This window comes from Agromyces sp. CCNWLW203, from assembly GCF_036576125.1.
In the GTDB taxonomy this organism is placed as follows: domain Bacteria; phylum Actinomycetota; class Actinomycetes; order Actinomycetales; family Microbacteriaceae; genus Agromyces.
In genome coordinates this window covers 276,282-389,260 of the sequence record NZ_JAZHYX010000002.1, presented here as the reverse complement: position 1 = coordinate 389,260, position 112,979 = coordinate 276,282, and the positions used below count along the sequence as shown (strand labels likewise).

Sequence of the window (112,979 nt, the reverse complement as noted above, 5' to 3'; positions counted from 1 at the left end):
AGGTAGACGATCGCGCACGCGAGCAGGGTCGGCGCGAGGCCGAACCGCTCGACCGAGAGGCCGCCGAGGAAGGCGCCGAGCGGCATCGAGGCGGCGACGCCCGCCGTCATCGCGCCGAACACGCGGGCTCGAACGCCGTCGGGCACGAGCCCGTACATCGCGGTCGCCATCATGGGGTTGAGCGCCCCGGCGGCGAGGCCGGAGAACACGAGGATGGGCAGCAGCACGGGCACCGGAGCGCCGAGCGCCATCGCGAGGTACGGCGGGGTGCCGGCGAGTACGAAGCAGAGGGCGAAGGCCACGCGACCCGAGTATCGATGGCCGACGGCGGCGAAGAGCGCCGAGCCGGTGAGGGCGCCGGCCGCGAAGCATCCGACCATGAATCCCAGCACCGCGGGGTCGCCGAGCACCTGCGTGGCGTAGACCGGCTTCAGCACGGTCATGCCCGCCGCATCGATCGCGTTCGTGAGCGTCACGAGCAGCACGATCGAGCGCAGGAGCGGCGAGGCGGCGATGAAGCGGATGCCGGCCACGAAGCCGCCCTGCACGGGTGCTTCGCCATCGGCGACGGCGCCGTCCTGAGCCTGTCGAAGGGATGCCGCGGCTCGCCGAGGCACGAAGCACACGACGAGCAGGGCCGACACTGCAAAGCCGGCGGCGTCGACGACGAGCGCGGGCATCGGGCCGGCGAGCGCGACGAGCGCACCGGCGACGCCCGCGCCGATCATCGTCGCGGTGCGCTGCACGGTCGACTGCGCGCCGGCCGCACGGGCGAGCGGCACCCGGGCGAGTTCGGCGAGGTCGGGCATGAGCACCGTCTTCGCGGTGTCGCCGGGGGCGTCGAGCAGCCCGCCGAGGAAGACGAGGGCGAGCAGCACGCCGAAGTGCAGCCCCACGGTCGCCGCGAGCACCGGGATCGCGAGCACCGTGACGCCGCTCGCGAGGTCGGCGACGATCGAGGAGGTGCGGTAGCCGAACCGGTCGACGAGCACTCCCCCGAGGGCGCCGCCGATGACGAGCGGCACGGTCGCGAAGACCCCGGCGACACCGGCCGCGAGCGGCGAACCCGTCTCGGTGAGGGCGATGATCGGGATCGCGATGAGCGCGATCGCGTTGCCCGAGAGCGAGAAGAGCTGCGCGGCGAAGAGGGCGACGAGCGGGATGCGGCGGCGCGCAGCATCCGTCGTCGCCGTGTCGTTCGTGGCGGTTGCCGAGTCGGTGGTGTCGTTCGTCATGACTCGGGCCTCGGGAAGGTGTGGGTCATCCAGCGCACGGCCCTCGTGCCGGGGCGCGGCTCGCGGCCGACGGCCCACCACTTCTCGCGCACCGCGTCGAGCTCGGCGTTCAGCTCGCGGAACTCATCGAGGGTGAGCCGGGCTGCGCCGTCGCTCGAGTCGGAGGCGGCGACCCACTCGGGCTCGAGATCGGCCTCGGCGTCGATCGCCTCGAGCAGTTCGCGATGGTACGAGTCGAGCACCACACGCCGCATGGCATCGGATGCCGCGTGGGCCTCTGGATCCCCCAGGAACTCCTCGGTGCGCCAGCTCGTGATGAGGTGCGCGGCTCGCCACCACCGCTCGCGCTTGTCGCGGGCGAGCTCGGGCGCCTCGACCACGAAGCCGTGCTTGGCGAGCGTGGCGACGTGGTAGCTCGCCGAGCCCGGCGCTTCGCCTGTGCGCTCCGCGAGGGAGCCGACGGTGCGCGGTCCTTCGACCCGGAGCAGTCCGAGGATGCGCAGGCGCATCGGGTGCGCGAGCGCCCGCATGGCGCCAGCATCGTGCAGGTCGATGGTCTCGCGAGGGTCGTTCATGCTGCCGAGCATAGTCACACAAGAACTCTTGTGCAATAGTTCTTGTGCATATCCTCGTAGACTCGCGGGATGAGTCGGGTCATCTTCATGTGCGGCCCCGCCGGATCGGGCAAGTCGACTGTGGCGCGCCGGCTCGAAGCCGACGGCATGACACGTCTCTCCTTCGACGAGGAGGCCTGGCGGCGCGGCATCCGCGAACAGCCGCTCGCCGAGGGCGTTCGCCAAGAGATCGAGTCCGCGCTGCGCCGTCGCCTCGTCGAACTGGTATCGACCGGCATCGATGTCGTGCTCGACTACTCGTTCTGGTCGCGGCACATGCGCGACGACCACCGGGCGCTGCTGCGCCCGCTCGGCGTCGAGCCCGAGACGATCTACCTCGCGACGGCACGTGACGTGGTACTGGCTCGCGTCGAGGCGCGCCGCGGCACCGCCGCGAACGAGGTGCGACTCAGTCAGGCCGTGGCTGCGCAGTACTTCGACGCGTTCGAAGCCCCGACCGCGGCAGAAGGTCCCCTCATCGTCCTCGGTGCCGGCCCGACGACGCCGGCGCCGCCGGCGGACTCGGGCCCCGGCGGCACCGCGCCAGATCAGGCTTCGACGAGCTCCAGCGTCTGACGGGCGATCTCGAGCTCTTCATTCGTCGGCACGACGAGCACGGCGGTCTTCGAGGCATCCGTCGAGATACGACGCGCAACGGAACCGCGCTCTTGGTTGCGCTCGGCGTCGAGCTCGACGCCGAAGCCCTCGAGCCCATCGAGCGCGAGCGCCCGCACCTCGGGCGAGTTCTCGCCGACGCCCGCCGTGAAGACGATCGCATCCACTCGGCCGAGCTGGGCGGCGTACGCCCCGACGTAGGAGCGCACGCGGTGGGCGTAGACGTCGAGCGCGAGCGTCGACGCCTCGTCACCCGCCGCATGCGCGGCCACGAGGTCGCGCATGTCGGCGTGGCCGCTGAGCCCCAGGATGCCGCTCTGCGAGTTCAGCAGTCGATCGAGGCCGTCGGCGTCGAGGCCGGCCCGTCGCTCGAGGTGCAGCAGCACCGCGGGGTCGATGTCGCCCGATCGGGTGCCCATGACGAGGCCTTCGAGCGGCGTCATGCCCATGCTCGTCTCGATCGATTCCCCTTCGGCGACCGCGCAGGCCGATGCCCCGTTGCCGAGGTGCAGCACGATCATGCGGAGCTCCTCGACCGGGCGTTCGAGGAACGCCGCCGCCGCACGCGAGACGAAGCGGTGCGAGGTGCCGTGGAACCCGTAGCGGCGGATGCGGTGCTTCGCCGCGAGCTCGCGGTCGATCGCGTACGTGTAGGCGGCCGGCGGCATCGTCTGGTGGAACGCCGTGTCGAACACGGCGATGTGCGGTACGTCGGGGAAGGCGCGCTGCGCCGCCTCGATGCCCTCGAGGTTCGCGGGATTGTGCAGCGGCGCGAGCGCCGAGAGCTCGTCGATGTTGATCTTCACGAGCGGAGTGATCACGGTCGGCTCGAAGAACCTCGCCCCGCCCTGCACGACCCGGTGGCCCACGGCGATCGGCGGGTGCGCCTCGAGCGAGGGGCCGTGCGCGGCGAACGCCTCGAGCATCACCGCGAAGGCGGCCTCGTGGTCGGGCACCTCGACGGCCGCGTCCCACGTCGAGCCGAGGCTGTCGTTCTCGGGCCCCTCATGACGATGCCGGGCGTGCCCGACCCCCCGGCCGATGCGCTCGACGAGTCCGCTCGCGAGCGTCTCGGATCGCTCGACCTCGATGAGCTGGTACTTCAGCGATGAAGACCCCGAGTTCACGACGAGCACGACGCTCATGCGGGGTCAGCCGCCTGGATCGCCGTGATGGCGACGGTGTTCACGATGTCCTGCACGAGCGCGCCGCGCGAGAGGTCGTTGATGGGCTTGCGCAGGCCCTGCAGCACGGGCCCGATCGCGACGGCGCCCGAGGAGCGCTGCACCGCCTTGTACGTGTTGTTGCCGGTGTTGAGGTCGGGGAAGATGAAGACCGTCGCCCGCCCCGCGACATCCGACTCGGGCAGTTTCGTGCGTGCGACCGCGGCATCGGCGGCCGCGTCGTACTGGATCGGCCCTTCGACCGCGAGCTGCGGAGCACGCTCGCGTACGAGTTCGGTCGCGCGGCGCACCTTGTCGACGTCGGCGCCCGAGCCGGACTCCCCCGTCGAGTACGAGAGCATCGCGATGCGCGGCTCGATGCCGAACTGCGCCGCGGTCGCGGCCGACGAGATCGCGATGTCGGCGAGCTGCTCGGCGGTCGGGTCGGGCACGATCGCGCAGTCGCCGTAGACGAGCACCCGGTCGGCGAGGGCCATGAGGAACACGCTCGAGACCACGTCGACGCCGGGCTTCGTCTTGATGACCTCGAACGAGGGCCGGATCGTGTGCGCCGTCGTGTGCGCCGCACCCGACACCATGCCGTCGGCGAGGCCGAGCTCGACCATCATCGTGCCGAAGTACGACACGTCTTGCACGGTCTCGCGTGCCTGCTCGAGCGTGACGCCCTTGTGCGCGCGCCGCCGCTGGTACTCCTCGGCGAAGCGGGCGACGTGCACGAAGTCGTGGTTCGAGAGCACCTCGGCCTTCGAGAGGTCGAGGCCGAGCCCGATCGCCCTGGACCGCACCTCGATCTCTTCACCGAGGATCGTGAGGTCGGCGACGTCACGTGCCAGGAGCGTCGCCGCGGCGCGCAGCACGCGGTCGTCGTAGCCCTCGGGCAGCACGATGCGCCGGCGCGACTGCCTCGCCCGTTCGAGCAGGTCGTACTCGAACATGAGCGGCGTCACGACCTCGGGGCGCGCGACCTCGAGCAGGTCGAGCAGCGCCTGGCCGTCGATGTGCTTCTCGAAGAGGGCGAGCGCCGTGTCGCGCTTGCGCTGCGACTCCGCGGCGAGACGCCCTCGCGTGTGCGTGATGGCAAGCGCCGTGTCGTAGCTCGAGAGCTCGGTGCGGATGATCGGGAGCCCGGCCTTCAGCCCGTCGACCAGCCGGTCGACCTGCTCGGCGATCGGGATGCCGCCGTTCAGCACGATGCCCGAGAGCGATGGGAAGGTCGCGCTCGCATGTGCGGTGAGCACCCCCAGCAGCACCTCGCTGCGGTCGCCGGGCACGACGACCACGGCACCCTCGGTGAGGTGGGTGAGCACGTTCTCCATGGACATCGCCGCGACGATCACGCCGAGCGCCTCGCGGTTCAGCAGTTCGGGGTCACCGGCGTGCAGGGTGCCGTCGACGGCCTCCATGATGGCGCGCATCGAGGGGGCCACGAGGTAGGGGTCTTCGGGTATCGCCCAGGTGGCGACGGATGTCTCGGAGCCGCGCCCTGCGGCGACCGACGAGCTGTTCGGCCGCGCGGCCGACGCCACGGCCGCGACGATGTCGTCGAGCCGATCGGGGTCGGCGCGGTTCGCGACGATGCCGAGCAGCGTCGCGTGCTCGCGCTCGAGCTCCTCGACGGCGAGCTCGGTGAGCTGGGCGAGCTCTTCGGGGCTGCGGGCGTCGGAGTAGCCGAGCCGCTCCGAGCGGCTGCGCCCCTGCCCCTGCCCGACGCGGCCGCCGAGCACGAGCAGCACTGGCGCCCCCAGGTTCGCGGCAATGCGCGCGTTGTAGGCGAGTTCGGTGGGGCTGCCGACATCCGTGAAGTCGGAGCCGATGATGACGACCGCATCGCAGCGGTCCTCGACGGCCTTGAACCGGCTCACGATCGTCGCGAGCGCACCCTCGGGGTCGGCGTGCACGTCGTCGTAGCCGACGCCGACCGCGTCGTCGTAGGGGATCTGCACGACGCCCTCGTGGGCGAGCAGCAGCTCGAGCACGTAGTCGCGTTCGGCGGTCGACCGGGCGATGGGGCGGAAGACGCCGACCCGGGTCGCCCGGTGGGTCAGCGTGTCGAGTGCGCCGAGCGCCACGGTCGACTTGCCCGTGTTGCCCTCAGCCGAGCAGATGTAGATGCGGTGCGCCACTCGTCCAGCCTATTGGGCGCGCGGCGCGCGGGGTCTGGGAATCGGTTCATCTTCGACCGCGACCCCGCGGCTGACACCGAGCTGGTCTATGCCGAGCGCTCGATCGCCGGCAGCACGTAGGTGCCGTCGATCACCGACTGGTCGGGCATGTACATGCGCAGGAGCGGACGGAACGCCCCGCCCGGGGCAGGAAGCCAGTTCGCAGCCGCGGTGGGGTCGGCGGGCCGTTCCGCACTCATCGTGATCGTGACGCCCCCGTCGGCGTCGCGCACGATGCCGGGCGTGCGGTCGCCGATCGAGTACCGGTCGATCTCGTTGGCCACGAGATAGAACTCGGGCACGTCGTACATCGTGACCGACCAGAACGCTCCGACCGGCGGCGGCGGCGAGAGTCGAAGCGTGTAGCTGTTCGCACCATCGAGCGGCGCCCCTGCGGCGTCGACGTAGCTCATGACGTAGGCGGCCTCATAGGCGTGATTGCCCCAGAGCCCGCCGAGCGCGGCGGCGGCGCGCTCGGCGATGCGCAGCTTCGGGTCGGAGATCTTCCAGGCCGGGTCGTCGATCGCGCCGACCTCGAAGAAGTCGAGGTTGTAGTCGAAGGCGTGGAACGTCAGCGTCCACCCGTTGACGACGGGGCTGCTGCCCGAGCGCAGGATCTTCTCGAGCAACGCCGCGCCCTCGGCGAAGCCGGCCTCGAGCACGGCCCTCGTCTCCTCGTCGAGCGAAGCGACGGACTCCGAGCCGGTGAGCCCGAGCGGTGCGAACGAGGCCTGCAGGGCGGCATCCCGCTCGGCCGGCGGAAAGGCCTGCGAGTACGCGCGGTACTTCTCGAAGAAGTCGAGCGCGGCCGACGAGCCGCTCCCGGTCTCGGGCAGCCCGACCGGCGGCGCGAGGGTCTGGTGCAGCGGAGTCAGCGTCGTGGCGTCCTGCAACGCGTGCACCGCGGGCAGGTCGTCAGTGCCATCGCACGCCCAACGTCCGACGATGGAGGCGATGCGCGTGGGGAACCGGATCGCGGTGGCGCCGCCGAAGTCGACTCCATCGCGCTCCCAGTCGGGCGGCAGCAGCACGAAGTCGCGAGCGGCGGTGCCGGTGGCGCGCTTGCCGACGTAGGCGAAGTTGTTCGTCCATGCGTCGACGAACTGCAGCACGAAGTACCGGCCACCGGTGTCGGGCACGCTGAGCCGCACCGGGCCGATGCTCAGGTCTATCTGGGCCATCGAGTAGACCGTGTCGTTGTTGATCGAGACGAAGGTGTCCTCGGCCGTCGTGAGGCTGCGGGCATGGCTGAAGGTGTTGAACGGCGCGGCCGGATTCGCTCCGATGCCGGTCGTCGTGTACCGATGCACCTGCTCGAGGTCGAACACGATCGGGAAGCCGTACACGTACGCCTCCGCCGCCAGCTTCACGAGACTTGCATCCACGAGATCCCCCTCAGTCGTCGACTCGCAGCCTATTGCCTCGGTCAGCCGCCGCTGCGGTCAGAACCCGAGCAGTATTCGCTTATGCTGTTCGGGCACATCGACGTGCCGTGCCGACTCCCCCAGCGGCGCGACCCGAAACAGAGACACCCCCACCCGTGAATCACATCGCCCTCATCGGAGCGGGCCCATCCGGCCTCGCCGGCGCGCGAGCACTCAGCCGCGCCGGCATCCCCTTCGACGGATTCGAGGCCGGCCCCGACGTCGGCGGCCTCTGGAACATCGACAACCCGCGCTCGACCATGTACGAGTCGGCGCACCTCATCTCGAGTCGCACGACGACCGAGTTCGCCGAGTTCCCGATGGCCTCGGCCGCCGACTACCCGAGCCACCGCGAACTCCTCGAGTACTTCCGCTCCTACGCCGACGCATTCCGCCTGCGAGAGCGGTTCCGCTTCGAGACGCGGGTGACGGATGTCTCGCCGATCCCCGTTCCCGACGGCACGCCTATTTCCAGCGCCGGCGCAGAGCCCGGCGCGCCGCGATGGCGGGTCACTGCCGTCACCGCCGACGGCGAGACCATCACGGGCGACTACTCGGGCGTGATCCTCGCCAACGGCACGCTCGCCGAGCCCAACGTGCCGGGCTTCGCCGGCGAGTTCACGGGCGAGATCATGCACACGAGCGCCTACAAGTCGGCGAAGACGTTCGACGGCCGGCGCGTGCTCATCATCGGCGCCGGCAACTCGGGGTGCGACATCGCGGTCGATGCGGTGCACCACGCGGCATCCGTCGACCTGAGCGTGCGGCGCGGGTACTACTTCGTGCCCCGCTACCTGTTCGGTCGACCGTCGGACACTCTCAACCAGGGCCGCCCGCTGCCGGCGCGCATCAAGCAGTTCATCGACACGCGAGTGCTGCGGGCCTTCACGGGCGACCCGGTGAAGTTCGGCTTCCCGAAGCCCGACTACAGAATCTACGAGTCGCACCCGATCGTGAACACGATGGTGCTGAACCACCTCGGCCAGGGCGACCTGCGGGTCGTCCCAGATATCGACCGCTTCGACGGACGCACGGTGCACTTCGCCGACGGCAGCTCCGGCGACTACGACCTGATCATGCTCGCAACGGGCTACCACCTCGACTACCCGTTCGTCGAGCGCGCACACCTGAACTGGCAAGGCGCGTCGCCCTCGCTCTACCTGAACGTCTTCCCGCCCTCGTTCAACGGCCTCTTCGTGCTCGGCATGATCGAGGCGTCGGGCATCGGCTGGCAGGGGCGCTACGAGCAAGCCGAGCTGATCGCCGCCTACCTCGCCGCCGACGCCGACGCACCCGAGGCCGCTGCGCGATTCAGGCAGCGAGCGGATGCCCCGTGGCCCGACCTCACCGGCGGCTACGACTACCTCGGGCTCGACCGCATGTCGTACTACGTCAACAAGGACGCCTACCGGCGCACCGTGAAGCGACTGCTCGGCACGCTGCCCGTGGCATCCGGGGTCTCGACAGGCTCGACCGGCAGAGCGCGCTCGACCCGCGCAGCGGGCTCGACCCGCCGGGTATCGACCGGCTCGACCAACGGAGATCGCGCATGAACATCGACGACGTCGTCCTGAACTTCACCCCAGGCTCGCTCATCGCACTGAACGTGGTGCTCGGCCTCATCATGTTCGGCATCGCGCTCGACACCGCGCCATCCGACTTCAAGGCCGTGGCGAAGGCGCCGAAGGCCATGATCATCGCCCTCGCGGCGCAGATCGTGCTGCTGCCCGCGGTCACCTTCGGCCTGACGCTCGCCCTGAACGTGCAGGCGTCGATCGCACTCGGCATGATCCTCGTGGCGTGCTGCCCGCCGGGCAACATCTCGCAGGTGCTGACCTACCGCTCGGGCGGCAACGTCGCGCTCTCGGTGTCGATGACGGCCGTCGCAAACGTGATCTACATCTTCCTGCTGCCGATCAGCCTCGCGTTCTGGGGCGGACTGCACCCGACCGCGGGCGACCTCGTGCGGGCCGTCAGCCTCGACGGATGGCAGATGCTCGTCGAGATCTTCCTCATCATCGGGGTGCCCTTCTTCGCCGGCCTGCTGATCCGCGCCCGGTGGCCGCGCCTTGCGGCGAAGGTGCAGCCGTACGCCCGCTGGGTGAGCCTCATCGGGCTCGTCGGCTTCATCGCCGCGGCGCTCATCGGCAACTGGGCGATCTTCATGGCGTTCATCGGCGTCGTGCTGCTCGCGGTGTTCCTGCACGACGCGGTCGCGCTCGGCCTCGGCTACGCGAGCGCCCGCATCGGCGGCCTCGGTGTGCGCGACCGCAAGGCGATCACCTTCGAGGTCGGCATCCGCAACGCCGGTCTCGGCCTCGGCCTCGTCTTCGCGTTCTTCGGCGGTCTCGGCGGCATGGCCGTCGTCGCCGGCTGGTGGGGCATCTGGGACATCATCGCAGGCCTCACGGTCGCGACCCTCTGGGCACGGCACTCGAAGCGAGCGGATGGTCGGTCGAGTGGCGAGCGAAGCGAGCGTATCGAGACCACCGACCCCGAGACCACCGGCCGAGGGATCGCCGAATGAGGCGCGTGCTGGTCACGGGCGGAGCCGGGTTCCTCGGATCGAGCGCGGTCGACGCCCTCGCGCAGCATCCCGACGTCGAGCTCGTCGTCGCGGGTGACGTCCGCACGCCGGCGAGCGTTCCCGACGGTGTGGTCGTCGAGCAGTGCGACGTGACGGATGCCGCGAATGTCGCCGCGGTCGTGCGCGAGCACCGCATCGACACGATCGTGCACCTCGCGGCCATCGTGAACCCCGGCGGGCTCAGCGAAGACGTCGAGTACCTCGTCGATGTCGAGGGCACGCGCAACGTGCTCGACGCCGCCGTCGCGTTCGGTGTGCGGCGCATCGTGGTCTCGTCGTCGGGCGCGGCCTACGGCTACCACGCCGACAACCCCGAGTGGCTCGTCGAGACCGACGGCCTCCGTGGCAACGAGGAGTTCAGCTACTCGCGGCACAAGCGCCTCGTCGAGGAGATGCTCGCGGGCTATCGAGTCGCCCATCCGGCGCTCGGGCAGGTCGTGCTCCGCATCGGCACCATCCTGGGCCCGTCGGTGGCCAACCAGATCACCGCCCTGTGGGACGGCCCGCGCATCCTCGCGATCCGCGGCTCCGACAGTCCGTTCGTCTTCGTCTGGGTCGACGACGTCGTCGGTGCGATCGTGCGCGGTGCGACCGGCGAGGTCACTGGCGCGTTCAACGTCGCGGGCGACGGCCGCATGACGGTCTCCGAGATCGCCGCCGCCCTCGGCAAGCGCACGATCACGGTGCCGCCGGCGCTGCTCACCCTCGCGCTGCGCATCGGTCACGCGACCCGGCTCACGGTGCACGGCCCCGAGCGCGTCGGGTTCCTGCGCTACCGCCCGGTGCTCGACAACACACGCCTGAAGGCCGACCTCGGGTACACGCCCGCGAAGACGACCCGTGAGGCGTTCGACGCGTTCCTCGCTGCGCGAGCGGCCCGCGTCGCCGCGGCATCCGCTCGCTGACGCGGCCGCGGGCGCGTCATCCCGACCCACGGCCGAGCTGGCGCGCCGCCGCGATTCTCTGCCTGCTCGTCGGCACGCACAACTTCGGATGCTTCGCCCGACACGCCGCTCCGGCACCCGCTTCACCGGCGCGGCGCACCGAATCTCCGGAGTTGTGCACGGCCCGAGGCTCACGAGCGGCCTCGGGCCGAGGCATCCGCTCGCTGAAGTGGCCGCGGTCAAGACAGCCGCTCGCGCTCGGGTAGACTGTCTCCGGCTCCTCACGTGGCGTCATCCAGGTCAACTCCCCCAGGGCGGAAACGCAGCAAGGGCAGCCGGGCTCTGGCGGGTGCGTGGGGAGTCCCCGGGAGGATTCGCCTAGTGGCCTATGGCGCACGCTTGGAAAGCGTGTTGGGTGCAAGCCCTCGGGGGTTCGAATCCCCCATCCTCCGCGGTAAAACTGACGGTAGATCAGCACGAGAACGGCCCCGATTCGTCGGGGCCGTTCCTCGTTTCCGGACCCGTGTCCTCATTAATGCGGAATGGCGCAATTCCGGCGCGACGCCCATCATGAGAGAGATGTCAGCGGCTGCGATGGAATTGAGGAGTGGGGACGCAGGGGGCTCCTCCAACGCAGCGGCGACAGTAGGGGGCGAGGGCCTCAGGGTATTCACCCTGAGGCCACGCCGCTCCCTTGCACGGAGCATCGGACTGCCGATCGCCGCACTCGCGATCCCGGTCCTGGCCGCCGAGATCTGGCTCATCGACCCGAGCGAAGCGCTGCCCGTCATGGCGGCCACCGCCGCGGTCGTCCTCTCCGTAGTGTTCGTCGCGTGGGTCGGCTACCGCCGCGCCAACGCGTCGATCAGTCGCTACGGCATCGTCGAACGGGGATTCTTCGGCGGCGTCTCGACCGTCGCCGCCCGCGATGTCGCCGGAGTGCTGCGCGTGCAGCTCTACCGCACGAACAGCCTCGACACGACGCAGGAGCTCTTCGTCGTCGAACGCACCGGTCGCGGCGCCTTCCGCATGCGCGGCCGGTTCTGGGACGAGCCGACCATGAACCAGGTCGCCGAGGTGCTCGGCGTCGAGGAGACCGTCGGCTCCGAGCCGATGACGCTCGCAGAACTGCGCGAAGCCAACCCGCGCCTGCTCTACTGGTTCGAGCGACGTTCGCTCACCCGCTGACCTGCGCCGAGGCAGCCGCTCCGAGCACGCGCCCGCCCGGTGCACTCGAGGGAATACGGTGAACGCATGCCGCCTCCTCCGCTCCGTTCCGTCGAGCACCAGCAGCTCGCACTGCTCAGCACGATCCATCCGCTCGCACGGGTGAGCGTGCCGCTGATCGAAGCGCTCGGCCTCACGCTCGCGACCTCGGTCACGGCGGCGCATCCGATCCCGCTCTTCGACAACTCGGGCATGGACGGGTATGCAGTGCATCTCGACGATGTCGCTTCGGCGAGCGCGGAGTCGCCGGTCGTGCTCGAGCTCGTCGCCGACGTGGCGGCGGGCAGCGCGATCGACCCGGCATTGCCGCGGGGCACCGCCGCACGAGTCATGACCGGGGCGCCCGTGCCGAGCGACGCCGACGCCGTCGTGCCGGTCGAGCACACCGCCGAGTTCACGGTGCATGCGGCATCGGGCGGGTGGCATCCGCAGCCGCAACCGCAGCAGCCGGAGGGCACGGCCGAATCGTCGACGGATGCCGCGGCCTCGCCATCGACGGATGCCGCTGCCGCCTCTCGGACGAACCCCACGATCAGCGTCACGACCGCGCCGACGGCGGGCGCACACATCCGACGCACGGGTGAAGATGTGGGTGCCGGCGACACCGTGCTCGAGGCGGGCGTGCTGCTCACGGCACGGCACCTCGCCGCGGCTGCGGCCGCCGGCGCCGCAACGGTCGAGGTGAGACCTGCGCCGCGCGTCGCCGTGATCTCGACGGGCAGCGAACTGCGCCCGCCCGGCACGCCGATCGTGCGCGGCCAGATCCCCGAGTCGAACTCGGTGCTCGTGACCGGACTGGTCCACGAGGCCGGCGGGGTCGTGGTGCACCGCGCCACCGTCGCCGACGACGAGGAGGAGTTGCTGGCGACGCTCGGATCGGTCGAAGCGGCAGGTGCCGACCTCGTCGTGCTCACGGGCGGAGTGAGCGCCGGCCTCTACGACGTCGTCAGGAGCGTGCTCTCGGGCTTCGGAACGGTCGAGTTCGCGAGGGTCGCGATGCAGCCGGGAAAGCCGCAGGCGTTCGGACGGCTTCCGGGCGGCACCGCAGTGATCGGCCTGCCCGGCAATCCCGTGAGCGTCGCGGTCTCGTTCGAGGTGTTCGCGCGCCCGGCGCTGCTCAGCATGCAGGGGCGCACTCCGGTGCACCGGCCGACCGTGCGTGTCGTCGCGGCCACCGGTTGGCCCGCCGCTCCCGGGCGAACGCAGTACATGCCCATCACGATCGGTGCCCCGTCGCACACGGGCGGCGCGCCCACCGTGCGACCCGCGACGAGCGGCGGGTCGGGTTCGCACCTGGTCGGCGGCCTCGCCGCCGCCGACGGCTATGCGGTCGTGCCGGCCGACCAGCACGAGGTACGCCCGGGTGATGAGCTGTCCGCCCTGCTGGTCACGACGTGAGCGCGGAACAGCGGTCACCGGTCGGGCTCGACCTCCGGCACGTCTTCGACGACCGCGCGGCGCTCGACGCGGACACGTGGCAGGATGCTGAAGAAGCCCGACGCATCGCGAAGGAGTTGCCGTGAACGACGCGCAGACCCCCGAGACTCCGAGGCACCTGCCGGCCGAACAGCTCGAACCATGGCTGACCGCACTCGCGCGGGCGCTGCAGCTCGACGAGCGCGACGTGCCGATCCCGACGGTGCTCGACGTCGCCCGCGATGTCGCCCGCGGTGTCGCGAGACCCGCAGCCCCGCTCAGCACCTTCCTCGTCGGCCTCGCCGCCGCGAAGAACGGCGGCGACGCAGACGCCGTCAGGGCGGCGGCCCGCATCGCCACCGAGCTCGCGCACGAGTGGCCCGGCAGAGACGACGGGCGCCGCGACGGGACCGCCTGAGCAGCCCGGCCGAGATCAGCTCGTTGCGATGCCGAGCAGCGGCGAATCCGCACGACTCGACGGCAGTTCGTGGAACCCGAGCCGGTCGTAGAACTCCCGCGCGCCGATGTTGGCGGCATCCATGCCGAGGTGCACCCCCGGCACGCTGCGCTCGGCGAGGGCGGCTCGCAGCGTCTCGATGAGTCGGCGTCCGAACCCCCGACCCTGCAGTTCGGGCAGGAGGTCGATGTGCAGGTGGGCCGGGTAGTCGGCGAGTTCGGCGATGAGCATGCGATCGGGCGAGGTGCCCGCCTCGATGAGCTGCGCCTCGGTGAAGGCCGGCGCATGGCCGGTCGGGGCACCGGGCGACGGATGCCGCGCGGCGAAGCCCGGAGCCCACTCACGCTTCCACCACTCGGCGAAGGCCGCGGTGTCGGCCACGCCGATCACGTAGCCGAGCACCCGGTCGGCGCGCTGTCCTGAGCCTGTCGAAGGGTCGGCGACGACGAAGGCGAGCTCCGGCGCGTACTCGACGTAGGGCAACGCGAACACCTCGGGCATCAGGGTGTCGTCGGAGTAGACCCCGGTGGCGTCGCCTCCGCCGGCCGCCGTGAGCAGGCAGATCCGGGCGACCTGCTCGCGGTCGGCGGGGCGGTACGGGCGGATCTCGGGACCGGCGGGCATGCGACTACTTGCGCCTGGCCATGCCGAAGATGCCCGTGATGACGCTCGTCAGCACGTTCTGCGTGGTCTTCGAGCCGAGCACCTGCTCGAGCGCCGACCGCTCCTTCGACCGCGACGAGCCCGAGCGCGACCGCGAGGTGCCCGAGGTCTGCTTCATGAGCCGGTCGAACTCGGCCTGCGCCTTCTTGTCGGCCTTCGCGGCATCCGCTCGGATCTTCGCCTGCATCTTCTCGAACTCGGCATCGGCCTTCGCCTTCGCAGCGGTCGCCTCTTCGGCGTCGACCCTCGCCGCGGCATCCGCGAGCTTCTTGGTGAGGATCTCGTGCGCCGACTCGCGATCGATGCCCGTGGCGTACTTCGCGGTGAGCGGCGATGCCGCGACGGCCGCATCGATCGCGGCATCGGGCGACGGCGACATCGACGCCTGCGGGGCGCGAAGCCGCGTCCACGCGACGGGGCTCGGGGCCCCCTTCTCGTTCATGACGGTGACGATCGCCTCGCCCGTGCCGAGCATCGTGAGCGTCTCCTCGAGGTCGTAGCCCGAGCGCGGGTAGGTCGAGACCGTCGCGCGCAGGGCTTTCGCGTCGTCGGGCGTGAAGGCGCGCAACTGATGCTGAATGCGCGAGCCCAGCTGCGCGAGCACATCGGCCGGCACGTCCTTCGGCGTCTGGGTCACGAAGAAGACGCCAACGCCCTTCGAACGGATGAGTCGCACCGTCTGCGTGATCTGGGCGAGGAAGTCCTTCGACGCATCGGTGAAGAGCAGGTGCGCCTCGTCGAAGAAGAACACGAGCTTCGGCTGCTCGAGGTCGCCGACCTCGGGCAGGTCGGTGAAGAGGTCGGCGAGCAGCCACATGAGGAACGTCGAGTACAGCGCCGGCTTGTCGGCGACACCCGGCACCTCGAGCAGGCTGATGATGCCGCGGCCGTCGGATGCCACGCGCAGGAACTCGGCCGTGTCGATCTCGGGTTCGCCGAAGAAGACGTCGGCGCCCTGGTCGGCGAAGGTGATGAGTTCGCGCAGGATCACGCCGACCGTCGCCTTCGAGAGGCCGCCGAGGCCCTCGAGCTCGGGCTTGCCCTCGTCGCTCACGAGGTAGGCGAGCACGGCGCGCAGGTCTTCGAGGTCGAGCAGGGCGAGGTTGTTGGCATTCGCGTAGTGGAAGACGAGGCCGAGGCTCGACTCCTGCGTCTCGTTCAGGCCGAGCGCCTTCGAGAGCAGCAGCGGGCCGAAGCCCGAGATCGTGGCCCTGATGGGCACGCCGCGGCCGACGCCGCCGAGCGAGAAGAATTCGGTCGGGAAGCTCGCGGGGCTCCACTCCTGGCCGATGCCCTCGGTGCGGGCGAGCAGCTTCTCGCTGCCCTCCCCCGGCGTCGCGACGCCCGACAGGTCGCCCTTGATGTCGGCTGCGAAGACGGCCACGCCGTGCGCCGAGAGCTGTTCGGCGAGCACCTGCAGGGTGCGGGTCTTGCCCGTGCCCGTTGCGCCGGCGACGAGCCCGTGTCGGTTCGTCATCGCGAGCGGGATGCGCACCGGCACGTCGGGCTGTGCCTCACCGTTGACGAGGGCGCCGATCTCGAGAGTTCGGCCCTCGATGGAGTAGCCCGCGCGGATGGCGTCGACCTGCGATTGGTCGAGGCGGCCGGATGTCGCGGCAACGGGTACCTCGGGCGCGGCGGGTTCTGGCGCGGCGGGTTCGGGCGCGGCGGGCGCCGCGGCATCCGTCACCGTCGCCGCAGTCTCAGCGGCCGCCTTCGCGAGAGCCGCCGCCTCTTCGGCCTTCCTGACGGCTTCAGCGGCCTGCGCCTGCAGTTCCTCCGCCGCGGCGGCGGCCGCCGCGGCGGCCTCGTGCGCTTGCTTCACCGGATCGTCGGCCATGCTCGCGATCCTACCGAGCGCGATCGCCGCTCCCCGTGTTTCCGTTCGCGCCCGGCAGCGCTCACCACTTGATTGTGGGGCGGAACTTCAGCGGCTTCGGTGGCCTCGCGATGCCGAGGCGGGCCATGTGCGCGGCCGAGTTGAAGTAGAAGAACGCGAGCACGCCGTACTGCAGCGTCAGCCCGAGCCAGCCGGTGACCCCGTACGACGCCGTCACCGCTCCCGTGATCTCGCCGACGAGGCAGACCAGGCTCAGCGCCGCGAGCGCCCCGAAGAGGCTGCCGAGGCGGAGGCTGAGCCTCCGCCACCCGGTCATGCGCCACCAGGCCCGCGGCGGGTCGATCGGCTCGCCCCTGCCGCGGAAGACGCGCACCGCGAGCGCAAACGAGGCCAGGGTCACGACGATATCGACCACGCTGATGACGGACGGCGCGACCTCGAGTCGGCGGAGCAGGTCGGCGATCGCGTAGCCGACGATCCATGCGACGACGATGTAGAGCACCTTGAGTTCCCAGCGCACGATCCTGAATGCGGGGAAATCGCCCATGGTGCCTCCTTCGCCGACCGTCGGTGGCATCAACCTACTCCGCTCGGGTTCACGAGGGGAACGGCAACGCCCGCCCGGTCTCGATCCACGACTTGAAGCTCGAGAGCACGAGCGGCCAGGTGTCGGAGGTCTCGGCCTCGGCGGGGTGGCCTTCGCTCCACTCGTCGTTGGTGAAGGTGAGCTTCGTGAGCGACTCGCCCGCCGGCTCGAGGCGCCACGTCATGCGGCTGCGGAGCTCGGCGTGGTTCTCGCGGTACGTGGGTCCGGGGTGCTCGCTCAACTGCAGCATCGCGCCCGGCTCCGCCTGCAGCACCTCGCCGTAGACGTGCACGGTCTCGTCCCCGTCCTGCCCGGGTCCGACGTACTCGTAGCGGGCGCCGGGCACGAGTTCGCCCCGCAGGGCCGAGCCCCACATCACGGCCCGGCTGCCTTCCTCGCCGGTGATCGCGTCCCAGACGCGGGTCGGGTCGGCGGCGACGAAGAGCGTCATCTCGAAGTCGGTCATGGTGTCCTCCTGGGTGGTGTCCGTGGTCGGTTTCGACGCTACGGATGCCGCGTGGCCCGCGTCTTGCACAAACGCGACGCATCGACGGGACTCGACCGGTCGGCGCGGTACGTCGGTGGCGCTCGCCATACTTGCCCCATGCAGACAGGTGAGAACTACTGGCGCTCGCGCGCCGGCGCCGCCACGAAGGGCGTGCTCGCCAGCCGGGCCGGCGAGCCGGGCATCGCCCCGCTCGCGGCCGCGGCCGCGGCGCAGGCGGCCAGTGACGACGCGCCCGTTCGACTCACCCGCCACGCCGTCAGTGCCGATCTCGCGGGTCTCGTGCGCCATGTGTGGATCCCCCGCTGGCGGCTCTCTCCGGGCGTCGTCATCGAGCAGGGCGTTCTCGACTACCCGTCGGCGAACCTCGTGATCGAGCCGCACGCGGCCGCCCTCTACGGGCCCGAGCTCGGTCGCAGCCGCCAGCGGCTCGAGGGTGAGGGCTGGGCGTTCGGCGTACTGCTGCAGCCCGGCGTCGCGCACCGCCTCGCGCCCGGTCCGGTGCGCGAGCTCGTCGGCTCGTCGGTCGGGTTCGACGCGCTGCGGGTGACGGATGCCTCCGGCCTCGCCGAGCACGTGCGCACCGCGATCGAGGCGGGCGACGAGGCAACCGCGATCGCCGGCTTCGAAGCGTGGCTCCGCGCCCAGCGCATCGAACTCGACGACGAGGCCGCACTCCTGCGCCGCATTGTGGAGCTCGTCGAGACCGACCGCTCGATCGTGCGCGCCGACGAGCTCGCAGCCGCGAGCGGGCTCAGCCTTCGCGCCCTCGAGCGGCTCGTTCGCGGCAGGCTCGGCCTCACGCCGAAGTGGCTCATCGGGCGCTACCGCATGCAGGAGGCTTCGCAGGCGCTCGCGAGCGCCGAGCCGCCGTCACTGGCCGAACTCGCCGCCGACCTCGGCTTCTCCGACCAGGCGCATTTCGCGCGCCGGTTCCGGGCCGTGATCGGCGAGACCCCGCGCCGCTACGCCCGCGCGGCCGCCGCGGCGACCGAGGCCTCTGCGGCCGCAACCTCCTCCGCCTGATGCCGTGCCCTCCCGTTCGGCCGCGTCGCGCAATAGTGTGGAGAGCGTGAGCCCCAAGGCGTCGACGGCCGAGGTGCTGCAGATCGACGACCGAGAGGTGCGCATCAGCAGCCCCGACAAGGTCGTGTTCCCCGAGCCCGGCATCACCAAGCTCGAGGTCGTGCGCTACTACCTCGCCGTCGCCGAGGGCGCGCTGCGCGGTGCCGGCGGGCGCCCGATGGTGCTGAAGCGCTTCGTGAAGGGCATCGACCAGGAGGCGTTCTTCCAGAAGCGCGCCCCCGAGAAGCGGCCCGACTGGGTCGAGACCGCCACCCTGCACTACGCCTCGGGCAACTCGGCCGAAGAGGTCGTGATCCGCGATGCGGCAGCACTCGCGTGGGTCGTGAACCTCGGATGCCTCGACCTGAACCCCCACCCGGTCCGCGCCGAAGACCTGGACCACCCCGACGAGCTGCGCGTCGACCTCGACCCCATGCCGGGCGTCGAGTGGGCGCAGATCATCGACGTCGCGATGGTCGCGCGCGAGGTGCTCGCCGATCACGGGCTCGTCGGCTGGCCGAAGACGTCGGGGTCGCGCGGACTGCACATCAACGTGCGCATCGAACCGCGCTGGGACTACCGCGAGGTGCGGCTCGCCGCCGAGACCCTCGCGCGTGAGGTCGAGAATCGGGCACCTGGCATGGCCTCGGCCAGATGGTGGAAGGAGGAGCGCGGCGAGAGCGTCTTCGTCGACTTCAACCAGAACGCCAAGGACCGCACCGTGGCCTCGGCGTACTCGATCCGTCCCCTGCCCGACGCGCGCGTCTCGACGCCGCTCGACTGGAGCGAAGTGCGCGGCAGTCACCCCGAGCGGTTCACCGTGGCGACCGTGCCCCGGCGATTCGCCGAGCGCGGCGACCCGGCGGCCGGCATCGACGACGCCGTCGGCAGCCTCGACGGGCTGCTCGCCCTCGCCGAGCAGCTCGGGCCGGCGGAGAAGCCGCCCAAGTCGTCCGACGGCTCGGGGCGTCGCGCCTCCACGATGCCGCTCATCGAGATCGCCCGCGCCGAGACGAAGCCCGAGGCGCTCGAGGGACTCGAGCGATGGAAGGCGCGGCACTCGGATGTCGCGGCGCTCCTGCACCCCGCCGACGTGCTCGTCGACGGCATGCGCGGCAGCTCGTCGCTCTGGTACCGCGTGCGGGTGAACCTGCAGCACGTGCCGGAGTCGCAACGACCGGAGCAGGAGCCGCTTGAGATCGACTACGACCCGTGGGCCGGCAAGGAGTGGAATCGCCAGTGAGCGACCTCGGCCCGGTGAACCCCGGATTCGCCGGCGATGCCGCATGGCTGCGGCACTGGCGCCTGCGTCCCGACGGCGACCCCATGACGACGGCGTCCAGCCGGCTCTTCCCCGTGCTGACGAGCGACGGGGTTCCGGCGATGCTGAAGCTCGCGCACACCGACGAGGAGCAGCGCGGCGCCGAGCTGCTCGTCGCCCTCGACGGCCACGGCGCGGCGAGCGTGCTCGATCGCAGCGGCGAAGCCCTGCTCCTCGAACGAGCGACCGGCCCCCGCGATCTCGTGCGCATGGTCGCCGACGGTGACGATGACGAGGCCACCCGCACGATCTGCTCGGCGGCCGGGCGCATCCACGCGGCATCCGCTCTCGTGCTCGACCGCGCCGACCCGCCAGAACTCGTCGACCTGCCGACGTGGTTCCGAGAGCTCTTCAGAGCGGCCGACGGCCTCGGTGCGCTGCACCGTCGCGGCGCCGACCTCGCGGCCGCGCTGCTCGACGACCCGCGCGACCCGGTCGTGCTGCACGGCGACCTGCATCACGGCAACGTGCTCGACTTCGGCGAGCGCGGCTGGCTCGCGATCGACCCGAAAGGGCTCGTGGGCGAAGCAGGTTTCGACTACTGCAACCTGCTCTGCAACCCCTCGCCCGAGCGGGCGCTGCGCCCGGGCCGGCTCGAACGCCAGTTCGGCGTCGTCGTCGAGGAGAGCGGCATCGAGCGGTCCCGGCTCGCTCAGTGGCTCGTCGCGTGGTGCGCGCTCTCGTCGACCTGGTTCGCGCTCGACGACGACCCCGGGCGGGCGGAGTCCGCTGCCGCGATCGGCGAGCGTGCGGCGCGGCTCGACTGAAGGCCGGCTCGTCAGCGCCCGAGCACGATCGGCGATGCGCTCGCCCACTCGCGCACGAGGTCGTCGCGCACGGTGACGCCCGTGCCCGGCCCATCCGGCACTCGGAGCTGCCCCCGGTGCTCGCCCTCGCCGAGCACGAAGGGCTCGGTGACGTCGTCGGCGTAGTAGCGCGACGACGCCGACGTATCCCCCGGCAGCACGAAGCCCGGCAGAGCCGCGAGCGCGACATTCGCCGCACGCCCGATGCCGGTCTCGAGCATGCCGCCGCACCACACCGGCACCTCGAGGGCGCGGCACGCATCGTGCACTCGCAGTGCCTCAAGATAGCCACCCATGCGCCCCGGCTTGATGTTCACGACCGAGGTCGCCCCGCGTTCGATCGCGTCGACCGCGGTCGCGGCGTCGAGGATCGACTCGTCGAGGCAGACCGGCGTCTCGCACGCGCTCGCGAGCAGTGCGTGCGTCGCGAGGTCCTCCTCGGCGAACGGCTGCTCGATGAGCAGGAGCCCGAACTGGTCGAGGCTCGCGAGCAACGGAATATCGTCGGAGGTGTACGCCGTGTTCGCGTCGACCTGCAGCAGGCCAGCCGGCCCCATAAGCTCGCGCACTGCGGCGACGGGCACGAGATCCCAGCCCGGCTTGATCTTCAGCTTGATGCGCCGATAGCCCTGCTCGAGGTAGCCGGTCACCTCGTCGAGCAGTTCCTCGAGCGTCGGGGCGATCCCGACTGAGACGCCGCAGTCGACCCAGTCGCGCACCGCGCCGAACGCCGCGCCCATCGAGCGGCCCTGCGCGCGCAGCTCGGCGTCGAGCACGGCCGCCTCGATGGCGCCCTTCGCCATGCGGTGCCCGGCGACGAAGGCGAGCGTCGGCGCCACCGATGCCGCGAGCGGCACGCCCAGCGATCGGTCTCCGTCGGCCGGGGCGGCATGCGAGGTACCGACGGCGGGCGCGGCCAGCAACGCCGGCGCGAGGTAGCGCTCGATGACGGATGCCGCTCCGCCGACGTACTCGGCCGAGTAGAACGGATCACGCCCGGCGACGCACTCGCCCCAGCCGTCGCCCGCGTCGGTGCGCACCCGCACAAGCAGCGCCTCCCGCACGGTCTCCCGGCCGAAGCTCGTCTCGAACGGCCGCACGAGCGGCACCTCGATGCGGTGCAGTTCGATCGCCTCGATGCGCGGAGTCTCCGTCTTCGGCGGGGTCTGGGTCGCGGGTGTCATTCGGCCTCCCGGTCGGGGTCGTCGTTCGTGAAGACGTAGTCGCCCGCGGCGTCGAGCTCGGGCCGGAGCGCGCCGCCGGCGAGCGGGCTCCAATGTAGCGCCGACATCACGAACACCCCGATCATGCCGATCGTACTGCGGCGCGCCTCGACCTCCAGCTGACTAGGGAACGGTCGAAGCGCACACGGACGAGGCGATAGCCCTTCACAATGACCACCGAGACCAGCAGCACATAGGCGGCGTTGACGAGGTAGAGCATGAGGCCGTTCCATTGAGGCGCAAGAGCATCCTGGATGTGAGTGAAGGGGTAGGTGGACGCGACGAGGCCGTGGATGCCGAACACGATCAGGCTGTTGCGGCCGACGAATTGGAGGAACGAGCTGGAGCGGATGTCGATGGAGAACCGGAGGTACAGCACGATGCTCGCGATCGCACCGGGGAAGTACCAGTACGAACCGATCCTCGCGACGTTGCCCGGAAACATGAAGGCAGCCCATAGCGAGAACACGAGGACCGGGATTGCGACGAAATAGGAGATCCTCGCGATCGGGATATATCGCCTGATGAGATAGCCGGTCGCCATGAAGACCAGAGCAACCGGCACTACGTTGATGGCGATAACCGGGCGGCCTGGGAGCAGGTCCTGGATGGGGATTGAGACGGCGGCGAGTGCGATGACGACGACCACGTACGCGAGGACGTTGCGCACTTTCTGCAACAGATCGAAGAGGACCGAAGCGACGAAGAATACGGGCAGGAACCACAACGCGAAGTTGTACGTCGGCACTGTGTTGAGCCATTCGCTCGACGCAAGCAGTGCCTTGAGGCTCTGCACGGGGTCGAACGGAGCGACGGGTTGTCCGAACACGAACCTCATCACGAGGTGGCCGTAGGCCAGCGAGATGATGAAGAACACGATGTACGGCACGTAGATCGTCCGGAACTTCGTGACAACTACGGAGCCGAAGCTCAGACCCGGCTTCGCGCGCCAGGTGTAGCCTGCGGCGACGAAGAAGAGCGCAACGTGGAATGTGTAGAGATAGGCGATGAACGAGCCGCCGATGCCGGATGCGTCGAGGTGGCCGAGGATGATGAGTACGATGCCGATGCCCTTGAGCACGTCGACGCTCGTATCGCGTCGACGTGGTGCAACGGGCGTGGGCACCGGCCGGTCGACGGACTCCGAAGCCGTTTGCTCGTTCTCGTGACGCTCGATCATCGATTCCAGTCCTGTCGGGATTCCGACGCTAACGCGATACCCCGTCGGAGTCGCGGCACGAGCACATGAGGGGCGCCCAATTCGTCTTGGACGATCGTAGCCCCCGTGCAGAGCGCTCGCCTCAGGAGGTATCCCCGTCCGCATCTCCAGCGTTAGATCGCCGCTCGTCGCTGAACGCCTCCCGGTCGGGGTCGTCGTTCGTGAAGACGTAGTCGCCCGCGGCGTCGAGCTCGGGCCGGAGCGCGCCGCCGGCGAGCACGGCGAAGGCCTCGCGCGAACGCTCGCGGAGACGAGCGGCGTCGGCCGGGGCATCGGCTCACAGTCGCTCGAAGTCGGGGTCGAGGGCGAGGCCGCCGCCGACTGCCGTCCACACGGGTTGCGGTCGCAGAGCCAGCGCGCGCGCGGTGCGCGCGGAGTCCAGCCGCCAGCGCACCTCGAAGCGGTCGCTGCGGTCGGCGCCCGTGATGCGGTCGTCGAGACGGCCGTAGAAGTCGGGGTGGTAGGCGACGACCTCGGCGCCGAGCCGTACGAGGTTCATGTGCGCGTTGCGGCGGATGAGCGGGTCGAAGGTCCAGCGGATCTCCTCGATGGCGTGCTCGAGGCAGATCGCACGCTGGCGGAGCTTGAGGGCGAGTCCGATGCCGCGCCCCCGTGCTGCAGGGTCGACGGCGTTCATGTGCGAGTGCAGGTGGATGCCGCCATCCCAACCGACGAAGCCGAGCGCCGCACCGAGAATCCCGGCGCCCTCCGCTGGTCGAGGAGCGAGCGCTCCTTTCGTTCGTTGAGGAGCGAGCGAAGCGAGCGTCTCGAAACCCGGCACCGCAACGAGCATGGTGCCCCCCGCGTGCGCGATCGCCTGGAGCATCGAGCGGTCGGGCCCCCGCCCCTCGCCCCACGTCGCCTCGAAGCGTGCGAGCACGCCGTCGAGCTCTTCGGCGGTCGCCTGGCGGGTCACGACGCCCGCGCGGGCGTCGGCGGCGTCCGCGAGCTCCACCGCACCGCGCCAGCCCGCCGCGGCCTGCGGATGCGCCCCGGTCACGCCCACCGCTTCTCCGTCATGGCTCGACGCTAGCGCCACGCACCGCCGCGCGTCGACAGCGACGGCGAGGGGCGGATGCCGCGGCATCCGCCCCTCGCATCGTGAGCCGGCCCGCCGGCTCAGCAGAACCCGGCGATGCCCTCCCACGCGACGGGCGCGGGTGCGAGCCCGTCGCGCGTGACCGTGGCCTCGATGAGTCCGTACGGCCGGTCGGCGGCGTAGAACACCTCGTTGGGGTTGTCGAGGCCGAACGGGGCGAGGTCGACGACGAAGTGGTGCTTGTTCGGCATCGAGAAGCGGATCTCGCCGATCTCGGGGTGACGTTCGAGCACGCGCCGCCCCATGTCGAAGAGCGTGGTCTGCAATGCGGCCGAGTACTGCTCGGTGAAGGCCTCGAGCAGCAGCGCCCTGACGTTCTCGTAGACGGCGTTGAAGTCGACGTCGTCGCTCGTGTACCGCCAGCGGGCGGCGACATCGGTGGCGAGGATGCGGTCAGCGGTCTCCTGCAGGGTCGTGTAGCGATCCTTCGGGTAGCCGGCGAAGCCCGACTGCGTGGTCTTCAGCACCGTGAGGTCCTTGAGCCCCGCGATGACGTGACGGTCGGCGCCGTCGGCGACGACGACGGCCGTGCGGATCTCCTGGCCGGATCGAACGAACGAGTGATCGTGCCCGGCGCCGTGCGCCTCGATACGCTGCCAGGCGAAGCTCTCGGCCTCCCAGCGGCCGCCGCTCACCCAGTCGAACGAACTCGTGAAGTGCTCGGCCAGCCGCAGCAGGAATGCCTCGGGCGAGCCGACCCCGTCGCGGGCGAAGGCGAAGATCGTGTTCTTCTGCGTGTCGGTCGCGACGACATGGGCGTTGTCACCCGCGAGGTGGGCGCCGGCGAAGTCGCCGCGCAGCTGCGAGGTGACGTTGAGGTCTTCGATCTCGTGTCGGGGCGTGTCGCGCGTGACCTTGACGACGCGGACCTCGGCCTTGCCGTACTGGTTCGCGCCGAGGATGATCCCGGAGTCGTCTGCGCTGTTCACGGTCGTGGTGGTGTCGTTGGCGATGAGTGTATCGGTCATGGTTCAGCTTCCTCGGTACGTCGAATAGGCGAAGGGGCTCAGCAGGAGCGGCACGTGATAGTGCCGTCCCTCCTCGGCGACGAGGAAGGTGAGCAGCACCTCGGGGTAGAAGGTCTCGGTGTCGCGGGCGGCGAACCAGCTGCCGGTGTCGAACCGCAGCCGGTACTCCCCGGTCGGGACGGAGCTCGCGGCGAGTCGCGTCGCACGGCCGTCGGCGTCGGTCGTTCCTGCGCCGATGAGCCGCCACTCGTCGCCCTCGCGGGCCAGGAGTTCGACGGGCACGCCTGCGGCGGGCCGGCCGAGCACCGCGTCGAGCACGTGGGTGGTGATCTGCGAGATGCTCATTCGGCGAGGATTCCCTTCAGTCGGAGGATCGCGATCTCGCGCAGTTGCTCCGCGACGATCTCGTCTTCCTCCTCTGGCGTGTGCCCGAGCCGTTCGTTCAGCGCGGCGAGGATCTCGCCCGCGCTGCGCCCCGCCGCCCGGATGAGGAACACCCGGCCGAATCGGCGTTCGTACTCGAGGTTTCCCGATGCGAGTGCGGCCTGCACCTCGGCGTCGCTCGGATCCACGCCGGACTGCTCGGCGCGGCTGAGCGCCGCTTCGCGATGATCGCCGCGTGCGCGGTCGCCGATGCGGGGGTGATGCGCGAGCGCCGCCTCGATCTCAGCGGCGCTGAACGGTCTCGCCGCGACCTCGGCCGCGACGACGACCTCGTCGACGGAGGCATACGGCCGCCCGTCGGCGAGCGCTTCGCCCCAGCGACCGATGTCGACGCAGGGCCGGAGCGCGGCGATCGCTTCTCGGCGATCGGCTCCATTGAATACTTCAAGCAGCATTGCTTGATCCACTCTCTGATTCTGCTGGCATCCACGGTGTATGGAAATATGAATCGGTTGATTTCATATCGTGGAACTGTTATTTCAGCATGCGACAATTCTAGTGAGACGGCGACGGCGAGGCAAGCACCGGGAGGCCGAGCCGCTCTCGAAGTCTCGCGACGTGCCCGTCGGCCTGCACGTTGTACTCGACCGAGACGACGCGCCCCTCGGCGTCGACCACGACGGTCGAACGGATGAGCCCGTCGAACGTGCGGCCGTCGACCGTTTTCTGGCCCCACGCACCCCAGGCCCTGGCGATCGCGGCATCCTCGTCGGAGAGCAGCGGAAAGCTCAGTGCCTCGGCCGCCGCGAACTCGGCGAGCCGCTCGACGGGGTCGGGCGAGATGCCGACCACGGCGTACCCGGCGGCCTGGAACGAAGCCAGATTGTCGCGGAAATCGCACGCCTCGGTCGTGCAGCCCAGGGTGAACGCCGCCGGGTAGAAGTACACGATCACAGGCCGGCCGCGGTGCTCCGCGAGGGTTCGGGGCGCACCCGTCGCGTCGGTGAGCGTGAAGTCCGGTGCGAGCTGCCCGGGTTCGAGTTCGTCTGAGGAGTTGATCATGTCGTGCTGCATTCCCTTCATGAGTTCTTCCGCAGCATCCGGCCGCGGGGCTGTTTCCGGTCGACGGGTGCGCCGGCGAGGTAGGTACGCCGCACCACTCCCGTCAGTTCGCGCCCGTCGTACGGCGTCACGGGGTGTCGGTGTTCGAGCGCCACGGCGTCGACAGTGAACAGGGCCTCGGGTGCGAAGACCGCGAAGTCGGCAGCGGCGCCGACGGCGATGCGACCCTTCGTGGTCAGGCCGACCCGCTCGGCGGGCCGTGCCGACATCCAGTCCACGACCTGTTCGAGACGGATGCCGCGGCCGCGCGCCTCGGTCCAGATGAGCGGCAGTCCGAGCTGCAGCGAAGCGATGCCGCCCCAGGCGATCTCGAAGTCCCCGTCGCCCGCGTACTTCAGCTCGGGCGTCGACGGCGAGTGGTCGGAGACGATGAAGTCGATCACACCGTCGGCGAGCCCGCTCCAGAGCGCGTCGCGATTCGCCGCCTCGCGAATGGGCGGGCAGCACTTGAAGGCCGTCGCTCCGGCCGCCACGTCTTCGGCGAACAACGTGAGGTAGTGCGGGCACGTCTCGACGCTGAGGTCGACGCCGACGGCTCTCGCCTCGGCGATCTGCCGGAGCGAGTCCGCCGAGCTCAGGTGCAGCACGTGCGCACGGACCCCGGTGCGCGCCGCCCGCTCGATCACCTGGGCGATCGCGGTGTCTTCGGCTTCGTGGGGACGCGACGCGAGGAAGTCGAGGTAACTCGGTCCGCCCTTGTGCGGCGCATCGTCGATGACGTGCTCGTCTTCGGCGTGCACGACGAGCATCGAGCCGGCGGCCGAGATGCGGCGCATCGCGGCCTCCATCTCGTCGGCCGAGATGTGGGGGAACTCGTCGACTCCCGAGGGCAGCAGGAACGACTTGAAACCGAACACGCCTTCGGCGACGAGCGGCTCGATCTCGTCGGCGTTTCCCGGCACGACGCCGCCCCAGAACCCGACGTCGACGAAGAGCTGTCCGGCCGTCGCCGCTCGCTTCTCGTCGAGCGCCGCGACCGAGATCGTCGGCGGAATGCTGTTGAGCGGCATGTCGATGATCGTCGTGACGCCCCCGGCAGCCGCGGCACGGGTCGCCGAGGCGAATCCCTCCCACTCGGTGCGACCGGGCTCGTTGACGTGCACGTGCGTGTCGACGAGTCCGGGGATGAGCACCTCGTCGGAGGCGAGCCGGTCGATCTCGGCGCTCGGGAGGCCGGTACCCAAGGGGGCGATCTCGGCCACAGTGCCGTCGCGGATGCCGATCTCGGCGGCGATGAACGCTCCGTCGACGAGTACCCGTTCTGCGAGCAGCACCCGGTCGTAGGGAGCAGCCGGCCCGGCTCCGACAGCGACGCCGGCAGCGGCAGCGACCTCGGCGACGATCTGCGCGCCGAGCGACGCGGCCACCCGCTCCAGCAGCGGCGCGGCCATGGCGATGCTGCGCGCCGAATCGGGCTCCAGCTCGGCGAGCGAGCGCACCCCGGCGAACCCGGCCGCGGCGAGGTCGCCGGCGGAGAGCGTGGTCCTCCCGCACACGGCATAGACCGGCAGCCCCGCCGTGGCGGCGGCGCGCGCGACACCGATGGGGGTCTTGCCGCCGAGGCTCTGCTCGTCGAGGCTGCCCTCCCCCGTGATCACGGCATCGGCGCCCTGCAGCGCATCGGCGAGGCCGACGAACTCGAGCACCACGTCGATGCCCGGGCGGCGATGGGCGCCGAGCACCGCGATCGCGGCGAAGCCGGCACCTCCGGCGGCGCCCGAGCCGGGGGCGACTGCCGCCTCGTCGACGCGGCCCGGCCGCGCGCCCGCATCGTTCGACGCTCGGGCGAGCTCGCGAGCGAACCGGGCGAGCGCATCGTCGAGGATCCGCACCTGGTCGGCGGTCGCCCCCTTCTGCGGACCGAACACCGCGGCCGCACCGTCGCGCCCGAGCAGCGGGTTGTCGACGTCGCTCGCGAGCACGATCTCGGTCTCGGCGAGCCGCGGGTCGAGCCCCGAGAGGTCGACGGCCGCGAGCCGGGCGAGCGCGCCGCCGCCGAGGGGCAGCTCCGTGCCCGCGGCATCCGCGACTCGAGCCCCGAGCCCCTGCAGGAGCCCTGCTCCCCCATCGGTCGACGCGCTGCCGCCGATGCCGAGCACGATCTCGCGGCAGCCGGCGTCGAGCGCGGCGCGCACGAGCTGGCCGGTGCCGAGGCTCGTGGCGCCGAGCGCGTCGGGAACGCCGTTCGGCAGGAGGTCGAGTCCTGAGGCGCGCGCCATCTCGATGACGGCGTGCCGGCCGCGCACGGCGAAGGCCGCGGCGACCGGTTCCCCCGTCGGGCCCGCGACCTCCGCCGTGCGCAACTCGTAGCCTGCGGCGATCGCCGCGTCGAGCGTTCCCTCGCCGCCGTCGGCGACCGGCACCGACACCACCTCGACGTCGGGGATGGCCGACCGCAGCCCCGCGGCGACGTGGAACGCCACCGCGGGGGCGGTCAGCGACCCCTTGAACTTGTCGGGAGCGACGACGATGCGCATCTCAGACCTTCGCGAGCGACAGGATCGCCGTCGGAGCGTCGTCGGGCGACATTGCGAGCTCTTCGAACTCGTTGACGCCGTCGATCTCGACGCCCATCGAGATGTTCGTGATGCGCTCGAGGATGACCTCGACGACGACCGGCACCTGGTGCTCGGCCATGAGCGCTCCCGCTTCCGCGAAGGCGGCACCGAGGTCGTCGGGCCGCTCGACGCGGATGGCCTTGCAGCCGAGGCCCTCGGCGACCTTCACGTGGTCGACGCCGTAGCCGTTCGCACTGCTGCCCTCGACGTGCGGGGTGTTGATGTTGTCGAACGCGAGCGAGACGTGGGCCTCCATCTCGAAGCCGCGCTGCGACTGGCGGATGAGGCCGAGGTAGCTGTTGTTCACGACGACGTGGATGTACGGCAGCTTGTGCTGCGCACCGACCGCGAGCTCCTCGATCATGAACTGGAAGTCGTAGTCGCCCGAGAGCGCGACGACCGTCTCACCCGGCTTGCCGCGCACGACGCCGAGGGCGGCGGGGCCGGTCCAGCCGAGCGGCCCGGCTTGACCCGCGTTGATCCACTTGCGCGGACCGAACACGTGCAGCATCTGCGCACCCGCGATCTGCGAGAGGCCGATCGTCGTGACGTAGGTGGTGTCGGGGCCGAAGGCCCGGTTCATCTCCTCGTAGACGCGCTGCGGCTTGATCGGCACGTTGTCGAAGTGAGTCTTGCGGTGCAGGGTCGCCTTGCGCGCGCGGCAGTCGCCCGCCCACGCCGAGTAGTCGGGCAGGGCGCCGGCCGTGGCACGCTCACGCGCAACGGCGATCATCGCATCGAGTGCCGCAGCGGCATCCGACACGATGCCGTAGTCGGGTGCGAACACCCGGCCGATCTGGGTGGGCTCGATGTCGATGTGCACGAAGGTACGCCCCTTCGTGTAGGTGTCGATACCCCCGGTGTGGCGGTTCGCCCAGCGGTTGCCGATGCCCATCACGAAGTCGCTCGCGAGCAGGCTCTCGTTGCCGTAGCGATGCGAGGTCTGCAGGCCAACCATGCCCGCCGCGAGCGGGTGGTCGTCGGCGATCGCGCCCCAGCCCATGAGGGTCGGCACGACGGGCACGCCGAGCAGTTCGGCGAGTTCGACGAGGCGATCGGATGCCGCGGCGTTGATGATGCCGCCGCCGGCGACGATGAGCGGGCGCTCGCTCGCCGTCAGGAGGTCGAGCGCCTTCGCCGCCTGTGCGCGGGTCGCGGCCGGCTTGGCGAGGGGCAGCGGTTCGTAAGTGTCGATGTCGAACTCGATCTCGGCCATCTGCACGTCGATCGGCAGGTCGATGAGCACGGGGCCCGGGCGGCCCGAGCGCATGAGCTGGAACGCCTGCTGGAAGGCGCCCGGCACCTGCGCCGGTTCGAGCACCGTCATCGCCATCTTGGTGAGCGGCTTCGCGATGGCGTCGATGCCGACCGCCTGGAAGTCCTCCTTGTGCAGCTTCGCGACGGGCGCCTGGCCGGTGATGCAGAGGATCGGCACCGAGTCGGCCTGGGCCGCGTAGAGCCCGGTGATCATGTCGGTGCCCGCGGGGCCCGAGGTGCCGATGCAGATGCCGATGTTGCCGTCGGCCGCACGGGTGTAGCCGTCGGCCATGTGCGAGGCGCCCTCGACGTGGCGGGCGAGGGTGTGACGGATGCCGCCGTGGGCGCGCATCGCGGAGTAGAACGGGTTGATGGCGGCGCCGGGAAGCCCGAAGGCCTCGGTCGCTCCCTCCTTCTCGAGGATGAGCACGGCCGCGTCAACGGTACGCATGCGAGTCATGATGTTTCCTTGCGTCGTGAGGAGTCGGTCAGTTGCGGCCGGAGGCGGCGGCGGTGAGCTTGAAGAGGCCCGAGTGGTCGAGGCCGCCGTCGCCCTGCTGCACCGTCGAGCCGACGAGCTGGGCGACGTGGGCGCCGAGCGGGATCGTGATGCCGGCCTGCCGGGCCGCGGCGGTGATGATGCCCATGTCCTTGTTGTGCAGCGCGAGGCGGAAGCCGGGGGCGAAGTCGCGGTTCAGCATCTTCTGGCCCTTCTGGTCGAGCACCTTGGAGCCCGCGAGCCCGCCGCCGAGCACCTTCAGTGCCGCGTCGGTGTCGACACCGTAGGCCTCGAGGAACAGGATCGCCTCGGCGAGCGCCTGGATGTTGACAGCGACGATGAGCTGGTTGGCCGCCTTCACCGTCTGGCCGGCACCCGAGGGGCCGACGTGCACGATCGTCCTGCCGACGGCCTCGAGCACGGGCAGGGCGCTCGCGAAGTCGGCCTCGGTGCCGCCGACCATGATCGAGAGCACGGCGTCGATGGCGCCCTGCTCGCCGCCCGAGACGGGGGCGTCGACGACGCGGAGGCCGGCGGCGCGCGCCTCGTCGGCGAGCTCGGCGGCGACGTCGGGGCGGATGCTCGAGGCGTCGATCCAGAGGGCGTCGGCCTTCGCGTTGGCGAAGATGCCGTCTTCGCCGCGGACGGCGGCCGCGACATCCGGCGAGTCGGGCACCATCGTGATGATGACGTCGGCGGCTGCGACGGCTTCGGCGATGCTGCCGGCGCCGTGGCCGCCGGCGGCGACGAGTTCGTCGATGCGGTCCTGGCTGAGGTTGAAGCCGATGACGTCGTGCCCTGCGGCGACGAGGTTCATGGCCATGGGCAGTCCCATGATGCCGAGGCCGATGACGGTGATGTTGCTCATGATGCTTCCTTCGTTGGAGTCGGGCGTGGTTCCGCTGTGGTTCAGCGGGAGGCTTCGGCGGCGGGTGCCGCCGCGAGCCAGTCGAATGCGGTCGCGATCGGAGCCTTGTACTCGAGGCCGATCGCACCGGAGTAGCCGAGCTCGTGGCTGCGGGCGATCCAGTCGTCGAGGGGGAGGTCGCCGGTGCCCGGCGCACCGCGGCCCGGGTCGTCGGCGATCTGGATGTGGCCGAAGTCTGCGGCGTGCGCCTCGATGACGGCGGCGACGTCGTCGCCGTTGACGGCGAGGTGGTAGAAGTCGGCGAGCAGCTTGACGTTGCGAGCGCCGGAGGCCTCGCGCACCGCATCGATGACACCGAGGGCATCGGCGGCGGTGCGCAGCGGATACCGCGGAGCGCCGCTGACGGGCTCGAGCAGCACGGTGCCGCCGATTGAGGCGACGGCTTCAGCGGCCGCGGCCAGGTTCTCGACGGCGACCCCGTCGTGCACCTCGGCGGAGACCCCGTCGATGCGGTTGCCGTAGAGGGCGTTGAACGCGCGGCATCCGAGTGCGTCGCCGATGCCCGCGACGACGGCGAGGTTGTCTCGGAACTCGCGGGAGCGGGCCGGCCACGACACGAGACCGCGGTCGCCGGCGGGCATGTCGCCGGCGCTGAAGTTGAGGCCGGTGAGCTGCACGCCGGCATCGCGGATGGCGGCGACGAAGGCGTCGACGTCACGGTCGCTCGGGACCGACTCCGCGAACGGCCACCAGAACTCGACGGCGTCGAAGCCGGCCGCGCGTGCTGCAGCGGGCCGATCGAGCAGGGGCAGCTCGGTGAGGAGGATCGAGCAGTTCACCGTGTACGTCATCGCGCTTCCTTCGGTGCTTTCGTATCGCGGAAGATTCCTTCTGCTGTGTGAAAGTGTAAGCGAGAGCTGGCGCGCCGTCAACCGTTCGGATCGAGCGGATGCCGCGGCATCCGCTCGACTGTCGAAGCCGCCGCCGACCGGGCTACAGGCAGAGATGCGCGAGAAACGGCGGTCGCGATGCGACTCAGTGAAGGGGCCGGTTTATCTGCATCGAGTCGGTAACGAAGCAGGTACTGCTGTCGAACCAGGGCGGCTTCGAGACACCATCACCATATGAAGGCATCAGGTTGGGGTCGCGGCGAACCTCGACGGCTGGCGCGGGTGACAGCGAGCGCCATGGTGCTCGCGGGGCTGTTGGCGTTGGCGGGCTGCGTCCCTGGCGCGCCAGGCAACGGCCCCATCGGCGACGGGTCGCAGGCCGATCGGGTCGTGAAGGGGATCCCGGATGGTTGGGCTGGCCCCGACCCCGATCTCCTCAATGTTGACCCGGTTGTCGGCTGGGTGAATGACACGGAGTTCGGGGTGATCACGCAAGGGAGCAGCAGTTGCCCAGCCATCGCCAGCGAGCTGCAAGTCCTCGACGCCGATGAGGTGCGGGTCGAGTTCGGCCCGTCACGGCACGACCCGTGCACGGCAGACATGGCGGCAACGACGCACGTGTTCGAACTCCCGTCCTCGGTGAGCGAGCGGCCGGTGACGGTGATCGTGCAGTTCACGGATTACGAGACGGAGTACGTCCTCGAACTCGAATAGGGCACCCGCGCGAACCGCAGAGGCTCGTCTCAATGAAGAGAATCTCTGATTCGCAGGGGTGTCGGCAACCGATTCCTCATGGCGCGGCAGGCGGTTGCAGCCGGTCGTACTTCGACACGTAGTAACCGAGGCTCGTGCCGCCCGCAACGACCTCACGAACGAGACGTGTCTCGATGTGGGTTGCTTCGCTGCGGGATTCGATGACGATTCCCATTTCACTGATGCCGGCTGCCGATGCCGTGCGAATCGCATCGTCGAGTTTCTCAAGATCGCGTATCGCCTCACTCAGGCTGCGCCTGACGGCACTCCATGCGGCGACGAGTTGCAGCCGGTTCGGGTCATCATCTGGGAGTTGACGGTGGGCGGTACTCATCTGGGCTGTGCTTCCTGTTGGGCGGCCGCTGCGGGGAGGGTCTGTTCAGTAGTCGGCGCCGAGTTCGTCGCGTAGTCGGCCGGTGAGACGCTCGAGGTGGTCGACGACGACGCCCTGATCACTGCCCCCGTCATCCGTTGCGTCGACATTCATCCGCCTTCGCAGGGATGTCACCACTTCTGGGTCGAGCCGGCCGGAGAGCGTCATCGCTCTCTCTGACGTCGAGGGCCGACGAATGGGTCACGGGCTCATCTTGCACGAGTCCAGTGACCTCGGACAGACCCGCCACCCGTGCACGAGTGCTCAGGTGGTGAGCTCTGTCGATTCGCGGTTGCAAACGACCGATATTGAAGGCGCTCTCCGACCGTCGCTTGCGCCTTGCAGCATCGTGGGGACGCGAGGCACGCGATCATCGCCGGAGGCGCTTCGCGGTCGCGGGCAGATGAGAATCGAACTTACGATCGCCGTGTGGAAATCGTCGAACTCATGACTGCGCGGTTGTCCCTGCGGTGTCCATCGGAAGTAGATATTCCGCGCATAGCCGAGATCTGCGGTGACGCCGCCATCGCTGAATTCACAACAGTGCCATACCCCTACGAGACCAAGCATGCGCGCGGCTTCGTTGTCGACGTGATTCCTGCTGGCTGGGCGAGCGGATCCAGTCTTACATGGGGAATTTACGAGCTTTCCGGTCTGCGAATCCTGGGCGTCGTGTCTTTGTCGCGGATTGAAGCTGGCATGGCCGAGTTGGGCTACTGGATCGATCCTGAGGCGCGTGGTCGGGGCCTCATGACTGAGGCCGCCGCACGAGTTGTCGAGTACGCCCTCGCCGAAGCGCCTGTCGGCCTGGGACTCGATCGACTCGGATGGGAAGCAATCACGACGAACATTGCGTCAGCGCGAGTCGCGCAAAAGCTTGGGTTCACCTGGGAAGGACAGCGGCGAGGCGCTGGCGTCCGCTTCGGGCAGCGTTACGACCTGACACTTGCAGGTCTAGTCCGAAGCGATGTGCGATCACCGACAGCTTGGCCGAGCACCGCCTAACGCGGCTCCAAGTCGGACGATGCAGTCTCGTCACAAACGACGGTTAGCGAGCACCGTCAAAATTGATGAGTTTTGACAGCCTCGTCGCGTGGGTGGCCACCGGCATGCCTGTGGGGATCGCAGATGCCAGCGACATCACTGTGCCCATGACCGCCTACCGGGCGTCGTCGTTGTCTCGGCCAATAGGCTGAGTCGAGGTCCAACAACGATCGGGGTTCAGGTTCATGGCACAGTTCGATCTCACGAAGGTGGCGGCAGATGCCTACCTGTATGCGTATCCGCTCGTCACGATGGAGCTCACCCGTCGGCAGATGACTAACGTTCCCGATGCGCACTCGGCGCTCCTGCGTGCGCCTCTGAACCAGTTCTCGCACGCCCGCGAGTACCCGGCTGCAGACTCGAAAGAGGTGGTCCGATTCAACTTCGACACCCTCTACTCTTTCGCGTGGCTCGACGTGCACGCCGAGCCGGTCGTGCTCAGCGTCCCGGATGCTGGCGACCGCTACTACCTGACCCCGATGCTGGACATGTGGACGGATATCTTCGCCGTGCCCGGCACCCGCAACACGTTGGGGAAGGCGCGCGATTTCCTGATCGCCCGGCCCGGGTGGCGCGGTGACGTGCCGGAGGGGCTGGACTTGATCGTCGCTCCCACCCCGTTCGTGTGGGTTATGGGTCGCACGCAGGCCAACGGACCTGACGACTTCGCGCGGGTGCACGCCATCCAGGACCAGTACCGAATCGTCCCGCTCAGCGCCTGGGGCACCGACTACGAGCCGCCGACCCGTGTCGAGACCGACGCGTCGATCGACAACGACACCCCGCCGCTGGAGCAAGTCAACGCCCTCTCGAGCGTCGAGTTTTTCACTCTGTTCGCCGAGTTGCTCAAGGTGAACCCGCCGCATGCCAACGACTACCCGATTTTGCACCGCATGCGTGCCATCGGCATCACCCCGGGCGAGAGCTTCGACGCCTCCTCGCTGGACGCCGAGACCGCCGCGGCCGTCGACACTGCGCGCGACCGGGCACTGGCCGACCTCGTGACCGCCATGTCCGAAGCGAGCATCGGCATCAGGCGCAATGGATGGAACTGGGAGCAGTCATTCGGCACCTACGGCACGTCCTACCGGGTGCGTGCTCTCGTAGCGATGGCCGGCCTCGGCGCGAATCTGCCCGAGGACGCGATCTACCCGAACGCCTTCGCGGACGCCGACGGTGAACCCTTCACCGGTGCCAACGACTATGTGCTCCACTTCGACGCCGACAACCAGCCCGACGCCGACGCATTCTGGTCACTCACCATGTACGACGGCGACGGGTTCCAAGTACCCAACCCCATCGACCGATTCGTCATTCGCGATCGCGACCCCCTCGCCCTCAACCCCGACGGCTCGCTGGACATCTACATCCAGCACGAGTCACCCGGTACAGACCGAGAAGCGAATTGGCTCCCGGCGCCCGCAGGCACCTTCTCGCCCATGCTTCGGCTCTATTCTCCGTCATCAGAAAGCCTCAACGGCGCGTTCATCCCACCCGCCATCACTAAGGCGCGGGCGTAGCCGAAGATCGATCCTCCGACGGCCCCGCAGGCAGTTGGCAAGCCTTGTCGAGCCCGTGCTCAGAAACGACGGTTTTTGACCGTCGTTTCGAGGTGGTCAAAACCTCCCGGAGCCGAGGTCGACCATGCCTGCTTCTGCGACCGCGCGCGTCGTGAGGGGTGAGGTCGAAACTCGGGGTTTTGAACGTTTCTGGCGCACCAGTCGATCGGCCCCGGATCACCGGACGCCCGAAGGGCGATCGGTCACCGGTGCTCACATGCGATTTGCTGGCGCGGGAGTCAGACCGTACCGGACTGCCTGACGCCGGCCTGCACTGCGCGCACATCTCGGCTGCGCGGAGGTACGAAGGAAGAGCTCATTGCGGTAACAGAGCTAAAAAGCGGCGCCTGGTGTCCGCGGCCGATTCGCACGTTCGGATAGCGTTGGTCGGGATCACGACCCCATAGGAGCAGCTGATGACGACCGGCCTCAAAGCGATCATCATCGGGGCAGGGGCTCTCGCTGTTCTGGGACTCGTTCTCGTACTGCTCCCGGGACCGACTGCCACGTTCGGATGGTTCGCATACCAACCTCTGGGTGACTTCGGTTTCGTTGGCGGCGCGCCGTTCGTACCGGCCTCTAGGCTCTGGGGCATGGGAATCATCGCCATCGCGGCGGTCATCGCCGCTTTCGTCGTGGGGTGGGTTCTCGGGAAGCGGCGTGGCATCCACGGTTCCGGGCCGGGCTCGGGCGACCGTGCACCCGACAACTTGGCGTGATCAGCGTGGCGGCTACGTCAAGCGGATCTGGCGGTTCACGTCCTTGTAGAGCAGGTACCGGAACGGCCCGGGGCCGCCCGCGTAGCAGGCCTGCGGGCAGAACGCCCTGAGCCACATGAAGTCGCCGGCCTCGACCTCGACCCAGTCGTCGTTCAGCCGGTACACCGCCTTGCCCTCGAGCACGAAGAGTCCGTGCTCCATGACGTGCGTCTCGGCGAACGGGATCGAGCCGCCCGGCTGGAACGTCACGATGTTCACGTGCATGTCGTGCCTGAGGTCGTCGGGATCGACGAAACGCGTGGTCGCCCATGCGCCGTTCGTGCCGGGCATCTCGCGCGGCGCGACCTCCTGGTCGCTCGTGACGAACGACGCCGGCGGCGCGATGCCGTCGACGGCCTCGTACGCCTTGCGGATCCACTGGAAGCTCGTGATGGCCGCCCCCTCGTTCGCGAGCGACCACGACGCGCCGGCCGCGAGATAGGCGTAGCCGCCGGGCTCGAGCACGTGCCGCTCCCCCGCGAGCTCGAGCACGAGCGAGCCCGCCGTGACGAACACGACGCCCTCGACGCCTGCCTCGGGCTCGGGTCGCTCGGCGCCGCCACCCGGTGCGATCTCGACGATGAGCTGCGAGAAGGTCGTCGCGAAGCCCGCGATCGGTCGGGCGATGATCCACGATCGGGTCTTCGTGAAGCCCGGCAGGTTGCTCGTGACGATGTCGCGCAGCACCCCCTTGGGGATGACCGTGTACGCCTCCTTCACGATCGCGCGATCGGTCAGGAGCTCGGTCTGGGCCGGCAGACCGCCCTCGGGAGTGAAGTAGCTCATGCGTGTTCCCTGTCGTTCGAAGTTGATGCAGTGCGTCCGGTCATCGCGTCGCCAGCCGGGGGTGGGCGAGCAGCGTGAGCGCACGCCGGTCGATGCCGATGTCGGCGACGATCTCGTCGACCGAGACGGCGCCGCACTCGACGCCGCGCAGCACGAAATCGGCGAGCGCCCGGGCGGTGGCCGGCTCGTCGAGCACGGCTCCCGGCGTGCGCTCGAGATAGTTGCGAAGCCGCGCGGATGCCTCGGGGTACCCCTCGCGGTAGAACGCGTAGTTCGCGAGGAACCGGGTGGGCAGCTGGTGCGCGTGCAGGTCCCAGCCCTGGTAGTAGCCGCGCTCGAGCGAGCGGCGCACGAGGCGGGCGTGCAGCGCCCACGCCTCTTCGGTGCGGTCGCCGATCGGCAGGATGTTCGTCGACCCGTCGGAGAGGCGGATGCCGGTGCCCGCGACCGCGAGCTGCATGATGCCCTTCGCGAGGTCGGCGACGGGATGCTCCATCGATTGATAGGCGGCGGCGATCTGCAGCGAGGCGCTGTAGTCGTACGTGCCGTAGTGCAGCGAGCTGATGCGGCCTGGGGCGGCGAGCGGCAGTTGGGCGACGGGCGAGCGACCGTCGGCGCCGAGCACGAGCTGCGGCGTCTCGACCTGCACCTCGAATCGAAGACGCCCGTCGGGCAGGCCGTGCGCGCGTTCGAGGGCTGCCGCGACATCCGCCATCGCCTCGACCTGCGCGACGGTCGACACCTTCGGCAGCGTCAGCACGAGGCCGTCGGGCAGCCCGCCGTGCTCGACGAGCGTGGTCACGAACAGGTCGAGCGTGCGGATGCCGCGCGCCCGTGTCGGTGCTTCGAAGCACTTGAAGCGGATGCCGATGAACGGCGGCGCGAAGCCGGCTCCGGCGGAGGCGACGACCCGCTTGGCCGCCCGCACGGCATCGGCGTCTTCGGCCTCGTCGCCGCGGTCGCCGTAGCCGTCTTCGAAGTCGATGCGCAGGTCTTCGATCGGTTCGCGTTCGAGCTTCTCGTGCACGCGCGGCACCACGTCGGCCGCGATGCCGTCGTCGAGGCCCACCGAGGCCGCGATGGCCTCGAGCCCCCCGAACGACTCGACGGCGTCGAGCGCGGCCCGCCCCCAGAGTGCCGGCAACTCGGGGGTGTACCGGTCGGCCGGCACGTACACGGTGTGCACGGGCTGGCGCGAGCCGTCGTCGCCGGGGTAGGCGCTGGCCAGCAGTTCGTCGGTCGCCTGCAGCCGCGCATCGACACGCGCCAGGTCGGCGGCAGAGAGCGAACCCGGTGTTGCGCTCATCGTTCGAGCTCGAGCAGTTCGTAGGCGGGCAGGGTCAGGAAGTCGACGTACTCCTCGGAGAGGCAGATGTCGGCGATGAGGGCGGCCGCCGGTTCGTAGTACCGCGCGAACCGCTCGGGGTCGACCTCGCCCCGCAGTCGTTCGACCTCCTCGGCGAGCACCTCACGCACGAGCTCGGGCGTGATCGCGCGGCCGGTGTCGGCGAAGACGACGTGGTTCCGAAGCTGCTGCCACACCTGCGAGCGGGAGATCTCGGCCGTCGCGGCATCCTCCATGAGGTTGTGGATCGCGACGGCGCCGTTGCCCGACAGCCACACCGCGGTGTAGGCGACGGCGACGTAGAGGTTGCCGTGCAGCCCGGTTTCGGTGACCTCGCCGTGCGCCGAGGCCACGTCGAGCAGCTCGGCCGCGGTGACCTGGACGTCGGGGCGCTGCTTCTCGAGCTGGTTCGGCCGATCGCCGAGCACTGCGTCGAACACCTCTCTGCAGACGGGTACGAGATCGGGATGAGCGACCCACGATCCGTCGAAGCCGTCGTTCGCTTCACGGGTCTTGTCAGCACGCACCTTCTCGAACGCCGCTCGCGTGACCTCGAGGTCGTTGCGGTTCGGCACGACGGCGGCCATGCCGCCCATCGCGAAGGCGCCTCGCCGGTGGCAGGTCTTCACGAGCAGCTCGGTGTAGGCGCGCATGAACGGCGCCGTCATCACGACCGAGGCGCGGTCGGGCAGCACGAATTCGGGGCCCGCGTCGCGAAACACCTTGATGAGACTGAAGAGGTAGTCCCAGCGCCCGGCGTTCAGGCCCGACGCGTGGTCGCGCAGCTCGTAGAGGATCTCGTCCATCTCGAACGCGGCGGGGATCGTCTCGATCAGCACCGTCGCCCGCACGGTGCCGTGCGGAATCCCGAGCTGCTCCTGCGCGAAGACGAAGACGTCGTTCCAGAGGCGCGCCTCGAGGTGGCTCTCGAGCTTCGGCAGGTAGTAATAGGGGCCGTGGCCGTTGTCGATCAGCAACTGCGCCGTGTGGAAGAAGTGCAGACCGAAGTCCACGAGCGCCGCCGAGCCCGGCACGCCGTCGACGAGCACGTTGCGCTCGGGCAGGTGCCAGCCGCGCGGGCGGGTCACGACCGTGGGCCGGCGCACGTCGGTGCGGAGCGCGTAGACCTTGCCGGCCGGGGAGGTGAAGGCGAGCGTGCCGCGGGCGGCATCGCGCAGGTTCATGACCCCGCCGACGACGTTGTGCCAGTGCGGACTCGATGCGTCTTCGAGGTCGGCCAGCCAGACGCGCGCCTCAGAATTCAGGGCGTTGATGGCCATCTTCGCCGGGGCCGCCGGCCCGGTCATCTCGACGCGTCGGTCGAGCAGCGCATCGGGGGCGGATGCCACGCGCCACTCGCCCTCGCGGATCTCCCGGGTCTCGGGGAGGAAGTCGAGCGTGCCGCCCGCGGCGATGCGCTCGCGCCTCACCCGCCGCGCTTCGAGGAGCTCGTGCCGGCGTGCGTCGAACCGGTGGTGCAACGCCTCGACGAAGGCGAGCGCGTCATCCGAGAGGATCTCCTCGGCTCCGTCGATGGTCGAGGCTCGGGTGATCTCGATGGTCATGCTGCCACTCTCTCCTGCGACGAGACGTTCGTCAATCGAATTGTTTTCGCATCGTGGATGCAGATATCTGCATTCCGGAAACTTGATCCGAATGTACCACCACGGAGAACGGCGCGCTCGATTCATCCGTTCTCGCCCCGGATCGGTGCGGTATCTTGACTGCGAACGGCAGATTTTCCGCGATGCGGATTCCGATTGCCGCAACGATGGAACAAGGAGTGCACCGGATGGCGGACAGCCCCACCGAAGGCGTCAAATCCGTGGCCCGGGTCTTCGACCTCCTCGAACTGATCGCCGATGCCGGCGGGGACGTCACGCTCAGCGAGTTGTCGACGATGGCCGGCCTGCCACTCCCGACGATCCACCGGCTCCTCCGCACCCTCGTCTCGCTCGGGTACGCACGCCAGCTCGCGAACCGTCGCTACGCACTCGGGCCGCGCCTCGTGCGCCTCGGCGAGGTCGCCAACCGCCAGTTCGGCCAGCTCGCGAAGCCCCAGCTGAAGGAGCTCGTCGAGCGGCTCGGCGAGACCGCGAACCTCGCCACCCTCGACGGCGACCAGGTCATCTACGTCTCCCAAGCCCCGTCGCCGCACGCGATGCGGATGTTCACCGAGGTGGGCCGCCGCTCCCACCTGCACAACACCGGCGTCGGCAAGGCGATCCTCGCCCAGCTCGACGACGCCGCCGTGCGCGAGATCATCGCCCGCACCGGCATGCCGAAGGCGACCGAGTATTCCATCGACACGGTCGACGCCCTCCTCGCAGACCTGAAGACGACCCGTGAACGCGGCTACGCGATCGACGACGGCGAGCAGGAGGTCGGCGTGCGCTGCTACGCGATGACTGTGCCAGGCACGCCGGTGCCGACCGCCGTCTCGGTCTCGGGCCCGGTTGCCCGGGTCGGCGAGGACTTCGCCGAGCGTGCGATCCCGGTGCTCCGCGAGATCGTCCAGGAGATCGCGGACGTCACCTCGGCGGCCTGAGTTTCTCGCAATATCCACTCTGCGGAATCGTGATTCCGAATTTGTCGCGATTCGCGATCACGTCGGAGTAGTATCGAGGTGTCTGCCACGGGCGGACACGGCGCGAGGTGGGGCCATCGGGGCCCCGGTGCCATGGCGTCCATGCTGACGCCGAACCGAGGAGATCCCATGGACGAGATCACCATGACGGTCAACGGGCGGCAACGCCCGCTGCAGGGCGCGACCGCCCACACGACGGCCCTCGACTGGCTGCGCGACACCGGCCTCTCGGGCAGCAAGGAAGGCTGCGCCGAAGGCGAGTGCGGGGCCTGCGCAATGCTGGTCGCGACCCCCGACGACCACGGCGGCACCTCCTGGACGGCCGTGAACGCATGCCTGGTTCCGGCGGCCGCGCTGAACGGGCAGGAGATCGTCACCGCCGAGGGGCTCGGCTCCCCCGACGAACTGCACCCCGTGCAGGAGAAGCTCGCAGAGGCCGGCGGGTCGCAGTGCGGCTACTGCACCCCCGGTTTCGCGTGCAGCATGGCGGGCGAGTACTACCGCGCCGACCGAGTGCCAGCGGCCGCCGATGAGGAGGTCTGCGAGGAGCACGGCCCGAACGGCTTCGACCTGCACGCCCTCAGCGGCAACCTGTGCCGCTGCACGGGCTACCGCCCGATCCGCGACGCCGCGTACACGCTCGGCTCCCCCGAGGCCGACGACGAACTGGCCGCGCGGCGCGGCCGGCCGGCCCCGGCACCCGTGCCCACCGACTTCGCGAGCGGTGGCGGCAGATTCATCCGCCCCGCCTCGTTGACCGAAGCGCTCGGCCTCCTCCGCGACGAGCCGACGGCCCTGCTCCTCGCGGGGTCGACCGACCTCGGCGTCGAGGTGAACCTGCGCGGCCGCCGCGCGCCGCTCGTCGTCGCGATCGAGCAGTTGCCCGAGCTGCGCGCGCTCGAGATCGGCGAGAAGTTCATCGAAATCGGTGCGGCCCTGCCGTTGTCCGAGGTGGAACGACGGCTCGCCGGCCGGGTGCCGCTGCTCGCCCAGCTCTTCCCGCAGTTCGCCTCACGGCTCATCCGCAACCGCGGCACCTTCGGCGGCAACCTCGGCACCGGATCGCCCATCGGCGACACTCCCCCGGCGCTGCTCGCACTCGGCGCGCGACTCGTGCTGGCCTCGGCCGACGGCGAGCGCGAGGTCGACCTCGCCGACTACTTCACTGGCTATCGGCAGACCGTCCGCGGCGCCGACGAACTCATCCGCGCGATCCGCATCCCGCTGCCGCTGGCACGGGTGACCGCGTTCCACAAGATCGCGAAGCGCCGCTTCGACGACATCTCGAGCGTCGCGCTCGGCTTCGCGCTCGACATCGAGGAGGGCGTCGTGACAACGGCCGGCATCGGACTCGGCGGCGTCGCCGCGACCCCGCTTCGCGCCTACGCCACCGAGGCGGCGCTCGTCGGCAGGCCGTGGAACGTCGCGACCGTGCGTGCGGCGTCGGCCGTGCTGCAGGGCGAGGGCACGCCGATGTCCGACCACCGGGCGTCGAGCGAGTACCGATCGCTCATGCTCGGCAGCGCGCTGTTGAAGCTGTACAGCACCACGGTCATCGAGTCGAAGGAGGTCTCGGCATGAGCGCGCTCGCCGATCGGCCCGCCAACCCCGTCGTCGGCCTGCGTGCCGCGCACGAAAGCGCCGCCCTGCACGTCACGGGTGCCGCGATGTACACCGACGACCTCGCCGCCCAGACCGCCGGCGTGCTCACGGCCTGGCCCGTGCAGTCGGCGAACGCGCATGCGCGCGTCACGATCGACGTGGCACCGGCCTACGACGTGGCCGGCGTCGTGCGCGTGCTGACAGCCGACGACGTGCCCGGCATCAACGACGCCGGCATCAAGCACGACGAGCCGCTCTTCCCGAGTGAGGCGATGTTCTACGGTCACGCACTCGTCTGGGTGCTCGGCGAGACGCAAGAGGCCGCGCGCCTCGGTGCCGAGGCCGTGAAGGTCGCCTACGAGCCGCTGCCGTCGTACATCACCGTGTCGGAGGCGATCGCCGCCGAGTCCTTCCAGGGCATCGCGCGCACCGTCGAACGCGGCGACGCCGAAACTGCGCTCGCGAGCGCACCGCGCGTCTTCGAGGGCGTGACGGAGTTCGGCGGGCAGGAGCACTTCTATCTCGAGACGCACGCCTCGCTCGCCCTCCTCGACTCCGAGGGGCAGTACTTCGTGCAGTGCTCGACGCAGCATCCCTCCGAGACGCAGGAGATCGTCGCGCACGTGCTCGGCATCTCGTCGAACCAGGTCACCGTGCAGTCGCTCCGCATGGGCGGCGCCTTCGGCGGAAAGGAGATGCAGCCCCACGGCTTCGCCGCGATCGCCGCGCTCGGCGCGAAGCTCACGGGTCGCCCCGTGCGACTCCGGCTGAACCGCACGCAGGACATCACGATGACCGGCAAGCGTCACCCGTTCCAGATCACGTGGAAGGCGGGCTTCACCGACGACGGGCTCATCCAGGCGCTCGACGCCACGCTGACCGCCGACGGCGGCTGGAGCATCGACCTCTCCGAGCCTGTGCTCGGCAGGGCGCTCTGCCACCTCGACAACGCCTACTGGATCCCGAACGTACACGCGCACGGCCGCATCGTGAAGACGAACAAGACCTCGCAGACCGCATTCCGCGGCTTCGGCGGCCCGCAGGGCGTCTTCCTCATCGAAGACATCCTCGGCAGGGTCGCACCGGTGCTCGGCATCGACCCGGCGGAGATCCGCCGGAAGAACATGTACCGGCCGGGGCAGGCCACCCCCTACGGCCAGCTCGTGAAGGACGCCGATCGCCTCGAGGCGATCTGGCAACGCCTCGTCGACGAGTGCGACTTCGAGTCGCGCCGCGCCGAGATCGCCGCGTTCAACGCCGCGAGCGCCGACACGAAGCGCGCGCTCGCGATCACGCCCGTGAAGTTCGGCATCTCGTTCAACTTCGCGGCCTTCAACCAGGCCGGCGCACTCGTGCACGTCTACAAGGACGGCTCGGTGCTGATCAACCACGGCGGCACCGAGATGGGCCAGGGTCTGCACACCAAGATGCTGCAGGTCGCGGCGACCGCCCTCGGGCTGCGTTTCGACCAGGTGAGGCTCGCCCCCACGCGCACCGACAAGGTGCCGAACACCTCGGCGACCGCGGCCTCCTCGGGCGCCGACCTCAACGGCGGCGCCGTCAAGAACGCGTGCGAGCAGATCCGCGAGCGCATGGCGAAGGTCGCCGGTCGGCTCTTGGGCGTCGACGAGCGCGACGTCCGCTTCGAGGGCGGTCTCATCACGGGCCTCGGCAAGTTCGACGAGAGCCTCACCTTCGCCGAGGTCGCGAACGCCGCGTACCTGCAGCGCGTGCAGCTCTGGGCGGCCGGCTACTACCGAACCGAGGGGCTGCACTGGAACCCCGACCTGATGAAGGGCTCCCCCTTCAAGTACTTCGCCTACGGCTGCGCCGCGACCGAGGTCGAGGTCGACGGGTTCACGGGCGCCTACCGGGTGCGCCGGGTCGACATCGTGCACGACGTCGGGGATTCGCTGTCGCCGATGCTCGACATCGGGCAGATCGAGGGCGCCTACGTGCAGGGCGTCGGATGGCTCACCCTCGAGGAGCTGCGCTGGGACGAGACCGACGGGCCGAACCGCGGACGCCTGCTCACCCAGTCCGCGAGCACCTACAAGCTGCCGAGTTTCTCGGAGATGCCCGAGGAGTTCAACGTGCGCCTCTTCGAGAACGCCCGCGAAGACGGCGCGGTCTACGGTTCGAAGGCCGTCGGCGAACCGCCGTTCATGCTCGCGTTCAGCGCCCGAGAGGCGATCCGCGAGGCGATCGGCGCGTTCGCGCCCGCCGGCCACAGCGTCGAACTCGGCTCGCCCGCGACCCCTGAGGCCGTCTACTGGGCGATCGAAGCGGCGCGGTCGGCCAGTTCGGCCGGTTCGGCCGGTTCGGTCGCCGAGACGGCACTGGCAGCGGATGCCTCGGCTGAGGCACGGCCGACGGATGCCTCGGCGGCTCCATCACCGACCGGCGCCGAGGTGCCCGCGCTGGCGTCGACCGAGGCCTGAGCGAGCCCGCCCGATGGACTGGCTCGACGCACTGCAGCGGCTCCGCGAGGAGCGGAAGCCCGCCGTCATCGTCACGCTCGCGATCGTGCGCGGGCACGCCCCGCGGAACGGCGGCGCGAAGATGGTCGTCGCCCCCGACCGGGTCTTCGGCACGGTCGGGGGCGGCAATCTCGAGGCGACGGCGATCACGCGCGCTCGCGAACTGCTCGCGGCCGGCCTCGCCGAACCCGAACTGCTCACCCTGAAGCTCAGCGACAAGGCCACGACCGAATACGGCGTGCAGTGCTGCGGAGGAGAGGTCACGCTCATGCTCGAACCCGTCAGGGTCGTTCCGTCGGTCGCCATCTTCGGCGTGGGCCACGTCGGTCTCGAATTGGCTCGCATCCTCGCCCGCCAGGAGCTCGCCCTGCACCTCGTCGACTCGCGCGCCGAGATGCTCGCCCCCGAGCGACTCGGCACGCCCGGCGAGTCGGGCGTGCTCGCCGATGCCGTCGCCGAGGTGCACGTGCACCACGAGCCGGTGCCCGAGGCGGGCCTCGCAGCGCTCCCCCCGGGCGCGCACGTGCTCATCATGACCCACGACCACATCGAAGACCTCGCCGTCACCGACCTGGCGCTTCGCCGAGACGACCTCGGCTCGATCGGCCTCATCGGCTCGCGCTCGAAGTGGGCGCGCTTCCAGGTGAAGCTCGCCGAGCTCGGGCACGACGAGCACGACCTCGCGCGGGTGACGACGCCGATCGGCGTGCCCGAGGTGGCCGGCAAGGCGCCGGCCACGATCGCGGTGAGCGTCGCAGCGCGCATGCTGCAGCTCATCGAGGAGTCGCAGGCCGCCGAGACCCAGCCGCCGAAGACCGAATCGTGAGCCGGCAGCTCGCCGACGCGCCCCTTCGCTCTGTCATCGTCACGGGCGCCGGAACGGGCATCGGGCGCGCCACGGCACGGGCGCTCCTCGCGGCTGGCTTCGCTGTGACCTTGGCCGGTCGGCGGCCGACACCGCTCGGGGAGGCCGCGGCCGACGACTCGGGCGCGAGGCATCCGAATGCCCTCGTCGTGCCGGTCGATGTCACGGATGCGGCGGCGGTCGACGTGCTCGTCGCCGCCCACGTCGACCGGTTCGGTCGACTCGACGTGCTCGTGAACAACGCCGGCGTGCCGGGACCCGCTGCCGATATCGGCGAGTTGGCGCTCGTCGACTGGGCGACGACCCTCGCCGTCAACGTGACCGGTGCGGTGCTCACGGCCGGAGCGGCGTTCCGCCAGATGGCCGCGCAGCGCCCCTCGGGCGGGCGCATCATCAACAACGGGTCGATCGCCGCACAGTCGCCGCGTCCGCGATCGGTCGCCTACACGACCACGAAGCACGCGATCGCCGGTCTCTCGAAGTCGATCGAGCTCGACGGTCGCGCGTACGGCATCAGCTGCACCCAGCTCGACGTGGGCAACGCGCGCACCGAGCTGCTCGACGATGTCATCGGCGCGGCCGACGCCGAGCCGACGATGGACGTCGCGGTCGTCGCCGGGCTCATCGTGCACCTCGCGGGCCTGCCGGCCGTGGCGAGCGTGCCGCAGTTGACTGCCACGGCCGCCGGTATGCCCTTCATCGGCCGCGGCTGAGCCTCACCGCGAACTCAACGCTGCTCGAGCACCGGGCGGCGCATCAGCGCGAGCGGCAGCGTCATGAGCACGATCGCCGCGGCCGCGACGAACGCGACCTGGAACGAGAATCCGGCAGCGAGCGCGCCGACGACCACCGCGCCGATGCCGGTGCCCGTGTCGAAGCCGATGTTCCACACGGTGCTCGCGTAGACCGAATCACGCGGCACGACGGCGAACGCCTCACCGAGCGTGAGGTTCTGCAGCCCGCCGTAGCTCAGCCCGACGAGCGCCGCGCCGGTGAGGAGGAGCGGCGCCGTCGGCACCCCGGGTGAGACCGACCATGCCACGAGCGCGAGGCCCGCCACCGTCACCAGCACGAACGGCCAGGGCAGCCGATGCGTTCCGACCCGGTCGGCGAGGCCGCCCACCAGCCAGCGAGCGGCCGCGGCGCTCGCCGTCACGAACACGAGCGCGGCCACCGCGGCGGCACCGTCGAGCAACTGCGGCACGAAGGTGAGCAGCGCGCCGCCCGCGAGGGTGACGCCGAGGAGAATGCCGACGGGGGCCGCGAGTGCCCGCAATTCCGCGAATCGCGTGGCCGCGGGCGCGTGCCGGGGCTCGTCGGGGTCGTGGTGCGAGGCGTGCAGGTGCCGGGCGAGACGCACGGCCGGGATGATCGCGACCAGCGGGAGGGCGCCGACGAGGAAGACCACCCAGTAGCCGACGGTCTCGGCGACCCACGGAGCCAGGGGCAGCAGCACGAGTTGTGGGCCGGCGATGGCGAGCCCGAACGCGCCGATCGCCCGGCCCCGGCGTGCGGGCTCGACGAGCTCGGCGACGGCGCTCGATCCGGCGACGGTGAGCACCGCGAACCCGGCACCGCGCACGGCGGCGATCGCGAGCACGGGCACCAGTTCGGCGGAGAGGAGGTGCAGGAGCGACGGCGCCCCCAGCAGCGCCAGGCCGGTGACGAGCACGGCCCCCCAGCCGAATCGGTGCAGGGCGGCGGGAACGAACAACTGGCCGATCACCGTGCAGAACATGAAGACGCCGGTGACGAGACCCGCACCGGCGGCATCGACCCCGCCCGAGACCGCCCAGAGCGGGGCGACCGGGAGCAGCACGGCGTAGCCCGCGAAGCCGAGGGCGGTCATCGCGAGGAGCGCAGGCATTCCCCGCGCCCGCCACACCGAGGCGGTGCGGTCTGCCGGCTCGGCTCGGGCGCGACCGCGGCCGTCGCCCGAGGCATCCGTCGCCGATGGCGTCATACGCCCGTCCTCTCTTCTTTGCGACCTCGTGCGATCTCTCGTGCGATCTCTCGTGCGATCGCGTCGAGCCGACGGTTCGGCGTCGCACGCAGCCGTCTGCCCCGGTGTGCACCGAGAGGTGCGCACCGGGGCAGGCACGGTCGTTTCGAGCGTCGTCTGCGACCCTATCCCGCGAGCAGCGCCTCGATCGGTCCGCGCACGAAGTAGAGCGCGAAGCCCGCGGCGACGACCCACATGAGCCAGTGCACCTTGCGGGCCCGGCCCGACAGGGCGTTCACGAGCGCCCACGAGATGAAGCCGACGCCGATGCCATTCGCGATCGAGTAGGTCAGCGGCATCGTCACGATCGTGAGGAAGGCCGGCAGCGCGATCGCGAAGTTCGAGAACTTGATCTCCTTGATCTGCGACATCATCATCGCGCCGACGACGACGAGGGCGGCCGAACCGACCTCGATCGGCACCACGAGGGTCAGCGGCGTCAGGAACATCGAGATCAGGAACAGCACCCCGACGACGACCGCGGCAAGACCCGTGCGGGCGCCCTCGCCGATGCCCGACGCACTGTCGACGTAGACCGTGTTCGACGAGGTCGAGGTCGCGCCGCCCGCGATGGCGCCGGCGCCCTCGACGATGAACGCCGAACGCAGACGCGGGAAGGTGCCGTCCTTGTGCGCGAGACCGGCGTTCTTCGCGAGACCGGTCATCGTGCCCATCGCGTCGAAGAAGTTCGAGAACACGAGGGTGAAGACGAGCATCGTCGCCGACAGCATGCCGATGCGACCGAAGGCGCCGAACAGGTCGAACTGGCCGACCAGGCCGAAGTCGGGGATCGTCACGAGCGAGGTCGGCAGCTGCGGGATCGTCATGTGCCAGCCGTTCGGGTCCTCGAAGCTCGGGCCGAGCACGAGGATGGCCTGCGCGATGATCGCGATGATCGTGCCGGTGACGATGCCGATCAGGATGCCGCCGGGCACGCGCCGCGCCACGAGGATGCCGATCAGCACGAGAGTGATGAGGAACACGAGCGTCGGCACCGACGTGATCGACCCGGAGTCGCCAAGCTGCACGGGCGGCCCGCCCGGCGTGCGGTTGACGAAGCCAGAGTCGACGAAGCCGATGAAGGCGATGAAGAGGCCGATGCCGACCGTGATCGCGGCCTTCAGCGCCTGCGGCACGGCCTTGAAGATCGCGGTTCGGGCGCCGGTGGCCCCGAGCAGCACGATGATGACGCCGTTGATGACGACGAGGCCCATCGCCTCGGGCCAGGTCACCTGCCCGACGACCGAGACAGCCAGGAAGGAGTTGATGCCGAGCCCGGCCGCGAGTGCGAACGGGAGCCGTGCGAAGAGTCCGAACAGGATCGTCATGACGCCGGCGGTGAGGCCCGTCGCCGCGCCGACCTGGGCGGGGTCGAGCGAGTTGCCGTCGACGTCGGGCATCCCGCCGAGGATCAGCGGGTTCAGGATCACGATGTAGGCCATCGTGACGAAGGTGACGATGCCGCCGCGGATCTCACGGGCGACGGTGGAACCGCGACGCGTGATCTCGAAGAAGCGGTCGAAGGCGTTCTTGGGCTCGGCGTCGACGGTCGTCGTCGCCCCGGTGGGCAGTGGATTCGGGATGCTGGCGACCGCGAAGGTGTCGGTCGACGGGGTGTTCTCGTCCGCGTGGCCTGCGCCGCGGGTGCTGGTGTCCTGTGACATGTGCGCCTCCGCTCTCAGTACTCGGTGCGGGTGGCGGTGCGGCGCCACTCGGTGAACGGGGCCACGCGCACGGCGGCAGGCAGTTCGATGTCGGAGACCGGCATGATCTCCCGGTCGGGCGCGTCTCCCTCGAAGTATCGGTAGAAGACCGCGTCGTCGAAGCCGGCGTCGGCCGCGTCGTCGCGGGTCGCCGCGAAGTGCACGCTGTCGATGCGCGCCCACAGCGAGGAGGCGAGGCACATGGGGCACGGCTCGCAGCTCGAGTAGAGCGTGGCGCCCGAGAGATCGAAGCTGCCGATGCCCTGGCAGGCGGCACGGATCGCCGAGACCTCTGCGTGGGCGGTCGGGTCGAGGTTCGCGGTGACGCGGTTCACCCCCTCGAACACGCGGCCGTCGGCGGTGACGACGATGGCTCCGAACGGGCCGCCGGCATTGCGCACGTTCTCGGTCGCGATGGCGACGGCGCGGGCCAGGTATTCGGCGGGGGTGGGAGTGCGGGTGGGCGGTGCGGCGGCAGGCCGGGTGTTGGCGGGCGTGCCGTCGGTAGCTGTGACGGTTGAGAGTCCGAGCGAATCCATGAGAGGGCTTCCTTGCTTGTTCATCGCCGGCGCGGTGGACTTCCCCGGGGTACCGGGTGGATCTCCGTTGATCCGACTCATGGGCGGCCGAGCGATGGGCAGGGTTGCTGCGTCGGCCGAGTTCGAAGGTAGCAGCCACTGGGTCAAGCGTCCACACGTTTTCGGAATTGTGATTCCGATTCATGGAAACTCTGTTTGCGTGTCCGCGAATGCGGAAGTATCCTGCACTTCATGACGCACTATCGGATCAGCGAAGCCGCAGAACTCGTGGGCGTGAGCGACGACACCATGCGCAGGTGGGTCGGCGAGGGCCTGCTGAGCGTCTCGAAGGATGCCGCGGGCCGTCAGGTCGTGCCGGGTGACGAGCTCGCAGCGCGCGCCCAGGCGATCGCGGCGGCGAACGACGACCGATCCCCCGTGCGCCGCAGCGCCCGCAACCGATTCGTCGGCCTCGTCACCCGCGTCGAGCTCGACGGCCTGATGGCGCAGGTCGAACTGCAGTGCGGTCCGTACCGCGTCGTCTCGCTCATGTCGTCCGAGGCGGCTCGCGAACTCCGGCTCGAGGTGGGCTCCCGCGGAGTCGCGATCGTGAAGGCGACGATGGTCGTCGTCGAGACCGAACCGGAGCATTCGTGAACCGTCGCCGCCGGGCCGCTGCCCTCGCGCTCGGCACCGTCGCCCTCGCCGCCGCGCTCGCGGGCTGCGCGCCGGGCACGGCCGACACCGGCGCAGACGCCGCACCGAGGTCGGGCTCCGGCGGCGCGGCATCCGGCCTCGAAGGCGAACTCACTGTCTTCGCCGCGGCATCCCTCGGCACCGCGTTCGACGAGCTCGCCGCCCGGTTCGAGGAGCGGCACTCCTCGCTCGAGGTGCTGCCGATCACGTACGACGGCTCCTCGGTGCTCGCGACCCAGCTCATCGAGGGTGCCCGCGCCGACGTCTTCGCATCGGCCGACGAGGCGAACCTCGACCGGGTCGCCGCAGAGGGCCTCGTCGAGGGCGAGCCCAAGATCTTCGCGACCAACGTGCTCGAGATCGCCGTGGCGCCCGGCAACCCGCTCGACATCGGCGGCCTCGACGACCTGGCGGGCGACGCTGGCGACGCCCCGCTCGTCATCGTGTGCGCGCCCGAGGTGCCGTGCGGCGCTGCTGCGGTCACGCTCTTCGAGCACGCCGGCGTAGAACTGACTCCGGCGAGCGAGGAGCAGAACGTGTCGGCGGTGCTCACGAAGGTGCACGCCGGCGAGGCCGACGCCGGCCTCGTCTACGTCACGGATGTCGCCGCCGCCGGTGACGAGGTCGAGGGCATCGCGATCGACGGCGCGGATGCCGCGCTGAACCGCTACCCGATCGCCGCGCTCGCCGGGGCGGCGAACCCCGAAGCGGCCGCGGCCTTCGCCGAGTTCGTCCTCTCCCTCGAAGGCGCCGCCGTGCTCGAGTCCTTCGGCTTCGGCGCACCGTGACCGGCACGACGGCCGCCCCGGCGACGAGGCGCGAGACGGGTGCCGACCGACGGGCGGCCCGGGTGCCCGCGCTCCTCGTCGTGCCGGCCGCCCTTGGCATCGCGGTGCTCGCGCTGCCGCTCCTGGCACTGCTCCTGCGGCTCGACTGGAGCGCCGTTCCGGCCGCGGTCACCTCCCCCGCCGCCGTCCAGGCGCTCTCGCTGTCGCTCGCGAGCGCCGGCATCGCGACCGCCTGCTGCCTGATCCTCGGCATCCCGCTCGCCCTCGTCATCGCCCGGGCGGGCCGCCGCACGGCCGCGGTGCTGCGCGCCCTCGTCACCCTGCCCCTCGTGCTGCCGCCCCTCGTCGGCGGCATCGCACTGCTCGCCCTCCTCGGCCGCACGGGCCTCTTCGGCGAGAGCCTCGCCCTGCTCGGCGTGCGGGTGCCGTTCACGACGGCGGCGGTCGTGATCGCACAGGTCTTCGTCGCGCTGCCATTCCTCGTGATCACGGTCGAGGGCTCGCTGCGGTCCGTCGGCACCCGATTCGAGGCGGTCGGCGCGGGGCTCGGCGCGAGCCCGCTCACCGTGTTCCGGCGCATCACCCTGCCCCTCGTCGGCCCGGGTGTGCTCGCCGGAACCGTGCTCTGCTTCGCCCGGGCGCTCGGCGAGTTCGGGGCGACGGCGCTGTTCGCGGGCAACACCGCCGGGGTGACCCGCACGATGCCGCTCGCGATCTACACGGCGTTCAACGGCGCCGGCGTCAGCGAAGACACGGCGATCGCCCTCTCGCTCATGCTCGTCGTCGTCGCGATCGCGGTGCTCCTCGTGATGCGGGGCTGGCGAGAGGATGCACCGCGATGACGGGCGGCGAGGCATCCGGTGCCCTCGTGGCCGAGGTCGCGAGTGCACGCGGCGGCTTCCGGCTCGAGGTCGCCGTGCGCGTCGAGCGCGGCGAGCTGCTCGCGGTGCTCGGGCCGAACGGCTCGGGCAAGTCGACGCTGCTCGCGACGCTCGCGGGTCTCATCGCACCCACCGAGGGCGTCGTGCGGCTCGGCGATCGGGAACTCGCGCGACGGGCCCCCGGCGTACCTGCCACGATCGACCTTCCCGTGGCGCAGCGCAGCGTCGGGCTGCTCGGCCAGGAACCGCTGCTCTTCCGCCACCTCAGCGTGATCGAGAACGTCGCCTTCGGCCCTCGCGCACAGGGTCGTGGCACATCGACCGCGCGGCTCGACGCGATGACCTGGCTCGAGCGCGTCGGAGCGGCGGACCTGGCGCGGCGACGACCCGCCGAACTCTCCGGCGGGCAGCAGCAGCGCGTGGCGATCGCCCGCACCCTCGCGGCCCGGCCCGAACTGCTGCTGCTCGACGAGCCCTTCGCCGCGCTCGACGTACCGACGGCCGCGGCGATGCGGCGACTCATCGGCGAGCTCTGCGCCGAGACGGCGACCCCGACCATTCTCGTGACGCACGACCCGCTCGACGCCATCGTGCTCGCACAACGGGCCGCGATTCTGCACGACGGCCGCATCGCGCAGCTCGGGCCCGTGGCCGAGGTGCTCGGACACCCGGCCACGCCGTTCGTCGCGGCACTCGCGGGCGTGAACCTCGCGACGGGCGTCGCGACCGGCTCGGGCGGTGTCGAAATCACGGGTGCCGACGGCGCACGCCTGCTGCTCGTTCCCGCCGAGCAGCACGCCGGAGTCCCCGCCGTGGGCGCGCCGGCCTCGGCGGTCTTCAGCCCCGCCGCGGTGCACGTCGCGCCGCTCGCAGACACCGGCGTCGCGGCATCCGGCGCCCTCGTGCCGAATCGCTGGATCGGCACCGTCTCGCTGCTGCAGCCGGCGCCCGGCGGGGTGCGGCTGACGACCGACGAACACCCCGGATTCGCGGTCGACCTGCCCGGCGCGACGGCTGTCGCCCTCGAGCTGCGGCCCGGCGCCCGGCTCGCGTTCACCGTCGCGGCGGCCGAGGTCTCGGTGCGCGCCTCGGGCTGAGCCGGTGTTACGGTGGCACCACGAACAGGGGGTGACTCGATGTCGAACACGGCCGTTCCCGTCTCGGCGCCCCGCGCCGTGACGCCGGGCACGACGATCGGCGTGCGCCGGCTGCCCTCGACCGGCAACGCCGAGGGCGTGCTCGCCGACCGCCTCGACCGCCCGATGCGAGACCTCCGCATCTCGATCACCGATCGCTGCAACTTCCGCTGCGTGTACTGCATGCCGAAATCGGTGTTCGGTCGCGACTACGCGTTCCTCGACCGCGACGAACTGCTGAGCTTCGAGGAGATCACGCGAATCTCGCGCATCGCCGCGGCGCACGGCGTCGAGAAGCTTCGGTTGACCGGCGGCGAACCGCTGCTGCGGCGCGGCCTCGAAGGCCTCGTCGAGCAGCTCGCCGAACTGCGCACCCCCGACGGCCGCCCGCTCGAGATCGCCCTCACGACCAACGGTTCGGCCCTCGCCATGAAGGCCGAGGCGCTGAAGGCGGCCGGACTCACCCGCGTCACCGTCTCACTCGACTCGCTCGACGACGAGCTGTTCCAGTCGATGAACGACGTGCGATTCCCGGTCTCCCGAGTGCTCGACGGCATCGAAGCCGCGCACGCCGCCGGCCTCGGCCCCGTCAAGATCAACATGGTCGTCAAGCGCGGGCTCAACGACCACGAGATCCTGCCGATGGCCAGGCGCTTCCACGATTCGCCGTTCTCGCTGCGCTTCATCGAATACATGGATGTCGGCACCTCCAACGGCTGGCAGCTCGACGAGGTCGTCTCATCGGCCGAGATCGTCGAGCGCATCGGCGCCGAGCTGCCGCTCGAGCCGATCGCGCCGGCCGCACCGGGCGAGACGGCTGCGCGCTGGCGTTACCTCGACGGCGGCGGCGAGATCGGCGTCATCTCGAGCGTGACGAACGCATTCTGCGGCACCTGCAACCGGGCCCGCATCTCGACCGAGGGCAAGCTGTTCACGTGCCTCTTCGCGAGCGAGGGGCACGATCTCCGGGCGCTGCTGCGCAGCAGCATCGACGACGACGGACTCGCCGCCGCGATGGCGTCGATCTGGGGCGCCCGCGACGACCGCTACTCCGAGATCCGCGCGACGCTCACCCCCGAGCTGCGCGCGAAGCGCAGCAAGATCGAGATGAGCTACATCGGCGGCTGAGCGGCCGTCGTCGGCGGCTGAGCGGCCGTCGTCGGCGGCTGAGCGGCCGTCGTCAGAGGCCGACCCACTCCGAGACGCCGTCGTCGAAGTGCTGGCGCTTCCAGATCGGCACCTCCTGCTTGATGAGCTCGACGAGCCGTTCGCACGCGTCGAAGGCCTGCGCCCGGTGGCCGGCGCCGGCCGCGGCGAAGAGCGCGACGTCGCCGATCGCGAGGTCTCCGACGCGGTGCGCCGCCGCGACCGCGAACCCCGTCTCCTCGGCGATGCGGCGAACGCAGTCGGCGAGGAATCGCTCGGCCTCGGGGTGTGCCCGGTAGTCGAGCGACCGCACACCGCGGCCCCCGTCGTGGTCGCGCACGACGCCGCAGAACATGACCACGGCGCCGCTGGCATCGGACTCGACGGCCCGCCGGACGGCGGCTTCGTCGAGCGGTCGGTCGGAGACGACGGCGTACGGTTCGATCACCCCGCGATCCTAACCCTGCGCCGCCTCGCGAGCGGATATCGGCCGGGCCGGGAAGGCAAACCGGGTCGGCCAGGCCGGCCGCTCAGCGCGTGATGAGATCAGCGGCGACGCCCGCGAAGCGTTCGATGCCCCCGTCGAGCGAACTCACCTCGGCATGACCACGCCGCCGCAGCTCGCGCGCGGCCCGCTGCGACCTGATGCCGACCTCGCAGTAGACGATGATCGGGCCGTCGCCCGGTGGCGGCTCGGCGCCGCCGAGCAGTTCGGCCAACGGCAGCAGGGTGCTGCCGTCGATGCGTCGGAGCGCCGCCTCGGCGGGCTCGCGCACGTCGACGAGGCGGAGCGGCTGGTCGGCACGAATGCGCTGCAGCACCTCGGCCGCCGAGATCGGCGCGACCGCGAGCGAGCCGCCGGCCGCGGCATCCGACTCGGTCGTGTCGATGCCGCAGAAGACCTCGTAGTCGATGAGCGAGGTGATCTCGTCGGCGTCGGCGATGACCGAGTACGGGATCTCGCGGGTGCGTGCGGTGAGCGCGTCGTAGCTCAGCACCCGGCCGAGCAGGGGCCGGCCGACGCCCGTGACGAGCTTCACGACCTCGGTCGCCATGAGCGCGCCGATCACGAGGCAGAGGCTCGGCAGCACGCCGCCGAGCTCGCACGACGGCACCTCGCCCGGCGCGGGCGGCACGGGGAAGAGATCGCGGTAGCCGGGGCCCTCGCCGCGCCAGGCGACGCCGACCTGCCCGTGGTAGCGCAGGATCGCGCCCCACACGAGCGGCTTGCCTGCGAGGTGCGCGGCATCGTTCGTGAGATAGCGGGTCGGGAAGTTGTCGCTGCCGTCGACCACGAGGTCGTAGGCGTCGAGGATGCCGGGAAGGTTCGCCGCGGTCAGGCGCTCGTGATGGCGCACGATGCGGCACTCGGGGTCGCTCGCGGCGACCGTCTCGGCGAGCGAGTCGACCTTGCTGCGACCGAGGTCGGCCACGCCGTGGCTGAGCTGCCGCGGCAGGTTGCTGAGTTCGACCGTGTCGAAGTCGGCGACGCCGATGGTGCCGACGCCCGATCCGGCGAGCGCGGGAACGACGGCGCTGCCGAGCCCGCCCGCACCGACGACGAGCACGCGCGCCGCCTGCAGCCGCCGCTGGGCGAGTTCGCCGAAGCCCGGCAGCATGAGCTGGCGACTGAAGCGCGCGAGTCGCTCGGGAGCCAGCGCAGGCCCCGGTTCGACGAGCGGCTCGGTCATGCCGGCAAGTCTACGCGCGCGGTTTCCGTGTGACGGATTCGCGGTTCCGCGCTCGGGTAGCATCGAGCACATGACGATGGTGATGGTGCGGTACTTCGCTGCGGCCGCCGAAGCGGCAGGCGTCGAAGAGGAGCGCCTCGACCTCCCGAGCGGCGCCACCGTCGGCGTGCTCCGCGACGAGCTCGCCACGCGATACGGCGCCGACATGCAGCGCGTGCTGGCGAGCGGTTCCTTCCTCGTCGACGGCACCGTGCAGCGAGACCCGGCGACGCCGCTCGGCGCGGCCGTCGACATCCTTCCGCCGTTCGCGGGCGGCTGAGCGACCGAGGCCGGATGCGCACCTTCGCCGAACACCAACGTGCCGTGCACGCACTCCTCGATCCGCTCGTCGGCCGACTCGGTGCGGGTGATTCGGAGCGCGTCGAACTCGCGTCGGGCGGCGCCGACGGGCGGGTGCTCGCCGATGGTCTGCACGCCCCCGTGCAACTGCCGGGCTTCGACAACTCGCAGATGGACGGCTACGCCGTGCGCTCGGCCGAGCTCGCGACCGCCCGGCCCGGATCCCCGGTGCGCCTCGCCGTCGGCCGCACGAGCGCGGCCGGCGACCCGCCCTTCGAGCTCGACCCCGGCACCGCCTCACCCGTGATGACGGGCGCCGGCATTCCCGTCGGCGCCGACGCCGTCGTGCCGATCGAGGTCGCCGACCCGCCCGCATTCCTCGGCCTCGGGGCCGGCCGGCACGACTCCCCCGCCGGCTCGACCGTGAGCTTCACCTCGCCCGTCGAGCCGGGCACGTTCATCCGCCGTGCCGGCAGCGACGTGGCCGCGGGCGAACTGCTGCTCGCCGCTGGCACCCGGCTCGGCCCGGCGCAGCTCGGCGCGCTCGCCGCCGCCGGCGTCACGGAGGTGCTCGTGCGCCGACCGCTGCGCGTGCTCCTGCTCTCGACCGGCCACGAGCTGCGGCCGCTCGGGCAACCGCTGCGCCCCGGCCAGCTGCACGACGCGAACACGGCGATGATCGGTGCGGCGCTGCGCGCCTGCGGCGTCGAGGTGGTCGAGGCCCTCGCACCCGACGACGCCGCGTCCGTGCATGCCGCGCTCGCGGCATCCGTTCACCCTCGAGCGACCGAGCAGAGCGCCGCGCGGCCCGTCGATCTCGTGGTGACCACCGGCGGTGTCAGCGCCGGTGCGTTCGAGGTCGTGCGCGACGCGCTCGCGCCCCTCGGCGTCGAGTTCGTCAAGGTCGCGATCCAGCCGGGCGGGCCGCAGGGGCTCGGCACCGCGGCCGTCGAACCGGGCGACGGCAGCGCGCCCGTCGAGGTTCCCGTCGTGTCGTTCCCGGGCAACCCGGTGAGCGCGCTCGTCTCGTTCGAGTTGTTCCTGCGACCGGTGCTGCGGAGGCTCGCCGGGCTCGCCCCCGACCGGTCGCGCGCAACGCTGCGCCTCGCGCACTCCGTCACCTCGCCGATCGATCGTCACCAGGTGCGACGCGGCGTGCTCGACGGCAACGGCGACGTCGAGGTCGGCGCGCCGAGCTCCCACCTGCTGCACGCCTACGCGAACGCGACCGTGCTCGTACACCTGCCCGTGGGAGTGGACGGCCTGCCGGCCGGCGCCCACGTCGACGTCTGGAGAATCGATGACTGACCCGAAGCTCACCCACCTGCGCGGCGACGGCTCCGCGCACATGGTCGACGTGACCGACAAGGCCGTGACCCGGCGCACCGCGAGCGCGCAGGCGGTGCTCGTGACGCGAGCCGACGTCGTCGCCGCGATCAGCGACGGGAGCCTGCCGAAGGGCGAGGCGATCGGCACCGCCCGCATCGCCGGCATCATGGCGGCCAAGCAGACCTCGATGCTGATTCCCCTCTGCCACCCGCTGCCCCTCACGAAGCTCGACGTCGACATCACGCCAGAGGGCGACCGGGTGCGCATCGTCGCGACGGTCACCACCAAGGGCGTCACCGGCGTCGAGATGGAGGCGCTCACCGCGGCGACGGTCTCGGCGCTCACCCTCTACGACATGATCAAGGCCGTCGACAATCGCGCGGTCATCCGCGAGGTGATGGTGCTCGCCAAGCAGGGCGGCAAGAGCGGCGACTGGTCGCGCGAATGACGTCGACCGAGCGGATGCCGCGCACCGCCGTCGTCATCGTCGCGTCGACGCGTGCCGCGGCAGGCGTCGCCGACGACCGCACGGGCCCGGCGATCACGGCATGGCTGGCCGAGCGCGGGTTCGACGTCATCGGCCCCGTGGTCGTCGCCGACGGCGTGCCCGTGGCCGACGCCCTGCGGGGGGCGCTCGCCGGCCACCCGTCGGTCATCATCACGACCGGAGGCACCGGGGTCTCACCGAGCGACGGCACTCCCGAGGCGACCGCGCCGCTGCTCGATCGAGAGCTGCCCGGCTTCATGGAGGAGCTGCGGCGTCGCGGCACCGAGGCCACCCCTACCGCGTTGCTCTCGCGCGGCGTGGCGGGCGTCGCCGGATCGACGTTCATCGTGAACCTGCCGGGTTCCACCGGCGGCGTGCGCGACGGGCTCGCGGTGCTCGGCGACGTGCTCGAGCACGTGCTCGACCAGCTCGCCGGGGGCGACCACCCGCCCACGGGCTGACTCCTCGTCCCGGCGGCCGACGTCACCTCTCCGGCCCGACGAGGCCCGTGACATCACTCGGCGATGCTGGCAGGATGACCGCATGGATCGCGTCACGACGCACCTCATCAAGCCGCTCACGCCCGAGACCTTTCCGGCGTGGCTCGCGCTCGCGCAGAAGCACAACGGGGTGTGGGGCGGGTGCTACTGCTCGTACTTCCACGACGACACCGAGCTCACCGTCAAAGAGGAGCACGACCGGCCGACGTTCAAGCAACGCCTCGTGGCGGAGGGCGTCGCGCACGCCGCACTCGTCTTCGACGGCGACGACGCGATCGCGTGGTGCGAATACGGCAGCCCGGTCGAACTGCCGAACATCTACCACCGCAAGCAGTACGACGCGGGCGAGACCGAGCCGGCGCCGTGGCGCATCACGTGCTTCTTCGTCGACCGCGACCACCGGCGTTCGGGAGTGGCTCGGGAGGCGCTCGACGGCGCGCTCGAGCTGATCGCGCAGGCCGGCGGCGGCGAGGTCGTCTCCTTCCCCAACGAACTCGTTCCGGGCAAGAAGACGTCGTCGTCGTTCCTCCATAACGGCACGCGCGCGATGTTCGAGCAGGCGGGTTTCACGTTCGAGCGTCACATCGGCAAGAGCAAGACCGTCATGCGCAAGACGGTGCAACCGGCGGGCGGCTGACGCCGGCGCGTTCCGGCGCCTCTCAAGCGCAGCGGATGTCTCGGGCGCAGAGGATGATGGATCCATGCCCGCCTCCCACCGCCCCGGACTTCAGGTCGGCTCGGCGCTCACAATCCCCGAATCGGAGTTGTCGTGGCGGTTCTCGCGATCATCGGGCCCCGGCGGGCAGGGCGTGAACACCGCCGACTCGAGAGTCGAACTCGCGTGGGATGTCGCCGGTTCCGCCGTGCTCTCCCCTCTCCAGCGGGAGCGGCTCCTCGAGCGGCTCAGCGGTCGCCTGGTCGACGGAGTGCTGACCATCGCGGCATCCGAGCACCGCGCCCAACTGCGCAATCGGGATGCCGCGCGCGCCCGGCTCGCCGCCGTCGTGGTCGAGGCGCTGCGGCCGCCGTCGCCGACGCGACGGGCGACGACCCCGAGTCGCGGCGCCAAGCAGCGGCGGCTCGCGGCGAAGAAGCGTCGCACCGACGTCAAGCGGCTGCGTCGCCCGCCTCAGGACTGATGCATCAACCGATCGGTTGATTCGTGGTTCAGCCGGGCCGGCACCGGCGGTGATCGGATAGGCGATGGTGCGGGGCCGGCGTCTCGCGAGACTCGAGTCATGGCAATCATCGAAGTCTCCGAGCTCAGCAAGAGCTACGCCGGTCGCACCGTGCTCGACCGCATCTCGTTCTCGGTCGAGGAGGGTGAGATCTTCGGCATCCTCGGCCCCAACGGCACCGGCAAGACCACGACCGTCGAGATCATCGAGGGCCTGCGCCGTGCCGACGGCGGCACCGTTCGCGTGCTCGGCATGGACCCGATCGCCGACGGACGCGCACTGCGCGAACTCGTCGGCGTGCAGCTCCAGCACACCGCACTGCCCGACAACCTGAAGGTCTGGGAGGCCCTCGACCTCTACGCGTCGTTCTACGCGAATCCTCGCGATTGGCGGGAGCTCCTCGCCGAGTGGGGCCTCGTCGAACAGCGCGACGAGCGCTTCGCCAAGCTCTCTGGCGGTCAGAAACAGCGTCTCATCATCGCCCTGGCGCTCGTGGGCAACCCGCGTGTGGCGTTCCTCGACGAGCTGACCACCGGGCTCGACCCGCACGCCCGCCGCGCGACGTGGGAGCTGATCAAGCAGATCCGCGACACCGGCGTGACCGTCGTGCTGGTCAGCCACTTCATGGACGAGGTCGAGGAACTCTGCGATCGAGTCGCGGTCTTCAGCAACGGCACCATCGCCGCGATCGACTCGCCGGCCGGCCTCATCGACGGCGTCGGCGCCGAGCACAAGATGCGGTTCACCGTCGCGACCGGCGGTGAGGTCGATCCGGAAGCCCTGACCGAACTGATCCGAGCCGTTCCCGGCGTCTCCGCCGTGCGGCGCGACGGCGGGCACGTGACGGTCGCGGGCACCGGCGACTTCGCCACCGCCGTCACCGGGGTGCTGGCGAGGAACCAGGCGGTGGTCTCCGAGCTGCGCATCGACAAGCGCACGCTCGACGACGCGTTCACCGCGCTCACCGGCCGCCCGCTCGGGCTGTGACGCTCCCCTCGTCCGGCCCCAATCAGACTTCCGACACCAGGAGACTTCCAATGACTGCCACCGCCAAACTCACCGTCGTCGAGACGAAGCTGCTCGTGCGCGACCCCGGTTCGATGTTCAGCTTCCTCATCCCCGTCTTCATCCTCATCGTCTTCGGCAGCGGGATCGAGCCGGGCGACACCGTGCTGCTGCCGATGACACTGGCGATCTCCATCGGCCTGGTCGGCCTGTACCTCATGCCGACCGCACTCGCGAGCTATCGGGAGAAGGGCATCCTGCGCCGGCTCGCCACGACACCGGTGCGCCCGGGGAGCCTCCTGATCGTGCAACTGCTGCTGCAGTTCGCCCTGACCCTCGTCAGTTGCGGGGTGCTGCTCGCCGTCGCGGGAACCGTGCTGGGCGTGCAGCTTCCCGCAAGCGTGCTGGGCTTCGGCGTCGTGTTCCTGCTGGGCACGGCATCCGTCTTCGCGATCGGGCTGCTGATCGCCGCGCTCGCGCCGAGCGGCCGCGCAGCGAACGGCATCGGGGTGCTGCTCTACTTCCCGATGGCCTTCCTCGCCGGGCTCATGCAGCCCGCCTCGCAGATGCCCGCTATCGTGGTGAGGATCGGGGAGTTCATCCCGCTGGGCGCGTTCCGTCAGTCTCTCGAGGACATCTGGAACGGTGGCGCTCCCGACCCCCTGCTGCTGGCCGTCATGGCCGTGTACGCGGTCGTCGTCAGCTTCGCGGCGGCGAAGTTCTTCCGCTGGGAGTGATCACGATGGCAGCGACGCCCGAGCAGCTCGACCGGCACGAACGGCAGCTCGACCGGCTCATCGCCGCGGTGCCGTACCTGCTGCTCGTGGTGTCGACGACCCTTGCGGTGCTCACCGGGCCGCAGGACTGGGCCGACCGGTTCACCGCGCTCGGTCTCGCCGCCGCTGCAGCCGCATGGATGTGGGTGATGAGCGTGCGCCGAGCCCCGGGGCCCGCGTACATCATCGGACTCGTCGTTCTGATCGCGCTGCTCTGCATCCAGGACACCTGGTTCGCGAGCTTCTTCGCCTTCACGGGCTACCTGCACTCCTGGCAGTACCTGCGCGGCAACTGGCGGTTCGTCGGGGTCACCGCCACGGCGGCGATCAGCATCACCGCGTACATGGGCGGACCGCCGGAGCCGAACCCGGCGGCGATCCTGACCTACCTGTTCTTCATCGCCGCGATCGTGGCGCTCGTGGGCGTGTTCAGCTTCCTGGGCGATGTCACGAGCGAGCGCAGCTCCGAGCGCAAGAAGATGGTGGCGCGCCTGGAGGAGACGATCCAGGAGAATGCCGGGCTGCACGCCCAGCTCCTGGTGCAGGCCCGCGAGGCGGGCATCCTCGACGAACGGCAACGGATGGCGCGGGAGATCCACGACACCCTCGCCCAGGGGCTCGCCGGTATCGTCACGCAGCTGCAAGCCGCCGTCAGGGCGGACGAGTCGGGTGCGACCGAGGCTTGGCGCGGTCACGTCGACAACGCCACGCGACTCGCCAGGGAGAGTCTCGACGAAGCTCGCCGATCGGTCTCCGCCATCACTCCTGGGCAGCTCGAGTCCGCACAGCTGCCCGAGGCCATCGCCGCTGTGGCCGCCGATTGGGCCGATCTGAACGCCGTGCGGGTCGAGGTCTCGACGACCGGTACCGCCCGCACCCTGCACCCCGAGGTCGAGGTCACGCTGCTTCGGATCGCTCAGGAGGCACTGGCGAACGTCGCCAAGCACGCCGGCGCGAGCCGCGTCGGGCTCACCCTCTCGTACATGGACGACCGGATCACGCTCGACGTCCGCGACGACGGCATCGGCTTCGAGCCGTCGCACGCGGGGGCGGGTGGTGGTTACGGCCTGACGTCGATGAGCCAGCGGGCGAGTCGCCTCGCGGGCTCCGTCGAGATCGAGTCAGAGCCCGGCAACGGCACCGCGATCTCGGCCACGATCCCGGCGAGCGAGAGCCTTCTGCCACGAACCGAGGAGGGCAGCGATGCCTGAAGATCCCATCCGGCTCCTGATCGCCGACGACCATCCGATCGTGCGCGACGGACTTCGCGGCACGTTCGCGGGAGACCCCCGGTTCGAGGTGCTCGCCGAGGCGGCCGATGGCTCGCAGGCCGTCGAGCTCGCCCGCACGCTCGAGCCCGATGTGATCCTGATGGACCTGCGCATGCCCCGCATGGACGGCGTGAGCGCCATCCGTCGGCTCGGCGAGCTGGGCCTCGCGGCGCGCGTGCTCGTGCTCACCACCTACGACACCGACAGCGACGTGCTGCCAGCGATCGAGGCGGGCGCCACCGGGTACCTGCTGAAGGATGCTCCGAGCGACGAACTCCTGCGCGCCGTGCAGTCCGCGGCTCGCGGTGAGGCCGTGCTGTCGCCGTCGGTCGCGAGTCGGCTGATGGGTCGCATGCGGGCGCCCGAATCGCCGCTGAGCGAACGCGAACTCGAGGTGCTGAGGCTGATCGCCGCCGGCACGACCAACCGCGAGGTCGCGCGTCGCCTGTTCATCAGCGAGGCGACGGTGAAGAGCCACGTGCTGCACGTCTACGCGAAGCTCGGCGTCAATGATCGAGCCGCCGCCGTCGCGATCGGATTCCAGCGCGGCCTGCTCAGCTGACGCGCACACGGTATGCCTGCGAGCGCGACGGATCCGGCGCGACGGGTCTGGCGCCGTCGGCGCCCCGGCGCGTCAGAGCCCGAGCCGCGCCGTGTACGCGTTCCGGAATCGCCCCTCGGGATCGAACCGCTCGCGAAGCGCCGCGAAGTCCGCCCAGCGCGGGTAGCGCTGCCGCACCTCGTCGGCGTCGAGGGTGAAGACCTTGCCCCAGTGCGGCCGTGCCGTCTCGGGCAGCGCCGCCTCGATCGACGGCAGCAGCGCCTCGACGGCCGCCTGCTCGCGCTTCCACGTGAAGTGGATGCCGACGACGTCGGTGCCGTACGCCGGGCTCAGCCACAGCTCGTCGGCGAGCACCGATCGCGCCTCGCACACCTGCAGCAGCGGGGCGATCTGCGGGGCGAGCCCGCGCATCGCCTCGAGGGCGGCGACGGCGTCGGTGCGCGGCACGAGGTACTCCGACTGCAGCTCTTCGCCGGCCGATGGCGTGAAGTCGAGCCGGAAGTGCGGCAGCCGCTCGTGCCAGGGACCGGGCTCGCCGAGCTGCGCCGTGCAGGCGTCGGCGGCCATGCCGGGCAGCGGGTGCCGGGCGATGGTGGCCTCGGTCGCGCCGAGCCTCGCGATGAGGGCAGCGGATGCCGCGGCATCCGTCTCGACCGGCAGCCGCCGCTTGACCCACAGCTGATCGGCGCGCTCGCTGCTCGCCCACGTCGTGAAGATGCTGACGCTCGAGCCGAGCGCGGTGACGGCGTCGTACTCGGCGAGCACGGCGTCCCACGACGGACGCTCGTAGACGGTCTGCGCGACGTCGTACGTCGGCTCGACATCGAGCTCGAGCCCGGTGACGACGCCGAGGGCGCCGAGGTTCACGACGGCGCCGGCGAAGTCGGCGTCGCCGCGCGAGAGCGTGCGCGACTCCCCCGTCGCCGTGATGAAGGCGATGCCACGCACGGCGCTCGCGAGGGAGCCGATGCGGTCGCCCGAGCCGTGCGTGCCGGTCGCGACCGCCCCAGCTACGGAGATGTGCGGCAGGGAGGCGAGGTTGCCGAGCGCGAGGCCGCGCTCGTGCAGCGCCGAGGCCAGCTCGCCGTAGCGCGGGCTGCCGGCGATGCGCACGTAGCCCGGTGCGCTCGAGGCGTCGATCACGACCGGCAGCCCGGCCGTCTCGATGAGTGTGCCCTCGGTGTCGGCGATGTCGTTGAAGCTGTGCCGCGAGCCCAGCACGCGGAACGGCCCATCACCCGCGAGCACCTCCCGAAGCTCGTCGATCGAGGCCGGTCGCACCACGCGCGACGCGCGGTAGCTCAGGTTGCCGGCCCAGTTGGTGCCTGCGGATGTCGCGGTCACGCGGTTCCTCTCGTCAGGGTGCGAGCGTATCCCCTGCACGGCGACCGCCCGTGCGCGCGCTCCGGCCCGGGCGCGCCGCCGGCGTGGACGGCCAGCGGCGCGCCTCAGCTCAGGCTCCGAGCGCGACGGCGGTCCAGGAGACCGGCGGCAGCTCGATCGTGAGCGTTCCGCCGGCGAGGCTCGCCGTCGTGTTCGCCGCGGGGGCGACGCGCTCGGGCGCCTCGAGCGTGTTCTTCGCGTACACGTCATCGTCGGCGAGGGTGTCGGCACTGCGCAGCTGCACCGCGCCGAGTGCCGACACGTCGATCGTCACGGTCATCGCCTCGGTGCGGCTGCGGTTCACGAGGAACACCGCCGACTCGCCTGCCTCGACGTCGTGCGTCGCCACGGCGTCGACCTGCGGCACCACTCCGTAGACCTCGGTCTCGTGGGTGGGCGACTCGAGCTTGACCTCGAGCGCGACGCCCTTCGCGAGGCGTGAGGTGATCGAGAAGGGGAAGAACGTGGTCTGGCGCCAGGCCGGCCCGCCCGGCTCGGTCATGATCGGCGCGATGACGTTGACGAGCTGCGCGAGCGAGGCGCTCGTGACGCGGTCGGCGTGCTTCAGGAGCGAGATCATCAGGTTGCCGAAGACCACCGCGTCGGCGACGGAGTAGAGGTCTTCGAGCAAGCGCGGGGCGACCGGCCAGTTGTCGATGCCCTCGATCTTGTCGACGCCGTGGTAGCGGTCGATGTACCAGACGTTCCATTCGTCGAACGAGATGTCGATCGTCTTCTCGCTGCCGACGACGGCCTTCACGTGGTCGGCAGTGGCGACGACCGACTCGATGAAGCGATCCATGTCGACCGCAGAGGCGAGGAACGAGTCGAGGTCGCCGTTCTTCTCCTCGTAGTACGCATGGCACGAGATGTAGTCGACGTCGTCGTAGGTGTGCGTGAGCACGACGCGCTCCCACTCGCCGAAGGTCGGCATGTGGGCGCTCGACGAGCCGCACGCCACCAGCTGGATCGACGGGTCGAGCTGGCGCATCGCCTTCGCGGTCTGCGAGGCGATCTTGCCGTAGTCGTCGGCCGAACGGTGGCCGAGCTGCCACGGGCCGTCCATCTCGTTGCCGAGGCACCACATCTTCACGCCGAAGGCGTCGGTCTTGCCGTTGTCGATGCGGCGCTGCGAGAGCGCGGTGCCGCCCGCGATGTTCGCGTACTCGAGCAGGTCGAGGGCCTCGAGGGTGCCGCGCGTGCCGAGGTTGACCGCGAGCATGAGGTCGCTGCCGACCTTCTCGAGCCACGACGAGAACTCGTGCAGGCCGATCTCGTTGGTCTCGGTCGAGTGCCACGCGAGGTCGAGCCGGCGCGGCCGCTCCTCCTTCGGGCCGACCGAGTCCTCCCACCGGAAGCCCGACACGAAGTTGCCGCCGGGATAGCGGATCGTCGAGACGCCGAGTTCCTTCACGAGCTCGATGACGTCTTGGCGGAATCCCTCTGCGTCGGCGGCCTCGTGCCCCGGCTCGTAGATGCCGTCGTACACGTGACGGCCGAGGTGCTCGACGAAGCCGCCGAAGACGCGACGGTCGATGGCCCCGACGGTGAAGTGCGGGTCGATGGTGAGGTGTGCAGACAATGCGGTGCTTTCTGTGTGTGGTTCGAAGAGCCGGCCGAGACGGCCGAAGTCGTGGTCTCAGGCGAGCGGATGCCGCGGCATCCGCTCGATCACTTGATGCTGCCGAGCGACAATCCGCCCTGCCAGTACCGCTGCAGGAACAGGAAGGAGAGGATCAGCGGCAGCACCGAGATGAAGGCGCCCGTCGTGATCAGGTTCCAGACCTGCTCGCCGCCGGCGCCCGCGTTCGAGAGCGCCGTCCAGCGGTTCAGGCCGACCGTGACCGGCAGCAGGTTCGGGTCGGTGAGCACCGCGAGCGGCAGGAAGAAGTTGTTCCAGGTGCCGACGACCGAGAGCAGCAGCACCGTGACGATCGCCGGGCGCAGCAGCGGCAGCGCCACCTGGAAGAAGGTGCGGAGCTCGCCGGCGCCGTCGATGCGCGCTGCCTCGAGCATCTCGTCAGGAACGGCGTCCTGCGCGTAGACCCGCATGAGGTACACGCCGAACGGGCTCAGGAGGCTCGGCAGGATGACGGCCCACGGGGTGTTGATGATGCCGTACTGGCTCAGCAGCATGAACGTCGGGATGACGAGTGCCGTGAGCGGCACCATGACCGAGCCGAGGATGACGGTGAAGAGGCCGTTCCGCCCCCGGAAGTCGTACTTCGCGAAGCCGTAGCCGGCGAGCACCGCGAGGATCGTCGCGCCGATGCCGCCCGCGAAGGCGTACAGGAACGAGTTGCCGAGCCAGCGCCAGTAGATGCCGCCCTGATGGGTGAAGAGCTCGGCGATGTTGTCGAAGAAGGCGAGGTTGCCGTCGAACCAGAACGCCGGGCTCGAGAAGAGGCCCGAGGTGTCTTTCGTCGAGGCGACGACGAGCCACCAGATCGGCACGATGAAGTAGATCGCGAGGATGACCAGGAAGACGTGCGAGCCGATGCGACGGCGGCCGGCGCGACGGCCGCGACGCGGCACGCCGCGGTCGACGTGCGAGGGAACCCCGGTGGCCGTGGTCATCGGGTCGGCGGCGCCCGCCATACGTGGGGAGGAGATCGACATCACTTCAGTCCGCTCTGCTTGCGAGTCAGGAAGAGGAACACGAACGAGCCGGCGAACACGAGGGCGCCGAGCGAGAACGCGATGGCCGAGGCGTAGTTGAACTGGCTGTACGAGAAGGCGAGCGAGAACGCGTACATGTTCGGCGTGTAGGCCGCATCGATCGCACCTTGGGCGACGCTGCGCAGCACCACCGGCTCGGTGAAGAACTGCAGGGTTCCGATGAGCGCGAACATGATCACCATGACCATCGACGAGCTGATCATCGGCACCTTGATGCCGATGGCCGTCTGCCAGCCGTTGGCGCCGTCGATGCGGGCGGCCTCGTAGATCGAGGGATCGATCGAGCGGAGCGCCGCGTAGATCACGACCATGTAGTATCCCGCCCACTGCCACGTGACGATGTTCACGAGGCTGCCGAAGATGCTGTCGGGTGCCAGGAACTCGGGCGTCGGCAGGCCGAAGGCGCCGAAGATCGTGGCGCCCGGGCCGAAGCGCGGGCTGTAGAGGAAGCTCCACATGAGGGCGCCGATGACACCCGGGATCGCGTAGGGCACGAAGATGAAGAGCCGCGAGAGCTTCGACAACCGCGTGGTCAGGGTGTCGAGCACGAGGGCCGCGGCGAGCGCGACGATGAGCTGCGTCGGGATCATCACGACCGCGAACGCGAGCACCCGGCCCATGCCTTCGAGGAAGAGCGGGTCGGTGAACGCCTTGCCGTAGTTGGCGAGGCCCGTGAAATCGGTGCCCGTCGCGAGCGTCGACGTGAACAGGCTCATGCCGAAGGCATAGAAGAGCGGGAAGATCAGGAGCAGCGCGAAGACGACGAGGAACGGCACGACGAAGAGCCATCCCCAGCGCTGCCGGCGACGGACGAGCGTCGATCCGCCTGTTCGCCGGGCTCGGGATCGGCCGACTGCGGCCGGCGGCGGCGCAGTCTCGGTCTGGGTGGTCATGTGGTGCTCTCTTCGTCGAGTTCGAATCGGTTCGTCTCGTGGTGGATCAACGCGTGGTGCGCAGCGGTGGAGGGAGCGGATGCCCCGTGCATGTAGCGCCGGCACGAGGCATCCGCTCGCCGCCCGTTACTTGAGCGTGAAGCCCTGCTCGGTCGCGTACTTCTCGAGCGAGGACTGCAGGTCGTCGAGCGCGGTCGCCGAGTCCTTCTCTCCCTGCACCATCGCGAACTGCTGCTCGGTGAGCTGGTCGTACGCGTAGTTCTGGAACGGGCTGAAGGTGAAGCCGGCGTAGCCCGAGGCCGCGGGGAGGAAGACGTCCTTGTTGATCTGCTGACCGCCGAAGAACGGGTACTCGAGGTCGCGGAAGTAGTCGGACTCGAGGATCGGCTTCCACAGCGGGAAGAGCGCGGCCTGTTCGATGCCGATCTTCCATGCCTCCTCGGTGCCGAAGACCTCCTTCGCCACGACGGCCGCAGCTTCAGGGTTCTTCGACTGGCTGGTCACCGCGAAGGTCGAGCCGCCCCAGTTGATCTGCACCGGGTTCGCCGGGTCCCACTGGGGAACCGGTGCGGCCTTCCAGACCGCGTCCGCGTCGGCGTCGGAGAGGCCGCCGAGGTAGCCGGGGCCCCACGCTGCCGCGACGTAGATCGCGTAGCTGCCGTCGACGAGCTTCGTGTTGTAGTCGGCGGTGAAGGCGTCGTCGGTCGCGACGAGGCCCGCGTCGACGAGGCCCTCCCAATAGGCGAGCACGTCCTTCGAGCCCTGGTCGTTCACGTCGATGCCGATCTCGGTGGGCTTCGCGTTGTCATATTCGAACGGCACCGAACCGGCCTGCGCGAAGAGCGCCTGGTTGTAGGCGCGGCCGTTCGTCGGGAAGTCGGCGAGCACGCCGGGCGCACCGGCATCCTTCAGCGCCTGGGCCGCCGCAGCGAACTCGTCCCACGTGGTCGGCACGGCGATACCGTACTGGTCGAGGATGTCCTGGCGGTAGAGCATGCCCATGGGGCCGCCGTCGACGGGGATCGCGTAGACCGCGTCGCCGCTCGAGACATCCTTCCAGGCGCCCTCGGTGTAGTCGGCCGCCACGTCGTCGGCGCCGTACTCGGTCAGGTCGACGAGTGCGTCGCGGATCGAGAAGCTCGAGAGCACCTCTGACTCGAGCATGATCACGTCGGGCGCGCCCGAGCCGGCCTCGATGGCCGTCGAGAACTTCGTGTACTCGTCATTGCCCTGGCCGGCGTTCGTCCAGCAGATCTGCACGTCGTCGTGGGATTCGTTGAAGAGGTCGACGACCTCTTCGAACGCGGGGTACCAGGCCCAGACGCTGACCTGGGTGGCCTCGGCGTTGAGGATCTTGTTGGTGCAGGATGCTTCGGGCTCGCCGCCCGAGCAACCCGTGAGCGCCACGGCCGCGACGGCGGTGGCTGCGGCCCCTGCAAGGAGCTTCGACTTCATTGCTGTGCTTCCTCTCGCGGTGTTGAGGACACCGTTGTCTCTTGGCGAAGATAGCTCGTCTCCGCCGCGCACAGTGGGTGCTCCGCGTCGAGTCCGAGTCTTTCCAACGTTGTAAAGTAAACGTTGTAGAGGCATTGTGCACGTGCCCCCGCAGCTTGTCAAGCGGAGCCGGGACGCATGCGCCGAGGCGACGAGACGAGTGGGGTGACGTTGTAGTGTTGCGGCAACGAGGAGGACGAATGGCTGTGACGCTGCACGACGTCGCCCGCGTGGCGGGGGTGTCGATCAAGACGGTGTCGAACGTCATCAACGACTACCCGCACATCCGCCCGGCGACGAAGTCGAAGGTCGAGCAGGCCATCGAAGAGCTCGGCTACCAGCCGAACCTCACCGCTCGCAGCCTCCGCTCGGGTCGCGCCGGTGCCATCGCCCTCGCCGTGCCCGACCTCAGCCTCCCCTACTTCGCCGAGCTCGCCGGCGCCGTGATCGCCGCGGCCGAGGCGGCCGGCATCGTCGTGCTCGTCGAGCAGACCGGCGGCGACCCCGCACGCGAGCTCGAGGTGCTGCGCAGCCCACGACTCACGATGACCGACGGGCTCATCTTCAGCCCCCTGGGCATCGAGCAGTCGGATGCCCCGGCGCTGCGCGTGCCCTACCCGCTCGTGCTGCTCGGCGAACGGGTCTTCGACCCCGAGCACGACCATGTGAGCATGCGCAACGTCGAGGCCGCCCGCGCGGCGACCGAGTTCCTCATCGCCTCGGGTCGGCGCCGCATCGCCGTCGTCGGCGCGCACGAGGGCGAGGTCATCGGCTCGGCCGGCTTCCGCCTGCAGGGCTACCGCGAGGCGCTCGACGCCGCCGGCCTCGAATTCGACCCCGACCTCGTGGGCTACACCGCGCCGTGGCACCGCTCGGGCGGCGCCCAGGCGATGCGCGACGTGCTCGCGCACGGGGCGCCCTTCGACGCCGTCTTCGGGCTCAACGACACGCTCGCTCTCGGCGCCATGCGCGTGCTGCAGGAGGCGGGCCTGCGCGTGCCGCACGACGTCTCGGTCATCGGCTTCGACGACCTCGACGAGGCCGAGTACTCGATCCCGTCGCTCACGACCGTCGACCCCGGGCGGCGCTGGATCGCGCGCACCGCCGTCGACACCCTGCTCGCCCGCATCGCCGCAGCCACCCTCGACGCAGCCGATGCGCCGCGACCGGCGTTGCAGCTCGCCGAGTTCCGCATCATCGAGCGGGAGTCGGCGCCCGCCGCGGCATCCGCTGTCGCCGACGCCTGAGCCGGCCGCGCACCGGGTGCTGTAGCACCGGGTGCTGCAGCGCGCGGGCGGCGGGCCGTGCGCGACTCAGGTGAGCGCAGCGCGGCCGCGCCCACGCCACGCTACGCGCTCGCGTTCGAGCGGAACGGCGAGCGCCGCCCAGAGCAGCAGCGCGACACCCGCGCCGGCGAGCGCGCCGCCGAGCGTGTCGGTCAGCCAGTGCGCGCCGAGGTAGGTGCGACTGAACGCCATGAGCAGGGTGTAGACCGCGCCGAGCACCCACACCCACGTGCGCGGCACGATCACTCCGACGACGACCGCGATCGTCGCCGCGTTCGCGACATGGCCCGAGGGGAACGACCCGAAGTCGGAGACCACGATCATGTCCTCTGGACGCGCGCGCGCGAAGAAGTGCTTCAGCACCTGCACCGCACCGGCGCTCGCCGCCGACGCCACGATGAAGTACAGCGCGCCCCACGGACGCCGAACGACGAGCAGCACGATCGCCGCTCCGATCGGCACGATGAACACCCCGATGACGCCGCCGCCCACCGCGTTCATGAGGTAGGCGAACCATTCGCCGAACGGCGTGCGCAGGCTCACCATGAGCTCCGCCCACGCCAGGTCGACGGCGAACCGGTTGTCGCCCGACGACACCGTGACGAGCATTCCGAGCAGGCCCGCGGCCACGAGCGCCGACACTCCCGCGATGATCGCGACGCGGCGCCCGACCCTCGGCCGAGCATCTGACGTCTCCACCGGTTCGAGGCTCATGCCCCTCACGCTATCGCCGGACCTGCGGCATCCGCGTCAGGTCACCGGAGATTTCGACTCGGATGCCCCCCGCCGTCAGTCGCTCAGCGGCGGCACCGTCTTCGGGCGCACGAGCAGCCAGAGGGCCGCGATCGCGACGATGCCCGCGAGCAGCATCACGAACGCCATGGGCACGGCGCTGCCGACGCCCATGAGGCCGATGAGCGGCGAGATGGCGCCGGCGAGGCCGAAGTTCAGTGCGCCGAGGAGCGATGCCGCCGTGCCGGCCTCCGCGCCGTGGTGGGCGAGTGCGAGCACCTGCACCGCGGGGAAGGCGAAGCCGCACGCGAGGATGTAGAACCACAGCGGGATCGCCGTGCCCCAGAAGCCGCCGCCCGTGGCGTCGAGCGCCATGATCGCCGCGGCCATTGCGAGGTGCACGACCGTGGTTCCGGCGAGGATCCACTGCGGCGCGACCGAGCCGCGCATGAGCCGCGAGCTGACCTGCACGCCGATGATGACGCCGACCGAGTTCACGGCGAAGAGCAGGCCGTACTCCTGCGCATTGAAGGCGTAGAGGTCTTGGAAGAGGAACGACGAGGTCGAGAGGTAGCCGAAGAGCCCGGTGAACGTCATGCCGCCGATGAGCGCGGCGCCGACGTAGACGCGGTCGCGGAAGAGCGCGGCGTAGCGGTCGCGCAGCGTCGAGTGGCCCGAGACCCCTCGGCGCGACGGCGGCAGCGTCTCGACGATGAAGAACGCGACCGCCGCGACGACGACCGCGCCGTAGACCGCGAGCACGACGAAGATGCCGCGCCAGTCCATGACCTGCAGCAGCTGCGATCCGATGACCGGCGCGAGCACCGGCGCGAGGCCGTTGACGAGCGCGAGACGCGAGAGCATGCGCACGAGGGGCTTGCCGCCGAAGAGGTCGCGCACCATGGCCATCGCCACCACGCCGCCCGCGGCGGCGCCGAAGCCCTGCAGCAGTCGGAAGACCGAGAGCCACACGATGTCGGGGGCGAAGGCGGCCGCGAGGGATGCCGCGATGTGCAGCGCCGTCGCGAGCATGAGCGGCAGGCGCCGGCCGACCTTGTCGCTCCACGGCCCGACGATGAGCTGGCCGAGGCCGAACCCGATCATGGTGCCCGTGAGCGTGAGCTGCACGGCCGACGCCGAGACGCCGAGCTCGTCCTGCAGCACCGGGAACGCCGGCAGGTACAGGTCGATCGTGAACGGGCCGAGCGCGGTGAGCGCGCCGAGCACGAGCACGTAGACGAGTCGCTGCCTGCTCGTCAGTCGGTCGCCCGGGTGCACCGTGACGACGGGCGTCGATCGCGTGTCGTCGGGGCGGATGATCGGGATGGAGCTGGTAGAGGACATGCGTGTTCCAGGCGTGATCGGATGCGGCGGCGCACGCCCTCGGACGCCGGGAGATGGGGAGGCGGCGCCCCGTGGGACTCCGACGTGGATGCGATTCGGCCTTCGCGCAGCTCGAATCGATTCGACAATCTTCGATTGTAGCCCAGGCCCCCACCCTCGAGGCAACCCCGAATCTCATTCGGTTTCGCCCATCGAGCCTCGTCGCGGAGCCGCGGGCGTCGGCCTAGTCCGCGAGCGGATCCGCCAGCAGCCGCGCGAAGGCGAGTTCGGCGGCGCCGATCAGCAACCGGTTCTCGCCGAGCTCGGCGACCCTGATGTCGAGCCCTTCGCACGCCACTGGCAGCGACTGCGCCGCGACGGCCGCCTCCAACGCGTCCATATCGTGCGCGGCGAGCGTCGCAAGGAAGCCTCCGAGCACGATGAGCGATGGGTTCAGCACGTTGATGGCGTTGCCCAGCGCAGTCCCGAGGATCCGCTGCTGCCGGGCGAGCTCCTCGGCCACGGCGCGATCGCCCGAAGCCGCGATCGCCGCCGCGAGCGTCGGCTCGTCGGCGTGGGTGAGCCCGACGGCCTGCAGGAGGCGGGCGCGGCTCACCTCGTCTTCGAGCACTCCGTCGGGCACGCGGCGATCGTCGGGCCTCGCGATGCCCGGACGATTCTGGCCGAACTCCCCCGCGTATCCGCGCGTGCCGCCGACGAGACGGCCGCCGACCACGAGCCCGCCGCCGATACCGCTCGCGCCGCCGTTGAGATAGACGAGGTCGTCGACCCCGCGCCCGGCGCCGAAGAGGTGCTCGGCCCGGGCGCCCAGGCTCGCGTCGTTCGCGACAACGGCGGGCAGGCCCGTGGCCGCTTCGACGAGCGCGCGCACTGGCGCGTCCGTCCACTCGAGGTGCGGCGCCCAGCGCACGAGCCCGTCGTCGGATCGCACCTGGCCGGGAACGGCAAGTCCGACGCCGACGATGCGGGCGTCTCGCAACTCGGTCGCACGCCATCGCGCCAGGGTGCCCGCCACGAGGTCGGCCGTCTCCGCGGGCGTCACGAGGTGATCCATCTCGAGGCGCTCGCGCACGACGATCCGGGCGTTCAGCCCGACCGCGGCGATGGTCACGGCGTCGACCTCGGGGTTGACCACGATCGCCTGCACCGAAGGGTGCACCGCGACGACCGGCGACGGCCGCCCCACTCGGTTCGTCGGGTCGGGAGGCCGTTCCTCGACGAGACCGAGGTCGGCGAGCTCGGAGGCGAGGGAGGCGACCGTGGAGCGGTTCAGTCCGGTCTCCGCCGTCAGACGCGCACGCGAGAGCGGCCCTTCGAGATGCGCCAGCACGAGAAGTTTCGAGAGGTTTCGACGATGCACGCCGTCGAACGTGCCGGTTCGGTCTGCCACGGTGCCCACTCTATGTTCCCGGCCCGCGGGGAGGCGGCCGACTCGCGCCATTTGTTGCGCTTGACGGCAAATCCGATCCGGGGTTAGAGTTCCGGTGTCCAGATCACTTTCGGCGTTGAGGCCGAAACTTTCGAGAGGTTCAACGATGAACAGACGACGCATCGGCAGGTTCACCGCCATCGGCGCCGCAGCAGCACTTGCCGCCGGGGCGCTCGCGGGATGCAGCGCCGGCGGCGGGGAGTCCGGCGACGGGGACGTGTCCCTGGCGTTCTGGCACAACTCCACGACCGGCGACGGCAAGGCCTACTGGGAGGCGACCGCAGCCGCCTTCGAGGAGGAGAACCCGGGCGTGACGATCGACATTCAGGCCATTCAGAACGAGGACATGGACGGCAAGCTCCAGACCGCCCTGAACTCCGGCGACGCCCCCGACATCTTCATGGCGCGCGGCGGCGGCAAGCTCGCGGCCGTCGTCGAGGCCGGCCAGGCGCAAGACCTCAGCTCCGCGCTCTCCGACGAGACGAAGACCGCCCTCGGCGAAGGCGCCCTCTCGGCGTTCACGGTCGACGACAAGCTCTACGGCGTGCCGTCCTCGGTGCTGCCCGGCGGCATCTACTACAGCAAGGACCTCTTCGCCCAGGCCGGCATCACCGAGACGCCGACCACGTTCGACGAGCTCGGCGAGGCCGTCGACAAGCTGAAGGCCGCGGGCATCGATCCCATCGCCCTCGGCGCGAAGGATGCATGGCCCGCCGCCCACTGGTACTACTTCTTCGCGCTCCGCGAGTGCGGCCAAGACGTCATCACGGGCCTCACCGACGACCCGAGCTTCACCGACGAGTGCTGGCTGCGCGCCGGTGAGGACCTCGAGGAGTTCGCGGGCATCGAGCCCTTCAACCAGGGCTTCCTGACCACGACCGCCCAGCAGGGCGCCGGCTCGTCCGCCGGTCTCGTCGCCAACCACAAGGCCGCAATGGAACTCATGGGCGCCTGGGATCCGGGAGTGATCGCCTCGCTCACCCCCGATGAGAAGCCCCTGCCCGACCTCGGCTGGTTCCCCTTCCCCGAGGTCGACGGCGGCGACGGCGAACCCGGCGCGCTCATGGGCGGCGTCGACGGCTTCTCGTGCTTCGTCGATGCACCGAAGGAATGCGGCGAGTTCCTCGAGTTCGCCTCGCAGAAGGAGCACCAGGAGGGCTACGCGAACGCGTTCGTCACCCTGCCCGCCAACAAGGACGCCCAGAGCGTCGTGACCGACCCCGCCCTGCAGGAGGTGCTCGCCGCCGTGAACGAGGCGCCGTACGTCTCGGTCTGGCTCGACACGCTCCTCGGCCAGAACGTCGGCAACGCGCTGAACGTCGGCGTGGTCGACCTGCTGGCCGGCCAGGGCTCGCCCCAGGGCATCGTCGACGCGGTCGACGACGCGATCAAGAAGGGCTGAGGCCGAAGTCGAATGAACGTTCGCACCAACTCGCCCGTCGAGGGACGAGTCGACGCGGACGACGTCACGGCCGGAGGCGGCACGCCGTCTCCGGCCGCCGGCCGGGCCGTCGCGACGTCGCCCGCGCCCCGACGTCGCCCCCGCCGAGACCTCCGCAAGACCATCGAGATCGCCGTGCTCGTGGGCCCGGCGCTCCTCATCTTCCTGGCCTTCGTCATCTTCCCGGTGGCCATGGCCGGCTACTACGGCTTCTTCCGCTGGAAGGGGTACGGACCGCCCACCGACTTCGTCGGCCTGCAGAACTACGTCACGATCTTCCAGGACCCCACCTTCCACGAGGCGGTCGCGCACAACGCGATCATCGTCGTGATGTCACTCGTGCTGCAGGGCCCCGCAGCCCTGCTGCTCGCCCTGCTCCTGAACCGTCCGATGCGCGGGCAGTCCGTGATCCGTGTGCTCATCTTCGCGCCGTACGTGATCGCCGAGGTCGTCGTCGGCACCGGCTGGAGCCTCATGCTCCAGAGCGAGGGCGCCCTGAACGGCCTCCTCGAGAAGCTCGGGCTCGGCGCCTTCACCCAGGACTGGCTCGCCGACCCGGGCATCGCCATGTGGACGCTGCTCGGCATCATCACCTGGAAGTACATCGGGTTCGCCGTGATCCTCTTCCTCGCGGGCCTCCAGGGCATCCCGCAGGAGCTCACCGAGGCCGCGCAGATCGACGGCGCCTCCTACTGGCAGATCCAGCGCCGCATCACGCTGCCGCTCCTCGGCCCGACCCTGCGCATCTGGGCGTTCCTGTCGATCATCGGCTCGCTGCAGCTGTTCGACCTGGTCTACATCATCTGGGGCCAGTACGTCTCCTCGACGGCCGGCACCTCGACCATGGCGACGTACATGGTCGCGAACGGACGCAACGCCGGCAACTACGGCTACGGCAACGCCGTCGCCGTCGTGCTCTTCCTCATCTCGCTCGTCGTCGCCCTCGTCTACCAGCGCTACGTGCTCCGCCGCGACACCGCCGGAGCCCTCACCGAACGGACTGACCGATGACCGCATCGATCGCCCTCCCCCGGCCCCCGCGGCCGCGCCAGACCGGCAGGCTGCCCTGGGGCAGCCCCGTCATCTACTTCGTCGGGATCGTCGTGATCTCGCTCATGCTCGCGCCGATCGCGTACATCATCATCGGCGGCTTCCGCACGAACTCGCAGATCACGACGGATCCGTCGGCCCTGCCCTCGCCGTGGGTGTTCACGAACTACGCCGACGTACTCGTCAGCACCACGTTCTGGGGCGAGGTGGCGAACTCCACGGTCGCGGCCGTCGTGACCACCGTGGGTGTCGTCGCGCTCGGGCTCATGGCGAGCTACGTGCTCGCGCGCTACCGGTTCAGGGCCCGCGGCCTGCTCTACGCGATGTTCGCGGCGGGCCTCATGTTCCCGATGACGGTCGCGATCACCCCGCTGTACCTCGTCGTACGCAACCTCGGCCTGATGAACTCCCTCGGCGGCATCATCCTGCCGCAGATCGCGTTCGCCCTGCCGACGACGATCATCATCCTCGTGCCGTTCCTGCGGGCCATCCCCGACGAGATCGAGGAGGCGGCCTCGATCGACGGAGCGTCGCGCCTCGGCTTCTTCTGGCGGATGGTGGTGCCGCTGGCACTGCCGGGCGTGATCACGGTCGGCATCCTCGCGTTCATCTCGAGCTGGAACAGCTACATCCTCCCCCTGTTCATCCTGAACAACGAGGCCGCGTTCACCCTGCCGCTCGGCGTGCAGGCGTTCGCGTCCCAATACTCGGTCGATACGGCGAAGGTGCTCGCGTTCACGTCGCTGTCGATGATTCCGGCGCTCGTGTTCTTCAGCATCTTCGAGCGCCGCATCGTCGGCGGACTCACGGGAGCGGTCAAGGGATGACCGAACCGATGACGACGGATGCCGCCACTCACCCCGCGAACGACACCACGAACACGGATGCCACGATGACGAACACCACGACCCGCCCCGAAACGACCGGGCCGCTCACGACCGAACCGCCCTCCACCGCGGCCGGCGCCGATGCCCCATGGCGCGACCCATCGCTTCCCGCCGCCGAACGGGCGGTCGCCCTCATGGCCGTGCTCACCCTCGAGGAGAAGATCGCCCAGCTCTACGGCATCTGGATCGGCGCCTCCGACGACGGCGCCGACGTGGCGCCGCACCAGCACGAGATGACCGGAACGGTGGATCTCGACGCGCTGCTGCCCCAGGGCCTCGGCCAGATCACCCGCGCCTTCGGCACCGCGCCGGTCGATGCGGCACTCGGGGCGCGGTCGCTCGCCGGGCTGCAGGAACGCATCGTCGCCTCGAGCCGATTCGGCATCCCGGCGCTCGTGCACGAGGAGTGCCTCGCCGGCTTCGCCGCCTACGGAGCCACCGCCTACCCCGTGCCGCTGTCGTGGGGGGCCACGTTCGATCCCGAGCTCATCGAGCAGATGGCCCGCCGCATCGGCGCCGACATGCGCTCGGTCGGCGTGCACCAGGGCCTCGCGCCGGTGCTCGACGTCGTGCGCGACGCCCGTTGGGGCCGGGTCGAGGAGACCATCGGCGAGGACCCGTACCTGGTGGGCAGCGTCGGCACGGCATACGTGCGCGGGCTCGAGGCCTCCGGCATCGTGGCGACGCTCAAGCACTTCGTCGGCTACTCGGCGTCGCGGGCCGGCCGCAACCTCGCGCCCGTCTCGGTCGGCGCGAGGGAACTCGCCGACGTGCTGCTGCCGCCCTTCGAGATGGTCGTGCGCGAGGCGGTTCCGCGTTCGGTGATGAACGCCTACACCGACCTCGACGGCGTGCCCACCGCCGCCGACCGCGAGCTGCTCACCGGGCTGCTGCGCGACACCTGGGGCTTCGAGGGCACCGTCGTCGCCGACTACTTCTCGGTCGCCTTCCTCCAGACGCTGCACGGCACGTCGGGCGACCTCGGCGACGCGGCGGTGGCCGCGCTCGAGGCCGGCATCGACGTCGAGCTGCCGACCGTGCACGCCTTCGGCGAACCGCTCGTCGCCGCGGTCCGGGGCGGGCGCATCGACGAAGCGGTCATCGACCGGGCGCTCCACCGCGTGCTCGTGCAGAAGGTCGAGCTCGGCCTGCTCGACGAACCGGCAGCGCCGGCCGCAGCAACCGCGGCGAAGGGTGCCGTCGACCTCGACTCCCCCGAGAACCGCGACCTCGCGCGCCGGATCGCGGAGCGGGCGATCGTGCTGCTCCGCAACGACGGCACGCTGCCCCTCGCCGCACCGAAGCGCATCGCGGTCATCGGCCCGACCGCCGACGACCCGCTCGCGGTGCTCGGCTGCTACGGGTTCCCGACCCACGTCGGCGTGCACCACCCCGAGAGCGGCCTCGGCATCGAGCTGCCGACGCTCGTCGAGGCGCTGCGCGAGGAGTTCCCCGAAACCGAGATCACCCTGACGGCGGGAACCTCGATCGACGGCGGCGAGACAGACGGCTTCGCGGAGGCGGTCGAGCGCGCGGCATCCGCCGATGTCGTGGTGCTCGCGCTCGGCGACCGGGCCGGCCTCTTCGGCCGCGGCACGAGCGGCGAGGGCTGCGACGCCGAGACCCTCGACCTGCCTGGCGCGCAGGGCGCCCTGCTCGAGGCCGTGCTCGACGCCGGCACGCCGACCGTGCTCAGCCTGCTCGCGGGCCGCCCGTACATGCTCGGCTCGGCGCCCGAACGCGCCGCCGGCATCGTGCAGGCGTTCTTCCCGGGCGAGGAGGGCACCCGCGCCCTCGCCGGCATCCTCTCGGGCCGCGTCAACCCGAGTGGGCGACTGCCGGTGAGTGTGCCGGCCACCTCGGGTGCGCAGCCGTCGACCTACCTGGCGTCGACGCTCGCTCGGCAGAACGAGGTGTCGAACATCGACCCGACCGCGAAGTACCCCTTCGGGCACGGGCTCGGCTACGCGTCCTTCGCCTGGAGCGACCTCGACCTCGAGGTCGCGGAGACGACGACCGACGGCAGCCTCCGGCTGTCGCTCACGGTCGAGAACACCGGGGGTCGGGCGGGCGCCGAGATCGTGCAGCTGTACCTGCACGATCCGGTGGCCTCGGTCGTACGGCCGCTGCAGCGGCTCATCGGGTTCCAGCGCGTCGAGCTCCAGCCCGGGGCATCCGTGCGACTGGGCGTCGACGTGCCCGCCGATCTCGCCGCGTTCACCGGGCGCGAGGGCCTCCGCATCGTCGAGCCCGGAGCGCTCGTGCTCGGCTTCGGACGCTCGAGCGGCGATCTGCCCCTCACGGCGACGGTCGAGCTCTCGGGGCCGGTGCGCGTGGTCGATCACACGCGCGAGCTGCACCCCGTCTGGACCGCCGAACGGATCCGCACCGAGCGCATCGGCACCGATTCGCCGTGAGCAGTGCCCGCAACCCGGTGCTGCCGGGGTTCCATCCGGACCCGAGCATCTGCCGCGTGGGCGACGAGTTCTTCGTGGTCACCTCGACGTTCGAGTACTTCCCGGGCCTGCCGGTGCACCGCTCACGCGATCTCGTCGAGTGGGAGCTCGTGGGGCACGCGGTGCACCGTGAGGAGCAGCTCGACCTGTCGAGCGTGCCGGCGTCGGGCGGCCTGTTCGCGCCAACGATCCGCCACCACGACGGCCGCTTCCTCGTCGCGTGCACCCTCGTCGGCGGTGATGGCCGCCAGGGCAGCTTCGTCGTGACCGCGACCGACTCGGCAGGCCCGTGGTCGGACCCGGCGTGGATCGAGGACGCCCCGGGTATCGACCCCTCGCTCTTCTTCGACGACGACGGCCGTGCCTGGTGGTGCGGCACCCGGCTCGCCGACCCCGGCGACTGGCCCGAGCAGACCGAGGTGTGGGTGCGTGAGCTCGACCTCACGACGATGGCGCTCGTCGGCGAGGAGCACGTCGTGTGGCACGGTGCGGTCGAGGGAGCCGTCTGGGCCGAGGGGCCGCACCTGTACCGGCTCGGCAGCGGCGGCGACAGCAGGAGCGGCAGCGACGACACCCATGCCGGCGCCGTGCTGCTCCTCGCGAGCGAGGGCGGCACCGAGCGCCATCACGCCGTCAGCGCCGCTCGCGGTCCGGGCCCGACAGGACCCTTCACGGGATCGAAGGCCAACCCGCTGCTCACCCACCGCCATCTCGGCGGCGAGGTCGGCGTGGCGAACGTCGGTCACGCCGATCTCGTCGACGACGGCCGCGGCGGATGGTGGGCGACCGTGCTCGCGACGCGGCGGCTTCCCGTCGGCGACGAGAGAGGCAAGGGGCACGAGGCCCGCGCCGACGCGCTGCAGGGCCGCGAGACCTGGCTCGTGCCCGTGGCCTTCGAAGGCGGATGGCCGGTCTTCGCTCCCGGCGATGGCCGCCTGCGCGACGACGTCGACGTGCCGTGGGCCGCCGCGCTGCCGCACCGCGGGAGGCACCTCTTCGACGACTTCGACGGACCCGCGCTGCATCCCGAGCTCGTCACGGTGCGCACGGCCGCGGGCATCAGGCGAGCGCGGCTCGGTGAACGGCCGGGGCACCTTCGCCTGCACGCCGTCTCCGGCGGACTCGCGGAACTCGCGCCGCACGCGTTCGCGGGCTTCCGCCTCGAGCAGCCGGCGGCGACGCTCGAGACGGTCGTCGAGTTGCCGGATGCCGCCCCGCCCGGCCTGCTCGCCGGCCTCGCGCTGCGGCACTCCGAGCACCGGCATCTGACCCTCGGCGTGCGCGTCGGTGCCACCGGCCGCGCCCTGGAGCTCGTGCTCCACGTCGACGGCGAGCGCCGGCTGCTCGGTCGCAGCGAGGTGCCCGCGGGGCGCGTCCGCCTCGTCGTCGAGGTCGACGGCTTCGGGGCGACCGCCGGGTTCGAGCACGAGGGGCACTGCATCGATGTCGGTTCCGCCGACCTCATTCCGCTCAGCCCGAGCGAGGGCGGAGGATTCGCCGGCGTCGTCGGCGGAGCATTCGTCGTCGCCGGGCCCGGCGGATCCGACGACGGCGCCGCCGGCGCCGCCACCAATGACGAGCGTGCCGCAGCGGTCGCGCTCTGGGCCGACTTCGAGCTGCTGAGCCTCGTGCACCCGTGAGACCGCATGATGCCGACGTCGGCGGTGGGGCGCTCGACCCCGTCACCGCGCCCGTGGCCCTCGCCGAGGGCACCGGCGACGTCGCCGCACTCACCTTCGACGACGGGCCGAACCCCGGCATGACGCCCGCGCTGCTCGACTTCCTCGCCGAGCACGACGTGAAGGCGGTGTTCTGCGTCATCGGCCGGAACATCACCGCGCCGGGCGGCACCGCGGTCCTCCGGCGGATCGTCGCTGAGGGCCACGTGCTCGGCAACCACTCGACGGGCTACGCCGACCTGGGCTCGTGGTCGGCCGCGCGAGTGCGGGCCGATCTCATCGCGACCCTCGCGGTCATCCGCGCGGCGCTCGGCGACCCCGACCAGCCGGTGCCGTTCTGGCGGGCGCCGAACGGCAGCTGGGGCGCCACGCAGCGGGTCGCGGTCGAGCTCGGCATGCAGCCCCTCGCCGTCGTGAATACCATCGGCGACTGGCAGACCCAGGACGTCGCGACTCTCACCTCGAACCTGCGTGCCGCGATGCTGCCCGGCGAGATCGTGCTCGCGCACGACGGCGGCGGCGACCGGGCCGGCACGCTCGCGGCGGTACAGGCGGTCGTGACCGAGCGTCTCGCCGACGGCTGGAGCTTCACCTTCCCGAAAGGCACCCCGCCGGGCGCGAACCGGCCAGGCGGCCAGGCGGCAGCGAACCCGGCGGATCGCCCGCCGAGCGCATGACCCGCCGGCATCCCGAGCCGGCGCCTCCCCTATGCGGCCGGCGGCGCCGTGCTCTCACGCACCACGAGGTTCGTCGCGAGGTCCATGCGCGGGGTGGCGGCGGGCTGTTCGCCGCTCAGGCGGATGGCGAGTCTCGCGGCCTCCTCGCCCATGCGCCGCAGCGGTTGGTGCACCGTGGTCAGCGGCGGGCTCACCCACGGCGCCAGCGAGATGTCGTCGTAGCCGACGATCGAGAGGTCGTGCGGCACGGCGAGCCCGGCCTCGCGCGCGGCGTCGAGGGTGCCGAGCGCCTGCATGTCGCTGCCGGCGAAGATCGCGGTCGGGCGGCGCTCGGCCGGCAGCGCCAGCAGCTCGCGCGCCCGGTCGCGGCCGCCCGCGATCTCGAAGGTGCCGAAGCGCACCCACGCCGGGTCGACCGGGAGCCCGGCCGAGTTCATGGCACTTCGGAACCCGTCGAGCCTCGCGAGCGAGCACATCATGTCCTCCGGGCCCGTGATCGTCGCGATGCGTCGGTGCCCGAGCTCGATCAGGTGCCGGGTCGCGGCGAGCCCGCCCGACCAGTTCGCCGAGCCGACGCTCGGCACGTCGGGCGACGGGTCGCCGGCCGGGTCGACGATCACGAACGAGATGCCCCTGGCGCGGAGTCGTTCGCGATACTCAGGCGAGAGCTCGGAGAACACGAGCACGACGCCGACCGGGCGACGACGGATGACGCCATCGATCCAATCGGGGTCGGGCGCGTGTCGGTCGCCGCTCACGGTCAGCACGACGCTCAGCCCGTGCTCCTTCGCGACGGCTTCGACACCCCCGATGAGCTCCATCGACCAGATCGAGTCGAGGCCGTGGAAGACGAGTTCGAGCAGCTCGGGCCTCGATTCGGATCGGCCTGCGCCGCGGCGCACGTATCCGCGCTCGTGCAGGGCGTGCTCGATGCGCTCCCGCGTCGCCTTCGACACGTCGGCGCGGCCGTTCAGCACCTTGGAGATCGTCGAGAGGCTCGAACCGGTCTCCTCGGCGATCTCGGCGAGCGTGACTCGGTCGCCGGTGATGTCTGTCTTCATGTTTCGAATCATAATCGCGAAAGTTGCGACCGTGGAGGACTTGCGCAGGCGCGCCCCTCGGTTTATGTTGTATCTGCCAACAAATCATCGACGACGCTGAAAGGCGGATCACCAATGGCCACCGCGCCCTCCCGTGACGACAAGTTCTCCTTCGGCCTCTGGACGGTCGGGTACAACGGCACCGACCCGTTCGGCGGCCCCACCCGCGAGCCGCTCGACGTCGTGCACTCCGTCGAGAAGCTCTCGGAACTCGGCGCCTACGGCATCACGTTCCACGACGACGACCTCTTCGCCTTCGGGTCGACCGATGCCGAGCGTCAGCACCAGATCGACCGGCTGAAGGGCGCGCTCGATTCGACCGGCCTCATCGTGCCGATGGTGACCACGAACCTGTTCAGCGCACCGGTCTTCAAAGACGGCGGCTTCACCGCCAACGATCGTGACGTGCGTCGCTACGCCCTGCGCAAGGTGTTCCGCCAGCTCGACCTCGGCGCCGAGCTCGGCGCCAAGACCTTCGTCATGTGGGGCGGCCGCGAGGGTGCGGAGTACGACTCCGCGAAAGACATCCGCCAGGCGCTCGAGCGCTACCGCGAGGCCGTGAACCTGCTGGGCGACTACGTCACCGACAAGGGCTACGACATCAAGTTCGCGATCGAGCCGAAGCCGAACGAGCCCCGCGGGGACATCCTGCTGCCGACCCTCGGCCACGCGATCGCGTTCATCGACTCGCTCGAACGCCCCGAGCTCGTCGGCCTGAACCCCGAGGTCGGGCACGAGCAGATGGCCGGCCTGAACTTCGCCGCCGGCATCGCGCAGGCGCTGTATCACGGCAAGCTCTTCCACATCGACCTGAACGGCCAGCGCGGCATCAAGTACGACCAAGACCTGGTGTTCGGCCACGGCGACCTGCACAACGCGTTCGCGCTCGTCGACCTGCTCGAGAACGGCGGCCCCGGCGGCGTACCGGCCTACGAGGGCCCGCGCCACTTCGACTACAAGCCCTCGCGCACCGAAGACGAGAAGGGCGTCTGGGAGTCGGCTGCGGCCAACATGCGCACCTACCTGCTGCTGAAGGAGCGCGCCGCGGCCTTCCGCGCCGACCCCGAGGTGCAGGAAGCGCTCGAGGCTGCGAAGGTGTTCGAACTGTCCACCCCCACGCTGAACGCGGGCGAGACGTACGACGAGTTCCTCGCGGACCGCTCGGCCTACGAGGACTTCGACGCCGACGCCTACCTCGGCGGCAAGGGCGGCGGCTTCGTGCGACTGCAGCAGCTCGCCACCGAGCACCTCCTGGGCGCTCGGTGACCCTGCCTCCCGCAGCCGGCGGCCCGACCCTCGTCGCGGGGGTCGACTCGTCGACGCAGGCCTGCAAGGTCGTGATCCGGGACGCCGCGACCGGAGCGCTCGTGCGCTCCGGTCGCGCGCTCCACCCGGTCGGCACCGAGGTCGATCCCGCCGCATGGTGGGGTGCGCTGCTCTCGGCATTCGCCGACGCGGGCGGGCTCGACGACGTCGCGGCGATCTCGATCGCCGCCCAGCAGCACGGCATGGTCGTGCTCGACGACGAGGGACGGGTCATCCGCGATGCCCTGCTCTGGAACGACACGCGTTCGGCTCAGGCGGCGCGGGACCTCGTCGCAGAGGTCGGTGCCGCCGAGTACGCGCGACGCACGGGCGTCGTGCCGGTCGCCTCGTTCACGGCCACCAAGCTTCGATGGCTGCGCGACGCCGAACCGGATGCCGCGGCTCGCGTCGCAGCGGTCGCCCTCCCCCACGACTGGCTGACCTGGCGCCTGCGGGGCTACGGGCCCGTGGGCGAATCCCCGCTCGGGCCCCGGCTCGACGAGCTCACGACCGATCGTTCGGATGCGAGCGGCACGGCGTACTGGGGGCCGAACGGCTACGACCGGGAACTGCTCGCCCTCGCGCTCGGGCACGACGCGGTGCTGCCTCGCGTCCTCGCACCGAACGAGGCCGCCGGGCGCACGCCCGACGGCATCCTCGTGGGCGCCGGGGCCGGCGACAACGCAGCGGCCGCGCTCGGCCTTGACGCAACGGCGGGCGACGTGGTGGTCTCGATCGGCACGAGCGGCACGGTCTTCGCCGTGACGGATGCCGCGATCGCCGACCCCTCCGGCACGGTCGCGGGGTTCGCCGACGCGAGCGGCCGTGGGCTGCCGCTCATCGCGACCCTGAACGCCGCACCGGTGCTCGATGCCACGGCCGCCCTGCTCGGCGTCGACCACGCGGAGCTCGGCCGGCTCGCGCTCGAGACGGAGCCCGGGGCATCCGGCGCCGTGCTCGTGCCGTACTTCGCGGGCGAGCGCACGCCGAACCTCCCTGAGGCGACCGCCTCGTTCTCGGGCCTGACGTTCGCGAACACGACCCGCGCGTCGATCGCACGCGCTTCGATCGAGGGCCTCCTGTGCGGCCTCGCCGACGGCCTCGACGCCGTGCGAGGGCAGGGCGTCGAGGCGACTCGCGTGCTGCTCATCGGCGGCGCCGCGCAGAATCCGGCGGTGCGGCGCATCGCAGCCCAGGTCTTCGACGTTCCGATCGTCGTTCCGGCGCCCGGGGAGTACGTCGCCGACGGCGCCGCCCGGCAGGCGAGGTGGGCGCTCACGGGCGAACGCCCGTCATGGCCGCTCGACATCGACGCCGAGCTCGCGAGCGACACCCGTGACGTGATCCGCGATCAGTACGCCCGAGCGCGCCTGGCGAACTCGCGAGCCTGACGCGCGCACACTGCGCACGCACCACTGCCGAGCGCACGAACCGCAGCAACGACGAAGGGCGCCTCCCGTGAGGGAGACGCCCTTCGTGTGCGTTGAGTGAGGCGCGGACTAGAAGTCCATGCCGCCCGTCGGGTCGCCGGCCGGAGCCGCGTTCTTCTCGGGCTTGTCGGCGACGACGGCCTCGGTGGTGAGGAACAGGCCCGCGATCGACGCTGCGTTCAGCAGCGCGGAGCGGGTGACCTTCACCGGGTCGTTGATGCCGGCAGCGAGCATGTCGACGTACTCGCCGGTCGCGGCGTTGAGGCCCTGGCCGACCGGGAGGTTGCGCACGCGGTCGACCACGACGCCCGGCTCGAGGCCGGCGTTGAGGGCGATCTGCTTGAGCGGAGCGTCGATCGCGACGCGAACGATGTTCGCACCGGTCGCCTCGTCGCCCGTGAGCTCGAGCTTCTCGAAGGCGGTCTTGCCGGCCTGGATGAGGGCGACGCCACCACCGGCGACGATGCCCTCTTCGACGGCGGCCTTCGCGTTGCGCACTGCGTCTTCGATGCGGTGCTTGCGCTCCTTGAGCTCGACCTCGGTCGCGGCACCCGCCTTGATGACGGCGACGCCGCCGGCGAGCTTGGCGAGGCGCTCCTGGAGCTTCTCGCGGTCGTAGTCGGAGTCGGTGTTCTCGATCTCCTTGCGGATCTGCGCGACGCGGCCGGCGATGGCCTCCTCGTCGCCGCCACCCTCGACGATGGTCGTCTCGTCCTTGGTGATGATGACCTTGCGAGCCGAACCGAGCAGGTCGAGGGTGACGTTCTCGAGCTTGAGGCCGACCTCCTCGGAGATGACCTGGCCACCGGTGAGGGTCGCGATGTCCTGCAGCTGGGCCTTGCGGCGGTCACCGAAGCCGGGAGCCTTGACGGCGACCGACTTGAAGATGCCGCGGATCTTGTTGACGATCAGCGTCGCGAGGGCTTCGCCGTCGACGTCTTCGGCGATGATGAGGAGCTGCTTGCCGGTCTGGATGACCTTGTCGACGATCGGCAGCAGGTCCTTGATGTTGGAGACCTTGCCGTTGACGATGAGGATGTAGGGGTCTTCGAAGACCGCTTCCTGGCGCTCGGGGTCGGTGACGAAGTACGCCGACAGGTAGCCCTTGTCGAAGCGCATGCCCTCGGTGAGCTCGAGCTCGGTGCCGAAGGTGTTCGACTCCTCGACGGTGACGACGCCCTCCTTGCCGACCTTGTCGATCGCCTCGGCGATGAGCGCACCGATCTGCTCGTCGGCGGCCGAGATCGATGCCGTGGCGGCGATCTCTTCCTTCGTCTCGACGTCCTTCGCGTTGGCGAGGAGCTCGGCCTCGACGGCGCGCACGGCCTTCTCGATGCCGCGCTTCAGCGAGATGGGGTCGGCGCCTGCTGCGACGTTGCGGAGGCCCTCACGCACGAGCGCCTGGGCGAGCACGACCGAGGTCGTGGTGCCGTCACCGGCGACGTCGTCGGTCTTCTTGGCGACCTCCTTGACGAGCTCCGCACCGATCTTCTCGTACGGGTCGTCGAGCTCGATCTCCTTGGCGATCGACACACCGTCGTTCGTGATCGTGGGTGCGCCCCACTTCTTCTCGAGCACGACGTTGCGTCCGCGCGGGCCGAGGGTCACCTTCACCGCGTCGGCGAGCGTGTTGAGGCCACGCTCGAGACCACGACGGGCCTCCTCGTTGAAAGCAATGATCTTTGCCATGTGTTTCTCTCGTCCTTTCCCGGACGTCTTCAAAGATTCGTTGGGTTAGCACTCAAAACGAGTGAGTGCTAAATCGATTCTGGCACTCGACCGCCACGAGTGCAAGCGAGCCCGAGGCTGTCCGCTCAGGGCGTGAAGGCCGCAGAACCCTCGTTCGGCACGAGCTCGACCCACGTGTTGCCGGGAGCCAGGCGCAACGGCGACCCGTCGTCGGCGGTGAGCACGATCGGCGACCCCGCGGCGTCCTTCACCCAGGTGCCGTGCGCGGTCCGCCCCCCGGCGGAGACCCAGGCCTCGCCCGAGCCGACCATGACGGTCTTCGGCACTTCGCCGTAGCTCCAGTCGATGCCCACTCGCAGCGTCACGACGTTCGTGGCGCGCACGCGCTCCCCGGAGGCCTCGAGGTCGGGCGAGCCCGCTTGCGACCTGAGCCAGACGGATGCCGCGGCATCCCACTCCCACGCTGGGAACCGGTCTTCGGAGAAGACGAGGTCGATACGCGAGGTCGGCGCCGCGGCGAGGGCCGGGGCCGCGAGCGGATCGGCGGTGCCGTAGGCGAACTGCACCGGCGGCGGCGCAAGCTCGGCGTTGCGGGCGACGGCCTCGGTGGAGTGCAGGATGACGTCGTGGGGGCCCGGCCGTTCGTCGGCGCGCGAGAAGAGCCCGGTCTCGTCGAAGTCGAACACGATGTTCACGAGCGGTGTCGCCATCATCATCTCGACGAACTGGTCCTGGCCGCCCGAGTAGGCGATGATGCCCCCGAAGGGCGAGGCGATGTCGGGGTCCATCGGACGGATGGACCGCACGGGGCCGACCTCGTCGGGCACATCGGAGTGCCAGACCGCGACGTAGCGGGTGAGACCGCCCTCGACGAGTTCCTCGAAGACGATGTCGGTGCGGTTCAGCGCGATCTGCGGTCGCGCCTCTTCGTGGTTGTCGACCTTCACCGCGAGCGAAGGCCGTGCGAGCGCGGCAGCCTCGGCGGAGGTGCCGCGCAACGGGGCGAACGACACGGCGGATGCCGCGGACTCGGACGAGGGGCGGACGGCGGTCTCGGCCGCCGGGGCATCGGGCTCCGTCGCCGACTGGCAGCCCGCCAGCAGCAGCGCCGAGGCGACGAGCACGCCGAGCCCCGCTCCCCGTCGCCGCGGAGGACGCCCGGCCTGCGCTCCCATGCGGTCAGCGTAGCCCGGGGCTCGCAGCCGGACGCGAGAACGCGCCGCCGGGCCGGCGGCGCGTTCTCGCGAATCTCGTCAGGCCGGGCGGACGCCCTCGGCCTGCGGCCCCTTCGAGCCCGTGCCGACCTCGAAGACGACCTGCTGCCCCTCCTCGAGCACCTTGTACCCCGACATGTCGATGGCGGAGTAGTGGACGAAGACGTCTTGGCCCCCCTCGTCGACGGTGATGAATCCGTAGCCCTTTTCAGCGTTGAACCACTTGACGGTTCCGTTCGCCATGCGTTGCTCCCATGTTGCCGTGTCCGATCAGCACGCGCCCGTGGCCTGTGCCGGGCCGCTCACTCGCGCGCACGACGCCAGGGACGGAACCGTGCGCTCGCGCTGTCGAGCGGCCGAATCCAGATACTCACGACTGGACGTTCCGGCACAAGGGTCTGCGAAGCTGAGCGGATATCGGAATGGCAACGATTCGCGGTCGCGAACGACCCGAGCGGCCGCGAACGCCCGCCCGTGAGCGGCCCCGGCCGGGCGGCGGTCAGCCCGCGACGGCGGTGGCGTAGTCGGAGCCGAGCACGACCACGAGCTGGTTGCCGGTCGCCGCGAACTGGTCGGACACGCGCACCTCTGCCTCGGGCAGGAACTGCGCGACGCCGCGGGCGGCCCCCTCGAGTTCGGGCGTCGCGTAGTAGACGACCGTCTCGGTCAGCGTGTTCTCGCTCGCGTTGGCCGTCGATCCCACGGGCACCCCGTTGGCGGTCAGCGTCTCGGCTGCCTGCGCCGCGAGGCCGGCGGTCGACGTGCCGTTCAGCACGAGCACCGGGATGTCGGGAGCGATGACGGGCTCCGCGGTGACGACCGGGGTCGCACTCGGGGTCGGGACCGCCGTTTCGCCGAAGTTCAGCCGGTCGTTGAAGAGCATGACGCCGCCGATGCCGACGGCGACGAGCACGACGGTCGCGAGCGCCGCCCATCCGAACGCGATCCATCCGGCGCCGCGGCGCGCGGGTGCGCGGTGGGCACCGACACGGTCGATGCCGTGCGGGATCGAGTCGAAGCGATCGCGGGGGAACTTCTGCGCCATGGGTCCAGTCGTCTGTCGGGGGCCGCGCTCAGTCGAGCGCTCGGCCGATCGAGAGCGAACGACGCGTTCGCGCCGCTGCCCGGGCCGCACGCATCCGCTGCAGGCGTTTCACGAGCATCGGATCGTGCCTCAGCGCCGCGGGTGAATCGATGAGCTCGCCGAGGATCCGATAGTAGCGGGCGGCGGAGATGCCGAACTCGTCGCGGATCGCCTCCGCCTTCGCGCCGGGATGCTGCCAGGCACGGGCCTCGAACGCGAGCACCCGCTCGTCGCGCTCGTCGAGCGCCGAATCGACGGGGCGGTTCGGCAGGCGCTCGGCGCTCATCTCGTCCTCCCGTCGAGGCGAGCCGGATGCGCGCCTGCACAAATCCTAGACACAGTCGGCCGCGCGGGAGCCGAGTGCCGACGGCGTGTGCCCGCGGGAACACCGGTGCACGACCCCGCGTTGCACCTCGTGTCGGATCCCATCGGGAGACCTGCGACCATGGAGGAGCACCGACGCGAGCAGTGAGAGGACGCTTCATGGCGTACAACGTGGACAAGACCGACGACGAGTGGCGCGCCGAGCTCGGCGACGAGCAGTACGCCGTGCTCCGCGAGGCGGCGACCGAGCGCCCGTGGACGGGCGAACTCCTCGACGAGGAACGGGCCGGCATCTACTCGTGCGCCGCCTGCGGCGCCGAGCTGTTCAAGAGCGGCACGAAGTTCGACTCGGGCTGCGGCTGGCCGAGCTTCTACGAGTCGGTGCGGCCCGAGGCCGTGCAGCTCATCGAGGACTCGTCGCTCGGCATGGTGCGCACCGAGGTGCGCTGCGCGAATTGCGGATCGCACCTGGGCCACGTCTTCCCCGACGGCTTCGGCACCCCCACCGGCGACCGCTACTGCATGAACTCGATCGCCCTCGACTTCTCCGCCGAGTCCTGAGTGGCGTCGTCCGTCCGCGAGGCGATGCTCGCGCGGCGCTCGTCGCCGAAGGTCACGGATGTCGCACCCGACGACGCAGAGATCGTCGCCCTGCTCGAAGCGGCCGGCCGGGTGGCCGACCACGCTGCGCTCCGGCCGTGGCGCGTGATCGCGCTGCGCGGCGAGGCGCGCAACCGCCTCGGTGACGCGCTCGCCGCTGCCGCCGGCCTCGATGGCGAGCACGGCGCCCGTCTCGCGGCGAAGCCGCTGCGCGCCCCGCTGCTGCTCGCGATGGTCGCCACCACGACTCCGCATTTCAAGGTGCCGGCGTGGGAGCAGGAGGCCGTCGCCGCCGGCGTCGCCCATCAACTGACCCTGCTCCTCGACGATGCTGGATGGGGCGTGATGTGGCGCAGCGGCCCGCACACGCGGCATCCGCTCGCCGCGGAGCTGCATGGCCTGGCTGACGGTGAACGCCTGCTCGGCTGGTTGTACGTCGGCGGGCTGCCCGACGGCGCGCGAGGCGACCGCGGACCCGCCGTGGACGCCGCCTCGAGGTTCAGCTCGCTGCAGTGACCTCGGCCGGCGGCAGCGCGTGCTTGCGTCGCCCCCAGCGGATCGAGGCAACGCCCACGGCGATGAGCGCGAGCACCGTGCCGCCGATCGTGGCGATGCCCACCGGCCGATCGGCCGTCGGCAGCAGCAGGTCGAGGGCGAGCGCCGCGACGAGCTGACCGGCGACGCCGCAGAGGGCGAGCAGCAGCACCCCGAGCCGACGCACGAGCATCGCCTGGCCGGCGATGAAGATGCAGCCGAGCGCCCCGCCCGCGTAGAGCCACGGCTCGGTGGGCAGGGCCTCGGGCCAGCCGGCGGATGCCGCGTGCACGAGCATCACGATGACGAGCGCCGTGGTTCCGACCGTGAAGTTGAACAGCGTCGCGGTGTACGCGCTTGCCGCAACCGCCTTGACCCGGCCGTTCACGGCCTGCTGCCAGGCCGCACCGACGCCGGCGATGAACGGCAGCACCATGAGCACGATCGGGGCGTCGCCGGCGAGCTGCGCCGACACCGCCCAGCCGATCGCGGCGAGGGCGAGCACGGCGCCGACGACGCGCGTCGCGCTCAGTGGCCGTCGCCCGCCCGGGCCGAGCCCGACGAGGTCGAACACGATGCCGCCGACAGTCTGACCCGCGACGATCGCGATCGTGAAGAGGGCGACGCCGATGACGCCGGCCGAGAGGCCCTGCGTCGTCACGAACCACGCGCCCGCGAGCCCGCCGAGCACCATCCACCAGGGCAGGGTGCGGCCGCGCAGCTCGCCGACGACCTTCGCGAGCCCGGCGCGCCCCGGCTTCCACATGGGGAGCACGAGCAGGAGGATCACGAGCCCGCTGCCGAACGAGAATGCCGCTGCGACGAACGGGTCGTCGAGCGCCACCGCGAGCTGCCCGTTGACGCGCGACTGCAGCGCGGTGCCCGCGCCGAAGAGCAGTGCGAGCACGAGCGCGATCCACATCGGGATGCGCGAGTGCTCGACGTGGTGATGGTGGTGTGCCTCGGTACCCGCCGAGGGCGTCTGCTGTGCTGCGTGCTGAGTCAAGAGCCGGCTATGGGACTCGAACCCACAACCCCCGCTTTACAAGAGCGGTGCGCTACCAATTGCGCCAAGCCGGCGAGGGCGAAGCCTCTCCGACATCCTACCGATCGCCGATGCGCGAGTCGGCATGCAGACCTGAGCCGAACGCACGAAGGCCCGGCACACGGCCGGGCCTTCGAAGCGATCTCGCGTCTCGCGCTACTGCGCGGGAGTCGGCGTCGGGGTCGGCGACGGCGTCGAGGTCGACTCGGAGAACGTCTCGCCGGTGGCCTGCAGCACGAAGGACTGGAACTCGGCCGGGTCGGTCAGCGAACCCTCGTACTGCTTGCCGTTCACGAGCACCGTCGGGGTGCCCTTGATGGACTCGAGGTCGGAGTTCGGCACCGGCTCGGTCAGAGCGCGCGTCGTGGCATCCTGCACCCACTTCTTGAAGCTGGTGTCGTCGATGCACTTCTCGACCGTCGACAGCGAACTCACGCCGGCCTGCTTCGCGAGTTCTTTGATCTCGCCGTTGTTGAGGCCCACGGAGGTCTCTTCGGGCTGGTTCTCGAAGAGCAGCGCGTTGAAGTCGAAGAAGGACTCGGGCGAGGTGTTCGCGACGCACGCCGCGGCGTTCGCCGCACGCAGCGAGTACTGCGTGCCGGCCGACTTGTTCGTCAGCAGCGCGATGGGGTGCACCTCGAGCGTCGCGGCACCCGACTCGACCATCGTGCGGATGGAGTCGGAGTTGGTCGTCTCGAACTGGCCGCAGAAGGGGCACAGGTAGTCGATGTAGGTGACGATGTTCGCCACGGTGCCGCTGTCGTCGGGCACGGTCGGCGTCGGCTTCTCGCCGGCGGCCAGGGCCGGGGTCTCGGTCGGGGTGATCACGCCGTCGACGCCGGTCAGCAGGATGCCATCGCTCGCCATGTTGGCGGGGCCGGGGCCGTCGGGCTTGATGTTGTTGAAGATCAGGCCGCCGATGAGCGCCGCGACCGCCACCACGGCGACGATGACGCCGCCCTGGATGAGCCACTTGTTGCGTCGCTCGCGCTTCTTCTGCCCCTCGCGGAGCTCGCGCGCCTTCTCGCGCGCTGCTTCGCGCTGCTCGTTACGGGTGGGGCGTGGCTGATTCGATCCGCCGTTGCTCATCGATGGTCACTCCGGTCGCTGTGTGGGCGCGCATGTATGCATGCGGACGCACACACGATAGTAGGGAGAATGGCTGGGAAACACCCAAACGGATTCCGCGAGGTTCCCGGATCCGCGCTGTGCGCCCGTTCCCGGCGGGTACGGAGCACGCCGTCGCGCATGCGATACTGAGTGGGCGTCAGCGTCGACGCAGTCCATCACTACGGATCGTCCGGCACGTACCTGCCGGTGAAGGAGAAACACGAAAATGGCGTCAGTCACGTTCGACAAGGCAACCCGCCTCTACCCCGGCGGCACCCGTCCCGCCGTCGACCAGCTCGACCTCGAGGTCGCAGACGGCGAGTTCCTCGTCCTCGTCGGCCCCTCCGGTTGCGGCAAGTCCACCTCGCTCCGCATGCTCGCGGGCCTCGAAGAGGTCAACGAGGGCAACATCTTCATCGGCGACCGCAACGTCACCGACGTGCCGCCGAAGGACCGCGACATCGCGATGGTCTTCCAGAACTACGCGCTGTACCCGCACATGACCGTCGCCGAGAACATGGGCTTCGCGCTCAAGATCGCCGGCGTCGGCAAAGAGGAGCGCGCGGCTCGCGTGCTCGAGGCCGCCAAGCTCCTCGACCTCGAGCCCTACCTGGCCCGTAAGCCGAAGGCCCTCTCGGGCGGCCAGCGTCAGCGCGTCGCCATGGGCCGCGCCATCGTGCGCCAGCCCCAGGTCTTCCTCATGGACGAGCCGCTGTCGAACCTCGACGCGAAGCTCCGCGTGCAGACCCGTACCCAGATCGCGTCCCTCCAGCGCCGCCTCGGCGTCACGACCGTCTACGTCACGCACGACCAGACCGAGGCGCTCACCATGGGTGACCGCATCGCCGTGCTGAAGGACGGCCTGCTGCAGCAGGTCGGCACTCCGCGCGACCTCTACGAGAAGCCCAACAACGTGTTCGTGGCCGGCTTCATCGGCTCGCCCGCGATGAACCTCTTCCACGCCGACCTCGTCGACGACGGAGTGAAGTTCGGCACCGCGACCGTTCCGGTCGACCGCGAGACGCTCGCGCAGTCGAGCGGCAAGGTCGCCACCATCGGCGTGCGCCCCGAAGACATCACCGTCTCCCCCGTGCAGGGCGAGGGCCTCGCGGTCGAGGTCGACCTCGTCGAGGAGCTCGGCGCCGACGGCTACCTCTACGGCCACTCCATGGTCGAGGGCAAGCGCACCGACATCGTCGCCCGCGTCGACGGCCGCATGCACCCGAACGCCGGCGACAAGGTCTACCTGACCGCGACGCCGCACCACGTGCACCTGTTCGACATCGAGTCGGGCGACCGACTCGGCACCAAGGCCGTCGTCAGCTGACGCACCCCGTCGACCGGTGATGCCGGCCGGGCGCTTGCCCGGCCGGCATCGCTGTATCTCCGCGGCATCCGATCACGTGCCATCGACCACTTGCCATCGACCACTTGCCATCGACCACGACTACGCTGAGGCCTCAATGAGCGGTTCACTCTCCATCACGTCGGCAATGGCCGATCCGGCCCTCCTCGACCTTCCATGGGACCTCCCCCTCGAGGCCTGGCCGAGCGAGACGATCGCGGCCCTGCCGAAGGGCATCTCGCGCCACCTCGTGCGGTTCGCCCACCTCGGCGCGCACATCGTGGCGATCAAGGAGACGACGGCCGAGATGGCGAAGGGCGAGTACGAGATGCTGCGCACGCTGCAACGGCTCGACATCCCCTGCGTCGAGCCGGTGGCCGTCATCACCAATCGCACCGACGCCGAGGGCGATGAGCTGAAGCCCGTGCTCGTGACCCGGCACCTGCGATTTTCGCTCCCCTACCGGGCGCTGTTCTCCCAGACGCTGCGCCCCGACACCGCGACCCGCCTCGTCGATGCCCTCGCGGTGCTGCTCGTGCGCCTGCACATCGTCGGCTTCTTCTGGGGCGACGTCTCGCTCTCGAACACGCTCTTCCGCCGCGATGCCGGCGCGTTCGCCGCCTACCTCGTCGACGCGGAGACCGGCAAGCTCTACGAGGGCGGCCTCTCGAACGGGCAGCGCGAGAACGACCTCGAGATCGCCCGCGTGAACATCGCCGGCGAACTCCTCGACCTCGAGGCCGGCGGCAAGGTCGCCGACGAGCTCGACCCCGTCAACATCTCGAACGGCATCGTGGAGGCCTATCGCAGCCTCTGGCTCGAACTCACGGGATCCGAGTCGTTCTCGACCGCTGAGCGCTGGCGCATCAACGAGCGAGTCAACCGGCTGAACGAGCTCGGCTTCGACATCGAAGAGCTCGCGATCAAGACCGATGAATCCGGCACCACGGTGCGCATCCAGCCGAAGGTCGTCGACGCCGGCCACCACCAGCGCCGACTCCTGCGACTGACCGGTCTCGACGCCGGCGAGAACCAGGCGCGGCGCCTGCTCAACGACCTCGACTCGTACCGGGCCGCCTACGGCAAGACCGAGCTCGACGAGGAGATGGTCGCGCACGAGTGGCTCATGCGCGTGTTCGAACCCGTCGTCCGGGCGATCCCGCTGGAGCTTCGCGGCAAGCTCGAACCGGCCGAGGTCTTCCACCAGTTGCTCGACCACCGCTGGTTCCTGGCGCAGCAGGTGGGGCACGACATCCCGCTGGCCGAGGCCGTCAGCTCCTACATCAACACCGTGCTGCGGCACCGGCGCGACGAGGCGACCGTGATCGGCCCGCCGACCGGCGCGTTCACGGCGCCGATCGAGACGATCCCGTCGACCGACACGGCGGCGTTCGCCGCCCTCGACCCCGACGACGACGGCGACTGGCGCGCGAACGTCTGATCGCGGCATCCGACAGCGCCCGGTGCGGGCCGCCGACTCAGTCGGCGGCGCGCAGCTTCGAGATCTCGTAGAGCGTGACGGATGCGGCGATGCCGGCGTTGAGCGACTCGGTCGACGCCGAGATCGGGATCGAGACGATCGCGTCGCACGTCTCGGCGACGAGCCGCGAGAGCCCCTTGCCCTCGCTGCCGACGACGATCACGATCGGGCGGTCGGCCCAGCTGAGGCCGGGAAGCGACACGTCGCCGTCGCCGTCGAGGCCGAGCACGAAGACGCCGCGCTCCTTCAGCGCCTTGAGGGTCTGCGTGAGGTTCGGCGCCATCGCGACGGGCACGCGGGCCGCGGCGCCGGCCGAGGTCTTCCACGCGGCCGCGTTCACGCCGACCGAGCGACGCTGCGGCACGATGACGCCCTGCCCGCCGAACGCGCCGGTCGATCGCAGGATCGCGCCGAGGTTGCGCGGGTCGGTGATGCCGTCGAGCGCCACGAAGAGCGGCGTCTCGTCGCGGGCGAGCACCTCGTCGAGCAGCTCGATGGGGTGCGCGTACTCGTAGGGCGGCACCTTGAGCGCGATGCCCTGGTGCACGCCGCCCTCGCCGGCGAGACGGTCGAGTTCTGGGCGCATGACCTCGAGCATCGGGATGCCGCGGTTCGTGGCGACCTTCATCGCCTCGCGCACGCGGTCGTCCATCTCGACGCGCGCGGCGACGTAGAGGGTCGTCGCGGGGATGCGGGCCCGGAGCGCCTCCACGACCGAGTTGCGGCCGGTCACGATCTCGGACTCGTCGCCCGACTTCGCGCGGCGTGCCGCACCGGACGCACCGCGCGGGGCACCTGGGCGCTGGCCCGAGCCCTGTCCGGCGACGCGCTTGCCGCCGCCGGTCGCCGCGTAGCGCTCCTGCGCCGCCTTCTTCTTGCCGGCTGGGTGCCAGGCACGGTCTTCGGCCTTCGGCGTGGGCCCCTTGCCCTCGAGGGCCTGACGGCCCTGGCCGCCCGAGCCGACCTGCTTGTTCTTCGCCTTCCGCACGGCTCCGGCGCGCGACTTGCCGCTGCTGCCCTTCATAGTCCCAAGCTCCAATGCGTTCCGGTCGAACTGTCTTCGATGGTGATGCCCGCGGCCGTGAGTTCGGCGCGGATACGGTCTGCGGCAGCGTAGTCCCTCGACTCGCGCGCAGCCTGTCGGTCTTCGATGAGGCGCGTGACGAGTGCGTCGAGCGCGGATGCTGCGGGGCCCGAGTCGGCCGTCGCCCAGTGCGGGTCGCGGGGGTCGATGCCGAGCACCTCGACCATGGCCGAGACCTGCCCGTGCGCCACGGCGGCATCGTGCAGCTCTTCGGCGTCGAGCGCCTGGTTGCCTGCGCGCACGGTGTCGTGCAGCACGGCGAGGGCCTGCGGCACGCCGAGGTCGTCGTCCATCGCCGCCGCGAACGCGTCGGGGATCACCGGGGCGCCCACTCCCGCGAACCGGGTGCCGGCGAGGCGCCGCTCGACCCGTGAGAGGAATCCGCGGATCCTCTCGACGGCCGCCTCGGCCTCGGCGAGCGAGCCGGGCGCGTAGTCGAGCGTCGACCGGTAGTGGGCCGCCCCGAGGAGATAGCGCACCGCGAGCGGCGAGGCGAGGGCGAACAGCTCGGCGGCGTACACGGAGTTGCCGAGCGACTTCGACATCTTCTGCCCGCCGATGTTCACGAGGCCGTTGTGCACCCAGTACCGCGCGAAGGCGTCGCCGGCGGCCGCGGACTGGGCGAGTTCGTTCTCGTGGTGGGGGAAGCGCAGGTCGAGGCCGCCGCCGTGGATGTCGAACTCGGAACCGAGGTAGCGGGTGACCATCGCCGAGCACTCGATGTGCCAGCCCGGTCGACCGTCGCCCCACGGCGACTTCCACGACGCCGACTCGGGCTCGTCGGACTTGCGGCCCTTCCAGAGCGCGAAGTCGCGGGGGTCGCGCTTGCCGCGCGGATCGGCGTCGGCCGCCGCCTCCATCTTGTCGCGCTGCTGCCGGGTGAGCTCGCCGTACGCCGGCCAGCTCGCGGTGTCGAAGTACACGTCGCCCGAGGCATCCGGTGCGGCGTAGGCGTGACCGCGCTCGATGAGTCGGGCGATGAGCTCGACCATCTGCTGCACGCTCGCCGTCGCCCGCGGCTCGTAGGTCGGCGCGAGGATGCCGAGCGAGGCATACGCCGCGGTGAACTCGAGCTCGACACGGTAGGCCAACGCCCACCACGGCTCGTCGGTGCCGTTCTCGGTCGCCGCGTTCAAGATCTTGTCGTCGATGTCGGTGACGTTGCGCACGAACACGACGTCGTTGCCGCTCGCGGCCAGCCACCGGCGCATGATGTCGTAGACGAGGGCACTGCGCAGGTGCCCGATGTGGGGGCTCGACTGCACGGTCGGACCGCAGACGTACATGCCCACGCGCCCATCGCGCAGGGGCGCGAAGTCGCGCAGGGCCTGGGCCTTCGAGTCGTAGAGTCGCACGGTCACCCGCCAAGCCTACCGGCCGGGCGTGTCAGCACCTGTGCGGTCGCTCAGCGGAGCGGATGCAGCATGGCGGTCGCGATCGCGGCGACGCCCTCGCCGCGTCCGGTGAAGCCGAGCCCGTCGCTCGTGGTCGCCGCGACGCTCACCGGCGCGCCCAGCACCCCCGACAGCAGGGCCTCGGCCTCGGCGCGGCGCGGTGCGAGCTTCGGACGATTGCCGACGAGCTGCACCGAGACGTTGCCGACGCGCCATCCGGCGGCCTCGACGAGTCGGCGGGTCTCGGCGAGGAACACCTCGCCGTGCGCTCCGGCGAAGCGCGCATCGGCCGTGCCGAACACCTGGCCGACGTCGCCGAGCCCCGCGGCGGCGAGCAGTGCGTCGCAGATCGCGTGCGCAGCGGCGTCGCCGTCGGAGTGCCCCGAGAGGCCTCGTTCGCCCGGCCACTCGAGGCCTGCGAGCCACAGCGGCGTCGAGGCGTCGTCGGCGAAGGCGTGCACGTCGGTGCCGGTGCCGACGCGCGGTGCGGTGGGGGCGGATGTCGCGGAGCCGGCCGCCTCGGCGACGAGCTGCTCCGCGCGATGCAGGTCGGCGGGCACGGTGATCTTGAACGCGCGAACGTCGCCCGGCACCGCATCGACGATGAGACCGGCGGATGCCACGAGCGCCGCGTCATCGGTGAAGTCACCGCGGGCCGTGGCGTAGGCGTGGTCGAGCGAGCTGCGCGGGAAGCCCTGCGGCGTCTGCACCGCACGGAGCGTTGAACGGTCGACGGTCTCGAGCACGCGGCCGTCGTCGGAGACGCGCTTGACGGTGTCGACGACGTCGAGGGCCGGCACGATGCCGCGGCGCCGCGCGCGGACGGCGGCGGCGACCTCGTCGAACAGCAGCGCCGGCGCGAGCGCGCGGGCGGCGTCGTGCACGAGCACGGTGTCGACGTCGGCCGGCAGCACGGCGAGGCCTGCGGCGACGGACTCCTGTCGCGACGCGCCGCCGGCGACGACGCCGAGCTCTGCGCCGGATGCAGCGGCGATGGGCGCGAACCCCGCCCGCGCCGACTCGACGCGCTCCTCGGGCACCACGAGCACGAGGTGCGGGGTCTCGCGCATGCCGAGCACGGAATCGACGGCGACCGAGAGCACCGTTCCGGCGCCGAGCGGGACGAACGCCTTGGGCTCGGTGTGCCCGAGCCGGGTGCCACTGCCCGCGGCGACGATGATGACGGCGATCGCTGAACTCACGGTTCGAGCGTACTCGGGCTGCATCGGCGCCGTCCGGCTCCGGGTCCCGGAAAAGACGAACGGCGGGTGCATGGGCACCCGCCGTTCGTGAAGACTCCCGCTAGGAGGCGAGGACCTCGTCGAGCACGGTCGAAGCCGCCTCTTCGTCGGTCTTCTCTGCGAGCGCGAGCTCGGAGATGAGAATCTGACGAGCCTTGGCGAGCATTCGCTTCTCGCCTGCAGAGAGCCCGCGGTCCTGATCGCGGCGCCACAGGTCGCGCACGACCTCTGAGACCTTGATCACGTCACCCGATGCGAGCTTCTCGAGGTTCGCCTTGTAGCGACGCGACCAGTTGGTCGGTTCCTCGGTGAAGGGGGCGCGCAGCACCTCGAAGACCTTGTCGAGGCCCTCTTTGCCGATGACGTCGCGAACGCCGACCAGGTCGACGTTCTCAGCAGGCACCTCGATGACGAGGTCTCCCTGCGTGACGTTCAGCTTGAGGTAGAGCTTCTCTTCACCCTTGATGATGCGTTTCTTGACCTCGGTGATCGTTGCGGCACCGTGGTGGGGGTAAACGACGGTTTCGCCAACCTCAAAAAGCATGAATAGATGTCCTTTCGGCAACTATCAGGATATCACATTCGGGATCATGCTAAGGTTCCGCCCCCTCTCAGGGCTGCCGCTGCTCGTACGATATGCTCGGTGCGATCCCTTCGCGCCCGGGCCTCCGCCCGTGCGCACCACGCACTTGGAGGTTCTGTGAAGGCGCGTCTCGCGGCATCCGCTGCTCTGGCCCTCGGCATCGCGCTCGGCGCGAGCGGCTGCTCGATGGTCACCTACCAGGCGACGACCGAGCACTACGACGCCAGCGACGGCGTCTCGGTCGATGTCGGCCACCTCGACCTCCGCAACGTGCTCGTCGTCTCCGACGACGGCGTCGACGGCACGCTCATCATGACGGTCGTCAACAACGGCACCGAAGACGTCTCGCTCGACGTGCAGTTCGGCGAGGGCGGCAGCGAGCCGCAGACCATCGAGGTCGAGGCCGGCTCCGAGGTCGCCTTCGGCGTCGACGCAGCCGAGGGAACCGACGAGGTCGAGCCCATCGTGCTCGAGGGCATCGACACCCTGCCCGGCGCGTTCCTGCCGATGTTCTTCGAGTACTCGGGCGCCGAGGGCGTCGAAAAGCTCATCCCGGTGCTCGACGGCCGGCTCCCCGAATACGAGAACCTGGTTCCGTAACGACGGTCGACCCACGCAGAACGGGCGGGATGCTTCGGCATCTCGCCCGTTTCTCATGTCGCGAGGCGAGGCATCCGGCGCTCGAAGCGTCCGGCGCCGCGCCGGTCAGGCCTCGAAGCGGTACCCGAGGCCGCGCACGGTCACGAGCTGCACCGGTTCGGAGGGCTGCTGCTCGATCTTCGACCGGATGCGCTTGATGTGCACGTCGAGGGTCTTCGTGTCGCCGAAGTAGTCGGAGCCCCACACCCGGTCGATGAGCTGACCTCGGGTGAGCACGCGGCCGGGATTGCGCATGAGGAGCTCGAGCAGTTCGAATTCCTTCAGGGGCATGGGCACGGGCTCGCCGTCGACCTCGACCGTGTGCCGGTCGACGTCCATGCGCACGCGGCCGCCCTCGATCACCGCCTCGTCGAAGTCCTCGATCTCGATGCGCCGGCGCAGCACCGCCCTGATGCGCGCGAGCAGCTCGCGCGTCGAGTACGGCTTCGTGACGTAATCGTCGGCCCCGAGCTCGAGTCCCACGACGATGTCGATCTCGGAGTCCTTCGCCGTGAGCATGATGATCGGCACCGTCGACCGGCTGCGGATCTCGCGGCACACCTCGGTGCCGGGCAGCCCCGGCAGCATGAGGTCGAGGAGCACGAGGTCGGCGCCCGACCGGTCGAAGGCCTCGACGGCCGACGGGCCGTCGGCCGCGACCTCCACCTCGTAGCCCTCGCGTTCGAGCAGGAAGCTCAGGGGGTCGCTCAGCGCGATCTCGTCTTCGACGAGCAGGATGCGGGTCACGTACGGTCTCCTCGTTCAGTGGAATCGGTCTCGCGACCGTCGTCGGAACCGGGCTCGATGGCGGCCTCGGCACGTGGCAGGCGGATCATGAAGGTCGAACCGCGACCGGGCTGCGACCACACCCGCACGTCGCCGCCGTGGTTCTGCACGGTGTGCTTGACGATGCTGAGGCCGAGGCCCGAGCCGCCGGTGTTGCGCGAACGCGCCTGGTCGACGCGGTAGAACCGTTCGAACACGCGCTCGAGCTCGTCGGCGTCGATGCCGATGCCCTGGTCGGTGACGGCGATCTCGACGACGTCGCCGTCGACCTTCGCGCCCACGCCCACCCGGCCGCCGGGGTTCGAGTACGCGATCGCGTTGGCGATGAGGTTGTGCACCGCGACGATGAGCAGCGCCTTGTCGCCGTAGACCTCGGCCTTCGTCGAGGCGCGCACGGCGACCTCGACCTGCTTGCCGCCCGCGACGACGCGGTTCTGGTCGACCGCGGCGGCGATGACCTGGTCGACGCGCACGAGCCGGTCGGGCCGGAGGGCGTCGCGGGCCTGCAGCCGGGAGAGTTCGATCACCTCGCTCGTGATGTGCGCGAGACGGGTGGCCTCGACCGAGAGCCGGCCGGCGAAGCGGCGCACCTGCTCGGGCTCGTCGGCGGCCTGGTCGAGCGCCTCGGCGAGCAGACTGACCGACGCGATCGGCGTCTTCAGCTCGTGGCTGATGTTGGCGACGAAGTCGCGACGCACCTCGTCGAGGCGGTGCGCCTCGGTGCGGTCCTCGGCGAGCAGCAGCACGAATCGCGTGCCGAGCCGGGCGACCCGCACGTGCAGTCGCAGGGTCGAGTCGCCGAAGGGGCCGCGAGCGAGCGTCACCTCGTCGACGAGCGGCTCACCGCCGCGCCGAACGGATGCCGCGAGCTCGAGCAGTTCGGGATGCACGAGCGACTGCTGCCGCACGAGGCCCATGGCGAGGGCGCCGGGCGAGGCGCGGAGCACGTTGTTCGACGGGTCGAGCACGACGCCCGCGGACTCGAGCACGTCGAGCACCTGGTCGACCCCGTCGGGGATCGTCGGCGCGACGACCTTCGCCGCGCTCGAGCCGCGGCGCTCGGCCATGTGCAGCACGATCATGAAGGCGGCGCCGAGGAAGATGCCGAAGGCCAGCGCGGTGAGCACCGACCAGGTGGAGTCCATGGCACCAGACTAGCCAGCGGTTCGGCGCCGATTCACCGTTGGCCGCCTGTGCGGCGGTACGTTAACGACTATTCAGAATCCCGGCACCTGTTGTTCATCTTGCGCCGGGAGGATGTCCCGAGGCCGGAATGCCCGGGCGCGTCCGCGCCCGGCACGGGCCAGAACAGACAAGGATCCGAAGACATGCGTGAGGTGTTCCAGCAGGAACTGCGCGAGGTGCAGGAAGGGCTCGTCGGGCTCGCCGGCCTCGTCGCCGATTCGATCGACAAGGCGACGCGGGCCTTCAACGAGTCAGACGTGAGCCTGGCCGAAGAGGTCATCGCCGACGACGACCACATCGACCAGGAGACGGTCGCGCTCGACGAGCTCGCGATCACGATCCTCGCTCGGCAGCAGCCCGTCGCGCGAGACCTGCGCATCGTCGTGAGCGCGTTGCGCATCAGCGCCTCGCTCGAGCGCATGGGCGACATGTCGACCCACATCGCCCAGCTCGCCCGTTACCGCTTCCCCGACAAGGTGGTGCCGAAGTCGCTGCGGCCCACGTTCGCCGAGATGGGCCGGCTCGACGTCGAGATCGCGCGCCGGCTCGTGGAGCTGCTGCGCACCGAAGACGTGCACCTCGCCGAGGAGATCCGCAACGAGGACGACAAGATCGACGCCCTGCACCTGCAGGTGTTCGACAAGGTGCTCGGCGAGACGTGGAAGGGCGAGGCCGTCGACACGGTCGATGCGACGCTCGCCAGCCGCTACCACGAGCGGTTCGCCGACCATGCGGTCTCGATCGCGAAGAAGGTGCAATACCTCGCCACCGGCGACTGGGACCCCGAGAAGTCGGCCCTCTAGCAGCGGGAACGCGAGAAGGCCCGGCGGATGCGACATCCGCCGGGCCTTCGTCGTTCGTGGAAGTGGGGGGCTACTTCTTGCCCTGCGCCGCCACTGCGGCCGCACCGGCGGCCGCAGCCTCGGGGTCGAGGTACTCGCCGGGGCCGAGCGGCATGAAGTCGTCGCCGAGACGGTAGACGAGCGGGATGCCGGTGGGGATGTTGAGCTCGGCGATCTCGTCGTCGCTGATGCCGTCGAGGTGCTTCACGAGGGCGCGCAGCGAGTTGCCGTGCGCGGTCACGAGCACCGTCTTGCCGGCCGCGAGGTCGGGCACGATGCCCTCCTGCCAATACGGCAGCATGCGCGCGATGACGTCTTTCAGGCACTCGGTGCGGGGCAGCTCGGCATCGTCGAGGTTCGCGTACCGCGGGTCGCCGACCTGCGAGTACTCGGCGTCGTCGGCCAGCACGGGCGGCGGCACGTCGAAGGAACGGCGCCAGAGCTGGAACTGCTCGGGGCCGTACTTCTCGAGCGTCTCGGCCTTGTCGAGGCCCTGCAGGGCGCCGTAGTGACGCTCGTTGAGGCGCCACGAGCGACGCACGTCGATCCACGCGCGGTCGGCGACGTCGAGGGCGATGTTCGCCGTCTGGATCGCACGGGTGAGCACCGAGGTGTGCAGCACGTCGGGAAGAAGGTTCGACTCGACGAGCAGCTCGCCGGCTCGCGCCGCCTCGGCGGTGCCGAGCTCGCTGAGCCGCACGTCGACCCAACCGGTGAACAGGTTCTTCTGGTTCCATTCGCTGTTGCCGTGGCGAAGCAGCACGAGGGTGTGTGGCATGCGAACAGCCTACCGGCGCGGCATCCGCTGCCCTGAATATTTCTGCGCTGGTCTGCGCAGGATTTTATTGTCGAGAGCACAGGATTTAATGGGGGCCGCCTCAACTTTTGCTTGACGCTCGCCAGAAGTCCCCCTAGGTTCAGGGGCGGACGTGCAACGCCGCTCGACCGCGCGAGCGCAGGTCCAGCCATTCGGAACCAATGGAGGTCTCTCAATGCTCACCCAGCTCCGCACGGACGCGAAACGGCTGGTCGCCGTCTTACTCGCGTCTGTCCTCACCGTCGGGGTGGTGGTCGGGGTCGCATCCCCGGCACAGGCTCACGACGGAACGCAGATCCTGATCTTCACGAAGACGACGCAGTACCGTCACACGGACGCGATCGACAAGGGCACCCCCCTCATCACCGCGGCGCTCGAGGCTGAGGGCATGGAGGTGACGCACACCGAGGATTCCACGATCTTCAACACCACCGATCTTCCGCACTTCGATGCGATCATCATGTTCCAGGCATCGGGCGACCCGTGGAACGCCGACCAGAAGGCGGCGCTCGAAAGCTACCAGCAGGGCGGCGGCGGCATCGTGGCCATCCACAACGCCACCGACATGCGCGGCAACTACGCCTGGTGGGACGAGCTGGTCGGCTCGCTCATGCCGGGCCACGCCGCAACGGGATCGGACCCCGGCCAGCCTGGCACCGTGCGGATCGAGGACGACACGCACCCCTCGACCGAGCACTTCGAAGAGACCCGCTGGGACCGCGGCGACGAGTGGTACAACTTCTCGAACAACGTTCGCGGCACCGCGCACGTGCTCGCCTCGATGGACGAGACGAGCTACGACGCCGGCGGCAACGCCATGGGCTACGACCACCCGATCTCGTGGTGCAAGCCCTATGACGGCGGTCGCACCTGGACCACGGCCATGGGCCACTACGGATCGCACTACGCGGAGCCGAAGTTCATGCAGCACATCGTCGGCGGCGTGAAGTACGCGGCGGGCGTCGAAGAGGGCGACTGCGGCGGTACCGTCTGGGACAGCTTCGAGAAGGTCTCGCTCGACCAGAACACGTCGGCGCCGTTCGCGATGGACATCGCCGAAGACGGTCGCGTCTTCTACACCGAGCTCGTCCGCGGCCAGATCCGCGTGTGGGACCCGGCGACGAACGCCGTGACCACGGCCCTCGAACTCGACGTCTACTCCGGCGGCGAAGACGGCCTCCTCGGCATCGCGCTCGACAACGACTTCACCGAGAACGGGCGACTCTACGTCTACCGCTCCCCCGATGCAGCCGACAACTCTAACCCGTCGAGCTTCCTGAGCCGCATCTCGCGGTTCACGATGGTCAACGGCGTCATCGACCCCGCTTCGGAAGAGCTCATCATCGAGGTGCCGGCACGTCGCCTGCCCGATGAGCCCGGGCACACCGGTGGCGGTCTCGACTTCGACGCAGCGGGCAACCTCTACCTCGGCGTCGGCGACGACGTGAACCCCCACTCGGAGCCGTCGGGCGGCTACGCGCCCCTGTCGGCCCGTCCCGGCACGTTCCACGACGCTCGCGAGACGTCGGCGAACACCAACGACCTGCGTGGCAAGCTGCTCCGCATCACGCCGAACCCCGACGGTCCCGGCTACACCATCCCCGAGGGCAACCTCTTCCCCGAGGCGAACGACACGGCCGGCAAGACGCTGCCCGAGATCTACGCCATGGGCTTCCGCAACCCCTTCCGCTTCTCGATCGACCAGACGACGGGCGCCATCAGCCTCGCCGACTATTCGCCCGACAACGGCACCGACGCACCCACGACGCGTGGACCCGCCGGCATCGCTGAGTGGAACTACATCACGAGCCCCGGCAACTACGGCTGGCCGCTCTGCATGGGAAACAACGAGCCGTTCCGCAACGTCGACTACACGACGAGCCCGGTCACGGTCGGCGACTTCTTCGACTGCGCCGCACCGATCAACGACTCGCCCCGCAACACCGGCCTGACCGAACTGCCGGCCGCGCGAGCAGCCGACATGTGGTACGGCTACAAGCGTTCGTCGGTCCCGGGGATCATCCCCCAGGGCGGCGGCCTCGCCCCCATGGGCGGACCGGTCTACAACTTCGACGCCGCACTCGATTCGGACACGAAGTTCCCGGCCTCGTACGACGGCAAGCCGTTCTTCTACGAGTGGGCTCGCAACAAGATGTACTCGATCCAGCTGGCCGACGGCGCGACCGGCGGCGGCAACGCCGTCGAGAAGGTCAACGCCTTCCTGCCGCAGGAGCAGTTCCTCGCTCCGATCGACTCGCGGTTCGGCCCCGACGGGTCGCTCTACGTGCTCGACTGGGGCGGCGGATTCGGTCGCGACAACCCCAACTCCGGGCTGCACCGCATCGACTACATCTCGGGTTCGCGTTCGCCGATCGCCAAGGCCACGAGTGACGTCGACTCCGGTCCGGCGCCGCTCACGGTGACGTTCGACGGCACCTCCTCGTCGGACCCCGAGAACGCGGAACTCGCGTTCGCCTGGGACTTCGACGGCGACGGCACCGACGACGCCTCCACCGCCACGGCGACGCACACCTACGAGGCCGAGGGCGTCTTCGACGCGCGACTGACCGTCACCGACCCCGACGGCAAGACCGCGACGACGACGGTTCCGATCACCGTGGGCAACACTCGCCCGGACGTCTCGTTCAGCCTTCCGCCGAACGGCTCGTTCTTCGACTTCGGAGACGACCTCTCGTGGGACGTCGCAGTGACCGACCCCGAAGACGGCACCGTGAACGGTGACGACGTCATCATCCAGCCGGCACTCGGACACGATGAGCACGCGCACCCCACGACCCCGCTGAGCGGGTTCACGGGCACGACGGAGACGACGCTCGGCGGCCACGCGGCCGACGAGAACATCTTCTTCGCCCTCGACGCCCGCTACACGGACGGCGGCGGCGAAGCCGGTGCCAACCCGTTGACGGGTTCGGAGACGACGCTCGTCTTCCCGAAGCGGAAGCAGGCGGAGTTCTTCGACAGTGCGAACGCCATGACGACGGCCCCCAGCCGCGATGTCGAAGGCATCGAGAGCGACCGGGTGATCGTCGGCGACGACGGTGCGTGGGCGCGCTTCGACCCGGTGAACTTCTACCGGGTCGACGAGCTCGCACTCCGTGTCTCGGCAGTGTCGGCCGGCGCAAGCATCGAGCTCCGCAACGGCGCCGCCGACGGTGAGCTCCTCGCCACGGCCGCCGTGCCCGCGACGGGATCGATGCGATTCACCGACGTGCGCGTCGACGTGAGCGCGTTCCCCGCCGAGACGATGGATCTCTACGTCGTCATCCGAGGCGGCGAGGTCAAGCTCAACTTCCTCGAGGCGATCGGTCAGGGCGCTTCGCCCGAAGCCTCGCCGACGGTCGCCATCACGGCGCCCGCGCAGGATGTCGAGCTCGAGCCCGGTCAGGACGTCACCGTCGAGGCCGATGCAGCGGGCGACGTGGCGCAGGTCGAGTTCTTCGTCGATGGAACCTCCATCGGCGTCGATGACGCCGCTCCGTACACTGCAACGTGGGCTGCACCGGAGGAGGGCCTTTACAAGCTCACCGCCGTCGCGACCAACACGGCCGGCAAGTCCACCACGTCTCGCGTGGTGCAGGCGCAGGTCGGCGAGCTCTTCGGGGACCTCGTCCCGTTCACGAACGCCGACGGCACCTTCGAGCGGATCGGCGATGGCCGCTTCCGCATCACCGGCGCCGGCGACGACACCTGGCAGGGCATCGACGAGTACTCGACGCTGTACGCACCCGCCGGCGGCGATGAGGACTGGGAGGCGGTGGTCAAGGTCGACGCGCAGCAGAACACCAACGGCGCTGCCAAGGCCGGTCTCATCGTGCGCAACGACATCACGCAGCCGGGCACCTCGCCGGGCTACGCGATGGTCGGCATCCGTCCGAGCGGTGGCATCGAGTTCCTCGCCGATCCCGACGGGAACGGTCAGCTCAACACCTCGGTTCAGGGCGGCACGACGAGCTACCCCGTCTGGGTGAAGCTGAAGCGTGCGGGCGCCGACTACACGGCGTACTTCTCGAAGAACGGCACCGCCTGGACCCAGGTCGGAGGCGTGGTCAACCTGACCGGTGCCGCCGCCACGCAGGACGTGGGCATGTTCACGGTCTCGCACGCCACGGGTGCCGGCACGGTCGACTTCGCGGACTTCGCGATCGACACCGACGTCGAGGGCCCGCAGCCCACCGAACCGCTCGAGCCGCTGATGTGTGCAGCCGCCCCGCTCTCCGATGAGTTCGACGCACCGGCGCTCTCGCCGTTCTGGTCGATCCGTGAAGACAGCGCCAAGCCGATCACGCAGAGCGGCGGGACGCTCAACCTCCCGGTCACCAACGGCGACATCAACGAGGCCTCGACCGGCCCCGTGAGCTTCGCCGGCAAGCCGCTGCCCGCCGGCGCGTGGGAGGCGACGACGAAGATCACGCTGCCGCACAACTCGCACTGGCAGTGGGCCGGGCTCGTGGTGCACCAGAGCGATGACGAGTACAACAAGCTCGCCTTCGTTCGGAACCAGAGCGGTGGACGCTTCATCGAGTTCCAGAGCGAGACGGCTGGTGCCCGCACCACGCCGGCCGCTCCCGCCCTGCCCGCCGGGTTCCCGACGACGATCCAGCTGAAGCTCACAAGCAACGGCAGCGTGCTGACGGGTTCCTACTCGGCAGACGGTCTGACGTGGAGCGCCCTCGCCGGACAGCTGCAGCTCAAGCAGAACGCGAAGATCGGCGTCATGGCCGCCGGCGACCTCGGGACGACGCCGGTCACGGCGAAGGTGGACTGGTTCCACTTCAGCCCCGAGCCCGCGGCCGGAGAGCCCGTCGCACCCAGCGACGAGTTCGACGGCGCCGCGATCGACGGGTGCCGCTGGTCGGAGAGCGTTCGGTACGACTCCAACCACGCCGAGGTCGCAGACGGTCACCTGAAGGTCACGACGCAGCCGGGCGACATCAACGGGAACAACCCGCTGTCGCCGCGCAACTTCATCCTCACCGAGGCGCCCGAGGGCGACTGGGTGGCCACGACGAAGTTCAAGGCTCCGCTGCAGCACCGCTACCAGCTGGCCGGACTCATGATGTGGGCCGACGACGACAACTACGTCAAGGCCGACATCGTCGCCTACAACGCACCGGGCAGCGCGCTCGATCTGCGGGCGGAGATGGCTGCTGAGGCGAACGGCGCGGGCTACGGCAGCCGCAACGTCAACATCGCCGACTCCACCGAGAGCGGGTACTGGTACGTCCGGGTCACGAAGACCGGCAACGTGTACACCTCGGAGGTGAGCGACGGCGGTGTCAACTGGACGCCGCTCGGCGACACGGGGATCACCTTCGACACGCCGCTCCGCGGACTGGGTCTGATGGCGATCGGCCCGCAGCAGGAGACGCCCGTGGTGGTGGAGTTCGACTACTTCCACCTCGAGACGGAGGCCCCGGAGCCGACGCTCGACGTGACCGTGGTCGCGAACACGCGGTGCATCGCCGGCAAGGCGCTCGTATCGGTGAAGGTGACGAACAACGAGGAGGTGCCCGTGGCGTTGACCTTCGAGTCGGCCTACGGCACCAAGTCGTTCGCCGCCATCGCTCCCGGCAAGAACGCCGTGCACTCGTTCACGACCCGTTCCGTCGAAGTGCCCGCGGGAACGGTCGCCGTCACGGCGACCGCGACCATCGATGGTGCGCCCGTGACGTTCTCGGTCGACGCCGAGTACGCCGCCGCGAGCTGCAACTGATCACCCGGGTCGGGGGGGCGGGGGGTCGACGGGGCCCCCCCCCCCCCCCCCCCCCCCCGCCCCGCCGGGGGGGGGGGGGGGGGGGGGGGGCCCCCCGGGGGGGGGGGGGGGCTGGGGGCGCGGCGGCCACCCCCCCCCCCCCCCCC

105 protein-coding genes, 2 tRNA genes, 1 other RNA gene and 1 pseudogene (1 of these 109 only partly in view) are annotated in these 112,979 nt (G+C 70.3%); 53 read left to right on the top strand and 56 right to left on the bottom strand.

Annotated elements, in window-relative coordinates; translation table 11 throughout:
* Nucleotides 1–1,235, bottom strand: partial view of an MFS transporter gene (locus VPH61_RS07475; protein ID WP_332062871.1) — the 5' portion only. It extends 100 nt beyond the left edge of the window; 1,235 of the gene's 1,335 nt are visible here — the first part of the coding sequence; it begins with the start codon at nt 1,233–1,235; its stop codon lies beyond the left edge, outside the window.
* Nucleotides 1,232–1,810 carry a helix-turn-helix domain-containing protein gene (locus VPH61_RS07470; RefSeq protein ID WP_332062870.1) on the bottom strand — a complete coding sequence of 193 codons (579 nt, stop codon included), beginning with the start codon at nt 1,808–1,810 and terminating at the stop codon, nt 1,232–1,234. Before VPH61_RS07470 ends, VPH61_RS07475 begins: the two co-directional genes overlap by 4 nt.
* 69 nt (nt 1,811–1,879) lie before the next feature.
* Between VPH61_RS07470 and VPH61_RS07465 the strand changes: the two genes are divergently transcribed.
* Entirely contained in the window at nt 1,880–2,425 is a 546-nt protein-coding gene (locus VPH61_RS07465; protein WP_332062869.1) for an AAA family ATPase, read from the top strand.
* On the opposite strand, the gene VPH61_RS07460 is transcribed toward VPH61_RS07465, so the two are convergent.
* From VPH61_RS07460 to VPH61_RS07450, 3 genes are all read right to left on the bottom strand, one after another.
* Nucleotides 2,398–3,609, bottom strand: a complete 1,212-nt coding sequence (locus VPH61_RS07460; RefSeq protein WP_332062868.1) for an acetate/propionate family kinase — start codon at nt 3,607–3,609, stop codon at nt 2,398–2,400. The genes VPH61_RS07465 and VPH61_RS07460 overlap by 28 nt on opposite strands.
* On the bottom strand, nt 3,606–5,771 hold the full coding sequence (gene pta / locus VPH61_RS07455) for a phosphate acetyltransferase (protein ID WP_332062867.1): 2,166 nt from the start codon (nt 5,769–5,771) through the stop codon (nt 3,606–3,608). Before pta ends, VPH61_RS07460 begins: the two co-directional genes overlap by 4 nt.
* 86 nt (nt 5,772–5,857) lie before the next feature.
* Nucleotides 5,858–7,195, bottom strand: coding sequence for a DUF1254 domain-containing protein (locus VPH61_RS07450; RefSeq protein WP_332062866.1), 1,338 nt, complete (start codon nt 7,193–7,195; stop codon nt 5,858–5,860).
* A 155-nt stretch (nt 7,196–7,350) separates the two neighbouring features.
* Between VPH61_RS07450 and VPH61_RS07445 the strand changes: the two genes are divergently transcribed.
* The 9 genes from VPH61_RS07445 (at nt 7,351) to VPH61_RS07405 (ending at nt 13,766) form a co-directional block, all read left to right on the top strand.
* Entirely contained in the window at nt 7,351–8,787 is a 1,437-nt protein-coding gene (locus VPH61_RS07445) for a flavin-containing monooxygenase (RefSeq protein ID WP_332062865.1), read from the top strand.
* Entirely contained in the window at nt 8,784–9,761 is a 978-nt protein-coding gene (locus VPH61_RS07440) for a bile acid:sodium symporter family protein (protein WP_332062864.1), read from the top strand. Before VPH61_RS07445 ends, VPH61_RS07440 begins: the two co-directional genes overlap by 4 nt.
* Nucleotides 9,758–10,726 (top strand): NAD-dependent epimerase/dehydratase family protein, encoded by a 969-nt coding sequence (locus VPH61_RS07435; protein WP_332062863.1) that lies wholly within the window; start codon nt 9,758–9,760, stop codon nt 10,724–10,726. The genes VPH61_RS07440 and VPH61_RS07435 overlap by 4 nt, the downstream gene beginning before the upstream one ends.
* A 251-nt stretch (nt 10,727–10,977) precedes the next feature.
* Nucleotides 10,978–11,074: signal recognition particle sRNA small type (ffs, locus tag VPH61_RS07430), an RNA gene on the top strand.
* Nucleotides 11,073–11,157: transfer RNA gene (locus VPH61_RS07425), tRNA-Ser, on the top strand. Before ffs ends, VPH61_RS07425 begins: the two co-directional genes overlap by 2 nt.
* A 337-nt stretch (nt 11,158–11,494) precedes the next feature.
* The gene (locus VPH61_RS07420) at nt 11,495–11,893 is read left to right on the top strand and encodes a hypothetical protein (RefSeq protein WP_332062862.1); all 399 of its coding nucleotides are present in this window, start codon (nt 11,495–11,497) and stop codon (nt 11,891–11,893) included.
* Between the two features lie 66 nt (nt 11,894–11,959).
* Nucleotides 11,960–13,330: a molybdopterin molybdotransferase MoeA gene (locus VPH61_RS07415; protein ID WP_332062861.1), complete on the top strand. Its 1,371-nt coding sequence runs from the start codon at nt 11,960–11,962 to the stop codon at nt 13,328–13,330.
* Entirely contained in the window at nt 13,327–13,455 is a 129-nt protein-coding gene (locus VPH61_RS07410; RefSeq protein WP_332062860.1) for a hypothetical protein, read from the top strand. Before VPH61_RS07415 ends, VPH61_RS07410 begins: the two co-directional genes overlap by 4 nt.
* On the top strand, nt 13,452–13,766 hold the full coding sequence (locus VPH61_RS07405) for a DUF6457 domain-containing protein (RefSeq protein WP_332062859.1): 315 nt from the start codon (nt 13,452–13,454) through the stop codon (nt 13,764–13,766). The genes VPH61_RS07410 and VPH61_RS07405 overlap by 4 nt, the downstream gene beginning before the upstream one ends.
* Before the next feature lie 15 nt (nt 13,767–13,781).
* On the opposite strand, the gene VPH61_RS07400 is transcribed toward VPH61_RS07405, so the two are convergent.
* The 4 genes from VPH61_RS07400 to VPH61_RS07385 form a co-directional block, all read right to left on the bottom strand.
* The gene (locus tag VPH61_RS07400; RefSeq protein ID WP_332062858.1) at nt 13,782–14,429 is read right to left on the bottom strand and encodes a GNAT family N-acetyltransferase; all 648 of its coding nucleotides are present in this window, start codon (nt 14,427–14,429) and stop codon (nt 13,782–13,784) included.
* Between the two features lie 4 nt (nt 14,430–14,433).
* Complete coding sequence (locus tag VPH61_RS07395) at nt 14,434–16,308, bottom strand: helicase HerA-like domain-containing protein (RefSeq protein WP_332062857.1); 1,875 nt, start codon at nt 16,306–16,308, stop codon at nt 14,434–14,436.
* A 61-nt stretch (nt 16,309–16,369) separates the two neighbouring features.
* Entirely contained in the window at nt 16,370–16,855 is a 486-nt protein-coding gene (locus VPH61_RS07390; protein ID WP_332062856.1) for a hypothetical protein, read from the bottom strand.
* Between the two features lie 49 nt (nt 16,856–16,904).
* The gene (locus VPH61_RS07385) at nt 16,905–17,360 is read right to left on the bottom strand and encodes an SRPBCC domain-containing protein (RefSeq protein ID WP_332062855.1); all 456 of its coding nucleotides are present in this window, start codon (nt 17,358–17,360) and stop codon (nt 16,905–16,907) included.
* A 138-nt stretch (nt 17,361–17,498) separates the two neighbouring features.
* Here VPH61_RS07385 and VPH61_RS07380 point away from each other — a divergent pair, with 138 nt between their 5' ends.
* The 3 genes from VPH61_RS07380 to VPH61_RS07370 are packed head-to-tail and all read left to right on the top strand — an operon-like array spanning nt 17,499 to nt 20,552.
* Nucleotides 17,499–18,425, top strand: a complete 927-nt coding sequence (locus tag VPH61_RS07380; protein WP_332062854.1) for an AraC family transcriptional regulator — start codon at nt 17,499–17,501, stop codon at nt 18,423–18,425.
* Nucleotides 18,426–18,471: 46 nt separating this feature from the next.
* On the top strand, nt 18,472–19,707 hold the full coding sequence (gene ligD, locus VPH61_RS07375) for a non-homologous end-joining DNA ligase (protein WP_332062853.1): 1,236 nt from the start codon (nt 18,472–18,474) through the stop codon (nt 19,705–19,707).
* A complete protein-coding gene (locus VPH61_RS07370; protein WP_332062852.1) occupies nt 19,704–20,552 on the top strand; it encodes an aminoglycoside phosphotransferase family protein in 849 nt (282 codons plus the stop codon). The genes ligD and VPH61_RS07370 overlap by 4 nt, the downstream gene beginning before the upstream one ends.
* An 11-nt stretch (nt 20,553–20,563) precedes the next feature.
* On the opposite strand, the gene menC is transcribed toward VPH61_RS07370, so the two are convergent.
* The 14 genes and pseudogenes from menC to VPH61_RS07300 all read right to left on the bottom strand — a co-directional run bounded on the left by menC (nt 20,564) and on the right by VPH61_RS07300 (nt 32,639).
* Nucleotides 20,564–21,775, bottom strand: coding sequence for an o-succinylbenzoate synthase (menC, locus tag VPH61_RS07365; protein WP_332062851.1), 1,212 nt, complete (start codon nt 21,773–21,775; stop codon nt 20,564–20,566).
* A complete protein-coding gene (locus tag VPH61_RS07360; RefSeq protein ID WP_332062850.1) occupies nt 21,772–21,900 on the bottom strand; it encodes a hypothetical protein in 129 nt (42 codons plus the stop codon). The genes menC and VPH61_RS07360 overlap by 4 nt, the downstream gene beginning before the upstream one ends.
* On the bottom strand, nt 21,897–22,994 hold the full coding sequence (locus tag VPH61_RS07355; RefSeq protein WP_332062849.1) for an acyltransferase family protein: 1,098 nt from the start codon (nt 22,992–22,994) through the stop codon (nt 21,897–21,899). The genes VPH61_RS07360 and VPH61_RS07355 overlap by 4 nt, the downstream gene beginning before the upstream one ends.
* A gap of 121 nt (nt 22,995–23,115) precedes the next feature.
* Entirely contained in the window at nt 23,116–23,253 is a 138-nt protein-coding gene (locus VPH61_RS07350; RefSeq protein WP_332062848.1) for a hypothetical protein, read from the bottom strand.
* A gap of 57 nt (nt 23,254–23,310) precedes the next feature.
* On the bottom strand, nt 23,311–24,033 hold the full coding sequence (locus VPH61_RS07345) for a hypothetical protein (RefSeq protein WP_332062847.1): 723 nt from the start codon (nt 24,031–24,033) through the stop codon (nt 23,311–23,313).
* Between the two features lie 119 nt (nt 24,034–24,152).
* On the bottom strand, nt 24,153–25,100 hold the full coding sequence (gene pucL / locus VPH61_RS07340; protein WP_332062846.1) for a factor-independent urate hydroxylase: 948 nt from the start codon (nt 25,098–25,100) through the stop codon (nt 24,153–24,155).
* Between the two features lie 3 nt (nt 25,101–25,103).
* A complete protein-coding gene (gene uraH / locus VPH61_RS07335; protein ID WP_332062845.1) occupies nt 25,104–25,445 on the bottom strand; it encodes a hydroxyisourate hydrolase in 342 nt (113 codons plus the stop codon).
* The gene (uraD, locus tag VPH61_RS07330; protein WP_332062844.1) at nt 25,442–25,939 is read right to left on the bottom strand and encodes a 2-oxo-4-hydroxy-4-carboxy-5-ureidoimidazoline decarboxylase; all 498 of its coding nucleotides are present in this window, start codon (nt 25,937–25,939) and stop codon (nt 25,442–25,444) included. Before uraD ends, uraH begins: the two co-directional genes overlap by 4 nt.
* Before the next feature lie 100 nt (nt 25,940–26,039).
* On the bottom strand, nt 26,040–26,546 hold the full coding sequence (bcp, locus tag VPH61_RS07325) for a thioredoxin-dependent thiol peroxidase (RefSeq protein WP_332062843.1): 507 nt from the start codon (nt 26,544–26,546) through the stop codon (nt 26,040–26,042).
* A gap of 17 nt (nt 26,547–26,563) precedes the next feature.
* Nucleotides 26,564–27,880: an allantoinase AllB gene (allB, locus tag VPH61_RS07320; RefSeq protein WP_332063003.1), complete on the bottom strand. Its 1,317-nt coding sequence runs from the start codon at nt 27,878–27,880 to the stop codon at nt 26,564–26,566.
* A 60-nt stretch (nt 27,881–27,940) separates the two neighbouring features.
* Nucleotides 27,941–29,083, bottom strand: a pseudogene (locus VPH61_RS07315) (glycerate kinase); the annotation flags it as partial.
* Between the two features lies 1 nt (nt 29,084).
* Nucleotides 29,085–30,881, bottom strand: a complete 1,797-nt coding sequence (gene gcl / locus VPH61_RS07310) for a glyoxylate carboligase (protein ID WP_332062842.1) — start codon at nt 30,879–30,881, stop codon at nt 29,085–29,087.
* A gap of 28 nt (nt 30,882–30,909) precedes the next feature.
* On the bottom strand, nt 30,910–31,788 hold the full coding sequence (locus VPH61_RS07305) for a 2-hydroxy-3-oxopropionate reductase (RefSeq protein ID WP_332062841.1): 879 nt from the start codon (nt 31,786–31,788) through the stop codon (nt 30,910–30,912).
* Nucleotides 31,789–31,829: 41 nt separating this feature from the next.
* The gene (locus VPH61_RS07300) at nt 31,830–32,639 is read right to left on the bottom strand and encodes a hydroxypyruvate isomerase family protein (RefSeq protein WP_332062840.1); all 810 of its coding nucleotides are present in this window, start codon (nt 32,637–32,639) and stop codon (nt 31,830–31,832) included.
* Between the two features lie 273 nt (nt 32,640–32,912).
* Here VPH61_RS07300 and VPH61_RS07295 point away from each other — a divergent pair, with 273 nt between their 5' ends.
* Complete coding sequence (locus VPH61_RS07295) at nt 32,913–33,392, top strand: hypothetical protein (RefSeq protein ID WP_332062839.1); 480 nt, start codon at nt 32,913–32,915, stop codon at nt 33,390–33,392.
* A gap of 76 nt (nt 33,393–33,468) precedes the next feature.
* Here the strand turns inward: VPH61_RS07295 and VPH61_RS07290 are convergent, their stop codons facing one another.
* Nucleotides 33,469–33,765, bottom strand: a complete 297-nt coding sequence (locus VPH61_RS07290) for a hypothetical protein (protein WP_332062838.1) — start codon at nt 33,763–33,765, stop codon at nt 33,469–33,471.
* A gap of 468 nt (nt 33,766–34,233) precedes the next feature.
* On the opposite strand from VPH61_RS07290, the gene VPH61_RS07285 reads away from it, so the two are divergent.
* From VPH61_RS07285 to VPH61_RS07275, 3 genes are all read left to right on the top strand, one after another.
* On the top strand, nt 34,234–34,809 hold the full coding sequence (locus VPH61_RS07285; RefSeq protein WP_332062837.1) for a GNAT family N-acetyltransferase: 576 nt from the start codon (nt 34,234–34,236) through the stop codon (nt 34,807–34,809).
* A 224-nt stretch (nt 34,810–35,033) separates the two neighbouring features.
* Complete coding sequence (locus VPH61_RS07280; protein WP_332062836.1) at nt 35,034–36,368, top strand: DUF1254 domain-containing protein; 1,335 nt, start codon at nt 35,034–35,036, stop codon at nt 36,366–36,368.
* Between the two features lie 455 nt (nt 36,369–36,823).
* Nucleotides 36,824–37,126 (top strand): hypothetical protein, encoded by a 303-nt coding sequence (locus VPH61_RS07275; RefSeq protein WP_332062835.1) that lies wholly within the window; start codon nt 36,824–36,826, stop codon nt 37,124–37,126.
* 12 nt (nt 37,127–37,138) lie between these two features.
* Here the strand turns inward: VPH61_RS07275 and VPH61_RS07270 are convergent, their stop codons facing one another.
* From VPH61_RS07270 to aceB, 3 genes are read right to left on the bottom strand one after another with little or no spacing between them, the layout of a single operon-like run.
* Nucleotides 37,139–37,951: a bifunctional allantoicase/(S)-ureidoglycine aminohydrolase gene (locus VPH61_RS07270; protein WP_332062834.1), complete on the bottom strand. Its 813-nt coding sequence runs from the start codon at nt 37,949–37,951 to the stop codon at nt 37,139–37,141.
* A 40-nt stretch (nt 37,952–37,991) separates the two neighbouring features.
* Nucleotides 37,992–39,257: a DUF6986 family protein gene (locus tag VPH61_RS07265; protein WP_332062833.1), complete on the bottom strand. Its 1,266-nt coding sequence runs from the start codon at nt 39,255–39,257 to the stop codon at nt 37,992–37,994.
* Nucleotides 39,254–40,861, bottom strand: coding sequence for a malate synthase A (gene aceB / locus VPH61_RS07260; RefSeq protein WP_332062832.1), 1,608 nt, complete (start codon nt 40,859–40,861; stop codon nt 39,254–39,256). The genes VPH61_RS07265 and aceB overlap by 4 nt, the downstream gene beginning before the upstream one ends.
* Before the next feature lie 227 nt (nt 40,862–41,088).
* Between aceB and VPH61_RS07255 the strand changes: the two genes are divergently transcribed.
* The 5 genes from VPH61_RS07255 (at nt 41,089) to VPH61_RS07235 (ending at nt 47,543) form a co-directional block, all read left to right on the top strand.
* Nucleotides 41,089–41,844 carry an IclR family transcriptional regulator gene (locus VPH61_RS07255; RefSeq protein WP_332062831.1) on the top strand — a complete coding sequence of 252 codons (756 nt, stop codon included), beginning with the start codon at nt 41,089–41,091 and terminating at the stop codon, nt 41,842–41,844.
* Between the two features lie 168 nt (nt 41,845–42,012).
* Nucleotides 42,013–43,464: a xanthine dehydrogenase small subunit gene (locus VPH61_RS07250; RefSeq protein ID WP_332062830.1), complete on the top strand. Its 1,452-nt coding sequence runs from the start codon at nt 42,013–42,015 to the stop codon at nt 43,462–43,464.
* Nucleotides 43,461–45,926: a xanthine dehydrogenase molybdopterin binding subunit gene (gene xdhB / locus VPH61_RS07245; RefSeq protein ID WP_332062829.1), complete on the top strand. Its 2,466-nt coding sequence runs from the start codon at nt 43,461–43,463 to the stop codon at nt 45,924–45,926. The genes VPH61_RS07250 and xdhB overlap by 4 nt, the downstream gene beginning before the upstream one ends.
* A gap of 13 nt (nt 45,927–45,939) precedes the next feature.
* Nucleotides 45,940–46,791, top strand: a complete 852-nt coding sequence (gene xdhC, locus VPH61_RS07240) for a xanthine dehydrogenase accessory protein XdhC (RefSeq protein ID WP_332062828.1) — start codon at nt 45,940–45,942, stop codon at nt 46,789–46,791.
* Nucleotides 46,785–47,543: an SDR family oxidoreductase gene (locus VPH61_RS07235; RefSeq protein WP_442879070.1), complete on the top strand. Its 759-nt coding sequence runs from the start codon at nt 46,785–46,787 to the stop codon at nt 47,541–47,543. The genes xdhC and VPH61_RS07235 overlap by 7 nt, the downstream gene beginning before the upstream one ends.
* A gap of 14 nt (nt 47,544–47,557) precedes the next feature.
* Here the strand turns inward: VPH61_RS07235 and VPH61_RS07230 are convergent, their stop codons facing one another.
* From VPH61_RS07230 to VPH61_RS07220, 3 genes are all read right to left on the bottom strand, one after another.
* Nucleotides 47,558–48,793, bottom strand: coding sequence for an MFS transporter (locus tag VPH61_RS07230; RefSeq protein WP_332062826.1), 1,236 nt, complete (start codon nt 48,791–48,793; stop codon nt 47,558–47,560).
* A 164-nt stretch (nt 48,794–48,957) separates the two neighbouring features.
* Entirely contained in the window at nt 48,958–50,496 is a 1,539-nt protein-coding gene (locus tag VPH61_RS07225) for an NCS2 family permease (RefSeq protein WP_332062825.1), read from the bottom strand.
* Nucleotides 50,497–50,510: 14 nt separating this feature from the next.
* Entirely contained in the window at nt 50,511–51,074 is a 564-nt protein-coding gene (locus tag VPH61_RS07220) for a nucleoside deaminase (RefSeq protein WP_332062824.1), read from the bottom strand.
* 231 nt (nt 51,075–51,305) lie between these two features.
* Here VPH61_RS07220 and VPH61_RS07215 point away from each other — a divergent pair, with 231 nt between their 5' ends.
* The 5 genes from VPH61_RS07215 (at nt 51,306) to moaA (ending at nt 55,682) form a co-directional block, all read left to right on the top strand.
* On the top strand, nt 51,306–51,710 hold the full coding sequence (locus tag VPH61_RS07215) for a TOBE domain-containing protein (RefSeq protein WP_332062823.1): 405 nt from the start codon (nt 51,306–51,308) through the stop codon (nt 51,708–51,710).
* Nucleotides 51,707–52,537 carry a molybdate ABC transporter substrate-binding protein gene (modA, locus tag VPH61_RS07210; RefSeq protein ID WP_332062822.1) on the top strand — a complete coding sequence of 277 codons (831 nt, stop codon included), beginning with the start codon at nt 51,707–51,709 and terminating at the stop codon, nt 52,535–52,537. Before VPH61_RS07215 ends, modA begins: the two co-directional genes overlap by 4 nt.
* A 62-nt stretch (nt 52,538–52,599) precedes the next feature.
* Nucleotides 52,600–53,379: an ABC transporter permease gene (locus VPH61_RS07205; protein WP_332063002.1), complete on the top strand. Its 780-nt coding sequence runs from the start codon at nt 52,600–52,602 to the stop codon at nt 53,377–53,379.
* Complete coding sequence (locus VPH61_RS07200; protein WP_332062821.1) at nt 53,376–54,515, top strand: sulfate/molybdate ABC transporter ATP-binding protein; 1,140 nt, start codon at nt 53,376–53,378, stop codon at nt 54,513–54,515. Before VPH61_RS07205 ends, VPH61_RS07200 begins: the two co-directional genes overlap by 4 nt.
* Nucleotides 54,516–54,554: 39 nt before the next feature.
* Complete coding sequence (gene moaA, locus VPH61_RS07195; RefSeq protein WP_332062820.1) at nt 54,555–55,682, top strand: GTP 3',8-cyclase MoaA; 1,128 nt, start codon at nt 54,555–54,557, stop codon at nt 55,680–55,682.
* Nucleotides 55,683–55,734: 52 nt separating this feature from the next.
* Here moaA and VPH61_RS07190 read toward each other — a convergent pair whose 3' ends face one another.
* Both VPH61_RS07190 and VPH61_RS07185 read right to left on the bottom strand, forming a co-directional pair.
* Nucleotides 55,735–56,148 carry a molybdenum cofactor biosynthesis protein MoaE gene (locus VPH61_RS07190; RefSeq protein ID WP_056010363.1) on the bottom strand — a complete coding sequence of 138 codons (414 nt, stop codon included), beginning with the start codon at nt 56,146–56,148 and terminating at the stop codon, nt 55,735–55,737.
* An 82-nt stretch (nt 56,149–56,230) separates the two neighbouring features.
* Nucleotides 56,231–57,391, bottom strand: a complete 1,161-nt coding sequence (locus tag VPH61_RS07185; protein ID WP_332062819.1) for a ThiF family adenylyltransferase — start codon at nt 57,389–57,391, stop codon at nt 56,231–56,233.
* Nucleotides 57,392–57,461: 70 nt separating this feature from the next.
* Between VPH61_RS07185 and VPH61_RS07180 the strand changes: the two genes are divergently transcribed.
* The 10 genes from VPH61_RS07180 to VPH61_RS07135 all read left to right on the top strand — a co-directional run bounded on the left by VPH61_RS07180 (nt 57,462) and on the right by VPH61_RS07135 (nt 64,838).
* The gene (locus tag VPH61_RS07180; RefSeq protein ID WP_332062818.1) at nt 57,462–57,710 is read left to right on the top strand and encodes a MoaD/ThiS family protein; all 249 of its coding nucleotides are present in this window, start codon (nt 57,462–57,464) and stop codon (nt 57,708–57,710) included.
* A 14-nt stretch (nt 57,711–57,724) separates the two neighbouring features.
* Complete coding sequence (locus VPH61_RS07175) at nt 57,725–59,038, top strand: molybdopterin molybdotransferase MoeA (RefSeq protein ID WP_332062817.1); 1,314 nt, start codon at nt 57,725–57,727, stop codon at nt 59,036–59,038.
* Complete coding sequence (gene moaC / locus VPH61_RS07170) at nt 59,031–59,507, top strand: cyclic pyranopterin monophosphate synthase MoaC (RefSeq protein WP_332062816.1); 477 nt, start codon at nt 59,031–59,033, stop codon at nt 59,505–59,507. Before VPH61_RS07175 ends, moaC begins: the two co-directional genes overlap by 8 nt.
* Nucleotides 59,504–60,007, top strand: a complete 504-nt coding sequence (locus VPH61_RS07165; RefSeq protein ID WP_332062815.1) for a MogA/MoaB family molybdenum cofactor biosynthesis protein — start codon at nt 59,504–59,506, stop codon at nt 60,005–60,007. Before moaC ends, VPH61_RS07165 begins: the two co-directional genes overlap by 4 nt.
* Nucleotides 60,008–60,089: 82 nt before the next feature.
* Complete coding sequence (locus VPH61_RS07160; RefSeq protein WP_332062814.1) at nt 60,090–60,683, top strand: GNAT family N-acetyltransferase; 594 nt, start codon at nt 60,090–60,092, stop codon at nt 60,681–60,683.
* Between the two features lie 64 nt (nt 60,684–60,747).
* Nucleotides 60,748–61,185, top strand: a complete 438-nt coding sequence (arfB, locus tag VPH61_RS07155; RefSeq protein WP_332062813.1) for an alternative ribosome rescue aminoacyl-tRNA hydrolase ArfB — start codon at nt 60,748–60,750, stop codon at nt 61,183–61,185.
* A 99-nt stretch (nt 61,186–61,284) separates the two neighbouring features.
* Nucleotides 61,285–62,211, top strand: coding sequence for an ABC transporter ATP-binding protein (locus VPH61_RS07150; protein ID WP_332062812.1), 927 nt, complete (start codon nt 61,285–61,287; stop codon nt 62,209–62,211).
* 50 nt (nt 62,212–62,261) lie between these two features.
* Entirely contained in the window at nt 62,262–62,966 is a 705-nt protein-coding gene (locus tag VPH61_RS07145; protein ID WP_332062811.1) for an ABC transporter permease, read from the top strand.
* A gap of 5 nt (nt 62,967–62,971) precedes the next feature.
* Nucleotides 62,972–64,216 carry a sensor histidine kinase gene (locus tag VPH61_RS07140; RefSeq protein ID WP_332062810.1) on the top strand — a complete coding sequence of 415 codons (1,245 nt, stop codon included), beginning with the start codon at nt 62,972–62,974 and terminating at the stop codon, nt 64,214–64,216.
* Nucleotides 64,209–64,838, top strand: coding sequence for a response regulator transcription factor (locus VPH61_RS07135; RefSeq protein ID WP_332062809.1), 630 nt, complete (start codon nt 64,209–64,211; stop codon nt 64,836–64,838). Before VPH61_RS07140 ends, VPH61_RS07135 begins: the two co-directional genes overlap by 8 nt.
* A gap of 72 nt (nt 64,839–64,910) precedes the next feature.
* On the opposite strand, the gene VPH61_RS07130 is transcribed toward VPH61_RS07135, so the two are convergent.
* The 5 genes from VPH61_RS07130 to VPH61_RS07110 form a co-directional block, all read right to left on the bottom strand.
* A complete protein-coding gene (locus tag VPH61_RS07130) occupies nt 64,911–66,182 on the bottom strand; it encodes a D-arabinono-1,4-lactone oxidase (RefSeq protein WP_332062808.1) in 1,272 nt (423 codons plus the stop codon).
* Nucleotides 66,183–66,291: 109 nt separating this feature from the next.
* The gene (gene arfA / locus VPH61_RS07125; protein ID WP_332062807.1) at nt 66,292–67,803 is read right to left on the bottom strand and encodes an arabinosylfuranosidase ArfA; all 1,512 of its coding nucleotides are present in this window, start codon (nt 67,801–67,803) and stop codon (nt 66,292–66,294) included.
* 89 nt (nt 67,804–67,892) lie between these two features.
* Nucleotides 67,893–68,798 carry a carbohydrate ABC transporter permease gene (locus tag VPH61_RS07120; RefSeq protein ID WP_442879069.1) on the bottom strand — a complete coding sequence of 302 codons (906 nt, stop codon included), beginning with the start codon at nt 68,796–68,798 and terminating at the stop codon, nt 67,893–67,895.
* A gap of 41 nt (nt 68,799–68,839) precedes the next feature.
* Nucleotides 68,840–69,793, bottom strand: a complete 954-nt coding sequence (locus tag VPH61_RS07115) for a carbohydrate ABC transporter permease (RefSeq protein WP_332062805.1) — start codon at nt 69,791–69,793, stop codon at nt 68,840–68,842.
* 126 nt (nt 69,794–69,919) lie between these two features.
* A complete protein-coding gene (locus VPH61_RS07110; protein WP_332062804.1) occupies nt 69,920–71,248 on the bottom strand; it encodes an ABC transporter substrate-binding protein in 1,329 nt (442 codons plus the stop codon).
* Between the two features lie 239 nt (nt 71,249–71,487).
* On the opposite strand from VPH61_RS07110, the gene VPH61_RS07105 reads away from it, so the two are divergent.
* On the top strand, nt 71,488–72,534 hold the full coding sequence (locus VPH61_RS07105; RefSeq protein WP_332062803.1) for a LacI family DNA-binding transcriptional regulator: 1,047 nt from the start codon (nt 71,488–71,490) through the stop codon (nt 72,532–72,534).
* Between the two features lie 66 nt (nt 72,535–72,600).
* Here the strand turns inward: VPH61_RS07105 and VPH61_RS07100 are convergent, their stop codons facing one another.
* From VPH61_RS07100 to VPH61_RS07090, 3 genes are all read right to left on the bottom strand, one after another.
* Nucleotides 72,601–73,287 carry a phosphatase PAP2 family protein gene (locus VPH61_RS07100; RefSeq protein WP_332062802.1) on the bottom strand — a complete coding sequence of 229 codons (687 nt, stop codon included), beginning with the start codon at nt 73,285–73,287 and terminating at the stop codon, nt 72,601–72,603.
* A gap of 75 nt (nt 73,288–73,362) precedes the next feature.
* A complete protein-coding gene (locus tag VPH61_RS07095; RefSeq protein ID WP_332062801.1) occupies nt 73,363–74,649 on the bottom strand; it encodes a multidrug effflux MFS transporter in 1,287 nt (428 codons plus the stop codon).
* Between the two features lie 223 nt (nt 74,650–74,872).
* The gene (locus VPH61_RS07090; RefSeq protein WP_332062800.1) at nt 74,873–76,039 is read right to left on the bottom strand and encodes an ROK family transcriptional regulator; all 1,167 of its coding nucleotides are present in this window, start codon (nt 76,037–76,039) and stop codon (nt 74,873–74,875) included.
* Between the two features lie 145 nt (nt 76,040–76,184).
* Between VPH61_RS07090 and VPH61_RS07085 the strand changes: the two genes are divergently transcribed.
* From VPH61_RS07085 to VPH61_RS07060, 6 genes are all read left to right on the top strand, one after another.
* On the top strand, nt 76,185–77,480 hold the full coding sequence (locus tag VPH61_RS07085; RefSeq protein WP_332062799.1) for an extracellular solute-binding protein: 1,296 nt from the start codon (nt 76,185–76,187) through the stop codon (nt 77,478–77,480).
* A gap of 12 nt (nt 77,481–77,492) precedes the next feature.
* A complete protein-coding gene (locus VPH61_RS07080; protein ID WP_332062798.1) occupies nt 77,493–78,530 on the top strand; it encodes a carbohydrate ABC transporter permease in 1,038 nt (345 codons plus the stop codon).
* Entirely contained in the window at nt 78,527–79,396 is an 870-nt protein-coding gene (locus VPH61_RS07075) for a carbohydrate ABC transporter permease (protein WP_332062797.1), read from the top strand. The genes VPH61_RS07080 and VPH61_RS07075 overlap by 4 nt, the downstream gene beginning before the upstream one ends.
* A 65-nt stretch (nt 79,397–79,461) precedes the next feature.
* Nucleotides 79,462–81,873: a beta-glucosidase family protein gene (locus VPH61_RS07070; RefSeq protein WP_442879068.1), complete on the top strand. Its 2,412-nt coding sequence runs from the start codon at nt 79,462–79,464 to the stop codon at nt 81,871–81,873.
* Nucleotides 81,870–83,552: a glycoside hydrolase family 43 protein gene (locus tag VPH61_RS07065; protein ID WP_332062795.1), complete on the top strand. Its 1,683-nt coding sequence runs from the start codon at nt 81,870–81,872 to the stop codon at nt 83,550–83,552. The genes VPH61_RS07070 and VPH61_RS07065 overlap by 4 nt, the downstream gene beginning before the upstream one ends.
* Nucleotides 83,549–84,268, top strand: a complete 720-nt coding sequence (locus VPH61_RS07060; protein ID WP_332062794.1) for a polysaccharide deacetylase family protein — start codon at nt 83,549–83,551, stop codon at nt 84,266–84,268. The genes VPH61_RS07065 and VPH61_RS07060 overlap by 4 nt, the downstream gene beginning before the upstream one ends.
* A 29-nt stretch (nt 84,269–84,297) precedes the next feature.
* On the opposite strand, the gene VPH61_RS07055 is transcribed toward VPH61_RS07060, so the two are convergent.
* The gene (locus tag VPH61_RS07055; protein ID WP_332062793.1) at nt 84,298–85,329 is read right to left on the bottom strand and encodes a LacI family DNA-binding transcriptional regulator; all 1,032 of its coding nucleotides are present in this window, start codon (nt 85,327–85,329) and stop codon (nt 84,298–84,300) included.
* Nucleotides 85,330–85,443: 114 nt separating this feature from the next.
* On the opposite strand from VPH61_RS07055, the gene xylA reads away from it, so the two are divergent.
* Both xylA and xylB read left to right on the top strand, forming a co-directional pair.
* Nucleotides 85,444–86,634: a xylose isomerase gene (gene xylA / locus VPH61_RS07050; RefSeq protein WP_332062792.1), complete on the top strand. Its 1,191-nt coding sequence runs from the start codon at nt 85,444–85,446 to the stop codon at nt 86,632–86,634.
* Nucleotides 86,631–88,064 (top strand): xylulokinase, encoded by a 1,434-nt coding sequence (gene xylB / locus VPH61_RS07045; RefSeq protein WP_332062791.1) that lies wholly within the window; start codon nt 86,631–86,633, stop codon nt 88,062–88,064. The genes xylA and xylB overlap by 4 nt, the downstream gene beginning before the upstream one ends.
* A 108-nt stretch (nt 88,065–88,172) precedes the next feature.
* On the opposite strand, the gene groL is transcribed toward xylB, so the two are convergent.
* From groL to VPH61_RS07020, 5 genes are all read right to left on the bottom strand, one after another.
* Nucleotides 88,173–89,792, bottom strand: coding sequence for a chaperonin GroEL (gene groL / locus VPH61_RS07040; RefSeq protein ID WP_056010414.1), 1,620 nt, complete (start codon nt 89,790–89,792; stop codon nt 88,173–88,175).
* 125 nt (nt 89,793–89,917) lie between these two features.
* Nucleotides 89,918–90,967, bottom strand: coding sequence for a DUF3048 domain-containing protein (locus VPH61_RS07035; RefSeq protein ID WP_332062790.1), 1,050 nt, complete (start codon nt 90,965–90,967; stop codon nt 89,918–89,920).
* A gap of 78 nt (nt 90,968–91,045) precedes the next feature.
* Complete coding sequence (locus VPH61_RS07030) at nt 91,046–91,249, bottom strand: cold-shock protein (protein WP_056010420.1); 204 nt, start codon at nt 91,247–91,249, stop codon at nt 91,046–91,048.
* A gap of 256 nt (nt 91,250–91,505) precedes the next feature.
* Nucleotides 91,506–92,051: a LytR C-terminal domain-containing protein gene (locus tag VPH61_RS07025; RefSeq protein ID WP_332062789.1), complete on the bottom strand. Its 546-nt coding sequence runs from the start codon at nt 92,049–92,051 to the stop codon at nt 91,506–91,508.
* A gap of 28 nt (nt 92,052–92,079) precedes the next feature.
* Entirely contained in the window at nt 92,080–92,376 is a 297-nt protein-coding gene (locus VPH61_RS07020; protein ID WP_332062788.1) for a DUF3263 domain-containing protein, read from the bottom strand.
* Between the two features lie 197 nt (nt 92,377–92,573).
* Here VPH61_RS07020 and msrB point away from each other — a divergent pair, with 197 nt between their 5' ends.
* Together msrB and VPH61_RS07010 are read left to right on the top strand one after the other, a co-directional pair.
* Entirely contained in the window at nt 92,574–92,975 is a 402-nt protein-coding gene (msrB, locus tag VPH61_RS07015; RefSeq protein ID WP_332062787.1) for a peptide-methionine (R)-S-oxide reductase MsrB, read from the top strand.
* Nucleotides 92,976–93,530 (top strand): nitroreductase family protein, encoded by a 555-nt coding sequence (locus tag VPH61_RS07010; protein WP_332062786.1) that lies wholly within the window; start codon nt 92,976–92,978, stop codon nt 93,528–93,530. It abuts the gene before it with no gap.
* Here the strand turns inward: VPH61_RS07010 and VPH61_RS07005 are convergent.
* From VPH61_RS07005 to VPH61_RS06995, 3 genes are all read right to left on the bottom strand, one after another.
* Nucleotides 93,514–94,554 carry a DMT family transporter gene (locus tag VPH61_RS07005; protein WP_332062785.1) on the bottom strand — a complete coding sequence of 347 codons (1,041 nt, stop codon included), beginning with the start codon at nt 94,552–94,554 and terminating at the stop codon, nt 93,514–93,516. The two genes, VPH61_RS07010 and VPH61_RS07005, sit on opposite strands and share 17 nt — an antisense overlap.
* A gap of 1 nt (nt 94,555) precedes the next feature.
* A tRNA-Thr gene (locus tag VPH61_RS07000) sits at nt 94,556–94,628 on the bottom strand.
* Between the two features lie 121 nt (nt 94,629–94,749).
* Nucleotides 94,750–95,682 (bottom strand): DsbA family protein, encoded by a 933-nt coding sequence (locus VPH61_RS06995; protein WP_332062784.1) that lies wholly within the window; start codon nt 95,680–95,682, stop codon nt 94,750–94,752.
* Nucleotides 95,683–95,929: 247 nt separating this feature from the next.
* On the opposite strand from VPH61_RS06995, the gene VPH61_RS06990 reads away from it, so the two are divergent.
* Nucleotides 95,930–97,030 carry an ABC transporter ATP-binding protein gene (locus VPH61_RS06990; RefSeq protein WP_056013056.1) on the top strand — a complete coding sequence of 367 codons (1,101 nt, stop codon included), beginning with the start codon at nt 95,930–95,932 and terminating at the stop codon, nt 97,028–97,030.
* A 136-nt stretch (nt 97,031–97,166) separates the two neighbouring features.
* A complete protein-coding gene (locus VPH61_RS06985) occupies nt 97,167–98,489 on the top strand; it encodes a DUF4032 domain-containing protein (protein ID WP_332062783.1) in 1,323 nt (440 codons plus the stop codon).
* A 37-nt stretch (nt 98,490–98,526) separates the two neighbouring features.
* Here the strand turns inward: VPH61_RS06985 and rlmB are convergent, their stop codons facing one another.
* From rlmB to VPH61_RS06965, 4 genes are all read right to left on the bottom strand, one after another.
* The gene (rlmB, locus tag VPH61_RS06980; protein WP_332062782.1) at nt 98,527–99,552 is read right to left on the bottom strand and encodes a 23S rRNA (guanosine(2251)-2'-O)-methyltransferase RlmB; all 1,026 of its coding nucleotides are present in this window, start codon (nt 99,550–99,552) and stop codon (nt 98,527–98,529) included.
* Entirely contained in the window at nt 99,549–100,973 is a 1,425-nt protein-coding gene (cysS, locus tag VPH61_RS06975; RefSeq protein WP_332062781.1) for a cysteine--tRNA ligase, read from the bottom strand. The genes rlmB and cysS overlap by 4 nt, the downstream gene beginning before the upstream one ends.
* 44 nt (nt 100,974–101,017) lie before the next feature.
* The gene (gene ispD, locus VPH61_RS06970) at nt 101,018–102,208 is read right to left on the bottom strand and encodes a 2-C-methyl-D-erythritol 4-phosphate cytidylyltransferase (protein WP_332062780.1); all 1,191 of its coding nucleotides are present in this window, start codon (nt 102,206–102,208) and stop codon (nt 101,018–101,020) included.
* A 100-nt stretch (nt 102,209–102,308) separates the two neighbouring features.
* Nucleotides 102,309–102,791, bottom strand: a complete 483-nt coding sequence (locus VPH61_RS06965) for a CarD family transcriptional regulator (RefSeq protein WP_022889889.1) — start codon at nt 102,789–102,791, stop codon at nt 102,309–102,311.
* 156 nt (nt 102,792–102,947) lie between these two features.
* On the opposite strand from VPH61_RS06965, the gene VPH61_RS06960 reads away from it, so the two are divergent.
* Nucleotides 102,948–103,430: a hypothetical protein gene (locus tag VPH61_RS06960; RefSeq protein ID WP_332062779.1), complete on the top strand. Its 483-nt coding sequence runs from the start codon at nt 102,948–102,950 to the stop codon at nt 103,428–103,430.
* Nucleotides 103,431–103,535: 105 nt separating this feature from the next.
* Here VPH61_RS06960 and VPH61_RS06955 read toward each other — a convergent pair whose 3' ends face one another.
* Both VPH61_RS06955 and VPH61_RS06950 read right to left on the bottom strand, forming a co-directional pair.
* A complete protein-coding gene (locus VPH61_RS06955; RefSeq protein ID WP_056010451.1) occupies nt 103,536–104,216 on the bottom strand; it encodes a response regulator transcription factor in 681 nt (226 codons plus the stop codon).
* Nucleotides 104,213–105,400, bottom strand: a complete 1,188-nt coding sequence (locus VPH61_RS06950) for a sensor histidine kinase (RefSeq protein WP_332062778.1) — start codon at nt 105,398–105,400, stop codon at nt 104,213–104,215. Before VPH61_RS06950 ends, VPH61_RS06955 begins: the two co-directional genes overlap by 4 nt.
* Before the next feature lie 183 nt (nt 105,401–105,583).
* Between VPH61_RS06950 and phoU the strand changes: the two genes are divergently transcribed.
* Complete coding sequence (gene phoU, locus VPH61_RS06945; protein ID WP_332062777.1) at nt 105,584–106,243, top strand: phosphate signaling complex protein PhoU; 660 nt, start codon at nt 105,584–105,586, stop codon at nt 106,241–106,243.
* Nucleotides 106,244–106,313: 70 nt separating this feature from the next.
* Here the strand turns inward: phoU and VPH61_RS06940 are convergent, their stop codons facing one another.
* Nucleotides 106,314–107,060, bottom strand: coding sequence for a phosphoglyceromutase (locus VPH61_RS06940; RefSeq protein ID WP_332062776.1), 747 nt, complete (start codon nt 107,058–107,060; stop codon nt 106,314–106,316).
* A 214-nt stretch (nt 107,061–107,274) separates the two neighbouring features.
* Between VPH61_RS06940 and VPH61_RS06935 the strand changes: the two genes are divergently transcribed.
* Entirely contained in the window at nt 107,275–112,833 is a 5,559-nt protein-coding gene (locus VPH61_RS06935; RefSeq protein ID WP_332062775.1) for a ThuA domain-containing protein, read from the top strand.
* The last annotated feature ends 146 nt before the right edge of the window (nt 112,834–112,979 follow it).

What these genes read in the sequence shown, in the direction of transcription:
- VPH61_RS07470 (WP_332062870.1), bottom strand. Translation starts at nt 1,810, where the DNA reads ATGAACGACCCTCGCGAGACCATCGACCTGCACGATGCTGGCGCCATG.
- VPH61_RS07465 (WP_332062869.1), top strand. Translation starts at nt 1,880, where the DNA reads ATGAGTCGGGTCATCTTCATGTGCGGCCCCGCCGGATCGGGCAAGTCG.
- VPH61_RS07460 (WP_332062868.1), bottom strand. Translation starts at nt 3,609, where the DNA reads ATGAGCGTCGTGCTCGTCGTGAACTCGGGGTCTTCATCGCTGAAGTAC.
- VPH61_RS07440 (WP_332062864.1), top strand. Translation starts at nt 8,784, where the DNA reads ATGAACATCGACGACGTCGTCCTGAACTTCACCCCAGGCTCGCTCATC.
- VPH61_RS07435 (WP_332062863.1), top strand. Translation starts at nt 9,758, where the DNA reads ATGAGGCGCGTGCTGGTCACGGGCGGAGCCGGGTTCCTCGGATCGAGC.
- VPH61_RS07420 (WP_332062862.1), top strand. Translation starts at nt 11,495, where the DNA reads ATGGCGGCCACCGCCGCGGTCGTCCTCTCCGTAGTGTTCGTCGCGTGG.
- VPH61_RS07415 (WP_332062861.1), top strand. Translation starts at nt 11,960, where the DNA reads ATGCCGCCTCCTCCGCTCCGTTCCGTCGAGCACCAGCAGCTCGCACTG.
- VPH61_RS07400 (WP_332062858.1), bottom strand. Translation starts at nt 14,429, where the DNA reads ATGCCCGCCGGTCCCGAGATCCGCCCGTACCGCCCCGCCGACCGCGAG.
- VPH61_RS07395 (WP_332062857.1), bottom strand. Translation starts at nt 16,308, where the DNA reads ATGGCCGACGATCCGGTGAAGCAAGCGCACGAGGCCGCCGCGGCGGCC.
- VPH61_RS07390 (WP_332062856.1), bottom strand. Translation starts at nt 16,855, where the DNA reads ATGGGCGATTTCCCCGCATTCAGGATCGTGCGCTGGGAACTCAAGGTG.
- VPH61_RS07385 (WP_332062855.1), bottom strand. Translation starts at nt 17,360, where the DNA reads ATGACCGACTTCGAGATGACGCTCTTCGTCGCCGCCGACCCGACCCGC.
- VPH61_RS07380 (WP_332062854.1), top strand. Translation starts at nt 17,499, where the DNA reads ATGCAGACAGGTGAGAACTACTGGCGCTCGCGCGCCGGCGCCGCCACG.
- menC (WP_332062851.1), bottom strand. Translation starts at nt 21,775, where the DNA reads ATGACACCCGCGACCCAGACCCCGCCGAAGACGGAGACTCCGCGCATC.
- VPH61_RS07360 (WP_332062850.1), bottom strand. Translation starts at nt 21,900, where the DNA reads ATGATCGGGGTGTTCGTGATGTCGGCGCTACATTGGAGCCCGCTCGCC.
- VPH61_RS07355 (WP_332062849.1), bottom strand. Translation starts at nt 22,994, where the DNA reads ATGATCGAGCGTCACGAGAACGAGCAAACGGCTTCGGAGTCCGTCGAC.
- pucL (WP_332062846.1), bottom strand. Translation starts at nt 25,100, where the DNA reads ATGACCGATACACTCATCGCCAACGACACCACCACGACCGTGAACAGC.
- uraH (WP_332062845.1), bottom strand. Translation starts at nt 25,445, where the DNA reads ATGAGCATCTCGCAGATCACCACCCACGTGCTCGACGCGGTGCTCGGC.
- uraD (WP_332062844.1), bottom strand. Translation starts at nt 25,939, where the DNA reads ATGCTGCTTGAAGTATTCAATGGAGCCGATCGCCGAGAAGCGATCGCC.
- bcp (WP_332062843.1), bottom strand. Translation starts at nt 26,546, where the DNA reads ATGATCAACTCCTCAGACGAACTCGAACCCGGGCAGCTCGCACCGGAC.
- gcl (WP_332062842.1), bottom strand. Translation starts at nt 30,881, where the DNA reads ATGACTCGCATGCGTACCGTTGACGCGGCCGTGCTCATCCTCGAGAAG.
- VPH61_RS07305 (WP_332062841.1), bottom strand. Translation starts at nt 31,788, where the DNA reads ATGAGCAACATCACCGTCATCGGCCTCGGCATCATGGGACTGCCCATG.
- VPH61_RS07300 (WP_332062840.1), bottom strand. Translation starts at nt 32,639, where the DNA reads ATGACGTACACGGTGAACTGCTCGATCCTCCTCACCGAGCTGCCCCTG.
- VPH61_RS07295 (WP_332062839.1), top strand. Translation starts at nt 32,913, where the DNA reads ATGAAGGCATCAGGTTGGGGTCGCGGCGAACCTCGACGGCTGGCGCGG.
- VPH61_RS07290 (WP_332062838.1), bottom strand. Translation starts at nt 33,765, where the DNA reads ATGAGTACCGCCCACCGTCAACTCCCAGATGATGACCCGAACCGGCTG.
- VPH61_RS07280 (WP_332062836.1), top strand. Translation starts at nt 35,034, where the DNA reads ATGGCACAGTTCGATCTCACGAAGGTGGCGGCAGATGCCTACCTGTAT.
- VPH61_RS07275 (WP_332062835.1), top strand. Translation starts at nt 36,824, where the DNA reads ATGACGACCGGCCTCAAAGCGATCATCATCGGGGCAGGGGCTCTCGCT.
- VPH61_RS07270 (WP_332062834.1), bottom strand. Translation starts at nt 37,951, where the DNA reads ATGAGCTACTTCACTCCCGAGGGCGGTCTGCCGGCCCAGACCGAGCTC.
- VPH61_RS07265 (WP_332062833.1), bottom strand. Translation starts at nt 39,257, where the DNA reads ATGAGCGCAACACCGGGTTCGCTCTCTGCCGCCGACCTGGCGCGTGTC.
- aceB (WP_332062832.1), bottom strand. Translation starts at nt 40,861, where the DNA reads ATGACCATCGAGATCACCCGAGCCTCGACCATCGACGGAGCCGAGGAG.
- VPH61_RS07255 (WP_332062831.1), top strand. Translation starts at nt 41,089, where the DNA reads ATGGCGGACAGCCCCACCGAAGGCGTCAAATCCGTGGCCCGGGTCTTC.
- VPH61_RS07250 (WP_332062830.1), top strand. Translation starts at nt 42,013, where the DNA reads ATGGACGAGATCACCATGACGGTCAACGGGCGGCAACGCCCGCTGCAG.
- xdhB (WP_332062829.1), top strand. Translation starts at nt 43,461, where the DNA reads ATGAGCGCGCTCGCCGATCGGCCCGCCAACCCCGTCGTCGGCCTGCGT.
- xdhC (WP_332062828.1), top strand. Translation starts at nt 45,940, where the DNA reads ATGGACTGGCTCGACGCACTGCAGCGGCTCCGCGAGGAGCGGAAGCCC.
- VPH61_RS07230 (WP_332062826.1), bottom strand. Translation starts at nt 48,793, where the DNA reads ATGACGCCATCGGCGACGGATGCCTCGGGCGACGGCCGCGGTCGCGCC.
- VPH61_RS07225 (WP_332062825.1), bottom strand. Translation starts at nt 50,496, where the DNA reads ATGTCACAGGACACCAGCACCCGCGGCGCAGGCCACGCGGACGAGAAC.
- VPH61_RS07220 (WP_332062824.1), bottom strand. Translation starts at nt 51,074, where the DNA reads ATGGATTCGCTCGGACTCTCAACCGTCACAGCTACCGACGGCACGCCC.
- VPH61_RS07215 (WP_332062823.1), top strand. Translation starts at nt 51,306, where the DNA reads ATGACGCACTATCGGATCAGCGAAGCCGCAGAACTCGTGGGCGTGAGC.
- VPH61_RS07200 (WP_332062821.1), top strand. Translation starts at nt 53,376, where the DNA reads ATGACGGGCGGCGAGGCATCCGGTGCCCTCGTGGCCGAGGTCGCGAGT.
- moaA (WP_332062820.1), top strand. Translation starts at nt 54,555, where the DNA reads ATGTCGAACACGGCCGTTCCCGTCTCGGCGCCCCGCGCCGTGACGCCG.
- VPH61_RS07185 (WP_332062819.1), bottom strand. Translation starts at nt 57,391, where the DNA reads ATGACCGAGCCGCTCGTCGAACCGGGGCCTGCGCTGGCTCCCGAGCGA.
- VPH61_RS07180 (WP_332062818.1), top strand. Translation starts at nt 57,462, where the DNA reads ATGACGATGGTGATGGTGCGGTACTTCGCTGCGGCCGCCGAAGCGGCA.
- VPH61_RS07175 (WP_332062817.1), top strand. Translation starts at nt 57,725, where the DNA reads ATGCGCACCTTCGCCGAACACCAACGTGCCGTGCACGCACTCCTCGAT.
- moaC (WP_332062816.1), top strand. Translation starts at nt 59,031, where the DNA reads ATGACTGACCCGAAGCTCACCCACCTGCGCGGCGACGGCTCCGCGCAC.
- VPH61_RS07165 (WP_332062815.1), top strand. Translation starts at nt 59,504, where the DNA reads ATGACGTCGACCGAGCGGATGCCGCGCACCGCCGTCGTCATCGTCGCG.
- VPH61_RS07160 (WP_332062814.1), top strand. Translation starts at nt 60,090, where the DNA reads ATGGATCGCGTCACGACGCACCTCATCAAGCCGCTCACGCCCGAGACC.
- arfB (WP_332062813.1), top strand. Translation starts at nt 60,748, where the DNA reads ATGCCCGCCTCCCACCGCCCCGGACTTCAGGTCGGCTCGGCGCTCACA.
- VPH61_RS07150 (WP_332062812.1), top strand. Translation starts at nt 61,285, where the DNA reads ATGGCAATCATCGAAGTCTCCGAGCTCAGCAAGAGCTACGCCGGTCGC.
- VPH61_RS07145 (WP_332062811.1), top strand. Translation starts at nt 62,262, where the DNA reads ATGACTGCCACCGCCAAACTCACCGTCGTCGAGACGAAGCTGCTCGTG.
- VPH61_RS07140 (WP_332062810.1), top strand. Translation starts at nt 62,972, where the DNA reads ATGGCAGCGACGCCCGAGCAGCTCGACCGGCACGAACGGCAGCTCGAC.
- VPH61_RS07135 (WP_332062809.1), top strand. Translation starts at nt 64,209, where the DNA reads ATGCCTGAAGATCCCATCCGGCTCCTGATCGCCGACGACCATCCGATC.
- VPH61_RS07120 (WP_442879069.1), bottom strand. Translation starts at nt 68,798, where the DNA reads ATGACCACGGCCACCGGGGTTCCCTCGCACGTCGACCGCGGCGTGCCG.
- VPH61_RS07115 (WP_332062805.1), bottom strand. Translation starts at nt 69,793, where the DNA reads ATGACCACCCAGACCGAGACTGCGCCGCCGCCGGCCGCAGTCGGCCGA.
- VPH61_RS07110 (WP_332062804.1), bottom strand. Translation starts at nt 71,248, where the DNA reads ATGAAGTCGAAGCTCCTTGCAGGGGCCGCAGCCACCGCCGTCGCGGCC.
- VPH61_RS07105 (WP_332062803.1), top strand. Translation starts at nt 71,488, where the DNA reads ATGGCTGTGACGCTGCACGACGTCGCCCGCGTGGCGGGGGTGTCGATC.
- VPH61_RS07100 (WP_332062802.1), bottom strand. Translation starts at nt 73,287, where the DNA reads ATGAGCCTCGAACCGGTGGAGACGTCAGATGCTCGGCCGAGGGTCGGG.
- VPH61_RS07095 (WP_332062801.1), bottom strand. Translation starts at nt 74,649, where the DNA reads ATGTCCTCTACCAGCTCCATCCCGATCATCCGCCCCGACGACACGCGA.
- VPH61_RS07085 (WP_332062799.1), top strand. Translation starts at nt 76,185, where the DNA reads ATGAACAGACGACGCATCGGCAGGTTCACCGCCATCGGCGCCGCAGCA.
- VPH61_RS07080 (WP_332062798.1), top strand. Translation starts at nt 77,493, where the DNA reads ATGAACGTTCGCACCAACTCGCCCGTCGAGGGACGAGTCGACGCGGAC.
- VPH61_RS07075 (WP_332062797.1), top strand. Translation starts at nt 78,527, where the DNA reads ATGACCGCATCGATCGCCCTCCCCCGGCCCCCGCGGCCGCGCCAGACC.
- VPH61_RS07070 (WP_442879068.1), top strand. Translation starts at nt 79,462, where the DNA reads ATGACGAACACCACGACCCGCCCCGAAACGACCGGGCCGCTCACGACC.
- VPH61_RS07055 (WP_332062793.1), bottom strand. Translation starts at nt 85,329, where the DNA reads ATGAAGACAGACATCACCGGCGACCGAGTCACGCTCGCCGAGATCGCC.
- xylA (WP_332062792.1), top strand. Translation starts at nt 85,444, where the DNA reads ATGGCCACCGCGCCCTCCCGTGACGACAAGTTCTCCTTCGGCCTCTGG.
- groL (WP_056010414.1), bottom strand. Translation starts at nt 89,792, where the DNA reads ATGGCAAAGATCATTGCTTTCAACGAGGAGGCCCGTCGTGGTCTCGAG.
- VPH61_RS07035 (WP_332062790.1), bottom strand. Translation starts at nt 90,967, where the DNA reads ATGGGAGCGCAGGCCGGGCGTCCTCCGCGGCGACGGGGAGCGGGGCTC.
- VPH61_RS07030 (WP_056010420.1), bottom strand. Translation starts at nt 91,249, where the DNA reads ATGGCGAACGGAACCGTCAAGTGGTTCAACGCTGAAAAGGGCTACGGA.
- VPH61_RS07025 (WP_332062789.1), bottom strand. Translation starts at nt 92,051, where the DNA reads ATGGCGCAGAAGTTCCCCCGCGATCGCTTCGACTCGATCCCGCACGGC.
- VPH61_RS07020 (WP_332062788.1), bottom strand. Translation starts at nt 92,376, where the DNA reads ATGAGCGCCGAGCGCCTGCCGAACCGCCCCGTCGATTCGGCGCTCGAC.
- msrB (WP_332062787.1), top strand. Translation starts at nt 92,574, where the DNA reads ATGGCGTACAACGTGGACAAGACCGACGACGAGTGGCGCGCCGAGCTC.
- VPH61_RS06995 (WP_332062784.1), bottom strand. Translation starts at nt 95,682, where the DNA reads ATGAGCAACGGCGGATCGAATCAGCCACGCCCCACCCGTAACGAGCAG.
- VPH61_RS06990 (WP_056013056.1), top strand. Translation starts at nt 95,930, where the DNA reads ATGGCGTCAGTCACGTTCGACAAGGCAACCCGCCTCTACCCCGGCGGC.
- VPH61_RS06985 (WP_332062783.1), top strand. Translation starts at nt 97,167, where the DNA reads ATGAGCGGTTCACTCTCCATCACGTCGGCAATGGCCGATCCGGCCCTC.
- rlmB (WP_332062782.1), bottom strand. Translation starts at nt 99,552, where the DNA reads ATGAAGGGCAGCAGCGGCAAGTCGCGCGCCGGAGCCGTGCGGAAGGCG.
- VPH61_RS06965 (WP_022889889.1), bottom strand. Translation starts at nt 102,791, where the DNA reads ATGCTTTTTGAGGTTGGCGAAACCGTCGTTTACCCCCACCACGGTGCC.
- VPH61_RS06950 (WP_332062778.1), bottom strand. Translation starts at nt 105,400, where the DNA reads ATGGACTCCACCTGGTCGGTGCTCACCGCGCTGGCCTTCGGCATCTTC.
- phoU (WP_332062777.1), top strand. Translation starts at nt 105,584, where the DNA reads ATGCGTGAGGTGTTCCAGCAGGAACTGCGCGAGGTGCAGGAAGGGCTC.
- VPH61_RS06940 (WP_332062776.1), bottom strand. Translation starts at nt 107,060, where the DNA reads ATGCCACACACCCTCGTGCTGCTTCGCCACGGCAACAGCGAATGGAAC.
- VPH61_RS06935 (WP_332062775.1), top strand. Translation starts at nt 107,275, where the DNA reads ATGCTCACCCAGCTCCGCACGGACGCGAAACGGCTGGTCGCCGTCTTA.